The organism is Nocardia sp. NPDC052001, assembly GCF_040680615.1.
Taxonomy (GTDB): Bacteria; Actinomycetota; Actinomycetes; order Mycobacteriales; family Mycobacteriaceae; genus Nocardia.
Genome location: NZ_JBFAXC010000003.1, coordinates 57,672 through 172,616, shown reverse-complemented (window position 1 = coordinate 172,616; position 114,945 = coordinate 57,672). Strand labels below are relative to the sequence as shown.

The 114,945-nt window shown below is 67.1% G+C and carries 99 protein-coding genes, 1 tRNA gene and 2 pseudogenes (2 of these 102 running past the window's edge); 48 read left to right on the top strand and 54 right to left on the bottom strand.

The window, feature by feature from the left end; all coding sequences use genetic code 11:
• A protein-coding gene (locus tag AB0L82_RS16225) for an ABC transporter substrate-binding protein/permease (protein ID WP_364636510.1) crosses the window boundary here: on the top strand, positions 1-1,701 show its 3' portion. The gene continues 72 nt to the left of window position 1, outside the view; 1,701 of the gene's 1,773 nt are visible here — the last part of the coding sequence; the start codon falls outside the window, past its left edge; it ends in the stop codon at positions 1,699-1,701.
• Positions 1,698-2,423, top strand: a complete 726-nt coding sequence (locus AB0L82_RS16220) for an amino acid ABC transporter ATP-binding protein (RefSeq protein ID WP_364636508.1) — start codon at positions 1,698-1,700, stop codon at positions 2,421-2,423. Before AB0L82_RS16225 ends, AB0L82_RS16220 begins: the two co-directional genes overlap by 4 nt.
• On the opposite strand, the gene AB0L82_RS16215 is transcribed toward AB0L82_RS16220, so the two are convergent.
• Positions 2,420-3,088, bottom strand: a complete 669-nt coding sequence (locus AB0L82_RS16215) for a glycoside hydrolase family 25 protein (protein WP_364637912.1) — start codon at positions 3,086-3,088, stop codon at positions 2,420-2,422. The two genes, AB0L82_RS16220 and AB0L82_RS16215, sit on opposite strands and share 4 nt — an antisense overlap.
• A gap of 143 nt (positions 3,089-3,231) precedes the next feature.
• On the bottom strand, positions 3,232-4,572 hold the full coding sequence (locus AB0L82_RS16210) for a glycogen debranching protein (protein WP_364636506.1): 1,341 nt from the start codon (positions 4,570-4,572) through the stop codon (positions 3,232-3,234).
• Positions 4,573-4,922: 350 nt separating this feature from the next.
• Between AB0L82_RS16210 and AB0L82_RS16205 the strand changes: the two genes are divergently transcribed.
• The 4 genes from AB0L82_RS16205 (at position 4,923) to AB0L82_RS16190 (ending at position 8,192) form a co-directional block, all read left to right on the top strand.
• The gene (locus tag AB0L82_RS16205) at positions 4,923-5,627 is read left to right on the top strand and encodes an SDR family oxidoreductase (protein ID WP_364636504.1); all 705 of its coding nucleotides are present in this window, start codon (positions 4,923-4,925) and stop codon (positions 5,625-5,627) included.
• Positions 5,628-5,799: 172 nt separating this feature from the next.
• On the top strand, positions 5,800-6,594 hold the full coding sequence (locus AB0L82_RS16200) for a polysaccharide deacetylase family protein (protein WP_364636502.1): 795 nt from the start codon (positions 5,800-5,802) through the stop codon (positions 6,592-6,594).
• 74 nt (positions 6,595-6,668) lie between these two features.
• A complete protein-coding gene (locus AB0L82_RS16195) occupies positions 6,669-7,457 on the top strand; it encodes a polysaccharide deacetylase family protein (RefSeq protein ID WP_364636500.1) in 789 nt (262 codons plus the stop codon).
• A gap of 27 nt (positions 7,458-7,484) precedes the next feature.
• A complete protein-coding gene (locus AB0L82_RS16190) occupies positions 7,485-8,192 on the top strand; it encodes a TetR/AcrR family transcriptional regulator (protein ID WP_364636498.1) in 708 nt (235 codons plus the stop codon).
• 49 nt (positions 8,193-8,241) lie between these two features.
• On the opposite strand, the gene leuS is transcribed toward AB0L82_RS16190, so the two are convergent.
• A complete protein-coding gene (gene leuS, locus AB0L82_RS16185) occupies positions 8,242-11,118 on the bottom strand; it encodes a leucine--tRNA ligase (protein WP_364636496.1) in 2,877 nt (958 codons plus the stop codon).
• 163 nt (positions 11,119-11,281) lie between these two features.
• On the opposite strand from leuS, the gene AB0L82_RS16180 reads away from it, so the two are divergent.
• Entirely contained in the window at positions 11,282-11,677 is a 396-nt protein-coding gene (locus AB0L82_RS16180) for an SdpI family protein (protein ID WP_364636494.1), read from the top strand.
• A gap of 10 nt (positions 11,678-11,687) precedes the next feature.
• On the opposite strand, the gene AB0L82_RS16175 is transcribed toward AB0L82_RS16180, so the two are convergent.
• From AB0L82_RS16175 to AB0L82_RS16150, 6 genes are all read right to left on the bottom strand, one after another.
• Complete coding sequence (locus AB0L82_RS16175) at positions 11,688-12,116, bottom strand: GNAT family N-acetyltransferase (RefSeq protein ID WP_364636492.1); 429 nt, start codon at positions 12,114-12,116, stop codon at positions 11,688-11,690.
• 14 nt (positions 12,117-12,130) lie between these two features.
• The gene (locus AB0L82_RS16170) at positions 12,131-12,553 is read right to left on the bottom strand and encodes a hypothetical protein (RefSeq protein WP_364636490.1); all 423 of its coding nucleotides are present in this window, start codon (positions 12,551-12,553) and stop codon (positions 12,131-12,133) included.
• A gap of 51 nt (positions 12,554-12,604) precedes the next feature.
• On the bottom strand, positions 12,605-12,901 hold the full coding sequence (locus tag AB0L82_RS16165; RefSeq protein WP_364636488.1) for a hypothetical protein: 297 nt from the start codon (positions 12,899-12,901) through the stop codon (positions 12,605-12,607).
• 108 nt (positions 12,902-13,009) lie between these two features.
• Positions 13,010-13,390 (bottom strand): hypothetical protein, encoded by a 381-nt coding sequence (locus tag AB0L82_RS16160; RefSeq protein WP_364636486.1) that lies wholly within the window; start codon positions 13,388-13,390, stop codon positions 13,010-13,012.
• Positions 13,387-14,280 (bottom strand): DUF692 domain-containing protein, encoded by an 894-nt coding sequence (locus AB0L82_RS16155; protein WP_364636484.1) that lies wholly within the window; start codon positions 14,278-14,280, stop codon positions 13,387-13,389. Before AB0L82_RS16155 ends, AB0L82_RS16160 begins: the two co-directional genes overlap by 4 nt.
• Complete coding sequence (locus tag AB0L82_RS16150; RefSeq protein WP_364636482.1) at positions 14,277-15,227, bottom strand: TIGR04222 domain-containing membrane protein; 951 nt, start codon at positions 15,225-15,227, stop codon at positions 14,277-14,279. Before AB0L82_RS16150 ends, AB0L82_RS16155 begins: the two co-directional genes overlap by 4 nt.
• 106 nt (positions 15,228-15,333) lie before the next feature.
• Here AB0L82_RS16150 and AB0L82_RS16145 point away from each other — a divergent pair, with 106 nt between their 5' ends.
• Positions 15,334-16,302 (top strand): bile acid:sodium symporter family protein, encoded by a 969-nt coding sequence (locus AB0L82_RS16145; protein ID WP_364636480.1) that lies wholly within the window; start codon positions 15,334-15,336, stop codon positions 16,300-16,302.
• On the opposite strand, the gene AB0L82_RS16140 is transcribed toward AB0L82_RS16145, so the two are convergent.
• The 4 genes from AB0L82_RS16140 to AB0L82_RS16125 are packed head-to-tail and all read right to left on the bottom strand — an operon-like array spanning position 16,256 to position 20,788.
• Positions 16,256-17,356, bottom strand: coding sequence for an aminotransferase class I/II-fold pyridoxal phosphate-dependent enzyme (locus tag AB0L82_RS16140; RefSeq protein WP_364636478.1), 1,101 nt, complete (start codon positions 17,354-17,356; stop codon positions 16,256-16,258). The genes AB0L82_RS16145 and AB0L82_RS16140 overlap by 47 nt on opposite strands.
• Positions 17,353-18,396, bottom strand: coding sequence for a 3-oxoacyl-[acyl-carrier-protein] synthase III C-terminal domain-containing protein (locus AB0L82_RS16135; RefSeq protein WP_364636476.1), 1,044 nt, complete (start codon positions 18,394-18,396; stop codon positions 17,353-17,355). The genes AB0L82_RS16140 and AB0L82_RS16135 overlap by 4 nt, the downstream gene beginning before the upstream one ends.
• Positions 18,397-18,407: 11 nt before the next feature.
• A complete protein-coding gene (locus AB0L82_RS16130) occupies positions 18,408-19,067 on the bottom strand; it encodes an SRPBCC family protein (protein ID WP_364636474.1) in 660 nt (219 codons plus the stop codon).
• Between the two features lie 2 nt (positions 19,068-19,069).
• Positions 19,070-20,788 (bottom strand): thiamine pyrophosphate-binding protein, encoded by a 1,719-nt coding sequence (locus AB0L82_RS16125; RefSeq protein WP_364636472.1) that lies wholly within the window; start codon positions 20,786-20,788, stop codon positions 19,070-19,072.
• A gap of 182 nt (positions 20,789-20,970) precedes the next feature.
• Between AB0L82_RS16125 and AB0L82_RS16120 the strand changes: the two genes are divergently transcribed.
• The 3 genes from AB0L82_RS16120 to AB0L82_RS16110 all read left to right on the top strand — a co-directional run bounded on the left by AB0L82_RS16120 (position 20,971) and on the right by AB0L82_RS16110 (position 23,337).
• Entirely contained in the window at positions 20,971-21,486 is a 516-nt protein-coding gene (locus AB0L82_RS16120) for an EXLDI protein (RefSeq protein WP_364636470.1), read from the top strand.
• A 121-nt stretch (positions 21,487-21,607) separates the two neighbouring features.
• Positions 21,608-22,564: an ATP-binding cassette domain-containing protein gene (locus tag AB0L82_RS16115; RefSeq protein ID WP_364636468.1), complete on the top strand. Its 957-nt coding sequence runs from the start codon at positions 21,608-21,610 to the stop codon at positions 22,562-22,564.
• On the top strand, positions 22,561-23,337 hold the full coding sequence (locus tag AB0L82_RS16110) for an ABC transporter permease (protein ID WP_364636466.1): 777 nt from the start codon (positions 22,561-22,563) through the stop codon (positions 23,335-23,337). Before AB0L82_RS16115 ends, AB0L82_RS16110 begins: the two co-directional genes overlap by 4 nt.
• Positions 23,338-23,418: 81 nt before the next feature.
• Here AB0L82_RS16110 and AB0L82_RS16105 read toward each other — a convergent pair whose 3' ends face one another.
• The 3 genes from AB0L82_RS16105 to AB0L82_RS16095 are packed head-to-tail and all read right to left on the bottom strand — an operon-like array spanning position 23,419 to position 25,301.
• Positions 23,419-24,135: a zf-HC2 domain-containing protein gene (locus AB0L82_RS16105; protein WP_364636464.1), complete on the bottom strand. Its 717-nt coding sequence runs from the start codon at positions 24,133-24,135 to the stop codon at positions 23,419-23,421.
• The gene (locus tag AB0L82_RS16100) at positions 24,132-24,638 is read right to left on the bottom strand and encodes a sigma-70 family RNA polymerase sigma factor (RefSeq protein ID WP_364636462.1); all 507 of its coding nucleotides are present in this window, start codon (positions 24,636-24,638) and stop codon (positions 24,132-24,134) included. Before AB0L82_RS16100 ends, AB0L82_RS16105 begins: the two co-directional genes overlap by 4 nt.
• 48 nt (positions 24,639-24,686) lie before the next feature.
• On the bottom strand, positions 24,687-25,301 hold the full coding sequence (locus AB0L82_RS16095; protein WP_364636460.1) for a YqgE/AlgH family protein: 615 nt from the start codon (positions 25,299-25,301) through the stop codon (positions 24,687-24,689).
• Between the two features lie 135 nt (positions 25,302-25,436).
• Between AB0L82_RS16095 and AB0L82_RS16090 the strand changes: the two genes are divergently transcribed.
• Positions 25,437-26,198: a lysophospholipid acyltransferase family protein gene (locus AB0L82_RS16090; RefSeq protein ID WP_364636458.1), complete on the top strand. Its 762-nt coding sequence runs from the start codon at positions 25,437-25,439 to the stop codon at positions 26,196-26,198.
• A gap of 22 nt (positions 26,199-26,220) precedes the next feature.
• On the opposite strand, the gene AB0L82_RS16085 is transcribed toward AB0L82_RS16090, so the two are convergent.
• Positions 26,221-26,553: a GNAT family N-acetyltransferase gene (locus tag AB0L82_RS16085; protein WP_364636456.1), complete on the bottom strand. Its 333-nt coding sequence runs from the start codon at positions 26,551-26,553 to the stop codon at positions 26,221-26,223.
• Between the two features lie 134 nt (positions 26,554-26,687).
• Between AB0L82_RS16085 and AB0L82_RS16080 the strand changes: the two genes are divergently transcribed.
• Entirely contained in the window at positions 26,688-27,800 is a 1,113-nt protein-coding gene (locus AB0L82_RS16080) for a glycerate kinase (RefSeq protein WP_364636454.1), read from the top strand.
• 6 nt (positions 27,801-27,806) lie between these two features.
• Here the strand turns inward: AB0L82_RS16080 and AB0L82_RS16075 are convergent, their stop codons facing one another.
• Positions 27,807-28,163 carry a helix-turn-helix domain-containing protein gene (locus AB0L82_RS16075; protein ID WP_364636452.1) on the bottom strand — a complete coding sequence of 119 codons (357 nt, stop codon included), beginning with the start codon at positions 28,161-28,163 and terminating at the stop codon, positions 27,807-27,809.
• 138 nt (positions 28,164-28,301) lie between these two features.
• Here AB0L82_RS16075 and AB0L82_RS16070 point away from each other — a divergent pair, with 138 nt between their 5' ends.
• Complete coding sequence (locus AB0L82_RS16070) at positions 28,302-29,174, top strand: NAD(P)-binding domain-containing protein (RefSeq protein ID WP_364636450.1); 873 nt, start codon at positions 28,302-28,304, stop codon at positions 29,172-29,174.
• Between the two features lie 42 nt (positions 29,175-29,216).
• Here AB0L82_RS16070 and aroQ read toward each other — a convergent pair whose 3' ends face one another.
• A complete protein-coding gene (gene aroQ, locus AB0L82_RS16065) occupies positions 29,217-29,657 on the bottom strand; it encodes a type II 3-dehydroquinate dehydratase (protein WP_364636448.1) in 441 nt (146 codons plus the stop codon).
• A gap of 36 nt (positions 29,658-29,693) precedes the next feature.
• Positions 29,694-30,290, bottom strand: coding sequence for a hypothetical protein (locus AB0L82_RS16060; protein WP_364636446.1), 597 nt, complete (start codon positions 30,288-30,290; stop codon positions 29,694-29,696).
• 339 nt (positions 30,291-30,629) lie between these two features.
• Here AB0L82_RS16060 and AB0L82_RS16055 point away from each other — a divergent pair, with 339 nt between their 5' ends.
• Positions 30,630-32,306, top strand: a complete 1,677-nt coding sequence (locus AB0L82_RS16055; RefSeq protein ID WP_364636444.1) for an NTF2-like N-terminal transpeptidase domain-containing protein — start codon at positions 30,630-30,632, stop codon at positions 32,304-32,306.
• An 18-nt stretch (positions 32,307-32,324) separates the two neighbouring features.
• Here the strand turns inward: AB0L82_RS16055 and AB0L82_RS16050 are convergent, their stop codons facing one another.
• The 3 genes from AB0L82_RS16050 to AB0L82_RS16040 all read right to left on the bottom strand — a co-directional run bounded on the left by AB0L82_RS16050 (position 32,325) and on the right by AB0L82_RS16040 (position 35,459).
• Positions 32,325-32,702, bottom strand: coding sequence for a DUF3054 domain-containing protein (locus tag AB0L82_RS16050; RefSeq protein ID WP_364636442.1), 378 nt, complete (start codon positions 32,700-32,702; stop codon positions 32,325-32,327).
• 98 nt (positions 32,703-32,800) lie between these two features.
• Positions 32,801-33,937 (bottom strand): YbhN family protein, encoded by a 1,137-nt coding sequence (locus AB0L82_RS16045; RefSeq protein ID WP_364636440.1) that lies wholly within the window; start codon positions 33,935-33,937, stop codon positions 32,801-32,803.
• A 4-nt stretch (positions 33,938-33,941) separates the two neighbouring features.
• Positions 33,942-35,459, bottom strand: coding sequence for an adenylate/guanylate cyclase domain-containing protein (locus AB0L82_RS16040; protein ID WP_364637910.1), 1,518 nt, complete (start codon positions 35,457-35,459; stop codon positions 33,942-33,944).
• A 274-nt stretch (positions 35,460-35,733) separates the two neighbouring features.
• Here AB0L82_RS16040 and AB0L82_RS16035 point away from each other — a divergent pair, with 274 nt between their 5' ends.
• From AB0L82_RS16035 to AB0L82_RS16010, 6 genes are all read left to right on the top strand, one after another.
• Entirely contained in the window at positions 35,734-36,933 is a 1,200-nt protein-coding gene (locus tag AB0L82_RS16035; RefSeq protein WP_364637908.1) for an AI-2E family transporter, read from the top strand.
• Entirely contained in the window at positions 36,917-38,095 is a 1,179-nt protein-coding gene (locus tag AB0L82_RS16030; protein ID WP_364636438.1) for a DUF5931 domain-containing protein, read from the top strand. The genes AB0L82_RS16035 and AB0L82_RS16030 overlap by 17 nt, the downstream gene beginning before the upstream one ends.
• A gap of 55 nt (positions 38,096-38,150) precedes the next feature.
• The gene (locus tag AB0L82_RS16025; protein ID WP_364637906.1) at positions 38,151-38,789 is read left to right on the top strand and encodes a response regulator transcription factor; all 639 of its coding nucleotides are present in this window, start codon (positions 38,151-38,153) and stop codon (positions 38,787-38,789) included.
• A 102-nt stretch (positions 38,790-38,891) separates the two neighbouring features.
• Positions 38,892-39,554 carry a DUF1707 domain-containing protein gene (locus AB0L82_RS16020; protein WP_364637904.1) on the top strand — a complete coding sequence of 221 codons (663 nt, stop codon included), beginning with the start codon at positions 38,892-38,894 and terminating at the stop codon, positions 39,552-39,554.
• Positions 39,555-39,609: 55 nt separating this feature from the next.
• Entirely contained in the window at positions 39,610-40,428 is an 819-nt protein-coding gene (locus AB0L82_RS16015) for an alpha/beta fold hydrolase (protein WP_364636436.1), read from the top strand.
• 116 nt (positions 40,429-40,544) lie between these two features.
• A complete protein-coding gene (locus tag AB0L82_RS16010; RefSeq protein ID WP_364636434.1) occupies positions 40,545-42,833 on the top strand; it encodes a DUF2339 domain-containing protein in 2,289 nt (762 codons plus the stop codon).
• Positions 42,834-43,007: 174 nt separating this feature from the next.
• Here the strand turns inward: AB0L82_RS16010 and AB0L82_RS16005 are convergent, their stop codons facing one another.
• Genes AB0L82_RS16005 through AB0L82_RS15990 form a run of 4 tightly spaced genes read right to left on the bottom strand, consistent with a single transcriptional unit; the run spans position 43,008 to position 49,619 of the window.
• Complete coding sequence (locus AB0L82_RS16005; protein ID WP_364636432.1) at positions 43,008-46,541, bottom strand: MMPL family transporter; 3,534 nt, start codon at positions 46,539-46,541, stop codon at positions 43,008-43,010.
• A complete protein-coding gene (locus tag AB0L82_RS16000) occupies positions 46,541-47,287 on the bottom strand; it encodes an NYN domain-containing protein (protein ID WP_364636430.1) in 747 nt (248 codons plus the stop codon). The genes AB0L82_RS16005 and AB0L82_RS16000 overlap by 1 nt, the downstream gene beginning before the upstream one ends.
• On the bottom strand, positions 47,284-48,111 hold the full coding sequence (trmB, locus tag AB0L82_RS15995) for a tRNA (guanosine(46)-N7)-methyltransferase TrmB (protein ID WP_364636428.1): 828 nt from the start codon (positions 48,109-48,111) through the stop codon (positions 47,284-47,286). The genes AB0L82_RS16000 and trmB overlap by 4 nt, the downstream gene beginning before the upstream one ends.
• A gap of 59 nt (positions 48,112-48,170) precedes the next feature.
• A complete protein-coding gene (locus AB0L82_RS15990; protein ID WP_364636426.1) occupies positions 48,171-49,619 on the bottom strand; it encodes a lipase family protein in 1,449 nt (482 codons plus the stop codon).
• 343 nt (positions 49,620-49,962) lie between these two features.
• On the opposite strand from AB0L82_RS15990, the gene AB0L82_RS15985 reads away from it, so the two are divergent.
• The 3 genes from AB0L82_RS15985 (at position 49,963) to AB0L82_RS15975 (ending at position 54,331) form a co-directional block, all read left to right on the top strand.
• The gene (locus AB0L82_RS15985) at positions 49,963-50,673 is read left to right on the top strand and encodes a hypothetical protein (RefSeq protein ID WP_364636424.1); all 711 of its coding nucleotides are present in this window, start codon (positions 49,963-49,965) and stop codon (positions 50,671-50,673) included.
• Between the two features lie 3 nt (positions 50,674-50,676).
• Entirely contained in the window at positions 50,677-52,281 is a 1,605-nt protein-coding gene (locus AB0L82_RS15980) for a hypothetical protein (protein ID WP_364636422.1), read from the top strand.
• A 223-nt stretch (positions 52,282-52,504) separates the two neighbouring features.
• Positions 52,505-54,331 carry a phosphoenolpyruvate carboxykinase (GTP) gene (locus tag AB0L82_RS15975; protein ID WP_364636420.1) on the top strand — a complete coding sequence of 609 codons (1,827 nt, stop codon included), beginning with the start codon at positions 52,505-52,507 and terminating at the stop codon, positions 54,329-54,331.
• Positions 54,332-54,409: 78 nt separating this feature from the next.
• On the opposite strand, the gene AB0L82_RS15970 is transcribed toward AB0L82_RS15975, so the two are convergent.
• Positions 54,410-55,849, bottom strand: coding sequence for an aldehyde dehydrogenase (locus AB0L82_RS15970; RefSeq protein WP_364636418.1), 1,440 nt, complete (start codon positions 55,847-55,849; stop codon positions 54,410-54,412).
• A 285-nt stretch (positions 55,850-56,134) separates the two neighbouring features.
• On the opposite strand from AB0L82_RS15970, the gene AB0L82_RS15965 reads away from it, so the two are divergent.
• Both AB0L82_RS15965 and AB0L82_RS15960 read left to right on the top strand, forming a co-directional pair.
• The gene (locus AB0L82_RS15965; RefSeq protein WP_364636416.1) at positions 56,135-56,338 is read left to right on the top strand and encodes a hypothetical protein; all 204 of its coding nucleotides are present in this window, start codon (positions 56,135-56,137) and stop codon (positions 56,336-56,338) included.
• Between the two features lie 158 nt (positions 56,339-56,496).
• On the top strand, positions 56,497-56,796 hold the full coding sequence (locus AB0L82_RS15960; protein ID WP_364636414.1) for a hypothetical protein: 300 nt from the start codon (positions 56,497-56,499) through the stop codon (positions 56,794-56,796).
• Here AB0L82_RS15960 and AB0L82_RS15955 read toward each other — a convergent pair.
• Positions 56,758-57,615 carry a class I SAM-dependent methyltransferase gene (locus tag AB0L82_RS15955; protein ID WP_364636412.1) on the bottom strand — a complete coding sequence of 286 codons (858 nt, stop codon included), beginning with the start codon at positions 57,613-57,615 and terminating at the stop codon, positions 56,758-56,760. The two genes, AB0L82_RS15960 and AB0L82_RS15955, sit on opposite strands and share 39 nt — an antisense overlap.
• Positions 57,616-57,875: 260 nt before the next feature.
• Between AB0L82_RS15955 and AB0L82_RS15950 the strand changes: the two genes are divergently transcribed.
• A complete protein-coding gene (locus tag AB0L82_RS15950) occupies positions 57,876-59,048 on the top strand; it encodes a glycosyltransferase family 4 protein (protein ID WP_364636410.1) in 1,173 nt (390 codons plus the stop codon).
• Positions 59,049-59,081: 33 nt separating this feature from the next.
• Here AB0L82_RS15950 and AB0L82_RS15945 read toward each other — a convergent pair whose 3' ends face one another.
• From AB0L82_RS15945 to AB0L82_RS15935, 3 genes and pseudogenes are all read right to left on the bottom strand, one after another.
• Positions 59,082-60,863 carry a hypothetical protein gene (locus AB0L82_RS15945; RefSeq protein WP_364636408.1) on the bottom strand — a complete coding sequence of 594 codons (1,782 nt, stop codon included), beginning with the start codon at positions 60,861-60,863 and terminating at the stop codon, positions 59,082-59,084.
• A 294-nt stretch (positions 60,864-61,157) separates the two neighbouring features.
• Positions 61,158-62,288: pseudogene (locus tag AB0L82_RS15940) on the bottom strand (polysaccharide biosynthesis protein); the annotation flags it as partial.
• A gap of 220 nt (positions 62,289-62,508) precedes the next feature.
• Positions 62,509-63,687 carry a DUF3068 domain-containing protein gene (locus AB0L82_RS15935; RefSeq protein ID WP_364636406.1) on the bottom strand — a complete coding sequence of 393 codons (1,179 nt, stop codon included), beginning with the start codon at positions 63,685-63,687 and terminating at the stop codon, positions 62,509-62,511.
• 312 nt (positions 63,688-63,999) lie between these two features.
• Between AB0L82_RS15935 and AB0L82_RS15930 the strand changes: the two genes are divergently transcribed.
• On the top strand, positions 64,000-65,061 hold the full coding sequence (locus AB0L82_RS15930; RefSeq protein ID WP_364637902.1) for an acyltransferase: 1,062 nt from the start codon (positions 64,000-64,002) through the stop codon (positions 65,059-65,061).
• Between the two features lie 16 nt (positions 65,062-65,077).
• Here AB0L82_RS15930 and AB0L82_RS15925 read toward each other — a convergent pair whose 3' ends face one another.
• The 4 genes from AB0L82_RS15925 to AB0L82_RS15910 all read right to left on the bottom strand — a co-directional run bounded on the left by AB0L82_RS15925 (position 65,078) and on the right by AB0L82_RS15910 (position 71,579).
• Positions 65,078-69,463: an alpha-(1->3)-arabinofuranosyltransferase gene (locus tag AB0L82_RS15925; RefSeq protein ID WP_364637900.1), complete on the bottom strand. Its 4,386-nt coding sequence runs from the start codon at positions 69,461-69,463 to the stop codon at positions 65,078-65,080.
• A 34-nt stretch (positions 69,464-69,497) separates the two neighbouring features.
• Entirely contained in the window at positions 69,498-69,668 is a 171-nt protein-coding gene (locus AB0L82_RS15920; RefSeq protein WP_364636404.1) for a DUF2613 domain-containing protein, read from the bottom strand.
• Positions 69,669-69,827: 159 nt separating this feature from the next.
• Positions 69,828-70,919: an isochorismate synthase gene (locus AB0L82_RS15915; RefSeq protein ID WP_364636402.1), complete on the bottom strand. Its 1,092-nt coding sequence runs from the start codon at positions 70,917-70,919 to the stop codon at positions 69,828-69,830.
• Positions 70,920-71,093: 174 nt separating this feature from the next.
• On the bottom strand, positions 71,094-71,579 hold the full coding sequence (locus AB0L82_RS15910; RefSeq protein WP_364636400.1) for a universal stress protein: 486 nt from the start codon (positions 71,577-71,579) through the stop codon (positions 71,094-71,096).
• A gap of 259 nt (positions 71,580-71,838) precedes the next feature.
• On the opposite strand from AB0L82_RS15910, the gene AB0L82_RS15905 reads away from it, so the two are divergent.
• Positions 71,839-72,279, top strand: a complete 441-nt coding sequence (locus tag AB0L82_RS15905) for a hypothetical protein (RefSeq protein ID WP_364636398.1) — start codon at positions 71,839-71,841, stop codon at positions 72,277-72,279.
• A gap of 4 nt (positions 72,280-72,283) precedes the next feature.
• Positions 72,284-73,495, top strand: a complete 1,212-nt coding sequence (locus AB0L82_RS15900) for an ADP-ribosylglycohydrolase family protein (protein WP_364636396.1) — start codon at positions 72,284-72,286, stop codon at positions 73,493-73,495.
• A gap of 77 nt (positions 73,496-73,572) precedes the next feature.
• On the opposite strand, the gene AB0L82_RS15895 is transcribed toward AB0L82_RS15900, so the two are convergent.
• Complete coding sequence (locus tag AB0L82_RS15895; RefSeq protein ID WP_364636394.1) at positions 73,573-74,895, bottom strand: acetyl-CoA C-acetyltransferase; 1,323 nt, start codon at positions 74,893-74,895, stop codon at positions 73,573-73,575.
• Between the two features lie 123 nt (positions 74,896-75,018).
• On the opposite strand from AB0L82_RS15895, the gene AB0L82_RS15890 reads away from it, so the two are divergent.
• Entirely contained in the window at positions 75,019-76,425 is a 1,407-nt protein-coding gene (locus AB0L82_RS15890) for a 3-oxoacyl-ACP reductase (RefSeq protein ID WP_364636392.1), read from the top strand.
• On the top strand, positions 76,425-77,291 hold the full coding sequence (locus AB0L82_RS15885; RefSeq protein WP_364636390.1) for a MaoC/PaaZ C-terminal domain-containing protein: 867 nt from the start codon (positions 76,425-76,427) through the stop codon (positions 77,289-77,291). Before AB0L82_RS15890 ends, AB0L82_RS15885 begins: the two co-directional genes overlap by 1 nt.
• A 289-nt stretch (positions 77,292-77,580) precedes the next feature.
• Here the strand turns inward: AB0L82_RS15885 and AB0L82_RS15880 are convergent, their stop codons facing one another.
• The 3 genes from AB0L82_RS15880 to AB0L82_RS15870 form a co-directional block, all read right to left on the bottom strand.
• Positions 77,581-78,789: a DUF5685 family protein gene (locus tag AB0L82_RS15880; protein WP_364636388.1), complete on the bottom strand. Its 1,209-nt coding sequence runs from the start codon at positions 78,787-78,789 to the stop codon at positions 77,581-77,583.
• Between the two features lie 119 nt (positions 78,790-78,908).
• Positions 78,909-79,517, bottom strand: a complete 609-nt coding sequence (locus AB0L82_RS15875) for a TetR/AcrR family transcriptional regulator (protein ID WP_364636386.1) — start codon at positions 79,515-79,517, stop codon at positions 78,909-78,911.
• 87 nt (positions 79,518-79,604) lie between these two features.
• A complete protein-coding gene (locus AB0L82_RS15870; protein ID WP_364636384.1) occupies positions 79,605-80,768 on the bottom strand; it encodes a glycoside hydrolase family 3 N-terminal domain-containing protein in 1,164 nt (387 codons plus the stop codon).
• Positions 80,769-81,110: 342 nt separating this feature from the next.
• Between AB0L82_RS15870 and AB0L82_RS15865 the strand changes: the two genes are divergently transcribed.
• On the top strand, positions 81,111-82,400 hold the full coding sequence (locus tag AB0L82_RS15865; RefSeq protein ID WP_364636382.1) for a hypothetical protein: 1,290 nt from the start codon (positions 81,111-81,113) through the stop codon (positions 82,398-82,400).
• Between the two features lie 2 nt (positions 82,401-82,402).
• Positions 82,403-83,764, top strand: coding sequence for a lipase family protein (locus tag AB0L82_RS15860; RefSeq protein ID WP_364636380.1), 1,362 nt, complete (start codon positions 82,403-82,405; stop codon positions 83,762-83,764).
• 126 nt (positions 83,765-83,890) lie between these two features.
• On the opposite strand, the gene gnd is transcribed toward AB0L82_RS15860, so the two are convergent.
• Entirely contained in the window at positions 83,891-84,919 is a 1,029-nt protein-coding gene (gnd, locus tag AB0L82_RS15855) for a phosphogluconate dehydrogenase (NAD(+)-dependent, decarboxylating) (RefSeq protein ID WP_364636378.1), read from the bottom strand.
• Positions 84,920-85,259: 340 nt separating this feature from the next.
• Between gnd and AB0L82_RS15850 the strand changes: the two genes are divergently transcribed.
• Positions 85,260-87,008, top strand: coding sequence for a VanW family protein (locus tag AB0L82_RS15850; RefSeq protein ID WP_364636376.1), 1,749 nt, complete (start codon positions 85,260-85,262; stop codon positions 87,006-87,008).
• A 186-nt stretch (positions 87,009-87,194) separates the two neighbouring features.
• On the opposite strand, the gene AB0L82_RS15845 is transcribed toward AB0L82_RS15850, so the two are convergent.
• Positions 87,195-89,021, bottom strand: coding sequence for an acyl-CoA dehydrogenase (locus tag AB0L82_RS15845; protein ID WP_364637898.1), 1,827 nt, complete (start codon positions 89,019-89,021; stop codon positions 87,195-87,197).
• A 284-nt stretch (positions 89,022-89,305) separates the two neighbouring features.
• Here AB0L82_RS15845 and AB0L82_RS15840 point away from each other — a divergent pair, with 284 nt between their 5' ends.
• Positions 89,306-89,908: an alpha/beta family hydrolase gene (locus tag AB0L82_RS15840; protein ID WP_364636374.1), complete on the top strand. Its 603-nt coding sequence runs from the start codon at positions 89,306-89,308 to the stop codon at positions 89,906-89,908.
• Between the two features lie 9 nt (positions 89,909-89,917).
• On the opposite strand, the gene AB0L82_RS15835 is transcribed toward AB0L82_RS15840, so the two are convergent.
• From AB0L82_RS15835 to AB0L82_RS15825, 3 genes are all read right to left on the bottom strand, one after another.
• Entirely contained in the window at positions 89,918-90,631 is a 714-nt protein-coding gene (locus AB0L82_RS15835; protein ID WP_364636372.1) for a class I SAM-dependent methyltransferase, read from the bottom strand.
• A 140-nt stretch (positions 90,632-90,771) separates the two neighbouring features.
• On the bottom strand, positions 90,772-91,881 hold the full coding sequence (locus tag AB0L82_RS15830; RefSeq protein ID WP_364636369.1) for a DUF4185 domain-containing protein: 1,110 nt from the start codon (positions 91,879-91,881) through the stop codon (positions 90,772-90,774).
• Between the two features lie 225 nt (positions 91,882-92,106).
• Positions 92,107-93,051 (bottom strand): helix-turn-helix domain-containing protein, encoded by a 945-nt coding sequence (locus tag AB0L82_RS15825; protein WP_364636366.1) that lies wholly within the window; start codon positions 93,049-93,051, stop codon positions 92,107-92,109.
• 109 nt (positions 93,052-93,160) lie between these two features.
• On the opposite strand from AB0L82_RS15825, the gene AB0L82_RS15820 reads away from it, so the two are divergent.
• On the top strand, positions 93,161-94,084 hold the full coding sequence (locus AB0L82_RS15820; protein ID WP_364636363.1) for an NAD-dependent epimerase/dehydratase family protein: 924 nt from the start codon (positions 93,161-93,163) through the stop codon (positions 94,082-94,084).
• A 4-nt stretch (positions 94,085-94,088) separates the two neighbouring features.
• On the opposite strand, the gene AB0L82_RS15815 is transcribed toward AB0L82_RS15820, so the two are convergent.
• Positions 94,089-94,841: a crotonase/enoyl-CoA hydratase family protein gene (locus tag AB0L82_RS15815; RefSeq protein ID WP_364636360.1), complete on the bottom strand. Its 753-nt coding sequence runs from the start codon at positions 94,839-94,841 to the stop codon at positions 94,089-94,091.
• Between the two features lie 27 nt (positions 94,842-94,868).
• The gene (locus AB0L82_RS15810) at positions 94,869-95,648 is read right to left on the bottom strand and encodes an alpha/beta hydrolase (RefSeq protein WP_364636357.1); all 780 of its coding nucleotides are present in this window, start codon (positions 95,646-95,648) and stop codon (positions 94,869-94,871) included.
• A gap of 96 nt (positions 95,649-95,744) precedes the next feature.
• Between AB0L82_RS15810 and AB0L82_RS15805 the strand changes: the two genes are divergently transcribed.
• From AB0L82_RS15805 to AB0L82_RS15790, 4 genes are all read left to right on the top strand, one after another.
• Positions 95,745-95,969, top strand: a complete 225-nt coding sequence (locus AB0L82_RS15805) for a hypothetical protein (protein ID WP_364636354.1) — start codon at positions 95,745-95,747, stop codon at positions 95,967-95,969.
• Positions 95,956-96,252: a hypothetical protein gene (locus tag AB0L82_RS15800; protein WP_364636351.1), complete on the top strand. Its 297-nt coding sequence runs from the start codon at positions 95,956-95,958 to the stop codon at positions 96,250-96,252. The genes AB0L82_RS15805 and AB0L82_RS15800 overlap by 14 nt, the downstream gene beginning before the upstream one ends.
• Before the next feature lie 49 nt (positions 96,253-96,301).
• The gene (locus tag AB0L82_RS15795) at positions 96,302-96,631 is read left to right on the top strand and encodes a hypothetical protein (RefSeq protein WP_364636348.1); all 330 of its coding nucleotides are present in this window, start codon (positions 96,302-96,304) and stop codon (positions 96,629-96,631) included.
• A 104-nt stretch (positions 96,632-96,735) separates the two neighbouring features.
• Complete coding sequence (locus tag AB0L82_RS15790; RefSeq protein ID WP_364636345.1) at positions 96,736-97,182, top strand: hypothetical protein; 447 nt, start codon at positions 96,736-96,738, stop codon at positions 97,180-97,182.
• Between the two features lie 20 nt (positions 97,183-97,202).
• Here AB0L82_RS15790 and AB0L82_RS15785 read toward each other — a convergent pair whose 3' ends face one another.
• Positions 97,203-97,694: an NUDIX domain-containing protein gene (locus AB0L82_RS15785; RefSeq protein ID WP_364636342.1), complete on the bottom strand. Its 492-nt coding sequence runs from the start codon at positions 97,692-97,694 to the stop codon at positions 97,203-97,205.
• Between the two features lie 63 nt (positions 97,695-97,757).
• Positions 97,758-97,828 (bottom strand) — tRNA-Gly (locus AB0L82_RS15780).
• A 234-nt stretch (positions 97,829-98,062) separates the two neighbouring features.
• Between AB0L82_RS15780 and ctaD the strand changes: the two genes are divergently transcribed.
• From ctaD to AB0L82_RS15765, 3 genes are all read left to right on the top strand, one after another.
• Positions 98,063-99,826, top strand: coding sequence for a cytochrome c oxidase subunit I (ctaD, locus tag AB0L82_RS15775; RefSeq protein ID WP_364636339.1), 1,764 nt, complete (start codon positions 98,063-98,065; stop codon positions 99,824-99,826).
• A 9-nt stretch (positions 99,827-99,835) separates the two neighbouring features.
• On the top strand, positions 99,836-100,405 hold the full coding sequence (gene dcd, locus AB0L82_RS15770; protein ID WP_364636336.1) for a dCTP deaminase: 570 nt from the start codon (positions 99,836-99,838) through the stop codon (positions 100,403-100,405).
• Positions 100,406-100,511: 106 nt separating this feature from the next.
• On the top strand, positions 100,512-101,888 hold the full coding sequence (locus AB0L82_RS15765) for an Hsp70 family protein (protein ID WP_364636333.1): 1,377 nt from the start codon (positions 100,512-100,514) through the stop codon (positions 101,886-101,888).
• Positions 101,889-102,130: 242 nt separating this feature from the next.
• Here the strand turns inward: AB0L82_RS15765 and AB0L82_RS15760 are convergent, their stop codons facing one another.
• The gene (locus tag AB0L82_RS15760; RefSeq protein WP_364636330.1) at positions 102,131-102,580 is read right to left on the bottom strand and encodes a hypothetical protein; all 450 of its coding nucleotides are present in this window, start codon (positions 102,578-102,580) and stop codon (positions 102,131-102,133) included.
• Positions 102,581-102,832: 252 nt separating this feature from the next.
• Between AB0L82_RS15760 and AB0L82_RS15755 the strand changes: the two genes are divergently transcribed.
• From AB0L82_RS15755 to AB0L82_RS15745, 3 genes and pseudogenes are all read left to right on the top strand, one after another.
• Complete coding sequence (locus AB0L82_RS15755) at positions 102,833-104,170, top strand: XRE family transcriptional regulator (protein WP_364636328.1); 1,338 nt, start codon at positions 102,833-102,835, stop codon at positions 104,168-104,170.
• 28 nt (positions 104,171-104,198) lie between these two features.
• Entirely contained in the window at positions 104,199-105,458 is a 1,260-nt protein-coding gene (locus tag AB0L82_RS15750; protein ID WP_364637896.1) for a pyridoxal phosphate-dependent aminotransferase, read from the top strand.
• 414 nt (positions 105,459-105,872) lie between these two features.
• A pseudogene (locus tag AB0L82_RS15745) lies at positions 105,873-107,096 on the top strand (YibE/F family protein); the annotation flags it as partial.
• Positions 107,097-107,633: 537 nt separating this feature from the next.
• Here AB0L82_RS15745 and AB0L82_RS15740 read toward each other — a convergent pair.
• The 3 genes from AB0L82_RS15740 to AB0L82_RS15730 all read right to left on the bottom strand — a co-directional run bounded on the left by AB0L82_RS15740 (position 107,634) and on the right by AB0L82_RS15730 (position 112,997).
• Positions 107,634-108,509: a lytic polysaccharide monooxygenase gene (locus tag AB0L82_RS15740; RefSeq protein WP_364636325.1), complete on the bottom strand. Its 876-nt coding sequence runs from the start codon at positions 108,507-108,509 to the stop codon at positions 107,634-107,636.
• Between the two features lie 221 nt (positions 108,510-108,730).
• Positions 108,731-109,495 carry a copper homeostasis protein CutC gene (locus AB0L82_RS15735; protein WP_364636322.1) on the bottom strand — a complete coding sequence of 255 codons (765 nt, stop codon included), beginning with the start codon at positions 109,493-109,495 and terminating at the stop codon, positions 108,731-108,733.
• Between the two features lie 277 nt (positions 109,496-109,772).
• Complete coding sequence (locus AB0L82_RS15730; protein ID WP_364636319.1) at positions 109,773-112,997, bottom strand: heterodisulfide reductase-related iron-sulfur binding cluster; 3,225 nt, start codon at positions 112,995-112,997, stop codon at positions 109,773-109,775.
• A gap of 377 nt (positions 112,998-113,374) precedes the next feature.
• On the opposite strand from AB0L82_RS15730, the gene AB0L82_RS15725 reads away from it, so the two are divergent.
• The gene (locus tag AB0L82_RS15725) at positions 113,375-114,181 is read left to right on the top strand and encodes a hypothetical protein (protein WP_364636317.1); all 807 of its coding nucleotides are present in this window, start codon (positions 113,375-113,377) and stop codon (positions 114,179-114,181) included.
• A gap of 73 nt (positions 114,182-114,254) precedes the next feature.
• Here AB0L82_RS15725 and AB0L82_RS15720 read toward each other — a convergent pair whose 3' ends face one another.
• Positions 114,255-114,945, bottom strand: the 3' portion of a protein-coding gene (locus AB0L82_RS15720; RefSeq protein WP_364636314.1) for an NRDE family protein. 146 nt of this gene lie beyond the right edge of the window; 691 of the gene's 837 nt are visible here — the last part of the coding sequence; its start codon lies beyond the right edge, outside the window; the stop codon is at positions 114,255-114,257.

Here is a 114,945-nt window from a genome sequence, read left to right as displayed (position 1 = left end):
GGCGGGGATCTGTGTTCCCCGCCGGGCGTGGCCGCGGCCAGCGCGGCACCCACCAATCTGGCGTCGGGGCAGCAGTCCCCGAACTCGGATAAATACACGACCGCGACCACCGAACCGCTGGATCGCATCGATATCACCAAGCTGGGCCTGCTCACCCCGGGCAAGCTGAGCGTCGGCACGCTGTCCGATGCCCCGCCGAGCATCTGCCTCAATTCCAAGGGCGCGTTCACCGGTTTCGACAATGAGCTGCTGCGCGCGGCCGCCGCCAAGATCGGCCTGCAGGTGGAGTTCACCGGCACCGAATTCGCGGGCCTGCTCGCGCAGGTGGCCAATGGCCGCTTCGACGCCGCGTCGTCGAGCATCACCACCACCGACGCCCGCCGCAAGCTGGTCGGCTTCACCAACGGCTACGATTTCGGCTACTTCTCCCTGGTCGCCCCGAACGGCGGTGCCATCAAGGGCTTTTCGGATCTGAACAAGGGCAGCCGCATCGGCGTGGTGCAGGGCACCGTGCAGGACGAGTACGTGGTGAACGAACTGCACCTGGATCCGGTGAAGTTCCCCGACTACAACACCGCGTACGCGAATCTCAAGACCGGGCAGATCGATGCCTGGGTGGCCCCGTCGCAGCAGGCCATCGGCATTATCAAGCCGGGTGACGCGGCCTCGATCGTGCAGAACACCTTCAGCCTCAACAACTTCACCGGCTGGGCGGTGCGCAAGGACAATCAGCCGCTCACCGATGCGCTCAATGCCGGACTGGACGCGGTGATCGCGGACGGCACCTACGCGAAGCTCTACGAGGACTGGGTGCCGCGCGAGATTCCGCCGGGCTGGAAGCCGGGCTCCAAAGCCGTTGCCGCCCCGCAGCTCCCGGATTTCGCCAAGATCGCGGCCGAGCACGCCGGTGACAATGCCGGGCAGACCGCCGCGCAGCCGAAGTCCACGCTCGCGCAGTTGAAGGACACGTTCTTCGACTGGTCGCTGTACCGCAAGGCTTTTCCGGATCTGATCAAGACCGGTCTGCCGAATACCCTGATCCTGGCGCTGGTTTCGGGTGCGCTGGGCACCGTGATCGGCATGCTGCTGGCGGTGGCGGGCATCTCCCGCACCCGCTGGTTGCGCTGGCCCGCACGGGTTTACACCGATATCTTCCGCGGCCTGCCCGCCGTGGTGATCATCCTGATCATCGGCCTCGGCATCGGCCCGGTGGTCAAGAACATCACCGGCAACAATCCGTACTGGCTGGGCGTGGTGGCGCTGGCGCTGCTGTCCTCGGCGTATATCGGTGAGATCTTCCGCTCCGGCATCCAATCGGTGGAGCCGGGTCAGCTGGAAGCGGCCCGCGCCATCGGGTTCGGCTACCGGCAGTCCATGTCCCTGGTGGTGATTCCGCAGGGTGTGCGCCGGGTGCTGCCCGCACTCATGAATCAGTTCATCGCGCTGATCAAGGATTCCTCCCTGATCTACTTCCTGGGACTCCTTGCCACCCAACGCGAATTGTTCGCGGTCGGCCGAGACCTCAACGCGCAGACCGGAAATCTGTCGCCGCTGGTGGCGGCGGGCCTGATGTACCTGGTGCTGACGGTGCCGCTGACCCATCTGGTGAACTACATCGACGGCCGCCTGCGGACCGGCCGCGCCGAGAAGACGGTCGAACCGGTCGAACAGGCCGTCATCACGGAAGGGCGTGGAGCATGAGTGCCTCACTCACGGGTACCGGACTGCACGTGACGCTCGGCGGCAACGAGGTGCTGCGCGGGGTGGACGTGCACGTCGACGCGGGCAAGACCACCACCGTCATCGGCCCGTCCGGTTCGGGTAAGTCGACGCTGCTGCGGGTGCTGAACCGGCTGTACGAGCCGACCAAGGGTGACATCCTGCTGGATGGGAAATCCGTGCTGAAGGATGATCCGGATCAGTTGCGCCGCCGCATCGGCATGGTGTTCCAGCACTTCAACCTGTTCCCGCACAAGACCGTCGCGGACAATGTGGCGCTCGGCCCGCAGAAGCTGCACGGGCTGTCCAAGGAGCAGGCGCGCACGCTCGCGCTGGAGCAGCTGGAGACCGTCGGGCTGGCGGGCAAGGCCGATTCCCGGCCCGCGAACCTGTCCGGCGGACAGCAGCAGCGCGTCGCCATCGCCCGCGCGCTGGCGATGAAACCCCAGGTCATGTTCTTCGACGAGGCGACCTCGGCGCTGGACCCGGAACTGGTGAAGGGCGTGCTCGCGCTCATGGCCGATCTGGCCAAGGGCGGGATGTCCATGATCGTGGTGACGCACGAAATGGGCTTCGCGCGTTCGGTATCGGATCAGGTGGTGTTCATGGATCACGGCAGGGTCGTCGAAACCGGAACGCCCGAAGCGCTTTTCGATCAGGCGCAGACCCCGCGACTGCAGCAGTTCCTCTCGCAGGTGCTCTAGCTGCTGCCGAAGCTCGGCATATTCGCGAACCGGCCGAAATCGCCTTGGGCGCCGCTGTATACGTTCAGATCGGTGCCCCCGGCGATACCGGGCACATTGCCGGAATCGGTGTACTGCCAGAAGGTCCAGTTCGGCCAGCCGCCGGGCACCTCGGGGCCGTCGTTACCGCGGTAATCGGCGATCCACAGCGGGTACCTGGTGAATTCATTGCTGTCGGCCATGGCGGTCTGCCAGAAGCGCGGGTACGTGTAGATGATCGGCACCCGGCCGGTCAGCGCCTGCACCGTATTCAGATACCGATGCGTCCAGTCGATGAGCGCCGGTGCGGGCAGCCCGCCCGAATCCTCCAGATCGAGCACCGGCGGCAGATCCAGCGGCCCGTTCTGGCCCAGCACGGTGGCCGCGTACAGCGCGGCCTGCGCCTCGGGCAGCTGGTTCGGGCGCGCGTAATGGTAGGTCCCGCGCGCCACCCCGGCGGCCCGCATGAGCAGGCTGTCCGGCACGAAGTACGGATTCACATAGTTGACGCCCTCGGTGGCCTTGACCATGGCGAAGTGATTGCCGGAGGCGCGCACCTCGAACCAATTGATCATGCGCCCGTCGAGATGCTGCCAGGACGAGACATCCGGCCCGCCCGCATCGGCCGCCGCGGGGGCGGCCGACATTGCCGTGAGAATGCTGGCCACCGCGAAAGTGGTCAGTGCCAACTTCCTTCGTCGAACCATGCCAGGGGACGCTATGTGGGCTTACGCACCCCACACAGCGACTCGCCCGCACGTTGTCCAAGTGTTAGCTGAATCTCAGCGATTCATCCGAGCCAGTCCAGTACCGACGCCGCGGTCCAGGACTGCTGCATGCTGCCCAGCGGTTCGCCCGTGAACGGTTCGTAGTACTCGGCGAAGCTGCCGTCGCTGGCCTGGCGCAGTCCCTCCGCGCGCAGCATGAACGATCGTTCCGCCCAGCCGCGCCGGGCGAACACCCAGGAGAACAGCCAGCTCATCACCGGCCACACCGGTCCGCGCCAGTATTCGCGCGGCCGGAAATCCCGGGCCACCGGTGAGGTGGAGGGCGGCAGCGCGTAGCGCAGATCCGGATGCCCGCACCAGCGCGGACCCTCGAACAGTTGCAGCAGTCGCCGTTCGGCGTCACGCGGCAGCCCACCGCACAGCAGTGGCGCGAACGAGGCAAGGGTTTCGGTCTCGATCCACTTATCCGCGCGCACATCGAAATCGCGCGCCACCCCGGTGCGCGGATTCGTGGTGCCGACCACGCCCGATCGGAAGTAATCGGCCCATTCCAGCAGTTCGCGCACATCGGCGTTCGGCTGCTTGTAGTCCTCGCCGATGGTGGCGAGCACATCGCAGGCGAGCGCGAAGATGGCGGTGACGAATACGTCCTCGACCGCGAAACTCATTGTCGAGGCCAGTTGATAATCGTCGTAGCCGCAGCGGCGCATCTGCTCCACCAGCCACATGTACCGGTCGTATTCGCGATCGCTGGGCCGCTGCGTCGGATCGCCGACTACGTGCAGATCCTCCCGCTCGTACGGCGGAAGATCCGGTCCCGGAATCACATTCGCGTAGGCGCGATCCCAGCGCGGCGAATTGTCCATACCGGATTCCCACCCGTGGTAGAGCGTGATTCGCCCGTGCTGCTTGGGATCTCGCGCATAGGCCAGCCAGCGATGCCAGCGCATCAGATCCGGCCAGCGCCGCTGCAGGAACTCCTCCGCGGTCGCCCGGGTGGTACGCCCGTGCCGCCGGGAATGATCCAGAATCCGTTGCACCGCAATGGCATGCACGGGCGGCTGGGTGATTCCGGAAGTATCGGGTCCGTCCGGGGCATCGGCCGCGAGGCGCCGGCATTCCCACCGGCTCGGTCCCGGAAAATATCCGTCCACCCCATTGGCGAACACGATGTGCGGGATCATCCCGTTGCGCCACTGCGCCGACAACAGCGTGTCCATTTCCAGCACCGCGCGCTCCACACTCAACGGCGCCAGCCCCACCGCGACGAACGCGGCGTCCCAACTCCACATATGCGGATACAGCCGCGGCGCGGCGGTGGTCATGGACCCCAGGTCATTGCCGCGCAGCAGGTAGGCGGCGCGGGCCGCGAGCTGGGTTGGCGTGAAACCCGAGTGCGTCATCGCCCTATTCTGCGACGGAACCCGCAGGTATGCGCGATGTCCGTCCCGGACCGGATGCTCGGGCAACGGCGTGTCATCGAAAAACGCCATGCCTTCGGCGGTTCGTGAGGCGCTGCGCGATGTGCTGTTCCCGTCCCGGCGAGACGCCGTATCCGCCTGTCTCCGAGGAGCTGTGTCCGCGCCGTAACGCGCGGTATCCACCTCCTCGTAGGACGATGTGTCTACCGAGGACGCCGGTTCGCCGAATTGCACTCTGTTCGCCTTTTCACATTTTCGAACGCGCGTGTGTTTGAGCCCTCTGTGCCTAGCCAACGCATCGTCGGCGCCGTGCGCCCGGTTACGGTGAGAGCATGGCGAATTCCGCGAGCACCGGCAGTGACCGTCCGACCGCGTTGATCACCGGAGCGAGCCGCGGCCTGGGCGCCGCCATCGCCCGCGCGCTCGCGCCGACGCACCGGCTGCTGCTGGGTGCGCGCACGCCGGAAGCGCTCGAACCGATCTTGAAGGAATTGCCGGATGCCACGGGGTGGCCGGTGCAGCTGACCGACTACGAAGCGGTGGCCCGCATGGCCGAGTCGATCGAGCGGCTGGATGTCCTGGTGCACAATGCCGGGGTCGCCGACCTGGGAACAATAGCCGATTCGTCCGTTGCGCAGTGGCGGAATACGTTGGAAGCCAACCTGATAGCGGTATCGGAACTGACCCGGCTGACCCTGCCCGCGTTGCGCGCCGCGCGCGGGCACGTGGTGCTGATCAATTCCGGCGCGGGGTTGCGCGCCAATCCGGGCTGGGGTGTGTACGCGGCGAGCAAGTTCGCACTGCGCGCCTTCGGTGACGCGCTGCGGCTGGAGGAGCCCGAATTGCGGGTGACCTCGATCCATCCCGGGCGCATCGACACCGATATGCAGCGCGAACTGGTGGCGGGTGAGCAGCGGCCGTACGAGCCCAATGAATTTCTCAAAGCGGAGACGGTGGCGTGGACGGTGCGCAATGCGGTCGAGACCCCGCGTGACGCGCATCCCACCGAAATCGTATTGCGCCCGATCCCGCGCTGACCGGGCGTTTCAGCTGAGAGCAGCCTTAACGTTCCCCCTGAATTCCAATCGTTTCGCGCCGAATTGGTGCTCAGTTCATCGACGGTCGATATAACCGGATGAACCGCCCGAATCCGGCGCGGGGATGAGGCGATCCCGCATGCGGATCCGGAATTCGGAGTGATCTACCACGATGGACAGAAGACGGCTGCTCACGCTGCTCGCTGCGGGCACGGCGGCCGCCCTCACGGGCTGCACCCAGGCACAGGGTGATCCCCTGGACACCGGCTCCGCGGGTGGAACGCAGCCGCCCGGCACCACACCGCGCCTGCTCCCCGCCCGGCCCACCGGACCCAAGACCCCGATCGCGCCCGGCACCACCATCACCGGTCTGCCGGGTAACGGCAACGCCATGGCGCTCACCGTCGACGACGGCGCCAGCCCCGAGGTGGTCGGCGCGTACATCGAATTCGCCAAGCGCACCGGCGCCCGCTTCACCTTCTTCGTCACCGCGTATTACGACTCCTGGAGCCTGCACAAGGACGCGCTACGGCCGCTGGTGGATTCGGGCCAGATCCAGCTGGGCAACCACACCTGGAACCATCCGGATCTGACCACGTTGTCCGCGAGCGCCGTCTCATCACAGCTGGATCAGGCGAAAACGTTCCTGCGCAATACCTTCGGCGTCGACGGCACCCCCTTCTACCGGCCGCCGTTCGGCCGCCACAACGGCACCGTCGACAAGGTCGCGGGCGACCTCGGCTACACCGTGCCCACCATGTGGTACGGCTCGATCTCGGACTCCGGCCTGATCACCGAGGACTACCTGATGGAATGCGCGCGAAAGTATTTCACGCCGCAGACCATCGTCATCGGGCACGCCAACCACCCGCCCGTGACGCACTGCTTCGACCAGCTGGTCGAGATCATCCGGGAACGCAACCTCGCCATGGTCACGTTGAACGACGTATTGGCGCTATCGCACTAGGGGCGTAATCGCCCGGGGGCGTGGATTTTCCGGTGTCCTCTCCAGATGCCGTTTGCTAGTGAAGAAGGTTCGACATGGATAGACGACGACTGCTGACGCTGCTGGCGGCGGGCACCGCCGCGACCCTGCTGGAGACGGGCGAGGCGAACGCCGACTTCCCGTTCGACAACGGTTCGTCCGGGCTCATCCCGCCGAATATGCTGCCGGGCACCACGATTCCGCCGCTGACGCCGCGTGCCACGATCGGCCCGGGCACGATCACCGCGCTCCCCGGTGACGGAAACAATATGGCGCTCACCATCGATGACGGCGCGAGCGTCGAAACCGTCGGCGCCTTCCTCGAATTCGCCCGCCGCACCGGCATTCGCATGACCTTCTTCGTGACCGCGTACTACGACTCCTGGCTGGTGCACCGGGACGCGCTGCGCCCGCTGGTGGATTCGGGACAGATCCAGCTCGGCAATCACACCTGGGATCATCCGGATCTGACCCGGTTGTCCGCCGGGGCCATCTCCGATCAGATCGAACGCGCGAAGACGTTCCTGTGGAACACCTTCGGCACCGACGGCACGCCGTTCTACCGCCCGCCGTTCGGCCGGCACAACGGCCTGGTCGATCAGGTGGCCGCCGACTCCGGCTATGCGGTGCCGACCATGTGGTACGGCAATCTCAACGACACCAATACGGTGATCAACGAGGATATGGTGCTCACCGCGGCCCGGCAGTGGTTCCGCGCGCAATCCATCGTGATCGGGCACGCCAATCGGCCGGCCGTCACCCATGTCTTCGATCAACTGAACGACATCATCCGGGAACGCGGTCTGCGCACGGTCACGCTCAATGACGTCCTGGTGCTCGGCTGACCGGTTCGCAATGGGATGCTTGTCCGCATGGCAGCGGACAGGGCGGAGGTCACGGGCGGTCGCTGGGGCGATCACAATACCGAGCGCCGTCGTGCCATCATCGCCGCGTATATCGAGCTCATCGAGGAATCCGAGCCCGGTGCGGAAATACCGCTGCAACTGATCGCGGACCGTGCGGGCGTGAAGCGCTCGGTGGTCTACCGGCATTTCGGTGATCGCGGCGACCTGGACGCCAAGACCCGCGAATTCGCGGTGGAAGGCGTTGTCGATCAGATGATGCCGGACTTCGATCCGGCGGAAAGCCTGCGCGACACCATCTTCCGCATTGTCGACACCTATGTGCGGTGGGTGGCGGTGCACGCGCGCCTGCACGAGTGGATCGAACGCGGTCCGGGCAGCGCGGACCCGGCGGGCAAGGCGGTGGTCGTCGGCACCAAGGCCGCCATCGCGCTGCGCGTCGCACAGCTGTTCACCATGGCCGCGAGTGTGGTGGACCAGCACCATCCGGGCATCGATCCGGCGGCGTTCGCCATCGTCTCACTGGTGGACGGCGGCGTGACGCGCTGGCTCGACACCCGGCCGGACGATCTGGACGCGACGGAATTGACCCGCCTGCTGGCGGATTCGATCTGGATGCTCTTCGACGGACTCGCCCGCAGCCGCGGTTATGCCGTCGACCCGGATCGGCCGATCGTGGAACTGATGGCCGACCCGCCGGTGCGGTTCGAACTCTGATCCGGGTTCGAAACCGCGGCCCGCGGGCCTGCCCTCTCCGGACGTCGGCTCAGGCGACGATATTCACCAGTCGGCCGGGCACCACGATGATCTTGCGCGGATCCTTACCGCCCAGCAGCTCGGCGATCTTCTCGTCCGCCAGCGCCGCCGCCTGCACCGCGGCCTGATCGGCATCGGCCGGGACGCTGACGCGACTGCGGACCTTGCCGTTGACCTGGATCGGGTACTCGACCGAATCCTCCACCAGCAGAGCCGGATCCGCGATCGGGAACGGGCCGTGCGCCAGGGATGCGGTGTGGCCCAGGCGTTCCCACAGTTCCTCGGCGATATGCGGGGACATCGGGGCCAGCATCAGCACCAGCGGTTCGACCAGGGCGCGGGGTGCGCCGTCGCCGAAGTTCTTGGTCAGATAGTTCGTCAGCTCGATCAGCTTCGCGCCCGCGGTGTTGTCCCGCAGGTTGGCGTAGTCGTCGTCGACGCCCGCGATCGTCTTGTGCACCAGGCGCAGGGCCTCGTTCGACGGTTCGTCCTCGGTGACGCGGATCGCACCGGTCTCCTCGTCCACCACCAGTCGCCACACCCGCTGCAGGAAACGCTGCGCGCCGACGACATCCTTGGTGGACCAGGGGCGCGAGGCGTCCAGCGGGCCCATGGACATCTCGTAGAAGCGGAAGGTGTCCGCGCCGTACGCCTCGTACATCTCATCCGGGGAGACGGCGTTCTTCAGCGATTTGCCGATCTTGCCGTACTCCTGGAAGACCTCGATCTCCACACCGGAAGCGTTGGTCCAGAAGAACTTTCCGTCCCGCTCGGTGATCTCGGCGGCGGGCACATACGCGCCGCGCTCATCGGTGTAGGCGAAGCCCTGGATATAGCCCTGGTTGAACAGGCGGCGGTACGGCTCATAGCTGGACACATCGCCCAGATCGAACAGCACCTTCTGCCAGAAGCGCGCGTACAGCAGATGCAGCACCGCGTGCTCCACGCCACCGATGTACAGATCGACGCCGCCCGGATCGTTCGCGCCGTGCTCGGCGGTGCGCGGACCCAGCCAGTACTGCTCATTCTCCTTGGCGCAGAACACCTCCGAGTTGGTCGGATCGGCATAGCGCAGCTGATACCAGGAACTGCCCGCCCAGTTGGGCATGACATTGGTATCGCGGCGGTACTGCTTGGGGCCGTCGCCCAGATCCAGCGTGACATTCACCCATTCGGTGGCCTTGGCCAGCGGCGGGGACGGTTCGGAATTCGCGTCGTCCGGATCGAAGGTGACGGGGGCGAAGTCCTCCATCTCCGGCAGCAGCACCGGCAGCATGGATTCCGGCAGCGCGTGCGCCGCGCCGTCCTCGTCGTAGACGATCGGGAAGGGCTCACCCCAGTAGCGCTGGCGGGCGAACAGCCAGTCCCGCAGCTTGTACTGGATGGTGCCCTTACCGTGGCCGTTGGCCTCCAGTTCGCCGATGACGCGCGCCTTGGCGGCTTCGATCTCCAGGCCGTCCAGGTAACCGGAGTTCACCAGGGTGCCCTCACCGGCGTACGCGGCCTCCGAGATATCGCCGCCCGCAACGACTTCCACGATGGGCAGGCCGAAGGCGGAGGCGAATTCCCAGTCGCGTGGATCGTGGCCGGGGACGGCCATGATCGCGCCGGTGCCGTAACCGCTCAGCACGTAGTCGGCGATGAAGACCGGTACGCGTGCGCCGTTCACCGGGTTGGTGGCGTAGGAGCCCAGGAAGACGCCGGTCTTCTCCTTGCTCTCCTGGCGCTCCAGATCGGACTTCGCGGCGATCGACTTGCGGTATCCCGCAACGGCTTCCGCCGGAGTGTCCGAGCCGCCGAAGGTCCAGCGGGCATCGGTGCCGGACGGCCAGGTGGCCTCGGTCAGCCGGTCGACCAGTTCGTGTTCGGGGGCCAGCACCACGTAGGTCGCGCCGAACAGCGTGTCCGGGCGGGTGGTGAACACCTCGATGACATCCGAGCCCGCCTCGAACTTGACCTGCGCGCCCCGCGAGCGGCCGATCCAGTTGCGCTGCATGGACTTGACGTTCTCCGGCCAATCCAGATTGTCCAGGTCGTCGACCAGGCGATCGGAATAGGCGGTGATGCGCATCATCCACTGCCACAGGCGCTTACGGAACACCGGGAAATTACCGCGCTCGGAGCGGCCGTCGGCGGTGACCTCTTCATTGGACAGCACGGTGCCCAGACCCGGGCACCAGTTGACCATCGAATCGGTCTGGTACACCAGGCGATACGAGTCGATCAGGGCATTGCGCTCGGACGGGGACAGCTCGTTCCAGGAGCGGTCGTCACCGTTGATGACGCGCTTACCGGCCTCGAATTCGGCGATCAGCTCGGCGATCGGGCGGGCCCGGCCCAGACCCGTGTCGTACCAGGCGTTGTAGATGCGCAGGAAGATCCACTGCGTCCATTTGTAGTACTCGGGATCGGTGGTCGCGAACGAGCGGCGGCGATCATGGCCCAGGCCCAGGCGATCCAGCTGACGCTGCATATTCGCGATATTGGATTCGGTGGTGACCCGCGGATGCGCGCCGGTCTGCACCGCGTACTGCTCGGCGGGCAGGCCGAAGGCGTCATAGCCCAGGGCGTGCAGCACATTCCGGCCGCGCATGCGGTGGAAGCGCGCGAACACATCGGTGGCGATATAGCCCAGCGGATGCCCGACATGCAGGCCCGCGCCCGAGGGGTACGGGAACATGTCCTGCACGAACAGCTTGTCCGCCGGGGTCTCACCCTGCAGCGGGCCGACCGGATTGGGAGCGTAGAACGTGCCCCGCTCCTGCCAGGCTTGCTGCCACTTCTGCTCTACCCGGCCCGCCAGCTCGGCGTTGTAACGGTGCGCGGGCACATCGCTGGCCCCAGCCGCGGCCGCGGTGGGTGTGTCGGTTGCACGAGTGTCCTGCACGGTCCTGCCTTCTTGATTCCTAGCCGATCCCCGATAAGGTCGCTCACCAGGGTAAAGCGTTCACACCCCAGCGCCCAAAAGGGGTCAGAACCCTGCACGCGCCGGGCCGCGGGCCCTGCCGGAGCGAAGCGGAGGTAAATTGAGCACCGTGTTGGTAGTCGCGATGATTCTGTTTGTTCTGTCGGCTGTCGCCGTGGTCACCGGAGTGCTCGGACTGACCGGCACGCTCCCCGGCAACCGCTATTTCGGGATTCACTCCGAGCAGGCGATCGAGTCCGAGGAGAACTTCAAGCTGGCCAATCGCGTGGCCGCGCCCACCTCGATCGTGGCCGGGCTGCTGCTCGCCGCGGGTGGTGCGGTCGCCCTGGTCGGCGGTGGCATCGCGGGTCTGCTGATCGCGGTGCTGGCCGTGGTCATCTCGTTCTTCACCCTCGGTGCGGGCGCGCTCGCGGCCGAAAAGGCCCTCGAAGCGGCCGCCCCGGCGGAACCGGCCGGTGGCTGCGGCAGCGCGTGCGGTTCCTGCTCGCTGCGCGACGCCTGCGAACCCGCCGCCAACTGATCTCCGGGTACTAGCCGAGGTTCTTGCGCATCCAGATGTGCGGGATGCCCGCGTCATCGCCGATCTCGCCGTACGCCTGGTACCCGAGTCGCTCATAGAATCCCTGCGCGTGGGTCTGCGAATGCAATTCGATCGCGACCAACCCGCGCTCGCGCGCCCGCTCCTCGATGGCCCGCACCAGCGCCACGCCCAGACCGGTGCCGCGCGATTCCGCCAGTACCGCCAGGCGGCCGAGCAGGCCGACGTCCTCCCGCACCAGCAAACGGCCCGCTCCCATCGGCTGCCCGTCGAACCGGGCCAGGAAATGATCCGCGACCGCGTCGAGCTCATCGAGTTCGAGTTCGGGCGGCACACCCTGCTCGGCGACGAACACCTTCATGCGAATCGCGTACGCGTCGGCCAGCTCCTGCTCCGTCGCGACGGTGAGTACCTCGATCATCAGGCCAGCATGCCTCAGTGAGCGGTATCACCCGGTTCGGGGATGTGCGCGCATTCCGGAGCCGGGATGCTGCGGGAGAGCGGACTGCCCGCCGGGTTCACATAGAGCACGGTGAGCCGCACCGGCTTCGGTCCGGGATTGCGGGCCAGGTGTGCGTGGCCCGCCCCGCTCGGCTCGCGGAAGATTCGCCACGGTGGTTTGACGACCGGTACGCAATCGGTTGCCGGATGATCCAGCGGCCCGCCGGTCACCAGCACGAACAGGGTGCCGTCGTGAAAATGCCAGCCGCTCTGGCCATTCGGCGCGATGATCGTCTGCCGGAGCACGAAATCCCTACCGGCACAGGTGAATCGAACAAGGACACGGCTGCGGGTGCCGGTCGCCGGGGCCGCATTCACCCGGAAACCGCGCTCGGGATCTCGTCCGAAGAACGCCATCATCGAATGATCGCGCACCGGCGGCCGCGACCGCGCGACCGCCCGTGCGACTCAGTGATCGTCGTAATGCCCGGCGTGCGCCGCATGCCGATGACCGTCGTGGATGTAATCCACATGATCCCCGTGCGGCACCGCCACATGCCCGCAGTTCGGCCCGTGCTCATGATCGTGGCTGTCATGCGTGATGTGCCCGGCGGGCTCGCACTCATCGAAATGATCGTCATGCGCCCGGTGCAAATGCCCGTCGTGCGCGTAGTCGACGTGATCGCCATGCGGAATGGCAACATGGCCGCAACTTGGCCCGTGGACGTGATCGTGTCCACTATGAGCAGTGTGAACCTGTGACATGGAACTTCCTTTCCGAGATGGGCAGGACATCCAGCAAACAGGTACGGACATTAGCACCCGTGCATCTATCGCTTACCCGGCGGATCATCCCGTCGAAGCCGGCCGACGTCAGCGGTGATTGCGGCGCAGTCGATCTCGCCAATTCCGGCGTGGCGGAGCGAGCCCGAGCTCGGCCGCGAACGCGGCGGCATCGGCGGCAGTGCCGACCTTGGGCCGAGTCCGGGCCCACGCCATGAACCTCGCTGTGAATTCCGGCCCGCAATTGTGCGCCAGCACCGGAAAGCGATGCGCCACTTCCTCGGCCCGCTTGTGCAGCAGCGCGTGCGCCGCCGCTGAGATATCGCCCGCGTCGAACCCCGGGGGAGTGGCCGCTCCCGCGACCAGCGCCCGCACCAGTGCCGCCTGCCGCTCGGCGAGGGTGCCGGGCGTCGTCTCACCGATCGTCCCGCTGTCCGGAGCCGCGGCGTCCGATTCCGGGTGCTCGATCATGCCGGGAGCGCGTGGCGCGACGTGATGGCCGGGCGGGCGGAGGCGGTGGCGATCGCGTTCAGTTCGGCGATGAGTTCGGTTGCGGGCGGGTAGTTTCCGTCGCGTTCGAGCATCAGCGGGACCTGGCGGTTCGCGGTGAATTCGGCCACCAGCGCCAGCACCTCGGCGGGGACCGGGTGCACGTGGGTGTCGTGATAGCGGCCGCCGACCTCGTGACCGCCCGCGATATGGCAGTAGGCGAGGCGTTCGGTCGGCAGTCGCAGCAATTCCGTCAGTGGATCGCGAGAAGTGTTGCGCGCGTTGGCATACAGGTTGGCGATATCGATGAGCAGGTAGACGCCGGTGCGCTCCACCAACTCCCGGAGGAACTCCGCCTCGGTGAATTCCGCGTCCGGCCATTCGAACAGCGCGGCGATATTCTCCACCGCGAGCGGCACGTCGAGTTCGGCCTGCGTCCGGGAGATATTGCGCGCCAATGCGTTCAGCGCTTCGCGGGTGCGCGGCACCGGCAGCAGATGCCCGGCCTCCACCCCGTCCGCGCGCACGAACGCGATGTGCTCGCTCACCAGCGGTGAACCCAGTGCCCGCGCACACTCCGCGAGATGCGCGACCCGCCGTTCATCCACAGCCTCCGCCCCGCCGAGCGACAGCGAAATCCCATGCGGCACTGCGGGTATACCCCGCGCGATCAGTGCGGCGAGTTCCTCGGGTACGGCAATCGCTCCCCGAGTTCCACGAACGCGACGCCATCGCGGCCGGTCCGCCCCCGCGCTCACCAGCGATTCCGCGATGACCTCGCAGAACCCGATGCCATCGAGTGCCGCGATCATGCCGCAGATTTCGCGCCTCCACCCGATCCCGATCGTCCCCGCGGGCAGCGGGGTGGTCATCCGCCGCACCCGCCGCCGCAGCCACCTCCGCCGCAACTGCTGCCGCAGCTGCTGCCCGAATCGCCACCGCCACCGCTGTCGCCGCTGGAGCTGGAGCAGCTGCCGCCGGAGCCGCTGATACCGCCGGAGGCGAGGGCTCCGGTGGCTCCCGCCAGTCCGGGGTCGAGGCTCCAGAGGACGCCCGCGCCGAACAGCGCGGCGGCCAGGGCGGCGCTGTCGGGGCCGTAGGCGGAGTAGGCGGGGGCGTTGGCGGGGCGCAGATGTCCGTTGCGCCGCATCGATTCCTGTTTGGCGGCGCGGCCGGCGCGGGTCAGGCGCGGGGCGCGCTGCACCAGGAACGCGCAGATCGCCACCACGATGATCAGCAGGGCGAGGTATCCGATGGGGTGGTTGTTCGCGATGCCCGCGATGACTCGCACGATGCCCAGCACCAGCAGCGCCCACAGCGGAAGTGCGGCCAGCAGCAGGGATTTGCGCTGTTCACCGCCGATCAGATAGCCCCGATCGGTCAGGACCGCGCGCAATGAGGTGATCGGTGCGCGGGTCGCGCCCGCCAGGTGGATGACATGCCGCTGCCGCTGATCCGCGCTCAGCAGGTACTGGTGCATGGTGCGCGAGACCGGATCCAGCGCACGGGTTTCGGTGTCGGTGGGGGAGCGGGTGGGCTGTCCGCTGGAATCGATCAGGTGGTAGCCGCGCAATTGTGCGAGCCCGGCGAGCACCGGTCGCTGGTCGTCGAAGAGCATGGCGGTTTCGGTCGGTGTCAGCGCGTTGGCCAGGTGCGCGCGTGAGTGATCGGCACGAATGACGCTGGCGCGCCGCGTGAATCCGTACAGGACGGCCGCGAATCCCAGCAGCGCGTACGCGGCCAGGAAGGCCGGGCCGGAGATTCCCCACGTATCGGCGGCCGGGCGCGCGGCCGCGGCCAGTGTGGTCCAAGGGACCATGGCGATTCCCCACCCTCGAGAAGTCTGGTCAGTCGATCATCACAAGTATCGCTGCCGTCCGGGTGCGGTGTTAATAACTCGGATATCGGGTGATTAGCCTGATTCGGTGCGATTTCTCAGCAAGTTCTACATCGACGGGTTCATTCTGTCGATTCTCGCGGTCGTCGGTCTGGCCAGCATCTTCCCGGCCAGGGGCGATGCCGCCGATATCGTGAGCTGGCTGACGAAGATTGCCATCGCATTGCTGTTCCTGCTGTACGGCGCGCGCCTGTCCTCGCAGGAGGCGCTCACCGGCCTCAAGCACTGGCGACTGCACCTCACCGTGCTGGCCTGCACCTTCGTGCTCTTCCCGATTCTCGGCGTTGCCGCGCGGGTGCTGGTGCCGCACATCCTGACCGAGGATCTGTACACCGGTCTGCTGTTCCTGTGCCTGGTGCCGTCCACGGTGCAGTCCTCGATCGCGTTCACCTCGATCGCCAAGGGCAATGTGGCGGGCGCGATCGTGAGCGCCACGCTGTCGAATCTGCTGGGCGTATTCCTCACGCCCGCACTGGTGATCCTATTGATGAACACCACCGGGCAGGCCCGGGTCGACCTGTCCTCGGTGCTGGACATCGTGTTGCAGCTGCTGGTCCCGTTCTGCGTCGGCCAGTTGATCCGCCCGAAGGTGAAGGGTTTCCTGTCCCGCTACGCCGAGCCGACCAAACTGGTGGACCGCGGTTCCATCCTGCTGGTGGTCTACAGCGCGTTCAGCGCGGGCATGGTGGAGGGCATCTGGCATGCCATGTCGCCGTGGCGGATTCTGCTGCTGGTGGTGGTGCTGTGCGCGCTGCTGGCGATCGTGCTCGGCGTGACCTCCGCGCTGGGCCGGGCCACGCACTTCGATCGCGGCGATCGGATCGTGGTGGTGTTCTGCGGTTCGAAGAAGTCACTGGCCACCGGCCTGCCGATGGCGACCGTGCTGTTCGCCGGTCACCCCATCGGCCTGATCGTGCTGCCGCTGATGATCTTCCATCAGGTGCAGCTGATCACCTGTGCGGCGCTCGCGCAACGCTGGGCTCGGACCGCACCGTGAGCGAGAGCACCCGGCTGTCGTCGCGGCGCAGCGGTCGCGCACCGGTGGACGGGCGGGCGGCGAGTGCGCGCAGCACCGCGCGGCCCGCGACCGGATCACCGACCGCGATGCGGGCGCTGCCGTCCGGATAGCGTTTGGCCACAATTCCGGCGCGCGCCAATGCCGGGGCCACCTCGCGCCCGGGCAGATAGAGGAAGTTCGCGCTACTGCGCGGCACTCGAATACCGTTGCGCCGCAGTGCTGTTCGCAGCACTTCCCGTTCGGTGGTGATGCGCAGGATGCGCTCGCCGAGTTCGGCCTCGGCCGCGTACGAGGCGGTCACCGCCGCCACCGCCGCCGATTGCACCCCGAACGGCAATTGCAGCCGCCGCACCCGCCGCACCAGCGCCGGTGCTCCGAACGCGTATCCGATGCGCAGCCCGGCCAGCCCGTACGCCTTCGAGAAGGTGCGCAGCACCAGCACGTTCGGATGCCGCCGAACCAACTCCACGGCGTCCAGCGCGTCCGCCGCACCGAGGAATTCGATATACGCCTCGTCCAGGATGATCGGCACGGTGGCCGGAACCGTGCACAGGAAAGCCTTCAACTCGCTCGCCGAGATGACGGTCCCGGTCGGATTGTGCGGGCGGCACACCGCCACCAGTCCGGTGTCCGCGTTGATCATCCGCGCCATGGCCCACAGGTCCTGACGGCCGTGACCGTCCAGGGCAACCGGTTGCGAGCGCAGCCCGACCATACCGCTCATGATCGGATATCCGTCGAAAGTCGGTGTGGCGAAAACGAATCGAGCACCGGGTTTCGGCAGGGTCTGCATGATCTGCATGGCCACCCCGGTCGCGCCCGAACCGACCACCACCTGGCCGGGATCCACCCCGATATGGTCGGCGATGATCGATGGCAACCGGTGCGGCAGGAACTCCGGATACCGATTCGCCTGCACCAGAGAGTCATCCACCGCCCGCAGCACCGAAGGCAGTGGCGTGAAGGGGTTTTCGCTCAAACTCAGGTCGAAGCGAACGGTTTCGAAGCGGTACTGCTCCAGGGGCGCACTCATCGCGCCGCGCCCCAGCGCACCGCCGCCGCGCCCGCGAAATCTCCCGCGTGCGCGAAGGCCGACAGCAAGACCACCGACCCGTTGCGCAGCCGTCCCGCCTCGTTCTCGGTGTCGAGGGTGACGGGAATGCCCGCGGCGAAAAGGTTTCCGCACTGATCGAAGGTGTCCGGATGGCGTTCGGCGGGCAGTTCCAGCGCATCATGCCAATTGCGCAGGAAGAGCCGGTTCGGCTGATTGGTGACCAGGGTGTCGATATCCTGGCTCTTCACCCCGATGCGCTTGCACACCTCGTGCGCCACCTCCGGGACCAGGCGGTTGCCGCGCGCGAATACCTTGGCCACCTTGGATTCGGTGAAGCTGACGCAGCCCTCGCCCTCGCCGGGTTCCCAGTATTTGCGGTCCGAGCCGGTGGTGAATTCCATATCCCCGGCGAATTCGGGGTAGGTGCGGCATTCGATATCGAGAATCGGCGCGCTGGCGTTCTTCACCAGCAATCCGACGCCGCAACCGTCACCGGGTACGGGAGCCTGTGCGAGCTTGCGGATCTCGGGCTGGGTGAATACCGGTCCCGCGCAATTCTGGGTGGCGACGATGAGCGCGGTGCGCGCGTCGGTGGTCTGCATGATGGTGCGGGCCAGCCACATCATGTGCACGAAGGCCGCGCAGCCGCCATTGTGCACATCGAATACATAGCGCGGGTTCATATTCAGCCGTCGCGCCACCTCACCGCCCGCGCCGAGCACCGGATTGTCCGGCAGCTGGGTGTGCGTGAGCAGGATGTCGATATTCGAAAGCTCTTGCACCCCATGGCGTTCGATGAGCGGTGCGACGGCCCGCTCCACCATATCGACCACGGTTTCGTCGCGGCCCTTGTGATGCCGTCCCTTCGGGGCGCGGAACATGACGTTCTTGGCCATTCGTTCCGAGCGGGAGAACTGCGTGAAGTATTCGGTCCCGACCGGCTCGCCCGGCAGATAGCTGGCCACGTCGACCAGGCTGACCGGGGGCGGGGTCGTGAGACGGGGGTCCGTGAAATCCATGACGCGCCTGCCTATTTCATCCAGTCGGGGGTGATGGGCAATCCGTGCGAGGCGCGGTACTCGGCAATCGCCTTGAGATTGTCCAGTTCCAGCTGATGCCCGGCGGAGAACATCTCCCAGAAATCGCCGACCCACACCTTGCGGCCCTCGGGCGCCTTGTCCTGGTACGGATTCCGGTCGTAGAACGGGTGATGGCAGTTCGTCCACAGCACCACCGAACCGGGCTTGTCGAACACCAATTGCGCGTCCACCACCCGCATCAGATAGATCATCCACAGGTGCTCGCCCTGATCCCAGGCGCAGTGGTAATCCACCGTCATGGCATCGGGATTGGCGACCGTGCGGGTGTAGATCTTGGTATTGGGGCCGAGCCGGTCATACGATTCCCACAGCCCGGGTTCCGCGGTTTCGGTGAAACCGCGCAGGCTGTACGTCCACTCCTCCAAAGACCTTGTGTCGGCGAGGTATTCGTACAGATCCCGGGGCGGGGCGTCGATATAGCCCTGGACCGGGCAGTAGTCGCCGAAGATCTGGTCGTGCGGATACACCGACCGGAGCATCTCCAGAATGACGGGTGTGGTGGCCTCGCGATCGGAATTCTCGATACGCAGCAGTCCGGGCACCACCCCCTCGGGGATATCGCTGAGTGCGGGCAGGGCGCTGGTGGTCACGATTACCTCCTCGGAGCCGTCAAAAACGGCGTGAAGGGCGGGATTTCGTCGGGATCGCAGTCGACGGCGATGAACGACGGCCCGGAACTGCCGACGCAATGCCGAAGGGATTCGGCGAGCTCGGCCCGGGTGATGGGTGCGTGTGTGCACAGATCCGGGAACATGGCGGACAGACCGGCGCCCGGATACGCCGGCCGAAATCTGTTGAAGCTGTAGCGATCCCCGTAGTACAGCTGTTCGCGACTTATGCACATGGCATGTGCGTTGTTGTTGAAGACGATGAAGGTGATCGGCAGCCGATGTTCGATCGCGGTGTGAATCTCCATGCCGTGCATGAAGAACGCACCGTCACCGGCGATGACGAAGGTGCGCCGGGTGCTTCCGTCCGCGCGCTCGTGCCGGGCGAACGCCGAGCCGATACCCGCGCCGAAGGCATAGCCCATACCGCCCATCCCCAGGGCGACCGTGAAGCGTCCGTCCCGCGGCAATCGCAGGTGATGCACCACCGCCGCACCGGTGTTCCCGGCATCGGCGAAGACGTCCGCACCCTCGGGAAGTGCGGCGTTGATGGTTTCGACCACCTCGCGATAGCGCAGGCCCGGACCGTCGGACGGCGGTACCTCCAACGGTGTGAGCATCCCGGTTTCCACAACCTGCGGTGTGTTGTCCACAGCGGGGGTGGTGAACGGCCGGAGGATGGAAATCGGTGCGGGTGTGGATAATTCGCCGCGCAGCTCCGCCAGGGTCAGTGCCAGATCGGTGCTGCGAGCGTGAATCGCCGACAGGAACGGCACCTCGGCCCCGATGCTCGCGAGCGGCACCTCAGCCAGCGGACCTTCCAGCCCCGCCCGTGCGGTGACCGGCATGCGGGTGCCGATGAGCAGGCAGAGCGTGGCGCGCTGCAGCGCGTCGATGAGCTCGGGGTGGCCCATACTCCCCGCGATGCCGCAGAATCCGGGATCGCCGTGGTGATAGACGTCCTTGGCGTCCGGGGCCACCCCCACCGCGGCGTCCAGCAGCGTGGCCAGCCGGGCCAGTTCCGGGCGCGCGTCATCGCGAGCGACCTGATCACCGGCGATGATGACCACCTTGCCCAGCTTCCGGGCGGCGGTGATGGTGTCCAGCACCCGGCGCAGGCTGGCCGTATCGCGCCGGTACGCGGGCTCGGGCGGGGTGAACTCCGCGGCGGTCAATTCGGCCTGTTGTACATCCTTGGGCAGCAATAACACCGCCGGTCCGCCCTGATTCAGGGCGTGGCACGCGCGGGTCAGGTGAGCGGGCAGGTCGGCGGCGGCTTCGACGCGCGCACAGTAGTGCGAGATCGGCGTGAACAGCCGGACCGCGTCGAACGCGCCGGCCCGCCCGCTCGTGTCCTGAAAGGCGCCCTTGCCCTCCAGAACGGTCGGCGGCTGCCCGATCAGCGCGAGCACCGGAACCCGGGACGCGAACGATTCGGCGAGCCCGGCCACCAGATTCACGGCCCCGCCCCCGGACGTCGCGCACACCACCCCGAATCCGGACGTGGACCGCGCGTACCCGTCCGCCATGGTCGCCGCCGCGAACTCATGCTTGGCCACAACGGCCGTCACCAACTCGCGATGATCGAAAGCCGCGTCGTAGAGATCCTCGATGTTCGCGCCGTCCACCCCGAAGAAATGCCGCACGCCAACCTCGGAGACCGCTCTGACCAGGTAGTCCACGACCCGTGTTCCGTTGTGCATGAGGCGGCTCCTTTCGGTGCCTGACACCGGAGTCCCGAGTCTGTTACCCGAGATACGAGACCGAGCTGTTGCCGGTTCAATCAGATGCCGCGTCCGGCCCTTCGGGGGTTCGGGGGCGAAGCCCCGAAGGGTCTCTGGAGTGGGGCTTGCAATGTATGTATACGTCTACGTATAGTTGGCTCATGCCGAACAAGACGATCTACGTATCCGATGAGGACCTCAAGCTGTTTCAGCGCGCGCAAGAGCTGGTGGGGGGAAATCTGTCGGGGGCGATCGTGACGGCGCTGCGGCGTTTCATCGAAATCGAGGAAGGCCGCCAACAGGGCTACGACGAGGTAGTCCTCAAGGTCGGCAAGGACGGAGTCCGGCAGATCCGCTTCTCCGGCGTCCTGCTGACCGAATGGCACCAGGTGGGCAACGAGCGCATCGAAGACATCCGGGTGTACCGCACACGCAAGGGCGCGTACGCGGTGCACAGCCACTTCTCCAACTGGAGCGAATTCCCGGCCGACACCAACATCCTCAAGGATTGGAAGCAGTGGCGGCGCTTCCTCGGTGTCGGCGAACAGGATTGGGGCGATTTCGATTTCGAGGTCGTCGAATCCATCGATGACCTGAAGGGCAAGATCCCGGACCGCCTCTACGCCCGCGTGGTCGACGCCTCCGATCACTCGAATATCGAAGAACTCGACATCTGATCGTCGGCTAGCCCAAAAGTACTGCCGCACAACTGAATAACCCGCTTTGTCCGCACGCCTCGGCGGACACGGCTCACCCGACGCATGCATTCATGCATACCCATTGATGAGAGGGACACCCATGAACGACCACCGCCCCCCGGCGATAGCGGTCACCGGCCTGTGCAAATCCTTCGGTGAACAGATAGTCCTGGACCGCATCGACTTCACCGTCCCGCAGGGCAGCATCTTCTCCCTGCTCGGCCCGAACGGCGCGGGCAAGACCACCACCGTGCAGATCCTGTCCACCCTCATCAAATCCGACGGCGGCGAAATCAGCGTCGGCGGTTACGATCTCGCGACCCAGCCGGATGAGGTGCGCTCGGCCATCGGCGTCACCGGACAGTTCTCCGCCGTCGACGAACTGCTCACCGGCCGGGAGAACCTGCACCTCATGGGTGACCTGCACCATCTGCCGCGCGCCGAAAGCCGCCGCATCGCAGCGGATCTGCTGGAGAAGTTCGATCTGGTGGACGCCGCGGACAAGGTCGCGTCCAGCTACTCCGGCGGTATGACCCGCCGCCTGGATCTGGCCATGACGCTGGTCGGGAATCCGCGCATCATCTTCCTGGACGAGCCCACCACCGGCCTGGATCCGCGCAGCCGCCGCTCCATGTGGGACATCATTCGCGAACTGGTCGCGGGTGGGGTCACCATCTTCCTCACCACGCAGTATCTGGAGGAGGCCGATCAACTCGCGGACCGCATCGCGGTACTGCATCAGGGGCGACTGGTCGCCGAGGGCACACCCGATCAACTCAAGCGCCGGGTGCCGGGCGGCTACGTCCGGCTCGATTTCCACGATCGTGCCGAACTCGCCGCCGCCGCAGCCGTTCTGGGTGATGCCTCGCAGGTCAACGGTGATCTCACGCTCGCCGTGCCGAGTGACGGCGGCGTGCGCTCGGTGCGCGAGGTGATCGACCGCCTCGATGCCGCGCGCATCGAACCCGCGGGCCTGTCGGTGCACACGCCCGATCTGGATGACGTCTTTCTCGCCCTCACCGGCGGCCACTCGACCGATAAGGAAAACGCCCGATGACCACCATGGCCATGACCATCGCCGACTCCAAGACCATGCTGCGCCGGAATCTGGTGCACGCCAAGCGTTATCCCGCCATGACGGTCAGCCTGCTGATCATGCCGATCGTCATGCTGCTCATGTTCAACTACATTTTCGGCGGCGCGCTGAAGGGCGCGACCGGTGGTCAGAAGTACATCGAGTATCTGACGCCCGGCATGATGCTCATCATTCCCGCGTACATGGTCGCGGGCATCGCGGTCTCGGTCTGCTCGGATATGACCAAGGGCATCGTGAATCGCTTTCGCACCATGCATATCTCGCACTCGTCGGTGCTGACCGGCACCGTGCTCGGCAGCCTGCTACAGGGCCTGGCGGGCATCGGCGTGCTGACCGTGGTGGCGCTGGCGCTCGGCTTCCGCTCCCATGACGCGGGCGTACTGGAATGGCTGGCCGCGTTCGGTCTGCTCGGGCTCACCATCTTCGCATTGAGCTGGGTCGGAGCGGGTTTCGGCGTGATCGCGCAGAATCCGGAGAGCGCCAGCAATATGCCGACCCCGATCATCATGCTGCCCTTCCTCGGCAGCGGTCTGGTGCCCACCGACACCATGCCCGCCGGGGTGAAGCAGTTCGCCGAATACCAGCCCTTCACCCCCATCACCGAAACCCTGCGCGGGCTGTTGATGGGCACCGAGATCGGGCACAACGGGATTCTCGCGATCGGCTGGTGTGTACTGCTGGGCGGTGTCGGCTACTTCTGGTCCACCTCGGCCTTCCGTCGCAAGACCAGCTGAAATAGCCACCGCCAGAGCCGAAATAGGCACTGCGCGAAGCGAAGACGGCGCACCCGCCAGGGGTGCGCCGTCCTCGTGCGTTCAGACGCCCGCGGCCAGCAGTACCTTGCCCGACGCATTGCGGATCTGCACCGTCTTCACCTGACCCGGTGTGGCCGAAGTGGTGCCGTCCGGTGTGAACACCTGCCCCGGCTTCGCCGTCCACTCCGAGAGTTTGGACTGCGTCCCGTCCGCGCGCACCACCCACAGCGACAGCTGCCAGGCGTACGTGTCGTACTCCTCCGAGGACGGGTAGTTGCACCACATGTCCACGCGCGTAGCGCCATTCACCGACAGCAGTTTGTAGGTCGCCACGATCGGGGTGTCCACCTGCGCCTGTAATGCGCCCTGCGCGACCACCTGCTCGATCGCCGGGCGATCGCCGACCACCGCGGCCGTCACCGGCACCGCGATCACGGCCGCCGCCGCGGCCGCCGCCACCGCACCACCGATCGCCAGAAACCTGCGCCGCCGTTGCCTTTTCGCCGCCTGTCCGGCGATCGTGGGCAGCAGCCGATCCGGTGGCGGCGGTACCGCTGTGGCCGGATCCTCCTGTCCCGCAATGGAAAGCGCGGTATCGGTATCGACCAGCGCGAGCAGTCCCGGCAATCCGGCCAGCTTGGCCACCGCGGTGCGGCAGTGCTCGCAATTGGCCTGATGCTCCTCGTACTCGCGGCGTTCGTCCCGGGCGAGAGCGCCGAGCACGTACGCACCGTCCCACGTGGTGTAGCCGTCACAGAGGTCGTGGCCCTCCGTCATCTCGTCACCCCCATCTCCTGTAGCACCAGACGCAGTGCCCGCATGCCGTAGTGCATACGGGACTTCACCGTCCCCTCCGGAATATCCAATTCCCCCGCGATCTGCGCGGTGGACAGGCCCCGGTAGTAGGCGCGGACGATGACATCGCGGTGATCGATGCTCAACCGGGCCAGCGCGTCGGCGACCAGCCAGCCGTCCAGGGCGCGGTCCGACTGATCCGGCGTCGGCTGCTCCGGCGGATGATCCGTGCGGAACTCCCGCCGGGAGCGAGCGCTGCGATGCTCGTCCACCGCCAGATTACGGGCCACCGTGAAGAGCCAGGCCCGCGCCGACGTGGTCGACTGATCCAGCACATTCGGCCGCTGCCACGCCCGCAGCAGCGTCTCCTGCACAATGTCCTCGGCCCGGCCGGGATCGCCCACCAGGCCGAACGTATATCTCCACAGTGCTGCCGCGTGCTCCTCGTAGAGCACTTTGAGCAACGCCGCCTGGTCGTCGGGCATCGGTCACCTCCGCACCCTTCACGACACAGACCGTGCCTGCGGTTCAGATCAGTTTCGTTCCAATTCGATAGGGTGCGTCGCCAGCAGCGAAAGCGGCAGCGGCTGACGGCGCAGCACCTGCGCCCAGAGATCCACGCGACCCGCCAGCGGATCGCTCGGCAGCGCCGAGAGCACTATCCAGTCACCGCGATCCAATTCGCCTTCGAGTTGCCCGAAGGTCCAGCCGGCATATCCGGCGAAAATTCGAATGCCCTCCACCATGGGGGCGATGACATCGGGGTCCGAATCCAGATCGACCAGGGCCACCCGGCCGTCCACCCGGCGCAGACCCGGCACCTTGGTGAAGGTGACACCGACCTTCACGGTCGCCAGGCAGAGTGCGGCATCGCGTTTGACCGGGCCGCCGAGAAACAGCGCCCGCGGGGACGCCGCCAGATCCGCCCAATTCGGTAGTACGTCGTGAACGGCGGTATCACTGGGCCGATTCAGCACCACGCCCAGCGTGCCGGCGTCGTTGTGTTCGATGATGTACACAATGCTGCGCCGGAAGGATGCCTCGATCAGGTCCGTCGCCGACACCAGCAGAGTGCCAGGGCGAACCACCTGATCCTCATGCCGGAATTCGCGTCGAGAACGGTCACCGTGTTCCTCTGCGCGTGCCACCCAGCCATCATCGCACCGCCGCACCACAATTGCGTGGCCAAATTTCGGACGTGCGCAATTACGCCGTCGCCCGGCGGTCGTCGCGGGCGAAAACTCGCCCTGTGGACGGCGATCGAACCGGGTTAGGGTGACGGCATGGAACGGCCCGAGGTTGTCCTCGAGAACAGCGATGCGGTGTACGACTTCTATCGTGATCATCAGCAGAATCTGCTGAAGTCGCGGGCGGCGTACTGGCTGCTGGGGCGGCGTTATCGGCCGCGCATCTCGTATGCGCCGGGGGCGCGGGAACGGCTGCGCGAGTTGATCTCCCAGCAGCGGCCGCTGCTCATCGCGGTGAACCACCTCTCGCAGCTGGATCCGTACACGGTCGCGGCCGCCGCCTGGTATAGCGCGCTGCGGCCGGTGATCGGGCGGACCCGGGTGCTGGCCAAGGACGAGTTGTTCCTGGAACCGAAGCTGCGCGCCCGCATCGACATGATGGGCGGGATCCCGGTCTTCCGAGGTAAGGACCACGGACTGCGCGCGGTGAACGCGGCCGGACAGCGCATGATCGACATCTGCGCCGAGCGCATGGCGCGCGGCGACGGGGTGGCGGTGTTCCCCGAGGGCACCTGCAATGACGTCGACCCGGCACAGGTGCAGGCGGTGGGAACGGGTATCGGGCACATCGCCTTCCGCGCCAAGAAGCTCGGCGCGGATCCGGTGCTGGTGAGCCTGGGCCTGAGCTACGGACCGCGCGTCGACCCCAAGGTGGAACCCACCAAGGAAGAGGCGAAGTCGGCCAGCTTCTATTTCGGTGTGCCGGTGCCCGAGCTCCCCACCAAACCGGCCGAGATCACCCGCATCGTCCGCGATGAATTGCAGACCGCCCTGGATGGCGCCGTAAAGGCGTACTGAGCCCCGTCACACCTCGATCCGGTTACTGCTGCGGCAGATTCAACCGTTCCCGGGACCAGTGCGGGACCAGGGCCAGGTACTCCGGCCGGGATTCCACGAAATGGTGCACCATCGGGCACATCGGCAGAATCCCGAATCCGGCATCGCGCGTTTGATCGAGTGCGCCCTGCACCAGTTTGCGGCCGTACCCGAGGCCCTCATGCTGTGGATAGATTTCGGTGTGCACGAAGGCGCGCTCATTGGCGGTGTCCTGATATGCCGCGACACCCGCGAGCATGCCGTCGACATACAGCTCGAAGCGATCAAGTTCGGCATTCTTGCGGACCTCGACAGACGCGTTCGACTCACTCGGCATACGTCGACGCTAACGCCTTTGCCAGGCTATTTGTCCGTATCCGAATTACCCGGCTTCGGGCGTGTCGCGCACCCGCCGGACAATCGCGCGGGCGTGCGGATGCCGGACGGGCGAACAATGATCACACTGTGGAAATGACACACGCCGGACCGCGCCGGGTGATCCTCGCCCCGGATAAATTCAAGGGTTCGCTGACCGCCGCCCAGGTGGCCGCGGCGCTCGCGGCGGGTATCGAACGCGCCGCCCCCGGCACCGAGGTGCGGCGGTTGCCGGTCGCGGACGGCGGCGACGGGACGGTCGACGCGTTCCTCGCCGCGGGATGGGAGCGGATCGCGCTCGAAGCGCCCGGCCCGACGGGTGTGCCCGTATCCACCGCGTACGCCCGGCGCGGCGGTATCGCGGTGATCGAACTCGCGGCGGTCGTGGGATTGGTGAAACTGCCCGGCGGACAACCGGATCCGCTGGGTGCGAATACCTACGGTCTCGGCGTCGTCATGGCGCACGCGCTGGATCACGGTGTGCGCGAGATCGTGCTCGGCCTCGGCGGCAGTGCCTCCACCGACGGCGGCGCGGGCATGCTGGAAGCTCTCGGCTTGCGGATTCGCGATGCGTTCGGCACCGAATTGCCTTGCAATGGAACGCTTCTCGGTCCCGACGATCGGGTCGATCGGAGCGGTCTGCATCCGGCGCTGGCCGATACCCGGATCACCCTCGCCAGCGATGTGGACAACCCGCTGCTCGGACCGGACGGTGCGGCCGCGGTGTACGCCCCGCAGAAGGGCGCGACACCGGAGCAGGTCGCGATTCTCGAAGCGGCCCTGTCGAATTGGGCGATGCTGCTCGGCCCGGAATGGGCGGGCAAACCCGGCGCGGGTGCGGCGGGCGGCACCGGTTTCGGGGCCATGGCGGTGCTGGGCGCGGTCCCGCGCTCGGGCATAGACGTGGTGCTCGACCTGGTGGATTTCCCGGCGCAGCTCGCGGGAGCCGATCTGGTGGTGACCGGTGAGGGCTCGCTCGACGCCCAGAGCCTGAATGGCAAGGCTCCCATGGGCGTTGCCACCGCGGCCCGCCGCGCCGGAGTCCCGATCGTGGCCGTCGCCGGTCGCGTCCAACTCACCCCGGACCAACTGCGCGCGGCCGGATTCACCGCCGCCTACGCTCTCACCGACCTCGAACCCGACCCGGTTCGCTGCATGGCCGATGCGGCCGAGCTGGTGCGGCGGATCGGAGAGCGGATCGTGCGCTGACGGTGGTCAGACCGCCAGTGCGGGGGTGTGTTCGGTGAGTTGGTCGCGGTGGTCGTTGCCCCATTTTTCGAGGGTGCTCAGGGCGCGGTTCAGCTCCTGGCCGATGGGGGTGAGCGAATATTCCACGCGCGGTGGAATTTCCGGGTAGATCTCGCGGTGCACCACACCGCTGGCCTCCAGGTGGCGCAGGTTTTCCGCGAGCACCTTCTCGCTCACCCCGGACAGCAGGCGGCGGATTTCGCCGAAGCGCCGCGGTCCGTCGCCGAGCACCCACATGAGGTGCATCTTCCATTTGCCGCCGACCACGTCGATGGCGATGGACATTCCGCACACCTGGTGATCCGTGTCACCCGAACTCGGCACCGCGTCCTCCTGACCGTATTTCGAACCTCGAGGTAAGCAACCACACTCGAACGTGCGGTCTTCCCGAGCTCGTCGATCGGGGACACGATCGAATCCGTCGCCGATGACCGATCGGCACAGGATTCGAAGGGACACACCATGTCTGAGCAGCTACGTTCCGTTTCCGTACTCGGCCTGGGGCCGATGGGCCAGGCCATGGTCCGGGCCCTGCTGCGGGCCGGGGTGGAGGTGACCGTGTGGAACCGCAGCCGGGCCAAGGTCGACGCCATGGTCGAACTGGGCGCGAAGCCGGCCGCCACCGTGGCCGAGGCGCTCGACGCGAACGCGGTCTCGATCCTGAGCCTGACCCACTACGCCGCCATGTACGACGTGCTCGGCCAGGCCACCGATCATCTCGCGGGCAAGGTGATCGCCAACCTGTCCTCCGACTCCCCGGACGCGGCGCGTAAGGGCGGCGCCTGGGTGCGTTCGCATGGTGCGGAATTCATCTCCGGCGGTTTCATGTCGGCGGGCGACAATATCGAGCACCCGGCCTCATACGTCTTCTACAGCGGCCCGCAGGAGGTCTTCGACGCACACGCCGACCTGCTGCGCCCGCTCAGCCCGCAGGAGTACCTGGGCCCGGATGACGGTCTGGCGCAGGTCTTCTACCAGGCGTTGCTGACCATCTTCCACCCGTGGATGCTGGCCTACGACCAGGCCCTGGCCCTGATCGCCAACTCCGGCAACGATATCGACCGCTTCCTCCCGTACGCCCTGCGCTCGAACGAGGCGTTCCCCTTCTTCATGACCGATTTCGCCGCGGCCGCCAAGGCGGGAGGCTGGGGCGACCGCTCCCAACTGCTCATGATGGACGCGGGCGCCCAGCACATCATCGACGCCAGCGAGGAGGCGGGCGTCGACGCCACCCTCTCGCGCACGGCACAGTCGTTGTGGCGCAAGGCGATCACCGCCACCGACGAGGCGGGCGAGGCCGTGCCGGTCTACCAGGTCCTGCGCGGCCGCGACTGAACCGGATCCCGGCCGTCGGGCCGTCCTGTTGCCGTTCCCTGGTCAGCGGGTCGCGAGGAATTCGATCGCGGCCGCGTAGCCCTGGATGCCCATGCCCGCGATGACGGCGGTGGCGATGGGGGAGACGAAGGAGTGGTGGCGGAACTCTTCGCGGGCGTGCACGTTGCTGATGTGCACTTCGACGATGGGGACCTCGGGGATCACCAGGGCGTCGCGGAGGGCGACCGAGGTGTGGGTGAGGCCGCCCGGATTGATGACGATCCCGGACTCGACACGCCGGGCCGCGTGAATTCGATCGATCAGCGCGCCTTCGGAGTTCGACTGGAAGGTGTTGACCTCGCGCCCGAACCGCTCGGCGGTCTTGTTGCACAGCGCCACGATGTCGTCGAGGGTGTCGGTGCCGTACACCTCCGGCTGCCGGAGGCCGAGCATGTTCAGGTTCGGCCCATTCAAAACGAGGATCGGACCCACGGTGTCAGCCATGGATCCGATCCTATTGCCTCGCTGCGATAAGCAGGCTCAGAGCCCGCGCGGGCCCTCCGAGCGCAGGTCGTCGACCTTGCGCATGGCGCCGCGGAGTTCCTCGAGCCACTCCTCGGCGTGCTTGCCCGCCAGCTTGACGGTCCAGGCCAGGGCATCGGAGCGGGAGCGCGCGACACCGGCGTCGATGAGGGTGTCCAGCACTTTGCGCTCGGGCTGGCGGAGCCGGGTCATGACCGGAACCGCCAGGTGGGTGAACAGGATTCGCTCATCGCCGACCGTGACGCCCCAGGCGACGCTGCGGCCGTAGCGGGCCTGCGCCTCCTGTGCGATCTGCATGCGGGCGGCGCGGGTGGATTCCCGGAAGCGGGAGACCAGGCCCTCACGGGTGGCCTTCGGCACTTCGGCGGGCGCGTCGGCCGGTGTGTCGGCGTCGGCGGGTTCGGTAGCGGGGAGGGGGAGTTCGCCGACGACGACGATTTCGTCGCGATCGATCTCGAGGGTTGCGGGTCCGGTGAACCACTCCGCTGGCAACCTTCCGGCGAACCAGTCGGAAGCGTCTGCGGCGTCGGGCAGGTCGGCTTGCTGCCAGCCGCCGGGGCGGCCGAATTCACGTCCGCGATGTCCGTACTTCATGGCGGTCACTCTCACTTGCTGTCTGGAGTTGTAATTCTGATTACAACGTTACGTTCTTTCCGGCCGAATGGATTCCGCTCTCGGAGAACGGGGTTCGACACGCGGCGCTGTGCGATTGCGCAACCGCGCCATCGGAAGGGACTGGACGGTCCGGTCGGGGCGCGAATGTGCCAGGGGCCGTAACCGACCGGTGATCATGTAAGTGGTCCATGTCGACCGAAATCGGCACTATGGTGGTGCTCAATACGTGTACGCCTGGTGGAAAGGTGGCACCGCGGGTGGTGTGAACGCGGTACCGTGGTCCTGTTGCTGATGTGGCAAGAGTGAAGAGTGGGCGATATGGATGTGTGGGGATCCCGCCGCTTCCGGATTCGTGGCGCGATCGTGCTCGCGGTGGTGCTGGCTATCGCGATTGCGATGGGGTCGTGTGCTTTCCGGGAACGGTCGACCGGTGCGGAAGCGATTGTCGAGCGATTCTCCAGCCTGCTCGACAAACAGGACTATGAGGGCGCGGCGCGGCTGACGTCCTACCCGAACGGTGCTTCGGCAACGCTGAAGCAAGTTTTCAGCGGCCTGAATCCGGGCAAAGCCGACTACCAGGTGACCCAGTTCATCGGCCTCGACGGCAATACCGGACTGTTCAGCATGACGGCCGCCTGGAACTTCGGCGAGAAGCGGGACTGGAAATACGACCTGCAGGGCACCGTCCGCAAACTCAGTGTGGGCTGGCGCATCTCGTGGGATCCCGCCCTGGTCATCCCGCAGCTGGACAGCAAGCGCACCGTGAAGCTGGTGCGCACCTACGCCACCCCGGCCCCGCACGTCAATGACATCGTCGGCGCTCCGCTCATGACCGAGCAGACCATCAACGTCATCAAACTCGATCCCACCAAGACCGGCGATCCGGTCGGCTCCAGCAATGCGCTGGCCGCCGCCATCGAACCGGTCGCCCCGCTCATCACCGGACCGGTGCTGCTGCAACAACTGTCGGCCTCCCAGGGCAAACCGGTCGTCGCGGTCAACCTGCGCGATGGGGATTTCAATATCCTCGAAGATCGCATGGGCGCCATCCCCGGCGTCGTCATGGAGAAGCAGCCCCGGCTCATCTCCGCCGACCGCCGCGTCTGGTCGCCGCTGCTGGACTCCATGCGGAAGGTGTGGCAGGACAACAACGATGCGCGCGCCGGATGGGGCGTGCAGCTCTTCGAACCCGACGGCACCTTCGTCACCCAGCTCGCGGGTGAACAAGGCCCGCCCGGACCGGATATTCCGGGCACCATGGATCAGCGCCTGCAACGCGCCGCCGAGGACGCCGTGGTGAGTTACGGCACGCCGTCCTCGATCGTGGCCATCCAGCCGTCCAGTGGCGCGATCGTCGCGGCCGCGCAGAACAGTCAGGCCAGCGAGCACGGATCGGTCGCGTTCACCGGGCTGTACCCGGTCGGCGGCATGATCGAACTGTTCAAGAATATGGCCGCGCTCACCAAGCAGAAAGCGCCACAGGACATTTCGGTCGGTGACGCGGCCGAGGCGGCCAGTCAGCTCGGCGTCGGCCTGGACTTCAAGGTGCCCGGCCTGGACGAGACCACCGGCCGCCTGCCCACCGGCAAGAACGCCGCCGAACAGGTCGGGCGCGGCAATGCCGCCGACTCACTGCTGGCCAGCCCGTGGGGGATGGCCATCGCGGCCGCCGCCATCGCCAATGGCCAGGTGCCGAAACCGATGATCACCATCGGCGTCCCCGCCACCACCGAGGCGGATCTGCCCGCCCTGCCCGGCAATGTCACCGACCGGCTGCGCACCATGCTGCGCGACGGCGCGGGCGCACCGGAGTTGGTCAGCCTCAACAGGTATCAGGGCGTGCAGGCCTACGCGGCCACCGCGGGCAATAACGGCTGGCTCATCGCCACCATGGGCGATCTCGCCTTCGCCATCCACATCGACGATATCGACGCCCCGGACGCGACCGCCCGCATGGCGGCGCGACTGCTCCAGTCCCTCGCGACTCCGGACTAACGGCCCCGAGAGTTCGGATCAGCCCAGCGCTTTGATGGCCGCGCGCCAGCCCAGCAGGAACAGGGCGAGCGCGGTCGCCGCGACGATGACGAAGCTGACCGCGGTGCCCTGCCCGCTCACCACGCGCAGCAGCATGCCGCCGATCAGCGTGCTGAGCCAGATGATCACGCCGGTCGGCCACAGCACCCGCCCGTCGAAACGCTTTGCGGCGCTGATGCCCTCGCGCCCGGAGGCAACCGCGATCGCGATCACCCAGCCGAGCAGCAGGCCGGTGGCGAACGGCCACACCGTGCGCAGCATGCCCGCCAGCACCGCTTCGTCATGACTGCGCCGCCCGATCGCGCAGAACACGACCACCAGCACGACATCCACGCCGAACGGCACCAATTTCTTCACGGGCACGAGATTATCGGGCGGCTCCGGCGCGCCCCGTGCAGGGACACTCCTCGCGATCCGGGCGGTGCGGCACGCCGGTCCGGCGGAACGCGGGTCGATCAGCCTTCCGCGGGCGGGGAATTCGGGCGGCGGCGATCGGTGATCAGCGGGGTGCCGCCGCGCTGCGAGAACTCCTTCTCGTACTCCGCGTCATCGGCCTGCGGCTTGCGGAACAGGAACAGGAAGACGATCCAGCCGATGATCGCCACCAGGATGAAGCTGACCAGCCGGTACAGGAACGCCGCCGCGACCGCCTGCGCCGCGGGCAATCCCGCCGCCGCGGTCAGCGAATAGATCAGGGTGGCATCGACGTACACGATGCCGCCGGGCGCGAAGGGGATGGTGCCCACCGCTTTTCCGGCCGCGAACGCCAGCATCAATCCGGCCAGCCGGGGATCCGCGCCCACCGCGTAACAGGCCGCGCCCAGGCAGGCCACATCCGCGAGCCGATGCACCACGGCCCACGCCGCGACCAGTGCGCCGTCCTTCTTGCCCAGGTCCACCGATTCCAGCTGGTGCAGCACCTCGGCGAGCTTCTCGACCCCGGCCTCGGCGGGCCTGCGCCGAATCCTGTTGATCAGATGCAGGATTCGATGCAGCAGCGATTCCATCGTGCCCGGATGCCTGGACACGTAGTTGAACGCCCAGATCAGCACCGCCACCGCGCCGAGCGACAGAATCACCTTGGCCGGGCCAATACTGTCCCCGCCCAGTACCGCGCCGAACACGCCGAGCAGCGTCAATCCGGCGGTGGCGACCACCCCGGACATGACCAGCTGCCAGGACGCCACGATCGGGCTCGCACCCCAGCGGCGGGTCTGGCGATAGGTGAAGGCGGTGGAGAACACCTGTCCAGCGGGCAGTGTCAGCGCCATACCGGTCGCGCCGTACACCACGGTCACCGATTTGCGCTGACTCACCTCGACGCCGCCCGCGTGCAGCAGTTGTTTCTGGATGCGGCCGAATCCGCTCATGGAAAGCGCCTGCATAACCACGCAGGCCGCGACCCAGCCCCAATGGATTTCGGTGAGGTTCTTCCAGGATTCGTGCAGCCGCGGATAGAGATATGCGCCCTCGGAAATCAGCAGGGCCGCGAGCGCGGCTCCGAGCACCCATTTGGCCCACCAGAACCTGCCGCGGCGCGAGTTCTCCGCGGGCGGCGCAGGTTCGCCGGCCAGCTCACCATGGGCCGTCACAACCTCACCCTAACGAACGGGCGGTCTCCTCGTCTGCATCCGACTGGTCGCTAGTTTGTTTCGGCCAGGCCAGCCGGGTTTTGCGGCGGCGTCCACGCAGCTGAACTTCCTCACCCGTTTCCCAATGCCGCTGTTCCTCGGTATCGGCGAAATAGAGAGCGCTACTGGAGGTGAGCACGCGTTCCGGGCGATCCTTGGCGAGTTCGGTGAGCCGGGACGCCTCGTTCACCGGGTCACCGATCACGGTGTACTCGAAACGATTTGCGCCACCGATATTCCCGGCCACCGCCAAACCCGCCGAAACACCCATACCGATATCCAGTCCGGGCACCTCGCGCAGGGCTTCACGCAGCTCACGGGCGGCGGCCAGGGCCGCGGTCGGCGCGTCGGGGCGGTCCAGCGGTGCGCCGAAGATGGCCAGCGCGGCATCACCCATGAATTTATTGATCAGCCCGTGGTGCCGGTCGATCACATCGACCACGATGCGGAAGAACTCGTTGAGCAGACTGACCACTTCGGTCGGCGGGCGTTCCGCGGCGGTCGCGGTGGAACCGACCATATCCACGAACAACACCGCGACGAATCGGGTTTCACCACCGAGTTCGGTGCCGTACTCCAGCGCGCGCCGGGCCACATCCTCACCGACGTGGCGGCCGAACAATTCCTGTAGTTCGCGGCGTTTGGCCGCCTCACCCATCATTCGGTTGAAGCCAACCTGCAGCAGTCCGATTTCCGAACCGTCGAAAACTTCCACCTGCACATCGCGCGCGCCTTCCTGCACGCGATCGATAGCCTGGCTGAGCTGGCGAATCGGATCGGAAATACTCGCCGCGGTAAGCATGGAAAGCGCCAGCGCCTGCATGATCACCACACCGCACAACAGCAGAATCGAAATCGCCAGCGACTGCGCGGAAAACTGTACGCGCGAAGAAATCTGGGTGACGCACAACAGCACAATGGCGATCACCGGGGCGAACGTGCCCATTCCCCACGTCATCGCCATTCGGGTGCCGACGCCCGCGGTCAGCGTGTGATCGAACGCGCCGACGGTCAGCGCCTCGGCCGCCACCGGCCGCAGAATTCGCTCGCCGAGCATGTACGTGAAGCCGAAAACAATGGTGGCGGCCATACATTCGGTGACGATCACCGCCGCCGCCAGCTCCGGCGTGCGCACGATGATCACCGATGCCAGCACCGCGCCGCCGACCAGCCACAGCACCAGATGCACGATGGCCTGCCGCAGCGGCGCGTGCAGGGCCGCCATCTGCTCCTGCCGGGACGGCGGCCCGCCGCGCACCTGCCACCGCATCACCGGCCGCAGCATGAACGCCGAGGCGCTCAGGCTGAGCAGACCGCCGACAATGAATACGAGCGCGGGTAATAACAGCCCGGTCTGCCGTGTCGCACTCGAGCCACCTTCGGGAACGGGCAAACCGTACTGAATGAACGCCCAGACGAGCACGGCACCGAACGCGTTGGCCGCGAGCATCGATGCGAGGTACAGCGGCCAGCGGGTTCGCATGGTCTGTTTGACCGCTTCCAGGGGCGCTGACACGAGACCAATCTAGCGGTTCCGCATCTCCGCGACTTTGGCGCACAGTTCGGGCGGCGTTAACTCTTGGGAACACCGAGCCGAGCAGTTTCGAATGGCCGGGGCGTCGCCGGACGCGGGGCACGGGTTTATGGGCGGCCAAGTCGGTCGGTCACCCAGTAGGCTCGCGATCGTGAGCGATGCGCGGGCAGAGGCCAGCCAATCCGGCAAACCGGGCAAGGTTCGGCGGCCTGCCGCGGACGCGGTGCACCCGCTGGTACGCGAGGCGGCGGAATGGTCCTGGCGGCTGCTGCTCATTCTCGCGGCCGTCTACGCACTGGCGTGGCTGGCGCATCGGTTATCCACCGTGACCATTCCATTGTCCATCGCACTGCTCGGGGCCGCACTGCTGTCACCGCTGGTGGATTGGATGCAGCGACTCGGGGTTCCGCGCTCGCTGGGCGTATTCGTAGCGCTGGTCGGATCGCTCGGATTGCTCGCCGGGATCATGACTTTCGTGGTGGAACAGTTCGTCACCGGTGTGCCGCAACTGTCCGACGAGTTCAAATCCAGCGTGCACGAGATCCAGGACTGGCTGATCAACGGTCCGCTGCACATGTCCAACGAGCAGATTCGCAATGCGGGCGACACCATCGTCAAAACCATCGAATCCAATCAGGACTCACTCACCAACGGCGCGCTGACCACCGCGACCGTCATCGGCGAATTCTTCACCGGGACCTTCCTGACGCTGTTCATCCTCATCTTCTTTGTCTACGGCGGCGATCAGATCTGGGAGTTCATCACCCGGATCATCCCCACCCGCAATCGCGAACGCGTGCGCACGGCCGGACGCCTCGGCTTCGGCAGCCTCACCGGATTCGTGCGCGCCACCGTGCTGGTGGCGGCGGTGGACGCCATCGGCATCGGCTCCGGACTGGCCATTCTGAGTGTGCCGCTGGCACTTCCGCTGGCCTCGCTGGTCTTCATCGGCGCGTTCATTCCGATCATCGGCTCGTTCATCGCGGGCTCGGTCGCGGTGTTCATCGCGCTCATGACCAAGGGCGCGGTCACCGCGCTCATCGTGCTCGGCATCACCGTCGCGGTCATGCAGCTGGAAGGGCATGTGCTGCAACCGCTGCTGATGGGGCGCGCGGTGCGCATCCATCCGCTGGCCGTGGTGCTGGCCATCGCGGCGGGCGTGGTGCTCGCCGGTATCGCGGGCGGTCTGCTCGCGGTGCCGTTCGTGGCGGCGCTCAATACCGCGATTCGCTCGCTGCTGGCGGATTCACCGGAGGAGCTCTACCAGGACCTGCACACCGGCGATCCGCATCAACCCATGTTCGCCGCCGAACCGGACATACCCGATCCCGGGCGCTACCAATTGGCCCCTCCCACGGTGAAATCCGATGTGAAGTCCGCCGATACCGCCGAACCCCCGGCCGCCGGTGACTCCGCGGACTGAACCCGATCCCGGCGACGCCGCCACCGCCCCGCTGTGGCGGGCGGCGCAGGCGTTCCGGCTCATCACCCTGCTGTACGCCATCGGACAGCAGTTCGCCTCGGTCTCGCACTACACCAATCAGCGATTGAGCTGGGTGTTCATCGCGCTCATGGCGGTGTGGACCGGGGTGTCGGCGATTCTGCTGTCACAGTGGCGAATTCACAATGTGCGTCAGGTACGCACCACCGTCGTGATCGGCGATCACGTGGTCGTCATCGCGCTCATCTTCGCGACCCGGCTGGTCGCGGATTTCGACTGGTACTACGGGCATCAGACGCTGCCGACCACGCTGTGGGCCGCCAATGCCGTGATGTCCGCGGCCATTCTGTGGGGGCCGTTCGGCGGCATCTGCTCCGGATTCCTCATCGCCGCAGCGATTCTCAGTGCGCGCGCCCGCTGGGATCTGGACATCTGGCGCGATGCCACCGCACCCGTCCTGGTTTCGGTGGGACTCGCGATCGGCCTGGCCGCCAACACCGCGCACCGCGCCCAACAGCAATTACAGCGCGCGGTGCGGCTCACCGCCGCCGCGCAGGAACGCGAACGGCTCGCCCGCGAAGTGCACGACGGCGTACTCCAGGTGCTCAGCTACATCAAACGGCGCGGCACCGAAATCGGCGGGCCGACAGCGGAATTGGCGCAGCGCGCGGGTGAACAGGAAGTCGCGCTGCGGGTGCTGCTCTCCGAACAGGGCGGGCGCGCGGACACCGGTGGCGTGGAACAGGATCTGCGGCCGCTGCTCACCGCGCAGGCCACCACCTCGGTGCTGGTCTCCACCCCCGGCGAGCCGGTGCCCATCGGGCGCTTCGAGGCCAGGGAGATCTCCGCCGCCGTCGCCGCCGCGCTCGCCAATGTCGCCCAGCACGCCGGACCCGGCGCGAAAGCCTATGTGCTGCTGGAGGATACCGGCGACGAACTCATCGTCAGCGTGCGCGACGACGGACCCGGCATCAGCCCCGGACGGCTGCTGGAAGCCGAAGGCCAAGGCCGCATGGGCGTTTCGCGCTCCATAATCGGGCGCATCGCCGCCCTCGACGGCACCGCGCACCTACTCTTCGAAGCCGACGGCGAGGAAGGGTCCGGGGCCGAATGGGAATTCCGGGTCCCCCGGCGGCATCGGTAACAGGAATCGGGAGGCAAGCGTGTCCGAAAGCACCGCGGGCGAACGAATTTCGATCATGGTGGTGGACGACCACCCGATCTGGCGCGAGGGCGTGGCCCGCGACCTCGCCGAAGCCGGATTCGAGGTGCTCGCCACCGCGGGCGGCGTCGCCACCGCCGGCCGCCGCGCCGCCGCCGTCCAACCCGATGTCGTGCTCATGGATATGCAGCTGCCCGACGGCAATGGCGCCGACGCCACCGCCGAGGTGCTGCGCGTCTCCCCGCGCACCCGCGTACTGGTGCTCTCGGCCTCCGCCGAACGCGAGGACGTGCTCGACGCCATCAAGGCCGGAGCCATCGGCTACCTGGTGAAAAGCGCCTCCGCCACCGAACTCGTGGACGCCGTGCGCGCCACCGCCGCCGGTCAGGCCGTCTTCACCCCCGGCCTCGCGGGACTGGTGCTCGGTGAATACCGGCGCATCGCCAACACCCCGCCGGACCGGGACGAACCGCACCGGCCCGCGCTCACCGACCGCGAGACCGAAGTGCTGCGCATGGTCGCGAAAGGGCTGTCCGCCAAGCAGATCGCCACCCGCCTGAGCCTGAGTCATCGCACCGTGGAGAACCATGTGCAATCCACCCTGCGCAAACTGCAACTCGGCAATCGGGTCGAACTCACCCGCTATGCCATCGAACAGGGCCTGGACGGCGAATAGGGTGCGGATTCAGGGATTGCCCTGATGCGCGACGGCCGATCGGCTCGTAGCCTCGAAAACATGGGAGGTCCTGAAGTGGTTCCCGGTGTCGAGGCCGCCGTGGTGGGCGAACGCGACCTGCGGGTATCGGATGTAGAACGCGAACACGTCGGACGACTGCTGCAGCGCGCGGTCGGCCTGGGCATGCTGTCGCTGGGGGAATTCACCGAGCGCATGGATACCGCGCTCGCCGCCAAGACCCGCGGTGAACTCAACGCGGTGCTGGTCGATCTGCCGGGTATTCGGCTCGCCGGGCAGCCCGCGCCGAAAACACCGCAGTTCGTCTACGCGCCGCGGCCGCAATTCGGCTACAACCGGCCGCAGTACGGGCCGCGGCTGCCGCATCCGGTCGCACCGGGCAATGTCATCCGGGCCAAGCTGTCCGGGGTCAAGCGCAATGGCAGTTGGCATGTGCCGCAGACACTGCTGGTCGAATCGTTCATGGGCAGTGTGCGACTGGACTTCACCCAGGCCATCATGTCCACCCAGGTGGTGGAGATCCGGGTGGACGACTACCTGAGCTCACTGGAACTCATCGTGCCCGCCGACGCCACCGTGGATCTGAACGGCCTCGATCTGATCGGCGGCAGCGCCGAGAACAAGGTGCGCACCGGACCGCCCATGGGGCCGCTGCATCTGGTCGTGCACGGCAAGGTGCGATTCGGCTCGGTCAATGCCAAGCATCCCTTCGGCACCCAGTGGAAGAAGTTCCTCAACGGGGCGTGATTCCGTCCCGAATCGGTTTCGGCGACACCCCGTTCCGGCAGGTATCGTCACGCCCATGGCAGGCGGCTCAGCGGACTCGACCCCGGAACCATTTCTTCGGACCGGCCGCGGCGCACCGCTGCTGCTCCTGCACGGCGTGCTGCTGACCTGGCAATCCTGGCTCCCGGTGATCGACGATCTGCGCACCGACCACGACATCCTGGCCCCCACCTTCCCCGGCCACCACGGCGGCCCCGCCGCGCACCATCCCGCCACCGTCGCCGCCCTGGCCGATTGGGCCGAGGCGCTGCTCGACGAAACAGGTTGGCCCACAGCGCATATCGTCGGCAACTCGCTCGGCGGCTGGATCGCACTGGAACTCGCCGCCCGCGGCCGCGCCCGCACCGTCACCGCCATCTCCCCGGCGGGCCTGTGGGACAAGCCCTCGTCCTCCGCCGCCCTGGTCCGCAAATTCCGCGGCATGAGCCCCCTGATCGGCTTCGGCTCCGATACCCCACCGGCGCTGCCCTCCATGATCCGCAGCCTGCTGCTTCCCCTGCTCGCGCACAATCCCGCGACCGTCCCCGCGCACCTCGCCCGCGCGATGGCCGCCGCCCCCGCGCACTGCACCATCCTCGACGACCTGGCCGAAGATCCGGCCCTCCCAATAGGTTTCACCACCCTGTCCTCGGTCCAGGTTCCCGCGACCCTGCTCCTCCCCGAATTCGACCGGGTCCTCCCACCCCACCTCTACGCGCCCCTGACCCCCACCCCCACCCTCGAAATCCACCCCCTCCCCGGCCTGGGCCACGTCCCCATGCTCGAGGCTCCCGCCCGCATCACCACCGAGATCCGCGCCACCATCACCCGGGACGCACAGGCTCAATCCGCCTGACCGGGCCGAATGCGCGCGTCCCGCAGCGCCACTCATGAGTAATCGAGTAGGACCCGGGCCGTGCCCGAGTGTTTCTACTCATCCCACCGAAGGCGCAGGTGGCGAGCATTGTCGGCATGAACACCGCCATCGATCCCCGTTTGATCGCACGGTTGTCGACCGAGTTCACCTCCCTCAGCGAACACATGGGAATCCTCGGCCGCGACCTGGACGTCCTGCGCGGCCAATTGGTCCTCGCCCCGCGTCCCGCACCACCCGTCGTTCCACCGACCCCACCCGCTGCCGCCCCGGCAGCGGGCGTTCCCATGCCCGCACCCGGCACGGTTCCGGGCGGACCCGTGCGCGGTGGGGATGAGCTATCCGGTGCCGCCACATCGCCCCCGGGTCAGGTGGCGGAGCCGGTTTCGGCCCGTGGTGCGGACATTCCCGCTGATACGGGAGCACCCGTTCCACCGCCTGCGGGGCCGATGCCGCCGACGGCCGGAGGACAGGCCGCAGCTGGGGAGCAGGGGCAGGGAAGCACTGCGAGCTGGGGTTCGCCGGGTGGTGGGGCCGTGCCTTCGGGGCCGGGAACCATTCCGGGTTACGGACAGCCGGGTCCTGGTGCCGGGCAGCCCGGCTTCGGAGTCGCTCAGCCCGGGTACGGGGTGGCACAGCCCGGATACGGGGTCGGTCAGCCCGGCTATGCCGCTGGTCAGCCGGGATATGGGGCGGGGCGTGCCGGGTGGATGGGGAGTCAGCCGCAGGGTGGGTATCGGGGGATGCCGCCGGTTTCGCAGCAGCAGCGGAGGGGAGTGCCGGTGCGGGAGCGGCGAGCGCCGTGGTGGCAGCGGGAAGGGGTGGTCAGCCGGGTGCTGGCGGTGGCCGGGGTGGGCGTCACGCTGATCGGCGTGGTGATGCTGCTGGTGCTGGCGGCGCAGGCCGGGTTCTTCGGGCCGGTGCCGAGAGTTGTTGTGGGGGCGGCATTCTCGGGCGCGTTGGTGGCCATCGGGATGCGGGTGCACGGGAAGGCCGGAGGGCAGGTGGGCGGTGTCGCGCTGGCGGCCACGGGTATCGCGGGGGGATATCTGTCCGTCGTCGCGATGACGACCCTCTACGGATGGGTGAATCCCGTTGTGGGATATGGGATCGCGCTGGGGATCGCCGCGGGTGGGGTGGCACTGGCCATGCGGTGGGGGGCGCAGGGGCTGGCGGTCATGGTGATGATCGGGGCGGCGCTGTTGTCGCCGGTGATCACCACCGAGCTCGCGCTGCTGGCGTTCCTGATCGTGTTGCAGATCGCCGCCGCGCCGGTGCAATTGGTGCGCGACTGGCCGTATCTGCATGTGGTGCGGACGATTCCGGCCGTGCTGGCGACGCTGGTCGCGATTGCCGCGGCGGGACTGGGGGAGGCCGCCCGCGGGGAGCGGTACCAGGTGCTGGCGGCGGCCATCGTCATCGCGGCGGTCGGGCTGGTCGGCGCGGTGGCGGTGGTGCGGCAGCGCGCCGGGGACATCGCGGCGAGCCTGACCTGCGCGGTGGCGACCCTGCCGCTGCTGGCCGCGCCCGCCATGTTCGAGCGGCGCACCGCCGTGGCGATCTCGGCGGGATTCGCGATCGTGCTGCTGGGGCTCGCCGCATCGCGGTGGATGCCGAAACTGGCTGAGCGGGTGCGGATTCCGGGACACCTGGCGATCGTCACGGTGGTCGCCGGAGCGTTCGCGGTGCTGGAGACCTGCGTCGGCGTGACGAACGCGCAGACGCTGCCGATCGGTTTGTTCCTGGTGGCGCTCGGATTCCTGGGGGCGGGCGGGCAGCAGCGGTCGCGGATGGCCTCGGCTATCGGCGCGGCCTTCGGGGTGATCGGCATGATCGCCCTGCTGGACAAGGCCGGTCCGGCCACGCTGTCCGATCAGTTCTATGCCGAAGAACGCCTTGGCATTTCGACCGCACTGGCCGCGGTCGCCGCGCTTGGCGCATTGGCCAGCGCCTGCTGGTGCGCCCGCCGTCTGGGCCTGATCACGCGGGAAAGCGATGCGACCGCCGTGGCGGTGGTCGGCGGAATCGCTGGCCTGTACGCGGTGACCGCGCTGGCGGTGTCGATCGGCGTCGCCACCGGCCGCGATGACGGCTTCCTCGCGGGCCACGGCATCGCCACCGTGATCTGGATGGCCGCCGCCACCGCGGCACTGCTGTTCGGGCTGCGCAGGCTGGCCCGCACCCCGCAGGCGGCGAAGGCCGCGCTCGCCGGGGGCCTGCTGCTCACCGCGGCGGCACTGGCCAAACTGTTCCTGTTCGACCTGGCGACCCTCGACGGCCTGCTCCGCGCGGCCGCCTTCCTGGTGGTCGGTGTGCTGCTCCTGCTGGTCGGCACCCGCTACGCCCGCGCCTTCGCCGAGGCCGCGGATCCCGACTCGCGCGGCTGACCCGCACTCGCCGGACCGGTGCCGCACGGCTGATGTCGTGCGGCACAACCGGTCCCGCCGATGTGTCGGCCTTTCCGGGCCGTGGTCGGCTGGATGAGCAGGTGGTACGGATACGAGAAAGCCCGGCCGAGTTGATGACTCGGCCGGGCTCTTTTCGTTCGTACCGTGGCTGATTCAGTCGCGGTTCTGGCGGCGGAGCAGTTCGTTCACGCTCACGGTGCGGCCGTCGCCACCGCGATGCTTGCCCTCGTCGTCGTCCTCGGCTTCGGCCTTGCCGGGGCGCTTGCGCGCCGTACGCAGATCGGACATCCACTGCTCGATGCTGCTGCGCCCGGGACCCTGCTGCGGCTGATCCCCGGCCGCGTGATGAGCCGGATGCGGCTGCGTCTCATCGGATTCGGATTCCAGCAGCTCCTCCGCCTCGTGCGGCTGGTACAGCTGCGCCCGGGTGGCCGGATGCGGCGGCAACTTCGACGCCGAAGGCGGCGGCAGCACCCGCTCCGCGCCCACCGGATGCGCTGCGGCGGGCGGCGAATCCTGTTGCGGCGCGGCCGGAGCCGATGCCGGGGGAGCGGCCGGAGCGGAGACCGAGGGAATCGGGCTCTGCCCGGCGCCACGCTGCTGACCTGCGCCCTGCGGGGCCTCACCCTGTCCGGCCCCGCCGTGCGGAGTCGCGCCGGGTGTGGACCATCCGTTCTGCGGAGCGTCGGGCTGCGGCGGTGTACCGGAGGCGGCACGCGTCGAGTCATCGGAACCGGCGGGCGGGGTGCTGCCCGGGGGCATCGCTCCGGAACCGAGGTTTCGAGGCGTCACACCGGTTCCGGCGACCGGACTGAAGTCGGGTGCCGGGAATCCGCCGTGGGTGCCGTTATCCGCCTGTGCGGGAACACCGTTCGACGCTCGCTCGGCGGAGCTGCCGGACTCGGTGCCGCTCGCGGGCTTCGCGGCGCTGAAATCGGTGGTCGGGGGCTCCTGCAACGGTGCGCGGAAGCCCGCGCCCGATTCGCTGGACGCCACACCGCGATTGCCGACCGCAGGGCCGGGATTGCCGGCCACCGGACCTGGATTGCCAACCGCCGGGCCGGGATTGCTAGCCAACGGACCACCATTGCCGGATGCCGCACCGGTATTGCCCGGTGCCGCACCAGGATCGGCGGTACCGGTTTCGGGATTGGCAGCCGGGCCGCGATCGGCGGGACCGGTCGGCGGGGTGCCGCCGAGGTTGGTCAGCGACCCGCCGGAACCCGCGCCGGAGGTGGCCGGGTTGCCCGGGATCGGCGCGGATTGCGGTGCGGGGAACGGCTTCTCGGCGTTCGGCGGCGCGCTCGCGGCCCCCGGCTTCGGGGTGACATCCACGACCGGCTTGTTGAGCATCGATTTGCCGATGCGCTGGGTGGGCGCCTCACTGTCGATATCGATCTTGCGTGCGGGCCGCGGCTTGCGCAGCCGCAGCGCGGCGGAATCGGTCAGCGCCGGAATCTGCATGGTGACCGGATCGGTGATGGGCGTGGTCTTGACCAGGTCGACCACTTCACCGCCGCCGGGCCGCTCATCATCGAGGATGGGCTCGCCCAGTCCGATCTTCTGCTGAATCTTCTTCATCCAGGCCGGAGCCCACCAGCAGTCGTCACCGAGCAGCTTCATGGTGGCGGGCACCAGCAGCATGCGGAGCACGGTCGCGTCGATGAACAGCGCCGCCACCATGCCGTAGGCGATGTACTGCATCATCACCAGATCGGAGAAGGCGAAGGCGCCCGTCACGACGAGCAGGATCAGCGCCGCCGCGGTGATGATGCGACCGGTCTGGGCCGTGCCCGCGCGTACCGCCTCGGTCGTGCTCGCACCTTGGCTGCGTGCTTCGACCATGCGGGACAGCAGGAATACCTCGTAGTCCACCGATAGGCCGTAGATGATCGCGATGATCAGCACCAGCACCGGCGCGGTAATCGGCTGCGGGGTGAAGTTCAGCAGTGACGCACCATGACCGTCGACGAATATCCAGGTCAGGATGCCCAGTGTCGATCCGAGTCCGAGCGCGCTCATCAGCGCGGCCTTCAACGGCAGCACCAGTGAACCGAAGGTGAGGAACATCAGGATGGTGGTGACCAGCAGGACTATGCCGATCATCCAGGGCATTCGGCTCAGCAGCGAATCGAGGCTGTCCATCATGAGTACGGGCTGGCCGGTGACCAATACCTCCACGCCGTCCGGCACCGGCATCGACCGCAGATAGTCGACGGTCGCCTCGGGATGGGTACTGTCCTCGACGGTCGCATCGGAGGACCAGACATTGGACCCCGCGGGCGGTTTGGCCGGAATGCCGAACTGGGCGTTCTTGACCAGACCCGGAGCCTTGTTCGCCAATTGCAGGATCGGCCCGATGTCCTTGGAGTTATCGGTGATGATGACCAACTGGACCGGATCGGATTTTCGCAGCGGGAATGTCTCGTCGAAGTGCTGCTGCGCCAATCGCACCGGATTGGTCGGCGGCAGATATGTTTCCGAGATTCCGCCGAACTGCAGATTCTTCACCGGGATGATGAGCAGTAGCAATCCGATGGTCAGCGGTACCGCGACCTTGAGCGGATGCTTCATCACCCACGCGGTGAGTTTGCCCCAGAATCCGGCCTCGACCTCTTCGGCCGTCTTGGTTTTGCGAATCCACTTCAGGCTCAAGCTGTCCACGCGCGGACCGAGAATGCTCAGTAGTGCGGGCAGCACGGTGAGCGAGGTGATCATGGCCAGCAGTACCGCGGCGATAGTTCCGTAGGCGACCGATTTCAGGAAGCCCTGCGGGAACAGCAGCATGCCCGCGCTGGCCGCGATGATCATGGTCGCCGAGGATGTCACCGTGCGTCCCGCGGTCATGACCGAACGCCGCACGGCCGACCTGGTGTCATAGCCCTCCGCCAATTCCTCGCGGAATCGACTCACTATGAACAGGCCATAATCGATGGCCAGACCCAAGCCGATCATCGACACCACGGCCGAGACGAACGAGTTCACCTCGGTGTATTTGGTCAGCGCCATGATCATGCCGTTGGCGGCGATGATGGTCAGGCCACCGATGATCAATGGCAGTGCGGCCGCGACGATTCCACCGAAGATGAAGAACAGCAGCACCGCGACGGCGGGCAGCGCCAGCATCTCCATGCGCTTCACATCGCTGGCGATGGTGTTGTTCAAGGTGTAGGCGATCGGTTGCAGACCGCCGACCTCGACCGTCACGCCCGGAATCTCGAACGCGTTCTGCACCGCGCCGTATGCCTGCAGCATCTCGGTGTCGTTGTTGCCGTTGAGGGCGACGGTCGCGAACGCGTGTTTGCGATCGGTGCTCACCGTCTGCGCGACCTGGTTTCCGGTATCGGTTTTCCAGGGTGCGACATTGACCTTGCTGATCTGCGGGTACTTCTTCGGCAGCGCGTTGAGGCTGTCGATGATCTTCTGATTCCACGCCGGATCGTCGACGGTCTTGCCCTCGGGCGCGGTGTACAGCAGCACCACATCGCTGGTGTGGTCGCGGCTGTACGCCGAATCCCGCAGCTGCGAGGCCCTTGTCGACTCCGACGTGGGATCGAACCATCCGCTGGAGCTCAGGTGACTCTCGACCCCGAGCCCGAAAGCGCCGAGGGAGAGCAGGGCAGCCACCATTACACCTAGAACGGTGAAGCGCAGCTTGTAGACCAGGTCGCCCCAGCGGGTGAACACTAAGCGACTCCTTGAGCGGGGCGGGAGGTGAGCAATGCCGACAGCGGCCGGAACGGCTGCAGCCAGGCTCCCTCGTCGGGCAGCGAATCGAGACTCACCCTGGGCAGCGGTTCACGGAACACGCCCGGGATGTCCTCGAGATCGATGAACTCGAGAATATCCGACGTGACCGCCCAGCTCGCGTGCTCGCGAAATCCCAATACCTGGACGGGTACGCCGGCGGCGGCGATTTCCTCGAGCGGTGCGCGAAACGCCTGACCATCGGCGGAGGCGACCATGATTCCGGCCAGGCCCGCGCCGCGGCGGCGTAGCTCGATATGGCCGAGCATATCGCTGTCGACGTCGGAATCCTCGTCGATTTTGGGCTTCGCGAAAACCGCGTAACCGACATTGCGCAGCGCTTCCACCCACGGCCGCACCACATCCGCGGTACCGGGGGCGATATTGGTGAAAACGGTGGCTTCGGGTTCCACGCGCTGGCGGCTGCCGACCGACAGTTCCGCGGTGCGCGCGAGCAGCCAGCGGCCGAGCGCGTCGAAACGCGGTCGATACGCGGCGGTGGGGCGGCCGCCGAGAATGGCGCCGAGTCCCATATCCAGGTTCGGTGCGTCCCAGACGAGCAGTACCCGACGGAAGTCGGTACTGCTGCCGGAAAGGCCCGTGGTGCCCGTTAGTTCGGACGAAGCAGTGCCGTGCATTATTTCGGCAACATCCGCGACCTCCGGGGCCATCTCACTGACGCTCATGACTCGATCTTCCCCCAGATGAACTCCGTGATGGCGCTACCCGCGCGGAGTCCTTTTCCTTCGAACTTGGTAATCGGACGTTCGAAACCGATTGGTGCGGTTTCAAGATACCGCGAAGAGTCCCCACCCGTGGCCTCATTCATGCCGATGAGCAGGGATTCTCCCTTGCCTACTTCGGCAATGTGTTCCGCGTAATCGGCGTGATCGGTCGCGACGTGCAACACGCCGCCCGGCTTCAGCCGACTCGCGATAAGTGTCAGCGTCGCGGGCTGCAACAGCCGGCGCTTATGGTGGCGCGCCTTCGGCCACGGGTCCGGAAAGAACACGCGAACACCTGTCAGCGATTCCGGAGCAATCATGTTTTCCAGCACGTCCACGGCATCACCGCGCAAAAGCCGGATGTTCTCGATGTTCTCGCGTTCCACCCGCTGCACCAGCTGCGCCAGACCCGGCTTGTAGACCTCGATGCCGATCAGATTGAACTCCGGCTCGGCCTGCGCCATGGCCGCGGTGGCCGTGCCGGTGCCGCAACCGATCTCGATGATCAGCGGGGCGGAGCGGCCGAACCAGGCATCGGCGTCCAGCGGCTTATCCGAGACGTCCGCGCCGATGCGCGGCCACATCCGCGTCCAGGACTCCTGCTGCGGCGGGGTCAGCGCGCCGCGCCGCGAACGGAAACTGGTGACCCGGGGGTAGAGGCGGTTACCGCCCACCGCGCGGGGCACGCCCTCGACCGGGTGATCGGCGTCACCATTGAGATCGGCGGACCGCGGTCCGGGGACTGGCTCGGCAGTGGGGTTCGCGGCGTCGTTCACGGCGTCCATTGTCCAGTATTGAGTAATTAGCGCAGCGATCGACCACGCGTTCGGGCGTGCGCCATCACTCAGGCCGCCAGCTCCGGCGCCTCGGCGGTGACCTGCTCCGACTCCGCTGTCAGGGGCAGTCCGAGCGTGACACGCATTGCGGTAGTTGCCATTTCCACCAGGCCGCGCCAATGCTCCGGGCGGAGCGCCACCGACCAGATGGTCTTGGTTGTGGGTTCTGTGAGAGTTTTCCCCGCGATCCGATCGGCCAGCCAATCCAGGCTCAACGGAGTCGCCAGCGGCAGCAGTGAGAAATGCTCGCTCAGGCGATCGCGGATGTACCAGACCGCCGCGCCCGCCTCCCGATAGCGCTCGACCTGGCCGTCGATACCCGCGACATCGATGACCTGATCATGCACGGGATGCACCACCAGCACCGGGCAGGCCGGAGCCGTACCGCCGAGCCGGATGTCGTCGAACATGTCCTCCAGCTCGGGCAGCACCTCGTCGAGTGGGCGCAGCAGGTAATTCTCCAACCGGCTGCCGATCAGCCAGGGCAGGGCGGCGATCGGGCCCAGACTCCGCACCCGATCGAGCAGCCGACGGCCCTGTTCGGTGAGATCCCTGTCGATCACCTCGGCCATGGCCGGATACACGCGCGCTAGCGCGGCGATCACGATCGCCGGGAACCCGGCGAACAGGCCACCGTTGAGCCGCAGGAACACCTCGCGCGGATCACCGACCGGGGCGCCCAGCGCCGCGCCCACGATATTCAGCTCCGGCGCGTATCCGGGTGCCATCTCGATGGTCCACGAACTCGCCATGCCACCACCGGAATACCCCCACACCGCGATCTTGGTGTCCGCGCGCAACCCCAGCGGAGCGAACCGCAGCGCCGCGCGTATCCCGTCGAGCGTGCGGTAGCCCGGCTCCCGGGCCGCCCCGAAATTCCCGTGCGGGCCCTCATGATCGGCGATCGTCACCGCCCAGCCGCGGCGCAGCGCGTTGGCCACCAGAAACCATTCCAGCTGCGTGATCGACCCGGGGGACAGCGCACCCCAGCGCAACGCGTACGAGGGCGCGCACCGATCGGTCACCGCGTCGATGGCGGCTCCGAAGGCGAGCAGCGGCCGTTCCGCGTCCGGGTTCGCGTCCTTGGGCAGCAGCACCGTGGTGACCGCGACCTCGGGATGCCCATGCAGATCACTGCTGCGATACAGCAGCTGCCACGCCGTGACCTGCTGCGGAATCACGCCGAGCAGTGCCAATTCCACAGGGCGACTGCGCAGTACCGTTCCCGGATCCTGCGCGGCGAAGCCTTTCGGCGCGCGGAAGAACGGATCCGCGCTCGGCGGCAGCGGGCGGCCCGCGGCCGGTGTGCGCCATTCCACGCCTGAACCCCGCTGCGCTACAGCCGAATCGACGGTGTCCGCGCCGGGGCGGTGTGCGGGCGCGATCGGAAGCGCGGGCGAATCGAGCTGTCCCGCAGGGTAATCGGCCGGAGCCGTGACATCAGCGGTGACAGTCATGACGAGTCTCCCTGTGTGAGTTCGGCCGCCGGACACCCCGGGGGGAACCGCCGTCGCCGTTATCGGCCTGGGTAGCCGACCGGATCGAAACCCTAGGTGAGATCGCGGTGTCTGTGAAGAGCAGTTGCAGCGAATTATGCTGTCGCACAGATAAACCCGCACTTCACGAGGATTTCTCACCGCACAGGTCGGACCGCGCGGTCTCACTCGAGCGCATCGCGGCACGCGGTCGTGCTGGTCCGATCCGCGATGTCGTGCCGCCCGCACCGGGCAGTTCCGGCAGACCGGGCGGGTTGTGGAGAACGCGGTTCGGTCCGCTCGCGCCACGACTAGGATCGCCCGGGTGCCTGCCGGGCGATCACCGCGTATCCAGGTCAGCGGTCGTGCCCGCGCGGGTAAGTCCACGCTGCGAAACGCGCTGTCCCTCACTACCGCCGAGGAAACCGCGCCGGTGGACGATCCCGGACATCCGGACCCGGTCCTGGACGGTGATCTCATCCTCTATGTCCTGCCCGGCACCCTCGGTGCCGCTGACCGCCGTGTGCTCGAAACCCTGCGCCCCGACCGCACCCTGGTGGTTCTCAACAAGGCCGATGCCATCGGGTCCCGGTGGTCCGACGCAGCTCGAGCTGCTGCCCGGCACAGCGAAACCCTTGGTATCCACACCCTTCCCGCCGTTGCCTCCCTGGCTGTGCACACCCGTGCGGGCATGTTCACCGAGGCGGATCTGCGCACCCTGCGCCGCCATCGCGACCGCGCGGATCCGGCCTTCACGCTCACCGCGGACCTCTTCGCGGACCCGGCCGTCGCCGAAGATGTACCGGCTCGCAGGGAATTACTGGAGCGCTGGGATCTGCACGGTGTCGCCTGCGCCCTTGCCGCGCTGCGGCACGCCCCCGATCTGGCCCCGCAACCGCTACTGCAAATCCTGCACTCCGCCAGTGGAATAGACCTCATCTATCGGGCACTCCATCACCTTTATGAACGGGCGGCGGCGGAAATCGCGGGCGCGGTCGCCGAATTCCCCACCCGGTCCGCCCCTCGCAACGAATAACGAGTGTTGGATCGTGAACCCGAACCCCTGAACGGAATGGCCCCGCTCCCTTTCGCACTGGATCTGCCGCCGGTCGAGAGAACGCTGCCACCACCCGAACCGCTATCCGCAGCTCGGGTGTCCGAGGTGCGGCCGACGGGTCTTTCGGCGCTGGCGGAAGCGATTGTGACGCGCTGGAATCCGCACGGGATGGCATTGCTATTGGCAATGCGAAGTTGTGCACAGATCTCCCATACAGCGGTGGCGCTGGTTGGGGATGACGATGTGCATATCCCGCTGCTGCGGGCCGAATTGGCCGGTTACACACCGCGTGTGGAGTTGCTGACGGCCGATGTGGAGAGTCATGAACCGCGCCGACCGGCGGCGGTGGCCTGCGTGGTGCTCGACGCGGGAGCGCCGATCGGGCGGGAGATGCTGGGGATGGTGCGACGGTTGCGCGGTGCGGGCACTCGGATCGTGTTCGCACTGGCCGGATTCCATGCGCACCCCGAATGGCGGGAGGTGCGGGAACGGGACATCGAGTTGCTGTCGGAGGGCGAGCCGGTCGAAATCGTCCCGATTTCGGCGCGCATGGCGGTGGTGGCGCGCATGAACGGGGATGCGGGACTGGGGGATCGGTCCGGTATCGGGGAATTGCACGCCCGGCTGGTGGCGGCCGTCGGCGCCGGGGCCGTGCGGGATCAAGCCGGGATCGTGCGCGAACGGGTGGTCGCGGAGACGCGCACCCGGATCGAAGGCGAGCTGGCGAAATTGCGCACGGGCGGTGATGTGGCGGCACTGCGGGCGGAGCGGGCGACATTGCTGGCGGTGAACGACGGCGGTCGCGGAACGGCGATGGCGATGATCCGGAATCGGCTGCATTTGGCGCGGGTGGATTTGCTGCACGAGGCGGGCGTCCGGATTCGTGGTTTGAACGCCGCGGCCCGCGCCGAGATCGAGCGGTTGCCGCGCGGGGCGCACGCCGGTTATCCACAGCGGTTGCAGGATTCGGTGGAAAAGATCACACGCGATATCGACCGCGATACGCACGGCCGCCTCGCGGAATTGGATCGGCTGCTCGCCGAGGCGGTGCGCGCACCGGATTCGGTGCCGCCCGATGTGCCCGCCGGGAGCGTCCTCGGGTGGCGGGATCGGCGGCCCCGGGTGGGTCCGGATCCTGAACCCAGGTGCCGGGGTGTCGAAGATCATCTGATGATCGCGTTAGGGGGCTCGGCAGGGTTCGGCGCGGGGCGGCTCGCGGTGGTCCCGCTGGCGTGGTGGGAGGCGGCCGAATACGCAATCATTCCGGTCGGTTTGGTGCTCGGCGTGGCCGCCGCGGGCTGGGTGGTGCGGGCTCGCCGACAGCTCGCTGAGCGCGCTCATTTACGGCAGTGGGTGGCAGACGCGCTGGTCAACGTGAAGGCGCAATTGGAGCAGCGGGTTGCCACGGCACTGGTGGAGGCGGAGGAACGACTCACCGAACGCGTGCTGTGGACCAGTACCGCGCGCATGGTCGAAACAGACCGCAGGGTAGGGGAATTGGAGGCGCACTTGCGGCAGGCGGCGCAACGGCGACCCGCATTGTTGACGGCATGTGAACGTGACCTGAGCGCACTCGATTTCGCATAATCGCTGGTCGGAGGTTTCGACCCGGTACCGACTGGACAACCCGATTCCATACGCCGGGATATATGGCGTTAACCTCTATGGCAGGAACCTGGGCGTCCGCTTGGTCCTTGTACGCCGTCCAGCCGGGACGAGCTACCTGCAAGGCGAGGGCGGGTGCCTTGCCGCAATGGTGGCACTCGGTGTCGCGAGCACCCCGGGCCACCCATCTCAGGAGAGTTGTTTCATGACCTCAGCGACCATTCCTGGTCTTCACGATGGCACCGCGCCCACCGAGCACAAGGAACTGCTTGCCTGGGTACAGGAGGTCGCAGAACTCACCCAGCCGGAGCGCGTGGTCTGGGTAGACGGCTCCGAGGAAGAGGCGGTGCGGCTCTCCGAGCAGCTCGTCGCGGCCGGCACGTTCAAGAAGCTGAACGAGGCCAAGAAGCCGAACTCCTACCTCGCCCTCTCCGATCCCTCCGACGTCGCGCGCGTCGAATCTCGCACCTACATCTGTTCGCGCAATGAATCCGACGCCGGCCCGACCAACAACTGGGTCGACCCGGCCGAGATGCGCGCCACCATGACCGAGCTGTACCGCGGTTCCATGAAGGGCCGCACCATGTACGTGGTGCCCTTCTGCATGGGCCCGCTCGGCGCGGAAGACCCCAAGCTGGGCGTCGAACTCACCGACTCCGAATACGTCGTGGTCTCGATGCGCGTGATGACCCGCGCCGGTTCCGCCGCGCTGGAGAAGCTCGGCACCGACCGCCCGTACGTGAAGGCGCTGCACTCGCTCGGCGCGCCGCTCGCCGAGGGCCAGGCCGATGTGCCGTGGCCGTGCAACGACACCAAGTACATCACCCACTTCCCCGAGGACCGCGAGATCTGGTCCTACGGTTCGGGTTACGGCGGCAACGCGCTGCTGGGCAAGAAGTGCTACTCGCTGCGCATCGCCTCCGCGATGGCGCACGACGAGGGCTGGCTGGCCGAGCACATGCTGATCCTCAAGCTCATCTCGCCGGAGAACAAGAACTACTACGTGGCCGCCGCGTTCCCGTCGGCCTGCGGTAAGACCAACCTCGCCATGATCCAGCCGACCGTCCCGGGCTGGCGCGCCGAAACCCTCGGCGACGACATCGCCTGGATGCGCTTCGGCAAGGACGGGCGGCTATACGCGGTCAATCCGGAGTTCGGTTTCTTCGGTGTCGCGCCCGGCACCAACCACTCCTCCAACCCCAACGCGATGGCCACCATCGACGCGGGCAACACGGTCTACACCAACGTGGCGCTCACCGATGACGGCGATGTGTGGTGGGAGGGCCTGGAGGGCCAGCCCGATCACCTGATCGACTGGAAGGGCAACGACTGGTACGAGCGCGAGTCCGAAACCCTCGCCGCGCACCCGAATTCGCGGTACTGCACCCCGATGTCGCAGTGCCCCACCCTGGCTCCCGAATGGGACGACCCGCAGGGCGTGCCGATCTCGGCCATCCTGTTCGGCGGTCGCCGCAAGACCACCGTCCCGCTGGTGACCGAATCCTTCGACTGGCAGCACGGCGTGTTCATGGGCGCGACGCTGTCCTCGGAGCAGACCGCCGCCGCCGAGGGCAAGGTCGGCACCGTGCGCCGCGACCCGATGGCCATGATCCCGTTCCTGGGCTACCACGTGGGCGACTACCTGGGCCACTGGGTGAACCTGGGCAAGAACGCGGACGCGAACAAGCTGCCGAAGATCTTCTACGTCAACTGGTTCCGTCGCGGCGATGACGGCCGCTTCCTGTGGCCCGGATTCGGTGAGAACTCCCGCGTGCTGGAGTGGATCATCGGCCGCATCGAAGGCACCGCCGAGGCCACCGCCACCCCGATCGGCAATGTGCCGGTCGCGGCCAACCTCGACCTCGAGGGCCTGGACGTGGTCGCCGCCGACGTTGACGAGGCGCTGAAGGTCAATCCGGAGGAGTGGAAGCGCGAGATTCCGCTCATCGAGGAGTGGTTCGAATTCATCGGCGACAAGCTGCCTTCGGGCGTGCGCGACGAGTTCGAAGCTCTCAAGGAGCGCCTGGGCTGATTCGCCCCGCAAGCTGAATACGAAAAGGCCGCCCGCACTCCTCGGAGCGCGGGCGGCCTTTTCGGCGGGGTGTGCGGTCTAGCCCGTGTAGCCCGCGGGCATCAGGACGGACTTGAGTTCGCAGTAGGCGTCCAGGCCCTCAGGGCCGTTCTCGCGGCCGATTCCGGAGGTCTTGTAACCGCCGAAGGGGGCGCTGGCGTCGAAGGCGTACCAGTTGATGGCGTAGGTGCCGGTGCGGATCTGGCTCGCGACCTCCGCGCCGTGCTCGATATCGGTGGTGTAGACCGAACCGGCGAGGCCGTAGTCCGAGTCGTTGGCGATGGCGATGGCCTCCTGTTCGGTGTCGTACGGAAGCACCGACAGCACCGGGCCGAAGATCTCCTCGCGGGCGATGGTCATGGAGTTCGCGACGTCCGCGAAGACGGTCGGCTCCACGTACCAGCCGGGCAGATCGGACGGGCGGCCCCCGCCCTGGACCAGGCGCGCGCCCTCATCCTTGCCCTTGGCGATATAGCCTTCGACGCGTTCGCGCTGCGTCTGCGAGATCAGCGGGCCGAGTTGGGCATTCGGGTCGTCGGGCAGGCCGAGCGGGAACAGGCGCACGGATTCGGTGAGGGCGTCGACGATTTCGTCATAGCGCGAGCGCGGGGCCAGGATGCGGGTCTGGGCGACGCAGGCCTGGCCGCTGTTCATCAATCCGGAGAAGGCGAGTTTGGGCATATCGGCGATATCCATGTCCGGCAGCAGGATTGCCGCGGATTTGCCACCCAGTTCGAGCGAGCAGCGCTTGAGCTGGCTGCCCGCGATCGAGGCGATCTTGCGGCCGACGGCGGTGCTGCCGGTGAAGGTCACCTTGTCCACATCCGGATGCGAGATCAGGTATTCGGAGACCTCGGGTCCGGCGGGCAGTACGGACAGTACGCCCTCGGGCAGCCCGGCCTCGGCGAACAGGTCGGCGAGCAGGTTCGCCGAGAGCGGTGTCAGCGGTGCGGGCTTGAGCACCACCGAACAGCCCGCCAGCAGTGCGGGCGCGAGCTTGTTCACGGCCAGGAAGATCGGCACGTTCCAGGCGATGACCGCGGCGACCACGCCGACCGCCTCGCGCGAGACCCGGGTGGTGCCGAACAGGCCGGTGCGGGATTCGGTCCAGGGGAAGGACTTTCCGAGCCCGGCGTAGAAGTCGAGGGTGCCGCGGGCGGGGATGTAGTTGAGCGTGGTGGCGGTCATGGTCGGCGCGCCCATCTCGGCGGACAGCGCCGCGGCGAACTCGCCCGACTTCTGGTCGAGCAGTGCGACGGCGCGGGCCAGCAGTGCGGCGCGCTCCTCGGGCGGGGTGGTGCGCCAGGGTCCGTGATCGAAGGAGCGGCGGGCGGCGGCGACCGCGGCGTCGACGTCGGCGCGGGTGGGGTCGGGCACGCTGCCGACGGTTTCGAGGGTGGCGGGGGAGACGACCTGAACGGTTTCCGAACCCGCGGGCGCGGTCCAGCTGCCGCCGATGAACAGACTCTGGTAATCCATGAGAACACGTTACAGTTTTGGCCCGAGGGCTGTCTGTAGTGAAGACCGGACAAGTGTCCCGGTCAGTGGGATGAAATCGAAAGCGCGCGAAGTCCATTCTTCCGGCGCGGTTCGCAATTCGGTTCGCCCATCGGTGCCCTATGCTCTCCCGTGGCTCCTCCGCATGACCGATCTGGTCTGTTGCTATAAATTAGCTATTGGTACTTCGGTTGCCGCGCCCCCTTTTCGAATTTCCAGCCCTTCGGCCGGCTACTCGTTCGATTACGCGAAAGGTAGGCGAATCGTATGACCCAGGTGCACCCCGACGCTTTCGTTATCCCCGAGTTGACCGAGATCCCGCCGCCGTCGGCGAGCACTCCGATGCAGCGGGCCGCGAGTCAGTTGCAGAAGGTTTTGCCACCCGGCTGGCAGGTGGATGTCGTGGAGAGTTCGCAGGGGGCCGCGCGGGTGGGCCAGCCGGTGCTGCGATTGGTGATGGGCGATCTCTGAGCTATCGCGTAGCACTCGCCAATATCGAATTCCAACCTGTCGGTTCGCTTTTCGTGAAACGCACTATTGCATTCGGAAGGCGTAGCGAGCATGCTTTATAGCTATCGTGGATAGCTCGCTCATAACGTGAACCGTTATCGCACAGGGGAGTCCGGGTCATGGCGGTGCAAGTGGTCGATCGGTCGCTCATGACAAGCGATCTCACGCCTCATCAGGCGAAAAGCGTTGGCGTGGGCGGTTGGGTGGTGTCATTCCTGCCCGGCCGCACCCTCACCACCGAACAGGCCACGGCCGCACTGCAAGCCGCCGAGGCGGTAGCTGCGGTGAACGCGCTCGCCGGACAGGTCGGGCTCACGGCAATGGAGACGGTCGGGCTCGCAACCCAGGAGTCACCCTGGGGCGAACCCGAATGCGGTGGGCTACGGCGCTTTTGGCGGCGCGGCCGACTCGAGCGCTGAATCCGCTTCGACGGCAGGCGTTCTCGCGGCCGCGCGCTTGGTGGCGACCACGACCAGATTGCTGGTCAGCAGTTCGCGCACGATCGGCACCCGCACCACCCACCACGCCCAGCGCGGGTGGTACCGGGGAAAAACGGCCAAAATCTCGATATCGCCGGGTGCGGTGTTCGCCCAGCGCACGCCGTCCCGCGCACTCACGGCGAACAATGATCTGCCGAAACGATTCTTCGGTTCGCGGCCCTGTGTGCGGCGATATCTGCGTGCGGCGTACTCACCGCCCAGGTAGTGCCACGGGCCGGTCTCATGCCCGCCGAACGGACCGAACCACACCGTGTACGAAAACACCATCAGCCCACCGGGTTTGGTGACGCGCAGCATTTCCCGCGCCATCACCCACGGGCGCGGCACGTGTTCGGCCACATTCGAGGACACGCATACCTCGACCGCGTCATCGCGGAACGGCAGCGCCATGCCCGAACCGCGCACCGCGCCCGCCACCCGCAGGCCCGCCGCGTGCATCTCCGAAGGATCCGGTTCGACCGGCAGATAACGCGCGCCCGCGCGGGTGAACTCGTCCGCGAAATAGCCGGGACCGCCGCCCACATCGAGCACGACCGTCCCGCTCAGGGAGCGGCCCGTCAGATCCCGGTAGAAATCGGCCACCATATCGGCCGTATCGGTCGCGATCCCGCCGTAGAACAGGCCCGGATCGGTCTGCTCGAACCGGAAGCTGCCCAGCAGCCGTAGCGAGCGTCGCAGGGTCGCCCGACGCGCGAATCTCGGACGTCTCCCGGCACGGTTCTGCTCGGCTCGAAGCATGGCGAGCAGTCTCGCACAAATACGGCCATCACCCCTTCCCACCCACAACCTCGCACCCCGACACGCCTTCTTCGCAAGGAAAATGGCCGCGATGCGACGCCGAATCCGGCCCTTACCCGGCCGGGGAGGTAATACGACGACCCTCCGGGGCGATTGAGCAGTTGGTGGTCGGCTGACCACTGTTGGCTCGGGGAGGCGGGCCGGGCTATAGGGTGGAGCCCATTGTTCGCCGTCCCCATCGATGACCCTGGAGATCGTCCGTGCGTGAAGTGCTGCTGCTGTGCTGGCGCGACACCGGGCATCCGCAGGGCGGTGGAAGTGAGCGCTACCTGGAACAGGTGGGCGCTCAGCTCGCCGCCCGCGGTGTGAAGGTCACGTTGCGGACCGCCCGGTACCCGGGGGCCGCGCGCCGCGAACACCTCGATGGGATCGAGATCAGTCGCGGTGGCGGGCGGTACACGGTGTATCCGCGGGCGCTGGCCGCCATCGCGCTCGGCCGGTTCGGCCTGGGGCCGCTGGCCGGGCTGCGGCCCGACGCGGTGATCGACACCCAGAACGGGATCCCCTTCTTCGCGCGGACGGCCGCGGCGGCCCCGACGGTGGTGCTGGTGCATCACGGGCATCGCGAACAGTGGCCGGTGGCGGGACGACTGATCGGGCGGATCGGCTGGTGGATCGAATCCCAGCTGTCACCGCGCGTGCATCGCGGCAATCAGTACCTGACGGTGTCACTGCCCTCGGCCGAGGAATTGACCGCGCTCGGCGTCGAGGCGGCGCGAATCGCGGTGGTGCGCAATGGCGCCGAACCCATTCCGGAGCAGGCGCCGACCGGTGATCACAGCACCCGCACCGCGCATCCGAGCATCGTGGTGCTGTCCCGGCTGGTGCCGCACAAGCAGATCGAGGACGCCATGGCGGTCGTCGCCGGACTGCGCGGGCGCGTTCCCGGCCTGCACCTGGACGTCATCGGCGGCGGCTGGTGGGATGCCAACCTGCGCGCGCACGCCGATGAACTCGGCATCGCCGACGCCGTCACCTTCCACGGCCACGTGGACGAGGACCGCAAACACGATCTGCTCGCCCGCGCCTGGGTGCACGTGCTGCCCTCCCGCAAGGAGGGCTGGGGCCTGGCGGTCATCGAAGCCGCCCAGCACGGTGTCCCGACCGTCGGCTACCGCAGTTCCCGCGGCCTCACCGACTCCATCGTCGACGGCGTGACGGGCGTCCTCGTCGACGACGTCAGCCAATTGACCGAAGCCGTGGGCGATCTCCTCGCCGACCCCGAATCCCGTACCGTCCTGGGTGAAAAGGCTCGCGCCCGAGCTCGCGAATTCTCCTGGGAGCAAACCGGAAACGGCGTCTTCGACGTCCTGTCGGCCGTAGCCCGCGGTGAACGCGTCTCCGGACTCGTTGCGGGAGCAACGGTTTCCTGAGGCCCCGGCACTACGTCGGTTGCGGCGGCACGATCACGCGGCTGAACGCGTCGCGGATCGACGCCGGGTCCGCGACCGCGATAGGAAGCGAACGAGCGCGGAAACAATTCCGCCGCAGAGCAATACGCCCCACGCCAGGTGAGCGGCACCGGATACCCGCCGCGCCGCGGCCGAGGCATCATGCGGGGTGATCTCGCCCGGCACCCGATACAGCTGCAGGTCGCGATCGTTGTACACCGAATTGAGCTGGCCCAGAGTTATTTTCGATTCGCCGACCGGTCCCGGCGTACCACCCTCCACCAGCACCCATCCCACACCGAGCCGAGCCAGTTCCGCCGCCGAGCCACCCCGCAACAGCAACCGCTCGACATGTCCGGCCCGCATCCCCTCACCGGATACAGTCGCCCCCTGCACCGGAAGCTCCCCGGTCTGCAATACATCCCGAGGCAACATTCGAGGCGCGGGATCCAGCACTGGCGCACCCTCGGACCACCGGAACTTCCGGAACATCCCCCCGGGCAGCACGGCCACATCCCCCGGCCCCTCGACCTTCGAGGCAACCCGCTCCCACCCATCCGGATACTTCACCGGCCGCAACTCCCCACCCACGCCCCAAGCCATATCCGGCAGTGAAATCAGCACCAGCACAACGAATACCGCCGCAACCGCCCCAACCGGACCACGACCCCGGCGCACCTCGCCGCGCCGCGCGATCCACTCCGCCACCGCTCGGCACCCGGCAGCCGCACACACTACGAACGCGGGCATCGCAAGTGCCGCGAATTTCTGCGTATCCCTCAGCAATCCGGCCCCCGGCACATGCGCCACCAGGAACTCTCCGATCGACAGGCCCCAGCCGGTAGCTCCGAGCGCCGGAATCACGATCGCCGCCAGCGCCAGTCCCGCCAGCACCTGCCGGGTACCCGGGGCCGTGGCACCGGGACGGAGGGTGGAACGAATACCGGTGGCGACCAAGGCCAGCAGTATCGCGGTGCCGATCAGGGCGAAAAATGTTGTGCGGGAGCCGGGGACGGCGGTGCTGTTCCAGATGCCGCCCAATCCGGCGAGGCTGCCCAGGGTTCCGAGCAGTGGTTCGGCTCGCGCGGCGAAGGCGGCTACGCCCGCCGGATCCGAGGGTTCCGCGCCCGAGCCCGCGAGTACGGTGGCGGCCAGCCAAGGGGCCGAGGATGCGATCCAGAGAGCCACCGTCGCAAGCAGATTCCGGCGGCCGACCAAGAGGAAGGCCATGATTCCCGCCAGCAGGGAACCGGTGGGCGTCAGGCCCGCCACCGCCAGCCAGCCGCCGAGCGCCGCCCATACCGGCCAGGTTCGGGCGAAAGGTGCCGGGATGGTGCGTAAACGGGTGGCATGCAGGGCTATCCAGGGCAGGGCGGCGTAGCCGGTGAGCAGGCTCCAATGGCCCTGCAGGAGGCGTTCGGCTACGTAGGGGTTCCAGATGGCGAGGGTGGCGGCCACCAGTTGGGGGCCGGTGGAGACGTGCAGGAGATAACGGGTGAGGGTGGCCGCGCCCCAGCCCGCCAACCAGAGTGCGGTCAGCAGAATCGCTTTCACGATCAGGCCGCCGTCGAGCAGGGGGGAGAGGGTGGCGATGAGGGCGTCCTGCGGGACGGCGCGGGGCGCGGCGTCGCCGAGGCCGAGGGCGGAATCGGTCAGGTAGGAGCGGGGAGTGCTGACCGCGTCGCGGAGCAGGAGATAGCCCGGGCCCAACAGGGGACCGAGGACGAGCAGGGACAGTGCCAGGCTGTACCCCGCGGGCACGAACCTGGTCCAGCTACCGCGAACCCGACTGTTCACACCGGCACCCTATGCGCCGCTCGGGCCGAAATCGGGGACGCCGAAATCGCTTTCGCCGGGAGCGGCTGAATTCCGATTGCGGAGTGAGGCCGGATCGCCTTCGTGGGGTGCGGTCGAATCGCGTTTGCCGGGGATCGCCGGATCGCCTTTGTCGGGTGCGGTTGAATCGCGTTTGCCGAGGTCGGTCGAGTCGCTTTCGCCGGACGCTGTCGAATGGCGTTTGCCGGAGGTGGCCGGGTTGTTTTCACCAGGGGTAGCGGAATCGCGTGCGCTGGGGATTCGGGAGGTGGTTTCACGAGCGGTGCGCAGCGCGAGCACGGTGATCACGAGTGTGGTGAGTGCGGAGGTCGTCGTGGCGATGGTGATCAGGGTGGATACCGAATGCGCCCACCCGAGCATCGCGCCGACACCGATGGCGAGGCCGAACCAGGTGATCGCGGCCGGTGCCGTGCGATCGGCGGCGATGGCGGAGAGCAGCGCGCCCTGGAGTACCGCGAGCAGCGCGCCGTTGAGCGCGAACACCCACAGCAGTCCCTGCACCGGCGCGTAATCCTGCCCGGCCAGCAGTGGCGCGAGCGGCGCGGCGACGGCCGCGGCGGCCACCGCGAGCGCTCCGATCCCGGTCAGCACGGCCAGCGCCGACCGCACCGCGCGCGCGGAATGCTGCGGCTGCGCCATGCGCGGATACAGCACCACGCCCACCGCCTGCGGCAGCCAGAACGCGATCTTCGCCGCGATGGCTCCCAGCGCGTACCGCCCGGCATCGTTCTCGTCCAGCACGATTCGCGACACGATCAAATCCGCCGACGACAACGCCATCAACGCCGCCTGCACCTGCACCGCCCGGAACACCGGCAGCACCCCGACCCTGCCCGAGTACTCCGGCCGTGCCGCGCCGATGTCCGAAGAAGCGCCGTCCACTGTGCTCCGGGCACCGAGTGCCGCGAGGGCGATACCGAGGGCGGCTGCCCAGAGTGCGGCGGTGGTGCCCCCGCCGCTGCCGAGCACCACGACGGCGGGGGTGACGCGCAGGATTCCGGCACCGCCGAGGACGATCGCGAGTTCGCGGAAGCGGCTGCGGCCCTGCAGGATTCCCTGCTCGCCGGAGAGCACTACCAGGACGGGTGCGGCGCACAGTGCTGCGGCCGCGGCCACCAGGCTCACCGACAGCACCGCGCTGACCACGGGTACGAGCGGAATCGCCACGGCGGCCACCAGCGCGGCGCAGCGCAGGGACAAGCCACGGGCGGCGGGGATTTCCGCGCCGCGCACCACTTCTCGGGCCACCACATTCTGCAATGCCAAGGCGGGCACCGCGCACAGCAGCTGCACCGCGAGCAGGCTGGCGAACGGGCTGTACCCCGCGACGCCCAGCCATCGACTGGCCAGCAATTGCAGCAGGTATCCCGCCACATTGGCGGTCATCGCCCCCGCCGTCACCAACGTCAGATCCGCCACCACGGGTAGACGACGTACAACGGACACGCCCGCAATGCTCCCACCCGCTCGCACGACTGCACGCCGCACCCCCGGAATCGTCTGGGTCACGCTTCCGCGGCGGCGTGGCCGCCGTGTCCGAGTGCGGTGAAACGAAAGCGGCCCCGCACCTTCGAAAGGTGCGGGGCCGCTTCGGGACCGGGCTTGGTCAGGGCCGTTTGTCCATGTCGATCTGCTGGGTCTTGCCGATGTCGATCTGCTGCGTCGGTGCGTCCGCGAACGGGTCGGGGCGCGGGCCGCCCGCCGGAGCGGGAGCCGGGGTGACGCGGCGAACCGGGGTGCCGCCATTGCCGTTGCCGCCGCCGAGCACGCCGAACACGATGCCGGCGATCAGCGCGATGGCGCCGATGATGCCGAAGGCGATCGGGACGGTGCGGCCGAAGAGCGACAGCTTGTCGATGTTCTCCTTGGCGACCGAGATCTGCGATTCGACGGTGTTCTCATCGAAGATCAGGCTCGCGTTGAGGACGGTGACCTCGGGCTTGTCGGCGCTGCGCGCGTAGAACTGCTGTACGTGCTCGCCGCCCTTGATGACCGTGCCGGTCTTGGGCTCGACCCACACGTCGCGGGTGTTGGTGTACCAGCGGGTCATGGTGACCGGCGTTTCGCCGCCCTCGACGCCCCACTTCTCGGCCGGCAGCGCCAGCTTGTTGGTGGGGGAGTTGACCACGGTGGAGAGATCGGTGACGGGGACGGTCTGCTGGAAGTGGTAGACCTTCATGTCGTTGATCTCGGTCTCTTCGACGAAGTTGATGTCGAAGGTCTTGCGCACGTTCAGGTCGAAGTAGGGGTAGGCCTTCTTCTCGGTGCCGATGGGGAAGCGGTACTGCAGACCGGTGTGCTGCACCGGATCCATGACCGTGTCGCCCTTCTTGTCGACGGTCGCGCCGACCGCGCCATTGGGGCCGCCGTCGACGGAATCGACGGGCATGCCGTCCTTGCGGTCGATGGTGACCCGGTCGAGGGTGGCGGTGAGCAGGCCGGTATCGCCCTGCTTATCGGTGCGCCGCAGGGTCTGGCCGGCCTGGATGGTCATCTCCGAGGCGTTCGCCGGATCTTCGACGGTGAGGAACCGCTGTGAGAACAGCGGTACGTTGGTGTCCACCTTCGCCGAACCGGTCGGCGAGGTGAGCGACTTGGAGTCCAGCACTTCGCTGGGAGCCCCTTGGACATTGGTCGCGACGGTCGTGATCTCCAGGTCAAGCGGGGTTTTCGCGAGACGGCTCACCGTGTAGGTGGGGATCATGATCGCGGCGACGAGCAGCAAAGCACCCAGCCCCACGAGCAGGCAGGCCACGGTCCTTCGGGTACCGGCACTCAGTGCCATGCAGGTTCTCCTCGTCGTCGAACAGGTCGTTCCGATCAGTGCCGTGGTCGCCGCACAGCACTCGTGAGCCCCGACACTAACAGTCGATCGGCTCACATCGTCCTGCCGAGGCAGGAAAACATCACGAAACGCCCGTAAGTCAAACACAGGGTGCTCACACGCGTGAGTAACAAGGCAAACTGATCCTCGATGACCGCCACGCTGCACCCGCCCTCCGAACCGACCGAACCGGTCCGTCCGGACACGCCGGACGCGGAACTCGATCGCCGGTCGATTCGCCGTCCCGGAGTCTTCGTCCCGGCCCTGGAGGGCATGCGGGCCATGGCCGCGCTGGGTGTCGTCGTCACGCACGTCGCCTTCCAGACCGGGGCCACCACGTACCCGATCATCGGCCGCGTGCTCGAACGCTTCGATATGGCCGTCGCCATCTTCTTCGCGCTCTCCGGCTTCCTGCTCTGGCGTCCGCATGCCGCCGCCGCGCGCGGACTGGGAGCCGCGCCGTCGACGGGCCGCTATCTCCTGCATCGCGCGGCCCGCATCCTGCCCGCCTACTGGGTGGTGGTGTGCGCGGTATTGATCCTGCTCCCGGGCGCGGCGCATACCGCCGGACTCCGCGTATGGGTCTCGAATCTCGCGCTGACACAGGTCTTCGTGCCGTACACGCTCACCGACGGACTCACCCAGATGTGGAGTCTGTCCGTGGAAGTGGCCTTCTATCTTGTCCTTCCGCTACTCGCGCTGGCGCTGATGTGGTTGCGCGGGCCGCGCGCGAATTGGCGGGTGCCCGTCGTACTGGCGATCGCGGTGCTGTTCCTGAGCTGGAATCTGCTGCCCGTCCCGACGCCCGAGGCGATTCACTCCGATAACTGGCTGCCCGCCTATCTGCCATGGTTCGCCATGGGAATGCTGCTGGCCGAACTCTCCGATCGGGACGTACCGCGATGGCGGCGCATCGCGGGTGACCGGCGGCTCATGTGGCCGCTGGCGCTGGCCGCGATGCTGCTGTCGGCGACGCCGTTCGCCGGTCCGGCCGGGCTCACGCACGCGCAGCCGTGGCAGTACGTATTGAAGATATTCTTCGGCGCGATCATCGGATTCAGCCTGCTCGCACCGCTGGTGCTGCGCCCGGAGGTGCGGTACCGGTGGCTGGAGAGCCGCACCGCCGCCACCCTCGGCCGCTGGTCGTACGGCATCTTCATCTGGCATCTGGCGGTGCTGTCGATCATTTTCCCGGTGTTCGGCATCGTCCCGTTCCGAGGACATTTCGTGCAGGTCTACCTGCTGACCGTCGCCTTCACCCTGCCGCTGGCCGCCGCGAGTTTCGCACTGGTCGAGGAGCCGGTGCGGAAGTGGACGCGCCGCTCTTTCGGCTGATCGGAGGGTGCGGCCGTCAGTCGCGCCGGGGCGGCAACGCCGAAAGACCAAGGGCCGCAATCGCCACCAGCGCGGGCAACTGCACCCACAGTGAGCCGCCCATATAACCCTCGGGCGAACGCCAGGGCCCGGTGGAGAGCGCGGCCGCCGAGATCGCGGTTCCCGTACCGGCGATGGCGATCAGCCAGATGGACCAGTGCGGCGGCCGCAGGCGTGCGGCGATCAGTCCGATCGCGGTGAGTACCAGCCCGGTCGGACCGGCGATCAAGCCCGCCGCGGCGGCCAGTCCGGCCGCGCCCAGGGCGCGGCTGCGCCAGGTGCGCGGTGCGGGTCCGTCATCGCGGACCGGTGCGCGTGCGCCCCGGAACGCGAGCACCGCGAGCGGAAGCAACAGCAGCAGACCGCCGAAGATGGCGTACCGATACCAGCGGTCGGCCGGGAATTCGATGGTGATCGGACCCATCGTGCCGGGTGGCAGCAGCCAGGCCTGCTGCCAGCCGTCGATCACGATGGGTTTCAATTCGTGGCCGTCGGAGGTCACGGCCCGCCAGCCCACATTGGTGCTCAGCGGGAGCACCAGCACCCGGGTGCCGGACGGTGCGCGCGCATCGGCGGTGTTCGGGTTCAGCGCCGGGAGCTCGGTGCGGTCCAGGCGCAGTTTGTCGACGCTGAACAGTCCGGTCGGCGCGACGGTGACATCGATGCCGCCGGGCAGGAAGTCGAATGTCGTTGCGCCGCTGCCGGACCCTTCGACTGTCTGACCGGCGGATGCGCTGTCAGCCGGGTTGCTGGGAACCGGGGTCTTGTCGCTGCCGCAGACCTTCGCGGGCAGCGGTGCGCCGGAACGCAATTCGGCTGCCGTGCCGGTGACGGTCGTATGCAGCGTGCGCCCCGCCGCGGCGAGGGTGGGGCCGTCGGCGCAATCGATGGTGATGAGGCGATCGGGCGCGGCGGGGGCCGGATAGTCGGGTCCCAGGACCGACACCTCGGCCAGGCCCGGCGGTTGTTCCTGGGCGAAACCCAGTGCGGTGCGGTCGAGTACGGCATCCCAGGTCTGAATGCTCAACTCGATGCGATCGGTCACGTACGGGTGCACGTCGATGCGGGTGGGGACACCGGCGGCCGGGTCCACCTCGCGGACCTGCGGGCCGTCACCGAGATTCACCGAGACCGAGGTGGGGTGCGCGGGCAGATCGCCTCGGGACGGCGTCAGTTCCAGTCCGGTGACCAGCGTCGGTTCCGGAAGATCAAGGGTGAGCGTGGGTTTCGCGCCGGTGGGATTGTGGACCGTGGTCTCCGGCGCGGTCCAGCTGGTGCGCGGGTCGCCGTCGGTGGCGGCGAGCGCGGAGCCGCGCGGATCGGCCACATCGGCCTGCCCCCGGGCGACGGGCCGGTCGCGGTCGGCGAGCAGATTCTCCAGGGCGGGTCCGGGGCGGGCGCGCACCAGCAGCTCCGGTGTCACGGTGACCGGCTCCGGGACCTGCAGGGTGCGTTCGAAGAGCCCGGGTTCCTCGGCAGTGAGCGCCATGGATTTACTGCAGCGCACCCGATCGGGGGATTCGAAACACGCACCGCGGCCGGGGAATTCCTGGCCGAGCCGCCAGCCTCGCACCTGTGCGCCCGCCGGGGTGGGCGGCAGTACCGCGCGATGCCGGATATCGACGGCCACGGGGTTCTCGCGGTCGCCGTAGTCGTCGAGGCTCAGCTCGCTGACCCCGAATTGTCCACCCAGACTGCCGTTTTCGGTGCTGATGGCGGTGATCTTGATCCAGTCGGTCTTACCCGGCGGCAGCGCGATCGATACCGGCTTGCCCGGCTCGGTGATGCGCGCGGAGACGGTGCCCTTGGAGGTTTTGGCCTCCACCCATTTCACCGGACTGCCGATGACCGCGCCGCTGGTGGTCAGATGCAGCACCGCCGAGGTGACGGGCTTGTCGAGATCCAGTCGAATCCATTGCCCCAGCGCGTATTCCACACCGTTGCTGATCCACGCCGTGGACGGATCGCCGTCCACCAGCGCGGCGGTGGAACTGCCGGGCGCGGCCCCGCCCAACTGGGTGGCGTCGGCGGCCGAACTGGAGACCGTGATCCGCGCGCCGGACCATTCGCCCTCGACCAATCGCGCACCGGGCACCGGATAGTCCGGCACCAGATTGTGGGTCCGCCGTGCGTCATCCTTACCGCGCAGCGCCGAACCATGGTTGTCGACCCGCCCGAAGTCGGATTCGCGATCCATGGGGGTGTCGGTGATGGTGACGCCGTCCACCGGCAGTCCCGCCTGCGCGGCGTCCGCCGCGAGCAATGCCGGGCCGGTGGGCGTCGCGGGATCACGGCGCAGGCGTTCCAGCGCTTCCGGGCCGCCCTGGACGACGGGCACGCCGTCCAGCGGCAGTGTGTAAGCGCCCGGGAACGAACCGGGCGCACCGGTGCCGCCGCGCAGATCGGCTGCCGTGCGCGCGGTTTCACGCGATCCGAGGTCGGTGCCGGGTCTTTCGGCACGGTCGTTCGGTGCGGTGGTGGCATCGGGCTGTCGTACCCGGTAGATCTCGATCGCCGGATACGAGGGCCGCAGATCCGCGTCCGCGACCAGTCCCGCCAGTTTCCCGGATTCGATGGGGTCGCCGAATTGCGCGACCTTGCTCAGTCCGGGTGAGCCCTCGATGGCCTGGTGCGCGAGCATCGGCCGGGTCGAGCGGGAGGTCTCCGGGTCGAGGTCGTTGCGCAGCACCAGGATTCCGATGCCCTGGTCCAGCAGCGTCGCCGCCATTCCGGCCGAGGGCCGCCCGTCGGCGATGAGCCGCTGCACCGAATCCATGGCGCGGATCGCGCCGGGCGGATTCAACGGCACCGAATCCCGCACCGCCCAGGGTGTACTCGCCAAAGCCTGAATGGGTTCATCGCGCGTCAGTCCCCAGGTCTGACTGCCGAACGGGGCGCCGGGCACGATCAGCGCGCGGGTGTCGGAAGCGTTGTGCGCCAGCCAATCCGCCGTCTGATGCCAGTAGTCGGGCACCCTGTCGTAGTCGCCGCGCGGTGCGAGTTTGCCCGTCCACGCCAGTGAGGTGGACAGCGTCAGCGCCGTCAGGATGAGCGCGCCCACCGCCACCATCCTGTCCCGTTCGGGATGTGCGAAGGCCCTGCGCCACACCGGCATCGGCACCGATGCGGGCAGCGGCACCCGGCTCAGCAGGTGGGCGAGCCCGAGCACCAGCGGCAACCGGATGAGCGGTTCCAGCTTGTGCACATTCCGCAGCGGTGCGCCCCCGGAGTCCAGGAAGGTGCGCACCTGCTCCGCGAACGGCCCGCCCAATTCGCCCGCGTATCCGGCGCAGATCCCGACCAGTCCGACGCACAGGATCAGCACCAGCCGCCCGCGCCCGGGCATGGACCGCATGGCCAATCCGGCGATGCCCGCCGCCGCCAGCATGCCGGTGGCCAGTACGGCCGCGGGCTGCGTGACCAGCACGGCTCCGGCGATGCGCTCCGGTGAGACGAACGGTGTCCAACTATCGGTGCCGCGCAACACTTCCCCGAGCGAGGCCCACTGCGTGGTCACCCCCGACGATTCGATGAAATCCAGGAACGGCGGACTCACCTTGCCCAGCAACAGCAGCGGCACCGCCCACCAGAAGGTGGCCAGCACCAGCATCGGAATCCACGCTCGGGTGAACCGCCACCAGGCCCGATTCGGCCGATACGACATCCACCAGAGCGCCGCGGGCAGGAACGCCGCCGCCGTCGCGACCGCGTTCACCGATCCCATGAGCGCCAACGCCAAAGCGCTGCCCGCCGGTGTCGCCGCTCCGCGCCACCCGCCCGGATTATCGAGAGCGGTCTCGGTATTCGCTCCCGGGGTGCGGTCGCCTTCCTCGGAATTTTCGGCGGTACGCCGCAGCGCCACACCCAGCGCGGCGGGAGCGAGCAGTACCCAAGGCGCGAGCATCATCGGCAACGTCTCGGAGGAGATCGAGCCGAGCGTCGTCAGCACGCGGGGGGAGAGGGCGAAGGCGACGGCCGCGATGATTCGTGAACCGCGACTGCCGATGCCGAGGGTTTCGCAGAGCCGGATGATGCCCCAGAATCCGGCGAGCAGCAGTAGCGCCCACCAGATGCGCTGTACGGCCCACGCGGGCAGGCCGAGGATGTGTCCGAGTGAGAAGAACGCGCCGTGCGGGAAGAAGTAGCCGTACGCCTGGTTCTGCACCTGGCCCATCGGGGCCTGGCTGCTCCACAGGTGGCTGGCGCGCGCGAGGAAGCCCAGTGGGTTCTGCGCGAGATCGTATTTGGTGTCCGCGACGGTGCGGCCGGGCGCCTGCGCGAAGGTCAGCAGGAAGGCGGCGAGGACGCTGCCGAGCAGCCAGCGGCGGCCCAGCGGTGTGGTGTTCGGCGACCGGTCTCCGATTGGACCGGTCGCGGCGGGATCGGAGGTCAGCCGGTCAGCGTGCGCCGTACTCAACGTGGTTGAGCAGCGACGAGGAGGCGTCGCCGCTCCGGTCGATTTCCGGGCGCTTGTCCTGCGAGGCCGCCATCGTGATGCCCAGCACCACCGCCAGCCCGATCAGGGCCCCACCGGCAGCGCTCGCTACACCAGGAACGGCAAACTTCATCGCGGACTCCCATACATCGACGCATGCGTAACTCGAGCCAACCTAGCAGGTTGAGCGCTGGGAAGCGGATAGGTCCGTACCGCCCAGCCCGCTCGGCGTCCGCATCCGGGCATTCTGCACAGTTGAACAGCCCGTTGACCGGGCGGATGCACTGCCGCGCTATTCGGGGACCGCGCAGTGCAGGCTGCCGAGGAAGGTGCGGAGTTTGGCGGTGGTTTCCAGCAGTTCGGTGTGCGGGTCCGAGGCCGCGACGATGCCGCCGCCGCCGAAGGCGCGCAGTGAGCGGCCGTCGGCGGAGAGTTCGGCGCAGCGGATGGCGACCACCCATTCGCCGTCGCCGCCGGCATCGCACCAGCCGACCGCGCCGCTGTAGAAGCCGCGGTCGCCTTCGAGATCGCAGATGGCGTCGAGGGCGAGCGGGGTCGGCGTGCCGCAGATCGCGGGGGTCGGGTGCAGCAGTACCGCCAGGTCGAGGGCGGTGACCGACGGATCGTCGAGTTCGGCGGTGATGGGGGTGGCCAGATGCCAAACCTCGGGCGTATTCAGCAGTTCCGGGCCGTCGGGGATGTTCAGTGTGCCGCAGACGGGCGCGAGTTGGTCGCGAATCCATTCCACGACGTACGCGTGCTCTTCGAGATTCTTGCTGCTGGACAACAGTTCTCGCGCCTGTGCCGCATCGGCGTCCGGATCGGCCAGCCGGGGCAGCGTGCCCGCGAGCGGCCGCAGGGTGACGGTGCGTCCCTGTCGCGCCACCAGTACCTCGGGTGTCGCGCCGAGCAGGGTCTCGCCGGGCCGTCCGGCCGGGGTGAGGTCGACGGCGTACACATTGGCGCGCGGATGCCGGGTGACCAGGTGCGCGGCCACCACCTCCGGTTCCAGTGGTGCGTCGGCTTCGGCGAGCAGTGAGCGCGCCGCCACCACCTTGCGCAGCGGCTGTTCCGGATCGGAAAGCTGTTCGACCAGTTTGGTCACGCGCGCCACATGTTCTGCGGCGCTGGGCATTTCGGATACCACGCGCACCGCGGGCAATTCCGGCAGCGCGGCGGGCCGCCACGGCCCGGCGGTGTGCAGCGCTTCTTCGGGTGCGCACAGTGCGGCCGGTCGGCGCGGATCGAATGCCAGCGCACCGGTGATCAGCTCGGCGTCTCCGGCGCGCAGCGCGGCCGCCGCGTCGGCCGCCGCATCGAAGCTGATGCGGGCGCCTCTGGTGCGTACCACGCCATTGGGTGACGCCAGCAGAAATCCGTCCATGGTCTTCCGACCATAGTCCGCTCGCGCGCGGCTGAATCCCCGGAGCGACGGAAGTCTCTGTCGCGCCGATCACACCGCTCCGGCGCAGGTCCCCAGTGTCATTGCGGCCCTGAAAGACTCATCTCGCAGGCTCGCGCGGCGGGTGCGGCGGGGAGTGTCACGCGTGCCGATCGCTCAGGATTTCGGGGCGGGTTCGCGGCCGGGCGGGACCATGAGCACCGGCCGATGACAGTGTTTGAGCACCGCGTCCGCGACGCTGGAATGCATGAGCGCCCGAATGCCGGTCGCGCCGCGGGTGCCCGCGACGATGATGTCAGCATCCAGATCGTCGGCCACCTCGACGATGGCGTTCCAGATGGTCGTGGTGCATTCGACGGTGCTCGCCTCGGCACTGAGCCCGGCGAGTTTGGCAAGCCGCACGCCCTCGGAGTTGATGGTCCTGGCGTCGACGTACGCGACGTCCTCGATCTCGTCGTCGGGCATCCATTCCGGTTGCATCACCCCGGAGAGCCCGGACAGTCGCGCGGCCTGACGGGCCATCGGCTCCCAGGCGGTGAGGACCACGGCTCTGTTCGCGGACAGAAACCGCCCGGCGTACTCGACGGCGCGGCGCGCATTCTCGGACCCGTCGTACGCGATGAGCATCAAATCGCACGGCATGACGAACCTCCTGATGGGAACGCATGTCTCCGTATCGAGGTTACCCCGGAAAGGTTGCCCGAAGCCGACTTGACGACTTCCGTCTGTCGCGGGTTGTCCACAGTTTGCGAACGATTCACCCAAATCAGTGGTGGGATACGCGACTCCGGTTTTCACTGACAAGAGTCGGTTTTCTCACCGACGTGTCGGCACCTGCCATACCGCCGACTCGACATCGCCGTCGTTGGAGCTGAGCCCGGACGAGGGGTGGATTGTGCGGTTGGACGAGCTGACTACCCCGCAGGAATGGGCGAGCGTGTATCGCTCCCTGTTCGGTTTGCCGCATGTGCATGTCACCACCCCCGGCTTCGTGGTGCTATCCCTGGTGGACACCATCGCGGCCTTGAACACCCCGGAACCGTTGGGCGCCTTGATACTCGGCGAATTGACGGTGCGCGGCGTGCCCGGTCCGGTGCTGGTGCGCGATCGGCCGCCGCGCCGCACCTTTCTGGCGGTGTTCGACGGGTATCCTTCAGACGAATGGCTCGAACGCTTGGAGCGCAACAGCGTGGACATCGGCCCGCATCGCAGTAATGTCATCCTGCCCACCGGATTCGGCAGGCACACCCATGAGGGCAGGTGGTGGGCGCGCGCACCCCAGCGCGATGAATCGCTACCCCTGTTATCGGAGCTACTCGACGCCACCATCGCGGTGCTGTGATCCGGTGTCCTCGATCGAAGCGGCCGTATTCGGCCATCATGAGGCAGATCCCCGGGCACTACTCTACTACGAATGGTGCCAGCGTCTCGAATCCGGTTACGCGGTAGCCGATTTCGCCGAAGATGTGAACGAGTTGTCGCGGGCCGACCGGCCGATGGACGCGGCCTGCTGGCGATTACTCGATCGCATCGAATCGGCGGCGCGGTCGCCGGGCTGGCGGTACTTCGAATGGAGCGCCACCGGAGGTGATCCGAACGACCTTGGGACGGCCCGTGATTCGCCCGGATATCGCACACCGGTGGATTACTCCCGGACCGAGCTGTTCGATCGCATCCATGGCGGCTGGCTGGGCAGATGCGCGGGCTGTGCGCAGTCCGGTCCGCGGGTCTCGGCCGTAATCGGTTGCGCGCGTGATGAAAACCTCGACTATACGATTCTCGGCCTGCATCTGCTCGAGCAGTACGGCGCCGAATTCATCGCCGACGACGTCTCGGCGCTGTGGCTGGAACGGCTGCCGTTCCTGCGCACCACCACCGCCGAGCGGGTGGCGTACCGCAATCTCATCGACGGTTTCCTGCCCCCGGATACGGCCAGCTACCGAAATCCCTACCGGGAGTGGCGGGGTGCGCTGGTGCGCGCGGACATCTACGGCTACACCAATCCCGGTGATCCGGTCCGCGCCGCGGAACTGGCCGCCCGGGATGCCTCGGTCTCGCACACCGGCAATGGATTGTGGGCGGCGAGATGGGCCGCGGCGCTGATAGCGGCGGCATTCACGGCCGCGCGTCCGGGCGAGGCGCTGGATCGGGCGCAGCGGGTCATTCCGGCGAATTCCCGTTTGGCGGTGGCGCTCTCGGAGGTCATCGACGATCACGCGGGTGGTCTGGATTTCGACCGGGCGCGCCTCGCGATCCATGAGCGCCACACGCATTACAACCGCCTGCATTCGATCGGCAACGCCTGTCTCATCGCCGCCGGATTGCTCTGGGGCGACGGAGATTTCACCGAAACCGTGCGCCTGACCGCGGGTGCGGGCTGGGATTCGCGATCGAACTGCGCGACGGCGGGTTCGGTGGCGGGCGTCTGCACCGGCGCGTCCCGCATCCCCGCCCACTGGACCGATTCCCTGGGCGACACCCTGCACAGCGCCGTCACCGGCTACCCCACCCTGCGCATCTCCGACCTCGCGACCAGAACCCACCGGCTGCTGCCCTGAAAGACGAGAGCGGGGCCCGGTTCCCTCGGAACCGGGCCCCGCCCTTGGTATTTCGTTTCCGCGCGAGCGGAGTATTCCTAGCGCTCCACGATGGCGACGACGCCCTGGCCGCCCGCGGCACAGATGGAGACGAGCGCGCGCCCGCCGCCGTTCTCGGCCAGCATCTTCGCGGTGGAGGCGATGATGCGACCACCGGTGGCGGCGAACGGGTGGCCCGCGGCGAGCGAGGAGCCGTTCACGTTCAGCTTGCTGCGGTCGATGGAACCCAGCGCGCCGTCCAGGCCCAGGCGCTCCTTGCAGTACTGATCCGACTCCCAGCCCTGCAGGGTGGCGAGCACCACGGAGGCGAACGCCTCGTGGATCTCGTAGTAGTCGAAGTCCTGCAGCGTCAGGCCGTTTCGGGCGAGCAGGCGCGGCACCGCGTAGGTGGGGGCCATGAGCAGGCCGTCCGGGCCGTGGATGTAATCGACGGCGGCGACCTCGGAGTCGACCAGGTAGGCCAGCGGCGACAGGTTGCGCGCGGCGGCCCACTCGTCGGTGGACAGCAGCACGGTGGACGCGCCGTCGGTGAGCGGGGTGGAGTTGCCCGCGGTCATGGTGGCGTCGCCCAGCTTCACGCCGAAGACCGGCTTGAGGGTGGACAGCTTCTCGATGGTCGAGCCGGGACGCAGGTTGTCGTCGCGGGTCAGCCCGAGGAACGGGGTGATCAGGTCGTCGAAGAAACCGCGGTCGTAGGCGGCCGCCATGTTCTTGTGCGACAGGTAGGCCAGCTCGTCCTGGGCCTCGCGGGCGACGCCGAATTCCTTGGCGGTGATGGCGGCGTGCTCACCCATCGAGAGTCCGGTGCGCGGTTCGGCATTGCGCGGGATCTCGATGCCGACCATGGACGGGCGCAGGCGGCCGACCAGCTTGGCGTAGTCCTTGTTGTTCTTGGCGCGGTTGGCGTCGAGCATCCACTCGCGCATCGACTCGCTGACGCCGATGGGCGCGTCGGACGTGGTGTCCGTACCGCCGCCGACGCCGGCTTCGAAGCGGCCCAGCGCGATTCCGTCGGCCACGGTCTGGATGGCCTGCAGGCCGGTGCCGCAGGCGAGCTGCAGGTCGTGGGCCGGGGTGTACGGGGACAGGGTGGAGCCGAGCACGCTCTCGCGGATCATGCCGTGCTCGCCGACGCGCTTGAGCACCGCGCCGCCGACGACCATGCCGAGGCGCTCGCCCTGCAGCCCGAAGCGGCTGACCAGACCGTTCAGCGCGGCGGTGAACATGTCCTGGTTGGAGGCGTGCGCGTACTTGCCGTCGGAACGGGCGAACGGAATCCGGTTGCCGCCGAGGATCGCGACAGGCTTGGCCTGCTTGGCGGTCTTGGCCGCGGGCTTCGCCGAACGGGCTTTGGTGGTCACTCGAGTCTCCAGTGTCTCGTCGGGTGGATTTCCGTACTCGCACGGTCCCGCGGGACCGGCATTGGTCGGTTTACATTAAACTTACTCTGGAGTAAGTTCATTTGTCGACACCGTACCCCGCGAATGTGCCCAAGACCGCCCGCGGGGCCTAGACAAGAGAAGGTAGGAACAGTGGCAGCCAGCAAGAGCAAGGGCGCTCCCAACCTGTACGGATCTTTCATCCACTCTGCTCCGGGCGCGTTCCTGGCGAGCAAGCTGGGTCTGCCGCAGCCGGAGAACCTGCGCCGCTACGTCGCAGGTCAGCCCGCGCTTCCAGGTCCGGTGCTGCTCGGCGGTAAGGGCCGGGTCGCCGATGCCGCCCGTAACCTGCTGTCCGACTACAGCTTTGTGGATTCGGTCACCCCGGGCACCAAGCTCGGCGCGCTGGTCTTCGACGCCACCGGCATCCGCACCATCGAAGAGCTGCAGCAGCTGTTCGAGTTCTTCCAGCCCGCCATGCGCAGCCTCGCCGCGTCCGGCCGCATCCTGGTCGTGGGCACCACCCCCGAGCTGACCGCGTCCGTCGACGAGCAGATCGCCCAGCGCGCGCTCGAGGGCTTCAGCCGCTCGGTCGCCAAGGAACTGCTGCGCGGCTCCACCGGCAACCTGGTGTACCTGCACCCGGAGGCCGCCGCGACCGCCACCGGCCTGGAATCCACGCTGCGCTTCATCCTTTCGGGCAAGTCGGCCTTCGTCGACGGCCAGGTGTTCCGCGTCGGCAAGGACGACTCCACCGCTCCGGCCAGCTGGGACAAGCCGCTCGCGGGCAAGGTCGCCGTGGTCACCGGTGCGGCCCGCGGTATCGGCGCGACCATCGCGGAGGTGTTCGCTCGCGACGGCGCCACCGTGATCGTCGCCGATATCCCGGCCGCCGGTGAAGCCCTGTCCGAGACCGCCAACAAGGTCGGCGCGACCGCGCTGGCCCTGGACGTCACCGCCGCCGACGCCGCCGAGAAGCTGGCCGCGTTCGCGACCGAGCGTTTCGGTGGCATCGACATCGTCGTGCACAACGCCGGCATCACCCGCGACAAGCTGCTCGCGAACATGGACGAGGGCCGCTGGAACTCGGTCATCAACGTGAACCTGGCTGCCCCGCACCGCATTACCGAGGGCCTGGTCGCCGCGGGCGCGCTCAAGTCCGGCGGCCGCGTCATCGATGTGTCCTCCATCGCCGGTATCGCGGGCAACCGCGGCCAGACCAACTACGGCGCGTCCAAGGCCGGTGTCATCGGCATGGTCAACGCCGAAGCCCCGAAGCTGGCCGAAAAGGGCATCACCATCAATGCCGTCGCGCCGGGCTTCATCGAGACCGCCATGACCGCGGCCATCCCGCTGACCACCCGTGAGGCCGGTCGCCTGATGAGCTCGCTGCTGCAGGGCGGTCAGACCATCGACGTCGCCGAGACCATCGCCTACTTCGCCTCCCCGGCGTCGAACGCGGTGTCCGGCAATATCGTTCGCGTCTGCGGCCAGAGCCTGATCGGAGCATGATGAGCCAGACCATCACGCTCGGCGAGGTGCCGAAGAACTCCGGCCTGTTCGTCAAGGCCGCGCTCGGCGCGCTGCCGGTGCCCGGACTGTCGAACCGCCCGTCCAAGCTGCCGGATCGCACCGTGCGGCTGGAGGGCTTCAAGGTCGATCCGAATCACCTGGCCGCCTACTGCCGCGCGACCGGACTGCGGTTCAGCGACGCCCTGCCGCTGACCTACCCGTTCGTGCTCAGCTTCCCGCTCGCCATGCAGCTGGTCGTCGCCCGCGACTTCCCGTTCGTGGCGGTCGGCGCGGTGCACGCGGAGAACGTGATCGAGCGGACCCGGGAGATCTCGGTCTCCGAACCGCTGGATTTCGATACCCATATCGAGAACCTGCGCGAGCACCCCAAGGGTCTGCTCGTGGACGCCATCACCGAGGTGAGTGTGGGCCGGGAACTGGTGTGGCGTCAGGTCACCACGTTCCTGCACCAGCAGCGCACCTCGCTGTCCGGCGGGCCCAAGCCCGAGCCCAAGCCGGATGAGGTTCCGCCGCCGCCGCTGCGCACGCTGCGGGTGGATCAGCAGACCATCAGCCGGTACGCCAACGCGTCCGGTGACCACAACCCGATTCACACCTCGGCGTTGGGCGCCAAGGCTTTCGGTTTCCCGAAGCCGATCGCGCACGGTATGTGGTCCGCGGCCAACATCCTGTCCAACCTCGAGGGTCGCGTTCCCGAAAAGGCCACGTACGCGGTCAAATTCGGTAAGCCGATCCTGTTGCCGTCGACGATCAACGTCTACGCCGACAAGGTCGAGGGCGGCTGGGATCTCGCCCTGAAGAACCCGAAGAAGGGTTACCCCCACCTGACCGCCACCATTCGCTGAGTCGGTTCGGCCACGGTCTCGGCCGAGACCGTGGCGCACCGAAGCCAGCAATGTCGCACCGAGTGTGGCAAATTGGTGACAGTTCATCCGAAGACCCGGGGTCACGCCGATTCGGTGGTTTCCGAACCACCACGGCGTCCGGCCATCACAGGTATGGTCGGGCCGCCGACAGCGTCGGCCCCGCAGGGGCGGGGCGAGAGCCGCGCACCGATTCAACACCGTATGTCGCCACGCAGGGGTTTCGACATCCGGAGGGGGAATCGGTGTGCGGCTTTTACGTTTTCGGCGCTCAGCAGCTGCAATCGCAGCCGCAGCAGTCACAATCGCAGCAGTCGCAGCCGCTGCAGCAATCGCCGCAGTCACAGCAGTCGCCGCAATCGCAGCATCCCCGGTTGATCCACGACTCCTTGCGTTCGCCGCTGCACGGGCTGGTGTGCTCGGCGCAGCAGGCGTATCCGGTGCAGTACTGGGACAACCCGATTCCGATGCCCTCCCAGAATCCGGGCCTGCGGAAGGGCGTGCGCGGCGGCTCGGTGCCGAACACCGCGTGCGGCCCGTTCGCGACGGCGGTCACCAGGAATTCCGAACCGGCTGCGGGAGCCACGGATTCGGTGCTCCGATGAGTGCCGCAGGCGTGCGTGGCGCAGGCGTGCACGGTTCCGGCGGCCCGGCCCAGCTTGCGGACGACGCCGTGCAGCGGGTCCAGCAGCATCCAGCGGATGGACGCGGTGCGATCCAGGCCGACCCGGACCAGGGCGGCCTTCAGCAGCGAATTCGATTCGCGCAGTAGGGCGTGCGCATCGGCGGTGCTGGTGCCGGTCGCGGTCAGGGGATTGAACCGCCCTGCCGCGCGGTCCTCGTCGATATCCTCGATGGCGTCCGCGAGGTGGGCGATGCGGCCGAAATGCCAGCCCGCTTCCCGTAGCGCGTCGGCGTTCTCGGGGCGTCCGGCCAGAATCGCGGTGTGCGCGAACAACTCCGCCGCGCAGCGCTGGGTGGGCGCGGTCAGTTCCGCGAGCGACGCTCCGGATTCCTCCAGCGCCACTTGCGATTCGATCGCGGTGATGAGCGGGTCGATATCCAGGCCGATGGGCGCAGCGGCCGCGCGCGCCCGGTTGTGCCAGCGATCGGCGACGTGCGCCATCGGCCGCTTGCTCAGGCGTCGGGTGTCACCGTCGTCGATGTGATCGCGAATCTTGGCCGCGCCCAACAGCAGTGCGGCGGTGGCGGCCAGCTGTACGCCGGGGGAGTCCGCGGGTGCGACGCTGGCCTTGCGCATACCGCGCAGCGGGCAGGGCCCGGCCTCGGTGCGCTCGAGTGTCAGCGTCTGCTGTGCCTCGGTGAGTACGCCGAGCACGATGGCGTCGGTATTGGTGGCGGCCCGTGCGAGCTGCCCGTGGCCGTCCCGCAGCCCCAGGCAGAGCCCGCACATCTGGGTTTGCCAGGCGGTCGCTTCCATACCGTATTCGGCGGCACTGTGCGCGCACGGCTTGAGCATTCCGAACAATGCGAGTCCCCGTTTCCCGGGCCGGTGCGCACCGGCCGTCCAACAACACAATCCGAGCGACTGTGGCAGGCGTTAACGGGACTGGCAAGCGCTGCGGGAAATTCGTCCCGTCAGGCGGGTTCGGCTTCCTTCTTCTTACCGGACAGACCGCGCCAGGCGAGGTTGTCGAGCAGGTCCACGGCCTCGGCCATATCGACGGTGCCGCTGGCGACCCGGTCGGCGATGGCCTCGCCCGCGCCGATCACCGCGACCGACACCACTTCGAAATTGGTGCCGGGCTCGGCGTACTTGGCGCTGGATTCGAGCAGTTTCGCGGTCAGCTCGATGACCCGGTCCCGGCTGTTGGAGATCTCCGAGGCGAAGGGTTGCTGGCCGAGTGCCTGTCTATAGAGCACCTGCCAGGACAGCCGGTTGTGATCGACGTAGGACAGGAATGCCTCCAGGCCCGCCCGCAGCTGTTCGTGCGGGGTGAGCTTGGGGTTGCCCGCCACCGCGACGGCTTCGATGAACCGCATGCTCTCGCGGTGGATGCAGGCGCGGAACAGTTCGTCCTTGGAGCCGTAGTACAGGTAGAGCATGGGCTTGGAGATTTTCGCCTCGGCGGCGATGGCGTCCATGGAGGTGTCGTGATAACCCTTGCGCGAGAAGACCTCCACCGCGGCGTCGAGCATCTGCTGCTCGCGCACCGCGCGGGGAAGTCGTTTCGTTCCGCCTGCCATCCACATCTCCTAGGACATATCGAAGCCCCTATCTTACTCCAAGGTAAGTTCCGCGAGTGCGAATTGCCGGTGATTCGCCATCGGGCGTCAGCAGTGTGGAGCGGTGCCCTTGTACTTTGCCATCCGGAGTACCGAGGCATCCACCTGGCTTCCCGGTAGGCGGCCACTCTGCACGGCCTGCACCAGGCGGTCCAGCACCTGCGGGACCGCGTCCGTGGTGATCCACAGCGCATTGTCGGCACCCGCGACCAGGGCGGCCTCCACCGCGTCCTCGATGCTCATGCGTGCGGTGATGGCGGCCATACCGCCCAGATCGTCGGTGAAGATCACGCCGTCGAACGGGGCCGCGCCATAGCCGGTGCCCTGGCGCAGCAAATCCATGGCTTCCTTGCTGATGCTGGCGGGCTTACCCGGCTCGGTCAGTCCGGGCACATCGAGGTGCCCGACCATGACGGCCGAACCGGAGTCGATGAGCTTGCGATACGGGACCAGATCCGAGGTCTGCAATTGCGCCAGCGGCGGGGTCTTCACCGCACCGGTGTGCGAATCGCCCGAGCCCGAACCGTGGCCCGGGAAATGCTTCATGACGGTGCCGAGCCCGGCGTCGTGCGCGGCGCGGATATACGCATCGGCGTACTGCGCCACCACATTCGGATCATCGGAGAAGGAGCGATCGCCGATCACCGAATCGTCGGGCTGGCTGCTCACATCCACATCGGGCGCGAAATCGACGGTGACGCCGAGCGCCTTCAGCTTCTTGGATCGATCCAGGGTGAAGGTGTAGAACTCGTCGGCGCTCATCTGGCCGACGGTGGCGCGGGCGGACGGTGCGACGCCGATCAGGTCCTTGGCCCGCGAAACCCGGCCGCCCTCCTCATCGATGGTGACCATGAGCGGGGTGCGGGAAGCGGCCTGCACCTTGTCGATCTGATGCTGGGCCAGCATCGCCTTATCGGTCCAGCTGCCGACGAAGATGCCACCGATCTGCTCGGTCTTCACCACGTTCTCGGCATCGGCCTCGCCGGTCACGCCGACGGTGAGCAATTGCGCCAGCTTCTGCCGCAGCGTGAAATTCGCCAAATATCCGGCCGCGCAGTCCTGTTGCGGTGCGGAGCTGGTCGGCGGCGGCGTGGATTCGCTGGATCCCGTTGTGGTGGTGGTCGATTGGGCCGACTGATCGGACCCGCTGCCGGAGCAGCCGGCCAATACGAGGGCGGTGAGTGCGATCACGATCCCAGGAGCGTTGCGCATGGCATCCGACGGTAGCCGCCGCCGGGGTTCGCGCCTATTCGGACACCGGTGTTTCGGTCCGGTTTGTGTGGGTACCCCCGTGGGGGCGATTTTAGCAAACCTGTGGCGATCGACACATGTGGCGATTAAGTGATTCGGACATCCGTCCAGTAGCATCCTGTTCGCGTGCTGGATAACCAATCTAGCTGCATAAATACGCACGTCTGCGGATTGTTGCGGGGGCATCGAGCCGAATCTGGCGGATGTGCGCCAAGGGGAAATTGTCTCAGATCGGCCATTAGCAGTGTTGTGGCAAACCTGCCGGGCCGGTTCTATGGGACGAACCTGATGGAGGACTGACATATGCGAATCGGCGCAATGCTGCGCACGGCCGCGCTGGGAGTCGCCGCCGCGGTGGGAGTGGGAATGGCCGCCGCGGCACCGGCCTCGGCGAGTGAAGTGGACCGCTATCTCGATCTGCCGCTGGTCAACCGGGACGCGGCCGCCGGTCCCGGCGGGGTCCACCCGGACCTGCCGTACGACGGCCCCGAACTCGGCCGACTGCTCGAACAGGCTCGCGCACAGGATATTCCGCCGCAGCGCTATGCCGCCCTGCTCTACCAGTACTGGCTCGTCGACGCGACCGGCAAGGCGGGCATCGACCTGCGCGCCTGGAATCCGCGCGACGGGGTGCGCGCCAATCGCGACAATCTCATCAGGTCCTACCGCTACTACGAGGATCTGCAACTGGGACACCGCGAACTCCAGTGGGCCGGAATGGGCGGCCAGGTCGGCGCCGACTTCGGCGGCGGGCTCATCGATTTCGAGCTGATGGGCTCGGATCTCTATGGGCTGCCGGGGATTTCCGAATCGGCCGGTGCGGTGCTCGACGCCGTGCAGCGGACCGCGGGACCGCAGGCCGTGCAGCGACTGCCCGCCGGACTGCGGGCGCTCGCGTCGGCCGCCCCGCGCATCACCCCCGAGGATGTCGACCACGTCATCGCGGGAATCCTGGTGATGCAGAAGAACATCTTCTCCGACCTCATGCCCATGCACGACGCGTATGTCACGGGCGGACTGCCCGCGCTCGCGGAATTCCAGGCCGCCGGACTCTTCGGCGATGACATCATGGCCGCGTGGCGCGATGTCGCCTCCGGGAACGGTGAACGCGTCGCCACCGGCAATCGCGCCCTGTTGCGCCGGGAACAGCAGTGGGCCATTGCCCGGCAGTGGGACGAAGTGCGTTCGTACAAGGGCGATGTCGGCGAGGCCATCACCTATCTCAGCGGCGCGGCGGGTTCCCCGTCGGTCGCGGGCGTGGTGCCGCCCCGCCAGTTCCACCCCATCCGGATCCCGTTCACCGCGGCCGATGGCACCCCCTCGCTGCTGACTCTGCCGCTGCCGGAATGGAATTGGTCGGTGCTGGATTCGCGCTGGGAGTACATCACCGAGGAACTGCTGCCCAAGTACCGCGATCAGGTCGAGAACAACTGGCCCGCTTTGGAGGCCACCATGCGCACGCCCTACGAGGTGCAGATGGAATCGAAGCGCCCGCTGCTGAACATTCCACAGCTGCTCGATTCCGCTGTGCGGCAATTACAGGTGACACCGGCGAACCCGGTCACCACGGGCGCGGAAATGGCGGTGCGATAACCATGCGACGCACACTTCCCGCCGTACTGTTCGCCGCGGCCGTCCTGCTGTCGGGCACCGCCGTGGCGACCGCCGAACCGGCGAGCCCCGTGACTCCGGTGAATCCCGCGGCTCCGGTGAATCCGGTGCCCGGAATCGACCGGGTCTTCAACGGATTCGTCATCGGCACGCTGAACACCGCCGAAAACGCTTCTCCGGAGGAGAAATTCGAGGCACTGCTCGCGAATGACCCCTTCTATCAGGAGCCTCCGCTCACCGGTGCCGAAAAGCCCGGTGACATCCTGAAATCCAAGCCCGTCGACGTGATGTTCCTGGGCGTCAAGCCGACGACGGTCGACGCGCACAAACTGATGTACGTCACAACCGCGCCGGACGGCGTCACCCCGGTCATCAGCACCGGCATCCTGATGATCCCCAAGGACGGTAAACCCGCCGCCGAACGCCGCCTCATCTCCTATCAGGAGGCGAACGACAGTGTCGGCTGGTCGTGCCATCCGAGTACGCAGTGGACCGGCGGCGCGCCCCTGGACGGTTCGTCCTGGTCGGCATTGGGCCCGCTGGCGCTCATGTTCGACAAGGGCTACGCGGTGATGATCTCCGACGTCGGCAATGACGCGGACCGCGATCCGCACGGCGTCTTCGTCGGCACCTACTCCGGGCACGCCCAATTGGACGGCGCGCGTGCGGCATTGCGGCTTCCGGAGTCCGGGTTGAGCAATGACACCCAGATCGCGCTGTTCGGTATCGCGGGCGGCGGTGTGGGAGCGGCCTTCTCGGCGGAAATGGCGCCGGCGTACGCGCCGGAGCTGGACATCAAGTCCACGCTGCTGGAGGGCATGGTCGTCGATCCCGCCAATTTCATGCGCGTCACCAGCGGTTCGATCGGTTCGGGCTTCGCGCTCGCGACGCTGCTCGGCCTGGAGCCGTGGTATCCGGAGATGCGGGTGAACGACAAGCTCAATCCCGCCGGGCAGGCGCTGGCGAACTTCTATCGCACGCAGTGCCAGGTGCCCGCCTATTTCGGGCTGCCGTTCGTGCCGATGGAGGCGCTGTTCACCTCGGGCCGCAATCCGGCCGACGAGCCGGATTTCCAGCGCGCGTTCGCGAACAATGTGCTGGGGCGCAATGGAACTCCGACATCGAAGATCATGATCTCCTCGTGCGCCAAGGATGATTCGCCGATGTCGCTGGTGCCCGCCGCGGACGCCAGGAATCTCGCCGAGACCTATCGCGGTCAGGGCGCGGACGTCACCTACGCCCCGACCGATTGCGGCATGGAACGCTTCATCACCGATATGTACGGCTGGGGCGTCGACCTGTTCGGCATGCAGACCATCGACTGGATCGACGGCAACTTCGAATGACACCCCTATCGAAAGGAGCCGCCCGATGATGGCCATCGTGGACGGTGTGGTTTACCTGCTCACCTTCGGACCGCTGGCGGTCGCGAAGATGCTGGCGCAGGCACTGGGTCTCTGATCTCCGGCTCGCTAGGTCTTCGGTAGTTCGTGATGACCGCCGAAGGCCTGGCGCATGGCCGACAGCACCTTGTCGGCGTACAGCGATTCACCGCGTGAGGAGAAACGCTGGAACAGCGCCGCGGACAGCACCGGCGCGGGCACGCCCTCGTCGATGGCGGCGTCCAGCGTCCAGCGGCCCTCACCGGAGTCGGAGACATTGCCGCCGAACGAATCCAGGTTCGGATCGGCGTAGAGCGCCGCGGCGGTGAGGTCGAGCAGCCAGGAGGCGACCACCGAACCGCGCCGCCACACCTCGGTGACCTCGGGGATATCGATGTCGTATCGGTAGAACTCGGGATTCTCCAGGGGTGTGACCTCGGCCGAATGCTCGGTGTCCTGTTCGTTGCCGACGTTGGCCCGGTGCAGGATGTTCATGCCCTCGGAATACGCTGCCATCGCGCCGTATTCGATGCCGTTGTGCACCATCTTCACGAAATGTCCCGCACCGGCGGGGCCGCAGTGCAGGTAGCCCTCTTCCGAGGTGGCGGGGGTGCCGGTGCGCCCGGGGGTGCGCGGGGCCGTATCCACGCCCGGGGCAATGGATTTGAGCAGCGGTTCGACATGGGCGACCGTCTCGGCCTCCCCGCCGATCATCAGGCAGAAGCCGCGCTCCAAACCGAATACGCCACCCGAGGTTCCGATATCGAGGTAGTGAATACCCTTGGGCTGGAGCGCCTTCGCGCGCTTGATGTCCTCGTGATAGCGGCTGTTGCCGCCGTCGATGATGATGTCACCGGGTTCCAGCAGTTCGGCGACCTGATCGATCACCGCGCCGGTCGCGCCCGCCGGAATCATCACCCACACCACCCGGGGCGTCTCCAGCATGGCGACGAACTTGCTCAGTTCGGTACTGCCGGAGAAGCTGTCGCCGAGTTCGGCGCCGAGTTCGTCGATATGCGAGCTCTTGCGTTCGAAGCCGACGGCGGTGTGCCCGTCCCGGACGATGCGCCGCACGATATTGGCGCCCATCCGGCCCAGGCCGATCATTCCGAGCTGCATGTCATCTCCTCGAGTCGTCCCGAACCACGGGCGGCCCCGGGTTCTACTGACTGTTCCGGTGCGATCGTCTTGATTGTCCCAGTTCCGGTTGCCGGAAGTTTTTTCCGGTCTCATCGGGAAGGTGTGTAACGCCCTCGAACGGGTGTCGATAAAGGGGTGGCTCCGTGCTGTTGCCAGACCCCCGACCCGGCAACCGCACGGAGCCTCTCTTCGTTTCCGGTGCCGTATTGCGCAGAAGTAGCTGCGAGCCTGGAAGAACCCCCGTGTCGGAGCCGCCCACTATGGTGGGTGGCGGACTCGCGTGTGCGAGTCCGGATTCAACCATTTGGGAGGATGGTTCGTGACCAGCGGAAGTCCCGGGCGGCACGCGCGTGCGCGACAGACCCCGGCCGAACCTTCGACACCCGTACGCCAGTTCCTGAACTCGCCGACGGCCCGCCGCGCCGGGATCGCGGCGGGTGTGCTGATGGCGGTCGGAGGCATCGCTTTCGCGGTGGATTGGACGCTCTCATCCGGGCAGACGCCGCGTGGCGTGCAGGTAGCGGGCATCGATATCGGCGGGCTGCAGCGCGCACAGGCGCAGACCCGGCTGGAGCTGGAACTCGATAAGCGTGTCGCACAACCGCTCACGGTCGAGATCGGGGATGTGCGCGCCGATCTGGTGCCGCGCACGGCGGGCCTGTCGGTGGACTGGGACGGCACCTGGGATCGCATCGGCGGTCAGCCGCTGAACCCGTTCACCCGGGTGTGGTCGGTGTTCACCACCCGGCGGGTGGAACCCGCGACCCTGGTCGACGACGCCGCCATGACCGCACAGCTGGACGCGCTGCGCGCCAATGACCGCCAGCCCGTCGAGGGCGGCATCGTCTTCGACCAGGGCAAGCCGGTGCCGGTGCACCCGGTGCCCGGGCGGGTGCTCGATGTGGCCGCCGCGCGCGCCCAGCTCGTCGGCCACTGGGCCGACGGATCGGTGCTGGATCTGCCCGCCGTCGAGAAGCAGGCCCGGGTCAGCTCCGCGGCGGTGGACAGGGCGCTGCGCGAGATCGCCCAGCCCGCGGTGCGCGTCCCGGTCACCTTCACCGGGAAGGGCGGCAATGCCGTGCTCGATCCCGCCCAGCTCGCGGGCGTGCTCGTCTTCCGGCCGAACGATCAAGGCGCACTGGAGCTCTCGTACAACCGGGACGCGCTGATCGCGGCGCTGGAACCGCAGTTGAAGCCCACCGTGGTGGAACCCAAGGACGCCACCTGGACGCTGTCGGGCAGCCGCGCCACCCTGGTGCCCGCGGTGGTCGGCGATGCCGTCAACTGGGATAAGACCTTCGAAGGTCTTCCCGCCCTGCTGATTTCACCCGGCGACCACGCCAAGGCCGTCGTCTACGAACCGGTGCAGCCCAAGCTGACCACCGCCGACGCCGAGAAGTTCGGTGTGGTGCAGCCCGTCGGATCGTTCACCACGGGCGGTTTCAGCGGTCCGTCCGGCGTGAACATCCGCACGGTGGCGCGCAAGGTGGACGGTGCGGTGATCCGGCCCGGGGATGTGTTCTCGCTCAACGACTTCACCGGCACCCGCGGTGTGGCGGAGGGCTATGTCGAGTCCGGCATCATCGATCACGGCCGCCCGAGCACCGCGGTCGGCGGCGGTATCAGCCAGTTCGCGACCACGCTCTACAACGCGGCCTACTTCGCCGGTCTGGAAGACGTCGACCACACCGAGCACAGCTACTACATCTCCCGGTATCCGGCCGCCCGCGAGGCCACGGTCTTCGACGGCGCGATCGATCTGAAGTTCCGCAACAACACCCCGTACGGCATCTACATCGAGACCATCGGCGGTGACTCGGAGCTGACGGTGCGCCTGTGGAGTACCAAAACCGTTGAGGTGGAGTCGATCACCGGTGACCGCGTGAAGCCGACCGAGCCGAATACGGTGACGCTCCCCAAGGGCAAGAACTGCATCGCCTCGGAGGGCGCACCGGGTTTCACCACGTCGGATACCCGAATCATTCGAGATGCCAAGTCCGGCAAGGAAACCTACCGCCACACCCGCACCGTCAAATACGACCCCATCCCGATCGTGAAGTGCGAGTGAGCTGAGATCCCTTCGCACACAGGTTATCCACCGCCTGTGGATAACCCTTGGGATGACTTGGGATAGATCACAAACAGGAGTTGGGGCCCGGAATCCTCCGGGCCCCAACCTTTATCCACAGACAGCGGTGCGCCCCCGGGAGTCATCCCGGGGGCGCACCGATTGCTATCGAGCCGCGGGCTCAGGTCAGAACGCGGCCTCGTCCAGCTCCATGATGTCGTTGTCCAGGTTCGACAGGATGGAACGGGTGGCGGTCAGCTCCGGCAGCACGTTGCGCGCGAAGAACTGCGCGGTGGCGACCTTGCCGGTGTAGAACGCCTCGGTGGAGCCGTTGTCCAGGGCCTTGATGGCGACCTCGGCCTGCTGCAGCAGCTGCCAGCCGATGAGCAGATCGCCGACGGCCATCAGGAAGCGGACCGAGCCCAGGCCGACCTTGTACAGCTCCTTCGGGTCCTGCTGGGCGCCCATCAGGTGCCCGGTCAGGGTGGCGGCCATGGCCTGCACATCCTCGAGGGCGGTGGCGAGCAGCTTGCGCTCGGCCTTGAGGCGACCGTTGCCGCCCTCGCGCTCGATGAACTTCTGCACCTGGCCGGCCACGTGGGCCAGCGCCACACCGCGATCGCGGGCGATCTTGCGGAAGAAGAAGTCCTGCGCCTGGATGGCGGTGGTGCCCTCGTACAGCGAGTCGATCTTGGCGTCGCGGATGTACTGCTCGATCGGGTAGTCCTGCAGGAAGCCGGATCCACCGAAGGTCTGCAGCGAATCGGTCAGGTACTGGTAGGCGCGCTCGGAACCGACACCCTTGACGATCGGCAGCAGCAGATCGTTGACGCGGAACGCCAGATCCTTGTCGGCGCCCGAAACCAGTTCCGCCACATCGGCGTTCTGGTGCGCGGCGGTGTACAGGTAGATGGCGCGCAGGCCCTCGGCGTACGCCTTCTGCATGGCCAGCGAGCGGCGCACGTCCGGGTGGTGGGTGATGGTCACGCGGGGCGCGGCCTTATCGGTCATCTGGGTCAGGTCGGCGCCCTGCACGCGGATCTTGGCGTACTCCAGCGCGTTCAGGTAACCGGTCGACAGGGTGGCGATGGCCTTGGTGCCCACCATCATTCGAGCGTTCTCGATGACGTCGAACATCTGCGCGATGCCGTTGTGCACTTCGCCGACCAGCCAGCCCTTGGCGGGCACGCCGTGGCCGCCGAAGGTGACCTCACAGGTGGCCGAAACCTTGATGCCCATCTTGTGCTCGACGTTCGTCACGAAGACGCCATTGCGCTCGCCGAGGGTCTCGGTCTCGAAGTCGAAGTGGAACTTCGGTACGTAGAACAGGGACAGGCCCTTGGTGCCCGGTCCGGCGCCCTCGGGGCGAGCCAGCACCAGGTGCATGATGTTCTCGAACAGGTCGTCGGAGTCGCCCGAGGTGATGAAGCGCTTGACGCCCTCGATGTGCCAGGAGCCGTCTTCCTGCTTGACGGCCTTGGTGCGGCCCGCGCCGACATCGGAACCGGCGTCCGGCTCGGTCAGCACCATGGTGGCGCCCCAGTTGCGGTCGGCGATCGCCTGAGCCCACTTCTTCTGCTCATCGGTGCCGTTGTTGTAGAAGACCTGCGCGAAACCCGCACCGGCGGCGTACATCTGGGCCGGGGGGTTGGCGCCGAGGATCATTTCGCCGAGCGCCCAGGTGAGGGCGGACGGGGCGCCGAGGCCGCCGAGCTCCTCGCGCACGCCGACCTTGGCCCAGCCGCCGTCCTCGAGGGCGCGGTAGGACTTCTTGAAGGATTCGGGGAGAGTGACCGTGTGGGTGGCCGGATCGAAGGTCGGCGGGTTGCGGTCGCCGTCCTCGAAGGAGTCGGCGAGCGGGCCCTCGGCCAGGCGACGGACCTCGTTCAGCATTTCCTTGGCGGTCTCGGTGTCGAGGTCGCCGTAGGCGCCGCCGTCCAGGAGGGAACCGAGGCCGAGCACCTCGAAGAGGTTGAACTCGAGGTCGCGGACATTGCTCTTGTAGTGACCCATGGTCGTACTCACTCTCCATTGAGATGGGTGCGGTTCGGTTGTGCCGTTCCCGCCCGTTGGTCCACCGAGTAGACACCGTAAAGCTAGCGCTACTGACGGGTAACTTAAGCGCCATGTTACCCATGGGTAAGGGCCGTCTCAAGACGATCGAGGCCAATGTGATGAAAGGCACCCGCGCCGCTCAGGGGCCGCATCCCGGCCGAATCGGCGGTGATCCTATACCCGCTGATCAGCGGCCGGAGCGGCGCGCGAATTCACAGCCGCGCAATCGCTAGCGTGAGGCGGTGCGCATCGAAACCAGCGCCGGTCCCGCCGAGATCGACATCGCGCGACCCGCGAAGAAACCGCCCGCCTTCCTGCTGCTGCTCACGCACGGTTCCGGCGGCGGCGTGGATGCGAAAGACCTGCTCGCCGTGCGTGATTCGGCCCTCGAATCCGGTGGTGCGGTGGTCCTGGTGACCCAGCCCTATCGAGTGGCGGGCCGCCGCGCCCCCGGCAAGGCCGACGTGCAGGACGCCGCCTGGCTGGAGATCATCACCGCCGTGCGCAGGAAGTTCCGCGGCGTCCCGCTCATCCAGGGCGGCCGCAGCAACGGCGCGCGCGTCGCCTGCCGCACCGCTGTCGCGGCGCAGGCCAAGGGCGTTGTCGCCCTGTCATTTCCACTGCACCCGCCCGGTAAGCCGGAGAAATCCCGCCGCGAGGAACTCCTCGACGTCGGCGATATCCCGGTTGTGGTGGTGAACGGTGCCCGCGACCCCTTCGGCATCCCCGACCCCGCCGACGCCACCGAGGTGAAAGTCATTCCCGGCCAAGCGCATTCCTACCGCGCGGGCTTCGACGACATCGCCGCTACGGTCACCCCTTGGCTGCTCCGCTGGTCCGCCTAGGTCAACCGGTCAGCTGCCGGTCGGTGCGGGCCCTTCCAGGGCAGGGGCCTCTTCCTCCGGGATCGGTTTGGTGGCCACGACCAGCGCGTCGATGGCATCGCGTTCCTCGGTCGGGCGGTGTACCCGATCCGCCACGCGGATGCGCAGATCGTCGCCGGTGGGGGCGAGATCGTCGACGATATCGTTCGGGGTGAAGGTCAGTGCCGGATCCTGTTCGCCGCCATAGCCTTCGGTGAGATTCGAGGTGTCATTGCCGAGTACGAGCAGAGTGCCGCCGGGGGAGAGCATGCCTGCGGCGCTCAGCAGCAGGGCGCGGCGGTCGGCGGCGGGCAGGTGCACGAAGGCCAGCAGGATCAGCTCGTACGGTCCGGTGAGTCCGGCGGCGAGCAGGTCCGTCACATCCGCGAAATGCCAGCTGATGCGCCCGCGCACGGACCGCGACAGTCGCGAGGCGACGGTGCGCCCCTTGTCGATGCCCGCCTGTGCGTAGTCCACGGCATCGACCTGCCAGCCGTGCGTGGCCAGCCACAGCGCGTTGCGTCCCTCACCGCAGCCGAGGTCCAGCGCCCGGGGCAGTTCGGGCCGCGGTTCGCCGATCCCGAATCCGGTCAGCGGCAGTCGCCGCTCCAGTCCGAACACCTGCTCGACCACGGTGTCGTTCGGCGGTGCGCCCCACACCAACTCGGTGCTCGAGTAGTGCTTGTCCCAGCCGTCGGCATCCATGCCCCCGAGTCTAGAAGCCGACCCGAAACACGACTCGGCCGCGAGTCGGCCACCCCGCCCGAGCCGAGTGCTTCCCCCTCCTCACGCACCTCGGCCGCGAACACCTCAGTGTTCGCGGCCGAGTTCCGAGCTTGCCCTCGCTAGAGGGTGGTGTGCATCAGGATCACGTTGTACTGGCTGTGGACGGTTGTGAGGAAGTAGAGATCACGGCCGGTTTGGTACGGGAAGATCGACGGTGCGTACGCGGTCGGGAGTTCCCGGGTGTCGATGAGCACCTCGGGTCCGCTCCACGGCCCCTCCGGATTCGGTGCCCGGTACATGACCACCGAGTTCCACGGATCCGTGGTGAGCATGATGTATTGCCCGAGATAGTCATTCCACTGCACCGACATCTCGGCGATGCCGCCGCCGATGACCGGGGTGGCTCCGTCCACGTCACCGCGCTTCCACTGATCGTCCACCCAGTATTCGTATGCTCCGAGGTCGCCGATGGCCGCCTCGGGGACACGTGCCACGAATGCCGGATTATTGCGGCCCGACGCGGTGCCGTATTCGTAGACGAAGCCGCCGTTCTTGACGAACGAGTTCATCTGGAAGTTGGCATTGCCGCGATCGTCGGGGCGGCGGGTGGCGGGCAGTTCCACCCAGTTCTCGCCATTGTCACCGGAGACGGCGAGACCGGAGAAATTGGTGGTCCACTGGCCGACATCGTCCCAGCTCTGCACGGACATCAGGCTCATGAATTGGGTGCCGCCGACCGAGATGGCCGCGGTGGGGATGCGGCTGATCTCCAGGAACGGGATCTTCGGGCTGGGGATGAGATCGCGGGCCTGGCCGAAGATATCGCGCACGACGCTGTCGAAGTAGATGCCGTTGGCCGGATTCCGGGTGTGCGAGCGCACGAGAATGTTCGAACGCCAGGCCCAGGTGCTGCCGACCAGCAGATTGGGGAAGCCGAGGCCGGCGGTGTCACCGAAGGTGGTGAGCATTTCGCCGTTGCCGTTGTCCCACATGATGCCGAGGTCGGTCCCGAGCACGTTGTAGGCCTGGGTGTTGTTGGGGCTCTGCATACCGGTGACCTGGAAGACCGCTTTGGTGCGACCGGGCAGCTGGGGTAGCCCATTGGTGCCGTTGAGCACCGGAATCGGATTGATGGCATTGGGATTGGCTGCGGCCGGGCCTGTCAGCGTGAGAAGCAAGGCCGAAGCACCTGCGATCGCGGACAGCAGCACGGAGGCGGACTTGGTCAATGCGTGGTCCTCCGGTTCTCGCCGAAAATCATGCGCGACCACACGATATGTGACGGACCGCACAAGATGTTCGGCTCGCTGGCAAAGTGTGAAAATGCTAACAGCGGAACTCGGGCTTGCGGGAGAGCTATCGGGATTGTTTGCCGTGAATTGGCTTACCGGTATCGATTAGAGCACCGTTTCGGGTTTGAACTGCGCAGATGTGGATACCGGCGCGTCGCCCAGCTACCGCCTGCGGCTGAACGCAACGCGATAGCCGCTCGGCGTCAGCCCATTCCGGCGCAGCAGATGTTGACGCAACGATTCGGCGGTGCCGAGTCCGGACCGCCGCGCGACTTCCTCGATGGACAGCCCGGTTGCCTCCAGCAACTCTCTGGCGCGATCCACTCGCTGGTGCAGCAACCACTGCAGTGGGCTCGCACCGGTCTCCTCCCGGAACCGCCGGGTGAGGGTGCGAGTGCTGACATTCGCGTGCGCCGCGAGGTCGCGCAGCGCGAGCCGCTGCTCCAATCGCGCCAGCGCCCACTCCCGGGTCGCCGCGAGCGACGCGCCGGTCTCCGGCGGCAGTGGTGTCTCGATGAATTGGGCTTGGCCGCCGGGCCGGAAGGGTGCCATCACCGCCAGCCGCGCGACCGCGTTGGCGGCGACCGCACCGTAGTCGGCGCGAATCATGTGCAGGCACAGGTCGATTCCCGCCGCGAGTCCGGCGGAGGTGAGAATCCGGCCGTCGTCGACGAACAGCACATCGGGTTGCAGATCCACCGCGGGGAAGCGCTCGCGCATCTCATCGGAGAACAGCCAGTAGGTGGTGGCCGGGCGGCCGTCCAGCAGTCCGGCCTGGGCCAGTACGAACGCGCCCGTGCAGATGGAGGCGATCCGCTTGCCCTGGGCCGCAGCGGTTCTCAGGACATCCAGCACCCGCGGATCGCCTTCGGCGCGGGCTCCGGTTCCGGTGACGATGAGGGTGTCCGCGGTCGCGGCCGCGTCCAGTCCGCGCTCGATCACCACGGGCGTGCCGTTGTAGCCGGGCACGATGCCCGGATCGGGCGTGCACAGCGTCACCTCATATCCGGGCGCGCCGTCGATGACCGTGGCGGGGAAGACCACCTCCGGAATCGACAGGTCGAAAGTGGTCACCGGCGGTACCGCTACGACCGCGATCCTGTGCATGGCTCGATCCTTGGGATATCTGGCTTTCCGGCCACTACCGTACCCGGATCCGGCTCGGCAGAGTGGTTTCCGGGCCGCCGCACGGGCGGCCGCTGGGAGAGGAATTCCGATGTCACTGCACGTCGTCGCCGGTGCCGGGGGTACCGGAAGTCGTACCGCGCTCGAACTCGCCGCGGCCGGGGAACGGGTCCGGCTGGTGAGCCGCCGCGGCCTCGGACCGGCGCATCCGCGCATCGAATTGGCGGTGGGGGACACCACCGACGCGGACCGGATGAGCGAATTGGCCACGGGGGCCGCGAGTCTGATCAACACCACCTGGCCCGCCTACGATCGCTGGCCCGCCGAATTCCCGCCGATCGGTGCGGCGCTGCTGACCGCGGCCGAGCGGACCGGCGCGGGATACGTCTCGCTGAGCAATACCTATGGCTACGGGCGGGTGGACGGCGCGTTCACCGAGGATCTGCCGATGGCTCCGATCGCGGTGAAAGGCGCTGTGCGAGCCCGGATGTGGCTGGACGCTCTCGCCTTGCACGAGGCGGGCCGGGTGCGGGTGACCGAGGTGCGGGCGTCCGCGTTCCTGGGGCGCGAGGCCGCCACCTCGGTGTACAACATGTTCGTCGTGCCGAAACTGCTTGCCTGGGAACCGGTGTCGTATCCGGGCGATCTCGATGTCGAGAAATCCTGGTCGTATATCGGCGATGTGGCCCGAACCCTGGCGGGGGCCGCTCGTTCCGAGATTGCCTGGGGACGGGCCTGGCATGTGCCGTCCAACCGGATCTCGGTGCGCGAGTTGACCACTCGGATCGCCGCGGCAGCGGGGGTAGCGGCACCGGCCTTCGTGCCGATGACCCGGCACGAGCTGGCCTGGGCCGGGCTGGAGAATCCGGTCATCGCCGAGATGATCGAAATGTATTACGCCCTCGAACATCCCGATGTGCTGGACGCGACCGTGACCGAGCGTGCGCTGGGGCTCACCGTCACCCCGATCGAGGCGGTGATCGCCGAAACGATCACCCTGCCGATCGCCGCCTGAATCGCTATTCGGAGCCTTTGCCGAGAGCTTGGCGGATGATCAGCGGCAGCTGGGTGGCGCGTTCGATGGCCAGGGTGCGCCGCACCGAGGACTGCCAGCTGCGGTCGAAGAGCTTCTTGGCGCTCGCGACGGCGTGCGGGGAGCGGGTGGCGATGCGGTCGGCGAGCTTCTCGGCGGCGGCCAGCGGATCGGCGCTCACCTCGGTGACCAGGCCGATGCGTTCGGCATAGGCGGCGTCGACCGGATCGGCGGTCATGGTGAGCAGCAGCGCCTGATCGATGCCGATCAGGCGGGACAGGGTGGCCGCACCGGTCATATCCGGGATCAGGCCGTGCTTGGCCTCCATCACCGAGAACTCGGAATCCGGTGTGACGAAACGGAAGTCGGCCGCCAGCGCGATCTGCAACCCGCCGCCATAGCAGCGGCCGTGCACGACGGCGATGACCGGCTGCGGCAGGCGACGCCAGGCCCAGCAGGCTTCCTGGAAGTCATTGGTACCGGTCCACGGCAGCGGTACGAACGAGCGCACCACGTCCAGCGGATTGCTCATGGCCTTGGCGACGTCCAGGCCGGAGGAGAAGCTCGGGCCGTTGCCGGAGAGGATGACCGCGCGAATATCCTTGCGGCCCCCGATGGTCCGGGCGACGCGGGCGAGTTCGCGGAGCATATCGATGGTGAGGCCATTGTGCTTGTCCGGCCGGTCCAGGGCGACGTAGGCGCGGTCGCCTTCGAAACGCAGGGAGACGTTGTTGCTCATGGTCTTTCCTCTTCGGCTGCTCGGGTGTCAGTCCAGCTGATCCAGCAGCAGCCGGGCGCAGCCCGCCGGATCGTCGTAGAACGGGGTATGCCCGCTGCCGTGCAGCGTGACATGCCGCGCGCCCGGCAGTGCCTCGCGGGCGCGCCGGGCCTGGGTGGCGTATGTGAGCAGAATGTCACGATTGCCCCAGGCGATGGTGACCGGGATGCTGTCCAGCCGGGTGCGGTCGGGCAGCCGGAAGTCGGTGAACGAGGCCAGTGCGGCGTCGAAGCCGCCCGCGCCGAGCAGGCCCTCGACGGTGTCGACGGCGATCGCCGGGTCCAGCGCCCATGACTTGCCGAACACCAGGCTCAAGAAGGTGGTGCGGCCCGCGGCATTGCCGAGCAGCGCCGGGACCGCCGGATGCAGCACTTTGGTCAGTTGTTTGGCGCGGCCGAGCGCCTGCTGGCACCAGACGCGGCCGGGGGTGTCCCAGAATCCGATGGGGGAGTAGGCGGTGACCGAACGCGCCAGCCCGCGCGCGGCGAGGTCGAGGATGATGCCGCCGCCCATGGAATTGCCTGCCAGGTGCGGGTTTTCGATGCCTTCGGCGGTGAGGAATTCGACCAGGGCGTCGGCCAGGGTGGACACCGTGGTGTCCGCGAGCGGTTCGCTGCCGCCGAATCCGGGTAGATCCACCGCGATCACATCGAAGGAGGCGGCGAGGGTGTCGATGATCGGTTCCCACACCTGCCAGCGGCTGCCGACGCCGTGCACGAGGACCAGGGGGTCGCCGGTGCCCGCGCGATGGTGATTCAGCTTGGCCATGCATCGACCCTAACAGTCGTTGGCCGTGTGCCAATTGAGCTTTTCGGCCCTCGAACAGCCCTTCCTTCCCCGGTCGTCGGCGGTACGATAAAAGGTATGGCAACCCGTAAGGTGACCCTCTCACTCGATGAGGCGTCCTGGGCGTATGCCGAGCAGGCCGCGGCCCGCGCGGGTATATCGCCCTCCGCATGGATATCGCGCGCCGCGCGCCGGGAGGCCGTGCGCACCGGCTGCGGTCCCGGTTTCGATCCGGTGCAGCAGGCCGTCGACGACGAAGCGGAATTGGCCGCCGCCGAGAAGGAGTTGCGTGCGCAGGGGTGAACTCTGGGTTTATCACCCGCACGGTTCCGAACGAGTTCGCAATATCCTGCTGATCAGCAGCGACGGCATCAATGAGTCGCCGCGGCCGTGGCTGATCGCCGCCGAGGTGATGGATGAGGATCCGCGCGATATTCTCGCGGTGCCGATTCCCGGGTACGGCTGGGTGCACGCGGGCAATCTCGGTCGTATCTATCGGGGCTGGCTCGAGGAACGCGTCGATGCCGTGGATACCGAGACCGCCGAGCGAATCGACACAGCGCTGCGCGCCGCCATGGATCTGTGAGATCGTTCCTGCGGCCCAACCACATTGATTCGTGAGAAGTGAGGAACCCGTGCGGATTTCCCTGATCGCCGCCGCGCTCGTGGCACTGCCGCTGCTGGCGGGCTGCGGTAGTGATGACAAGCCTGCGGCCGTCTCCCAGGACGACATCTCGAAGTCGCTGCAGAACGGCGGCCTCAAGGATGCCAAGCTGGCCGACTGCGCGGCGAAACTCTTTGTGAACGAGGGGATTTCACAGGACGGCCTGCGTCTCATGATCAAGAGCGACAATAAGAGCGCCACCGGCACCGATCCGGAATCGCTCGGCATGTCCACCGCGGACGCGGACAAGGCACGCTCGGCCACCAATAAGATCGTGAGCGAGTGCCTGAAGGGCAACTAGTCTCCGCACCTGCGTTTTTGGCGTTTCGCTAGCCGATCGTAAGTACCTGCGCGCACTCTCGGGTGACGGCGAACCCCCCGCCGCCCGAGAGATCGAGGAATGCGATGAGGAAATCCGTAATCGCGGCAGCGCTGCTCGCGCTGCCTCTGCTCGCCGCGTGCAGCACCAACGACAGCACCCCCGCCAACCTGGTTACGGCCAGCTCCGCCCCCGCCGCTGCGGTGACCACCACCGCGAGCCCCGGCGGCACCACCGCCACCACCTCCCCCGCCAAATCGGGCGCCCCCACCACCTCGGGCACGGCCACCCCCGGCGGCTCCACCCTCACCGCCCCGCAGATCTCGAAGTCCCTGCAGGACAAGGGCGGCCTGGACGCCAAGACCGCCGACTGCGTAGCCGGCATCTACATCGACACCGGCCTGTCCGACAGCGGCATCCAAAAACTCATCGACCACGGCTACAACAACCCGGCCACCCTCAACCTCACCTCCGAGGACTTCCGCAAGGCCGGCGCCGCCGTCAAACGCATCACCACCGAATGCGTGAAGTAGCCGTCAGCCGCGAATGACCCTCAGCGCCAGGGCAGTTCGACGGGTTCGGCGGGCATGTCTCCGGCCAGCAGTCGACTGAGCAGGGCGGCCAGGCCGAGTGGGAACACTCGGTCCGGTGTCCGCTCCAGTTCGGCCAGCGGCCACCAGCGGTGACCGGACAGCGCGTTGCGCTCGACCTCCTGGTGCCCGGAGATGTCCACGTCGGTGGAGGTGGTGCGGACCAGGAAATAGGAGTCGGTGGCGTCGTAGCGGACGCCTTCGGAGGAGGTCCATTGGCCGGAGGAGACGGCTACCACCGGGCTCAGGCGGGTGGGGTCGATGCGCTGGCCGGTTTCCTCGAAGAGTTCGCGGATCGCGCCGTCGGGGAGTGATTCGCCCGGGTCGAGGCCGCCGCCGGGGGTGAGCCAGCCGACCTTCTCCTCGAAGGGTTCGGGCGGGGCGAAGCGGAACAGCAGTACCCTGTCGTCGGGATCGAGCAGGATGACTCGCGCGGTGGCCCGTTTGATTCCCATGATCAGATCCTAGGAATGAAAAAGATCCCCTGCCAAAGGATTTCGGCGGGGGATCCTCATTTGAGCCGATGACGGGAATCGAACCCGCGCTACCTGCTTGGGAAGCAGGAGTTCTACCATTGAACTACATCGGCATGATGCTTTCGCGACTCTATCAGACCTCTCCCGGCCACAGCCAACCCTGGGAGTCGCGGCCGTGTCCGGGGGCGGCGCGCCGGGGTGGGTGATCGTTTTGCGCGAACCGGGGGGTTTTGTACGGGGGCGGTCGTAGACTGTGGCGCAGGGTCGAAAGCCTGTCCACCACAGTGACTTTGGGTTGCGCTGAACGTTTGCTGGCGCGTGCGTCCGTGCTCCCATGGGGGTGACGTATGACCACGGTGCCATCGCGGGATATACCGCAACTGGAGGCCGTGCGGCCTTCCACCCGGCGGCGCGAGCCCAAGGGATCCTTCCTCTGGAAAGCCATTACGACCACCGATCCCAAGGTGCTCGGGATTCTCTACATGTTCTCGGCCATGTCGTTCTTCCTGATCGGCGGCGTGATGGCGCTGCTGATGCGGGCGGAGCTGGCGCGGCCCGGGCTGCAATTCCTGTCTCCGGAACAGTTCAATCAGCTGTTCACCATGCATGGCACCATCATGCTGCTGTTCTACGCCACCCCGATCGTGTTCGGGTTCGCGAACGCGGTGCTACCGCTGCAGATCGGTGCGCCCGATGTGGCGTTCCCGCGGTTGAACGCGCTCAGCTACTGGCTGTACCTGTTCGGCGCGACCATCGCGACCGCCGGTTTCATCACCCCGGGTGGTGCGGCGGACTTCGGCTGGACGGCGTACACGCCGCTGTCGGACATCGTGCACGCGCCGGGCGTGGGCGCGGATCTGTGGATCATGGGCCTGGCGGTCTCGGGCGTCGGCACCATTCTGGGCGGCGTCAATATGATCACCACGGTGGTGTGCCTGCGCTGCCCGGGCATGACCATGTTCCGCATGCCCATCTTCACCTGGAATATCCTGGTGACGAGCGTGCTTGTGCTGCTTGCCTTTCCGATCCTCACCGCGGCGCTGATGGCGCTGGAGGTGGATCGGCATCTGGGTGCGCACATCTACGATCCGGCCAATGGCGGTGCGATTCTGTGGCAGCACCTGTTCTGGTTCTTCGGGCATCCCGAGGTGTACATCATCGCGCTGCCGTTCTTCGGCATAGTCACCGAGATCTTCCCGGTGTTCAGTCGTAAACCGCTGTTCGGTTACACCACACTGGTTTACGCGACGCTGTCCATCGCGGCGCTGTCGGTGGCGGTGTGGGCGCATCACATGTACGCGACCGGATCGGTGCTGCTGCCGTTCTTCTCACTCATGACATTTCTGATCGCGGTGCCGACGGGTGTGAAATTCTTCAATTGGATCGGCACCATGTGGCGCGGGCAATTGACGTTCGAGACGCCCATGCTGTGGTCCATCGGCTTCCTGGTGACCTTCCTCTTCGGCGGCCTCTCGGGTGTCGTGCTGGCCGCGCCGCCGCTGGACTTTCACGTCTCGGACTCGTATTTCGTTGTGGCGCATTTCCATTACGTGCTGTTCGGCACCATCGTGTTCGCGACCTTCGCGGGCATCTACTTCTGGTTCCCGAAGATGACCGGCCGCATGATGGACGAACGCCTGGGCAAACTGCACTTCTGGACCACGTTCATCGGTTTCCACACCACCTTCCTGGTGCAGCACTGGCTGGGTAACGAGGGCATGCCGCGCCGATACGCCGACTATCTGCCGAGCGACGGCTTCACCACGCTGAACACCATCTCGACCATCGGCTCGTTCGTGCTCGGGCTGTCGATGATCACGTTCGTCTGGAATGTCTTCAAGAGCTACCGCTTCGGCGAGGTCGCCACCGTGGACGATCCGTGGGGTTACGGCAATTCCCTGGAATGGGCCACCAGCTGTCCGCCGCCCCGGCACAACTTCTACGAACTACCGCGTGTGCGCTCGGAACGCCCGGCCTTCGAACTGCACTATCCACATATGGTCGAGCGCATGCGCGCCGAGGCGCATTCGAGCTGGCCGCTACCCACCCGGCGGCACGTCGTCGAACTCGCCGAGACCCCGACGGACGAGGTGCGGGACAGCGACAACTAGTCTCTTGGCGTGCTGCTTTCCGATCGCGACATCCGTAAGGAGATCGCCGAAGGGCGTCTCGGGCTCGACCCGTTCGACGAGAAGCTGGTGCAGCCGTCGAGTATCGATGTGCGGCTGGACGGCCTCTTCCGGGTGTTCAACAACACCCGCTACACCCATATCGATCCCGCGCAACAGCAGGACGAGCTGACCTCGCTGGTGGAACCCGCCGCCAATGAGCCGTTCGTGCTGCATCCGGGTGAGTTCGTGCTGGGCTCCACCCTCGAGGTGTGCAGCCTGCCGGACGATCTCGCGGGCCGCCTGGAGGGCAAGTCGAGCCTGGGCCGGCTCGGCCTGCTCACCCACTCCACCGCGGGCTTCATCGATCCGGGTTTCAGCGGGCACATCACCCTGGAACTGTCGAATGTGGCGAACCTCCCGATCACCCTGTGGCCGGGTATGAAAATCGGTCAGCTCTGCCTGTTCCGATTGAGTTCACCCGCCGAGAATCCGTACGGCAGCGCCGCCGTCGGCTCGAAATATCAGGGTCAGCGTGGTCCGACCCCGTCGCGTGCCTACCTGAACTTCCAAACGCCATAAGGCAACTGAGCTCTGCGGGTGTACGTACGGCTTCGGGCGTCGTAAGGTGGCGGCGACAGGTAAAGTGACCCGACCGTAATATGCACCGCACGCACATCATCAGTGCGTGAGCGTGGTCAGTGTGGCAACGAATGGGCAGCGAATGAGTTCGGTACTGGGAGTTTCCGTGGGGGCGGGCGCGGTTCGCGTCGCACGCCCGCTCGCGGGGAATTCCGCCCGGCGCGGAACCGTCCAGCCACAGGCCGCCGACGCGTTCGATGTGCAGACCGTTTCGGTGGACGACCGCCGGGTCGAGGAGTTGGCCGCGGACGCCATCGGCGCGATACTGAGCGCCGATCAGCGGATTACCGCCACCGCCATCGCTTTCCGGGACGAACAGCACGCCCGCGCGATTCGCGCCGAGCTGGCTCGCCGTCAGTTCACCGATTACGAACTCGTACCCGATGTGGCCGCGGCGCTGGAATTCCTCGAATTCTCCGGTGAGCTGCAGGGTTTCAGCACCGTCGCGCTCTACGATCTGGGCGCGTCCGGACTTTCGGTGACGGTGGTCGACACCGGTACGCGTCAGGTGAGTTACAGCGAGCGCACCAGCGATATCAGCGGTGATTACCTGGATTCCCTGATCCGCGAACAGCAGATCGCCTCCGGGCGCATCGCGCATCCGCCGGACGCGGCCGGTTTGGCCGCATTGGACGCGCTGTGCCGCACCGCCAAGGAACAGCTGTCGGAGAACAGCGCGGTCGCGCTGCCGTCCACCGAGGGCCTGGTGCTGCTGTCCCAGGAGAACTTCGAAGCGCTGATCATGCTGGCGGTGGAATCGTCGGCGCGCATGGCGCGCGATGTGATCCTGAGATCCGAGCAGCCGGTGCAGGCGGTCGCGCTGATCGGCGGCTGCGCCCAGATTCCGCTGGTGGCAAGAGTTTTGCGGCGCTGGCTGGGGGTGCCGGTGCTGGTGCCCGCCAATCCGGAGACCGTCGCCACCCGGGGTGCGGCGATTCTGGCCCGCCCGGTGCGGCAGCGGCCCGCGCCCACGCCGTTCACCAGCGCGTTCGAGAATTCGCTTCCGCCGCAGCATGAATCGGTGCCGCCGCTGCTATCGAGTGCCGGTGCGGAGAAGTTCAGCCGCCGCCGGGAGGTGAGCATCGCCGGGGTGGCGGTGGGCGCACTGGTCGTGGTCGCCGCGATCGGCGTCTCGCTGGGCTGGGGTCCGCAAGTGCTGGAACACGATTCGCAGAGTTCGGATGCCGGGACCACCTCGGCGGTGCCGACCACCACGAAACCGGCGACCGAGACCACCACGGTGGTGCCCACCACCACCGATGCCACCAATGAGTCGCTGGCCGCGCCGCCGCCGCGCCGGGAGACGACCACCACCACCGAGGCTCCGCCGCCGCCGGGCCCGAACACCATCACGATCATTCCGGGCCTGCCGCCGGTGATCGTCCCCACACTCCCGCCGCTGTTCCCGCCGCCCGGCGGCTGAATCGTTCCGGCCCGGCGGCTGAATCGCCCGCACCTGCGCGGATTCGGTCGAATCAGGCAGGAAAGCGCTTGTCTCCGGCTGAAATTCGGTCTGAATTGTCGGAAATGCTCGGCGTTGCACAGCCATTCCGCTGCCACTGACGGCGCGCTCCCACCCGCCGGATCCGCCCCGTCGACTGTCGGAAATGGGGCGGATCCGGTGGGCCCGGCGCGATGCGCGCCGGATGCGAGGGCCGGCTGCGTTCAGTCCTCGCTCATATTCCCCACCGCCAGCGCCGTCGTGACGAGCAGCGACAGGGGTGGGAGTTGGACTTCGCGGGCGGGCGGCACCACCCAGTGACAGCCCTCGCGCGTCCAGCGGCCGAGACCGGTGGGCAGCATGACGGCGCTGCCGATGGCGGGTATGCCGATGTCCATCCGATTGAGCGCGGTCAGGATCTGTTCGCCCGGACGGGAATCGGGTTCGACGAGGAAGCTCCAGCGAATCTGCCGTGCCAGCATGGGACCGGTGCGGCGCTGCTGTCGCAGTGCGGTGCGGACCATTTCGGCGCGTGCCACGGGTAAATGCAATACGCCGACCTCGGCGGTGACCGGGAGCATGACGAAGCCGCCGCGTTCGGCTACCGGTAGCCCGAATTCGTGCCGGTAGAAGGACACCCAGTCCTGCACCGTGCGCAGCTTGTCCGTATTCACGACCCGACTCCTGCCTCCCGATTCCAGGGTGCGGCCGGGCGGCCTGTGCGGTAACGCCCGCATGCCCTCCTTGCGCTGCCCAAGCACTGCCACTGCTACTCGCGCGTAATTTGGTCATACCAGCTATGTTTCGGCTGTGGCCGTGGTCACGATGCGCTCGTACCCTGGACATCGGAGTTCGTTCGGAAGGATGACGTCGTGGTCCGGCAGTGGTCAGGTAAAGAGGCCCGTGCCCTCCGCGATGCCAAACGGATGAGTATCCGGGAGTTCGCGGCGCATTTGGGCGTTCACGAACGTCTGGTTTCTAAGTGGGAGGCCGGTGGCGATCGCGTCCACCCCCGCCCCGTCAATCAGGCCGCTCTCGATACCTCTCTCGCCAGGTCCGACGATATTGTGCGGGCCCGGTTCGCGGCTTTGATCGACCAGCCACTGATCGACCGCCCCGTACCGGGTTTCGATGCGCGCCAGGATGTTCCGGCGCAGGCCAGTTATTCCACCGACGCGGAACTGCTGGCACTCGTCGATACGGGTGCGATGAGGGGCGATGCGTTAGCGGCTATTTCGGAGAGGGATCTGATCATGGCGGCTGCCCATGAAGCAAGCGAGCACGCCGGGAGGGCGGAGAGTTCCAATGTGGGTGCCACCACATTGGAGCAGCTCGATGCCGATGTCACGCGAATCGCCAATGATTACGTGCATGTCCCGCCGGTGCCCATGATGGTGGAGATGCTGCGGGTGCGCCGCCGCGTCTACCGCCTGCTGGAGGGGCATCAGCGCCCGGCCGATACCGGTCACCTCTACCTGCTCGCGGGGACTTTGTCCGGATTGTTGGCCAATGCCAGCACCGATCTCGGCTATGTCGACGCCGCGGGCGAACAGGCAAGGGCCGCTTGGGCTTACGCGGAGTTGTGCGGCCACAACGGTTTACGGGCCTGGACACGCGGTATGCAGGCGCTGATCGAATACTGGTCGGACCGTCCGCGCCGCGCGGTGCTGCTGGCGCAGAGCGGACAGCAGTACGCGGAGTCCGCGACCTCGCAGGTGCGGCTGCACAATATCGAGGCGCGCATCTGGTCCCGCCTGGGCGCACCGGCCGATACCGAGCGCTGCATCCACGCCGCCGACGACGCCCGCGAAGGCAATTCCAGCGATACGCTGCACGACGAGGTCGGCGGCGTCTTCGGTTTCAATCAGCCCAAGGCGCAGTACTACGCGGGCGCGACATATATCCATCTCGGTCAGGCCGAACCCGCGCTGGAGGCGACCCGGCGCGCCATCGAGTTGTATTCGAACGGGCCCACCGAACAGCGCTCATACGGCGCGGAATCGCTCGCCCGGGTGGACAGCGCGGCCGCGCACCTGATCAACGGCAGCCTGGACGGGGCCGCCGAAGCCCTGCAACCGGTGCTGCAACTCGATGAGGACAAGCGGATCGCGCAATTGGAGGAGCGGCTCGGCGGGCTGCGCCAGCGCCTGATCCGGCCCGGGTTCCGCGAGGCCGTCGAGGCCCGGCAACTGGATGAGCGGATCGAGGAGTTCTGCGGCACCACCGCCGCCAAGAGCATGTTGCCGCCCGATTCCGTGCGGTGAAAAAAGCTGGTTGCGGGCGGATGGCACCATTGGACGGGTGAGTCCTTCCAGTCACCTACCGCATCGGTCCCCGCGCGTCCTGGAGCAGTCGACCAAACTCCAGAACGTGGTCTACGAGATCCGGGGACCGGTCCACGCACACGCGGCGCGGCTGGAATCCGAGGGCCACCGCATTCTCAAGCTCAATATCGGCAATCCCGCGCCGTTCGGTTTCGACGCCCCGGACGTGATCATGCGCGACATGATCGCCGCGCTGCCGTACGCGCAGGGCTATTCCGAGTCCAAGGGCATCCTGCCCGCGCGCCGGGCCATCGTGACCCGGTACGAGGTGGTGCCGGGCTTCCCGAAGTTCGATGTGGACGATGTCTACCTGGGCAACGGCGTCTCCGAGCTGATCACCATCACCATGCAGGCGCTGTTGAACAATGGCGACGAGGTGCTGCTGCCCGCGCCGGACTATCCGCTGTGGACGGCCATGACCAGCCTCGCGGGCGGCACCCCGGTGCACTACCTGTGCGATGAGTCCAATGGCTGGCAGCCGGATATCGCCGATATGGAATCCAAGATCACCGACAAGACCAAGGCCATTGTCGTGATCAATCCGAACAATCCGACGGGTGCGGTGTACTCGGCGGAGGTGCTGCAGCAGATCGTGGATCTGGCGCGCAAGCATCAACTGCTGCTGCTGGCCGATGAGATCTACGACAAGATCCTGTACGACGATGCCAAGCACATCTCGCTGGCCTCGCTCGCGCCGGATCTGCTGTGCCTGACCTTCAACGGGCTGTCCAAGGCGTACCGGGTGGCGGGGTACCGCTCCGGCTGGCTGGTGATCACCGGGCCGAAGGATCACGCCGAGGGATTCCTGGAGGGCATCTCGCTGCTGGCGTCCTCGCGGCTGTGCCCGAATGTGCCCGCGCAGCATGCCATTCAGGTCGCGCTCGGCGGGCATCAGAGCATCGAGGATCTGATTCTGCCAGGCGGCCGACTACTCGAGCAGCGCGATGTGGCGTGGGAGAAGCTCAATACGATTCCGGGCGTCTCGTGCGTGAAGCCGCAGGGCGCGCTGTACGCGTTCCCACGCCTGGATCCGGAAGTCCATGAGATCCACGATGATTCGAAGCTGGTGCTGGATCTGCTGCTGCAGGAGAAGATCCTCATGGTGCAGGGGACCGGGTTCAACTGGCCGCACCACGACCACCTCCGGATCGTGACGCTGCCGTGGGCACGGGACCTGTCGGTGGCGATCGAGCGGTTCGGCAACTTTTTGTCGAGTTACCGTCAGTAGGTAGGGGATTGGGACATACGTCCGGTGAACTGGGCGTTTGTCCAGTGTCTGGGTTGCGACAAAGCCAAAAACAAACCGCTAGTACGAAAAAGTTCGGTTTTTAGAGACTTAGCTAGCGCAAAGAACTGACTTTTGTGTACAGTGGGACTCGGCACTCAGGTGCCCGGCCAGACCTCCTACCCCCCCTGGGACGTCTGGCCCTGGATTGGTCGGCCTACCCCCCCTGGGCCGCCGTCCCGGGCGGCGGAGACATCCCCCTGCTCTCCGCCGCCCCTCCAGGAATTCAGAAAGGCCCGACCTTCGCATCGGGCCTTTTTTCATGCCCGTATCGGTGTCCTTCCGTGCATCACACAGTGTTTTCCCAGCAAGGGTGCGGTTAGAGCTTCGGGAACGGTTTTCGTTTAGGCTCCCTGAGTGAGCGATCACCATCACCACCACCATGACCACTCCGGACCCATCGCCATCGGCGCCACCGCCAAGTGGGTGGTCATCGGATTGCTGACCTTCATCGGGGTGCTGGTGGTGGGCGGCGCGATCTGGCTCTGGCCCAGCAGTCAACACGTCGACATTCCGCTGCCCATGCAGAACGGCGGCGGCGGGGCACTGGTGACCGAGGCCGGGACGGTGATCAGCCAGGACCTCGGACCGTGCGGAAGTCCTTCGCTGGGAAAGCCGTTCGAGGACAAGCCGCAGGCGCCGCGCAGCAATGCGTACAACTGCCAGCGCAGCATCGTCACCATCGACTCGGGCGCGGACAAGGGTAAGAAGACGCTCTTCGAAATCGCGCCCGGCCCCGGACAACCCGATCTGCGCGTCGGCGACAGCCTGCGCATCGTGCGGCAGAGCGATACCAACGGGGCCACCGTGTACTCGTTCGACGATTACGCGCGCGGACTGCCGCTGAGCCTCATCGTCGGAGCCTTCGCGCTGGTGATCATCGTGGTGGCGCGCTGGCGCGGCCTGCGGGCGCTGATCGGGCTCGGCTTCGCCTTCGTGGTGCTGGTGGGCTTCATGCTGCCCGCGCTGCTGGACGGGAAACCGGCCATTCCGGTGGCGCTGGTCGCGGGCTCGCTCATCCTGTACTCGGTGCTGTACCTCGCGCACGGGGTGAATCTGCGCACCAGTTCGGCGCTGCTCGGCACGCTCACCTCCATGGTGCTGGCGGCCGTATTGTCCTGGGTCGCACTGAAGATGACGCATCTGACGGGTCTGTCCGAAGAGCAGAACACCAATGTTGCGACCTATCTCCAGCACGTGAGTATTACCGGATTGCTGTTGGCGGGCTTCATCATCGGCTCGCTCGGTGTGCTCAACGACGTCACCATCACCCAGGCTTCCGCCGCCTTCGAACTGGCGGCCCTCGATGAGAAGGCTTCCCGCCGCGGCATTTTCGCCGCCGCCATGCGGGTCGGCCGGGACCATATCGCCAGTACCGTCTACACCCTGGTGCTCGCCTACGCCGGTGGCGCGCTGCCGCTGCTACTGCTGTTCAGCGTCGCGGGCCGCTCCATGCGCGATGTGCTGACCGGTGACGCGGTCGGCATCGAGATCGCGCGCTCCGCGGTCGGCGGTATCGCCCTCGCCCTCTCGGTACCGCTGACCACCGCCATCGCGGTCATCCTGGCCCGCCCCTTCGGTCATAAGCCCCCGGTGGCGGTGCGAACCGGTGCCAACCGCCCGCGCCCCGCCAAACGCACCGCCCGCCCCGCCGGAACCCGCCCCACCGCGACAGGTGATGCGGCACAGCCGGTCTCGCCGCCGCGCGGCTCGCGCCGAGCGCCGACGGTGAGCGCACCGAGCAGGCAGGACGCACCACCGCAGCGGCAGGACGCACCGCCGCCGCAACAGCCGCAACAGCCCTGGCAGGACGCGTGGCAGGAAGCGCCGCAGCAATCCTGGCCCGCATCGGGGCCGCAGAACGTGGTGCGTCCGCAGGGCGAACCGCCCGCCCCCTGGTCGCTGAGAGCCGCTTCGGAACAACAGGATTCGCCCTACGAGGATACGGATCCGGCACTGCCGCGCCCGCCCTCGAAGCCGCAGCAGCCGCCGCGCGGGGGCCGTCACTCCAAGCCTTGAGAACGGGCGAGGGTGACGCGCTCGGCGGAGCGCGTCACCCTCTTATTCCGATTCGGTGTCAAGGCGCGGTGTCAACACCGGATCGGAGGGTCGGTGCGGTCAGAGGCGTTGCCACAGTGCGGGTGTCGCCGAGGGCATCCAGTTCGGGTCGTAGACGGTGTGCGCCTGTAAGCAGCGGTAGCGGCGTCCCTGATAGGTGACTACGTCGCCGATCTCGTAGCGCGCGCCCACGGTCCAGGCGTTGCCCGCGGGTTGATCGGTGGTGGTGGGGTGCTGATGGGTGGTGGTCGGCGGCGCGGTTGTGGGTGCCGTGGTCGGCGGAACCGTCGTGGTGACCGGTGGCTTGGTGGTGGTGGCCGGGGGTGTCGTCGCGGGCGGTGCCGTGGTGGTGACCGGTGGTTTGGTGGTCGTCGGCGGCACGGTGGTGGAAGGCGGTGTGGTGGTGGGTGTTCCGCCGCCGATCTGCAGGTCGAGGCAGGAGTAGAAGGCGTTGGCGGTATCGCCGATATTCCAGATGGCCAGGAGTTTCTGCCTGCCGCTGTAGCCGCTCAGGTCGATGGTGTGGGTGACGCCGCCGGACGGCGGGGGCTGATTGTTGCCGTCGACCAGGCTGACCCGGGTGCCGCCGATGTAGTACTCCCAGTTCAGGGTTCGATGCAGGGCGGTGAAGGTCCAGGTGAAAGTGGCTGTGCTGCCGACGGATTGGACCTGCCAGGGTTTGCTGTCATCGTCGAGTTCGGCGAACCGGGAGATATTGGCGCTGCAATTGCGCAGGCCCTTCACACCTTCCACGCTTTGCGGCTCGTATTTGATGTCCCCGCAGGACACGATGCTCTTGGCGCACTGCGCCTGTCTGCTCAGCGGGGACGAGACATAGCCGTGTGCGTTCGCCACCGCTGCGGGCAGGATCGCCACCAGCAAAGGTGTGAGGCCGATCGAGGCCGCGACAATGGACAGTCTTCTACTGCTAACCACCTGAAACTCCTTGCGAGACAAGGGGGCAGCGGGGGCCGGCGTGCTGTCCCGTGATGGATCCGTGACGTGATCCGAATCACTTTGAAGCAAAATCGTGCTCTAAAAGATATGTGGCAGCAACGTTTTGGTCAAGCGATCTAGCTCGAGAAATTCAAAAATAATGGAGCACAGCAAACTTCGACTGTGCTCCAGCAAACTCATTATCCAGATCGGATGAATTCCTAAACCGAAAGTCGCGCCGCCTCACAGAGCGCGGCGACGCCATCGGTATCGGTGACGAAATGGTCGTACCCGCTGGGCGCGCCGATCTCCGCGAACGAGACATCGGTACCGTCCGGCCGCGTCAGCGCGGGCACCGGAACGCGCACCGCCGCATGCAGATCCCGCACCCCCGTCAATTCGATCACCCGCCGCGCGTTGTCGGCGCGCAGGCCGCCGCAGGCCATCACCTGAATTCGCCCGTCCGCCAAGGTGACCAGCCGCGTGATCAGCGCGGCGCCGTCGAGTACCGACTCCTGCCGTCCCGAGGTGAGCAATCTGGTGAACCCCAGTTCCAGCAATTGATCGAACCCGTCATAGGGATCCGCGCACACATCGAAGGCCCGATGACAGGTCACCTCCATACCCTCCGCGGCCGCGATCAATTCGGCATTGGGAGCCGCGGCCACATGGCCGAGTTCGTCCAGCACGCCGATCACGACCCCGTGCGCACCCGCGCTCCGCACCCGCTCCACATCGGCGCGCATCAGCGCCACCTCATCGGCGGAATACCGGAAATCACCCGGGCGTGGCCGAATGAGCACATGCACCTGCACCTTCGAGGCCGCCGCCACGGCCGCTTCGATGAGCGCGATATTCGGTGTCAGCCCGCCCACCGACAGCCCGGTACACAATTCCACCCGAGTGGCCCCCGCCGCATCCGCGATCCGAACCCCCTCGAGCGACTCGACTCCGATCTCGACCCGAACCGCTCCCGCATCCGTCATGCCTCGAATTATGGTCGAAGATCACCGGCAATGTTTGCCGGGCATTAGCAGAATCGTGCGGGCTAACCCGATTTCGCCGCACCGACCAGCGCACACGCCGATCTGATCCCACCTCGCCGGGTACGAGCGCGGCCCCGGCAACCTTCTCCCGCGGTCCCGGATCAGTTGCCCGGCACCGCTGCGCGCGGCCCTGCGCGGGCCATGTGCGGCGGGTCCGGAAAAGGCGAAGGCACGTCACCCGGGTGGGTGACGCGCCTTCGTCAGTCGTGTTCGAGCGTCAGTTCTTCTTGCCCGGCGCCTTCATACCGGACTTGAAGCCGAGCCCGCCCGGCTTGGCGGCCGGCGGCTTGGCCGCGCCATTGCCCTCGGCGGCCGGAGCCGCGTCGGTGGCCTTGGCTTCGGTGCCGTTCGCCTCGGTGCCGTTCGCCTCGGCGGGAGCGGTTTCCGCGGGAGCCGGGGCAGCTGCCTCGGGTGCCGAATCAGCCGGTGCCGCAGGGGCTTCGGCGGCCGGAGCCGCGGCAGCCGGGGCAGCCGGAGCCGCAGCACCGGGAGCCTTCGGCCCGGGGCGCTTGAGACCGGACTTCATGGCCAGACCCTTGGGCGCGATGGACGGCTTGGCCTCGGTGGCCTCGGCCGGAGCCGCGGTGGCCGGTGCCGAATCCGCCGGGGCGGCAGTGGTTTCCGCGGGGGCCGAGGTCGCCTCGGTCGCGGTGGCCTCGGCCGGTGCGGCGGCGGGCTTGGCGCCCGGAGCCTTGGCCGCGCCCTTCATGGCCAGGCCCTTACCCGGAGCCTTCGCCGGACCCTTCATGGCCAGACCCTTGACGGGTGCGGCCGGGGCCGCCGTCGCCTCGGTGTCGGCCGGGGCGGAAGCGGCTGCGGGAGCGGCGGTTTCGGCCGGAGCCGCCTTCGCGCCCGGAGCCTTGAGCCCGCCCTTCATGGCGAGGCCCTTGCCTCCGGGAGCCTTGGCGGCACCCTTCATGCCCAGGCCCTTGGCGGGTGCGGCCGGAGCCGCTGCCTCGGTGGCCTCGGCCGGAGCCGCTTCGGCGGTCGCCTCGGTGGCGGCGGGCTTGGCACCGGGGGCCTTGAGGCCGCCCTTCATGCCCAGTCCCTTACCGCCCGGAGCCTTGGCCGGACCCTTCATTCCGAGACCCTTGCCCGCCGGAGCGGCCTTGGGTTCGGCGGGCGCGGCTGCGGCGACGGCGGCCTCGGCCGGCTCGGGCTCCGAGACGGGTTCCGGCTCTTCGACCTTCGGCTGCTGGATGACCTTCAGGTTCTCGGTCAGCACACCCGAGTCGACGCGGTCGATGGACTGCAGCATGAGCTGGGCGACATCCACGACTTCGACGCCCTGGCCGACCTCACCGCTGTCCTTGCGGGCGGTGACGCCGTCGGTGAGCATGACGCGGCAGAACGGGCAGCCGGTCGCGATCATGGACGGCTCATTGCCGCCGTTGAGCGTGTCCAGGGCCTCGTCGACGCGGTCGACGTTGATGCGCTTGCCGAGCTGCTCCTCCATCCACATGCGCGCGCCACCGGCGCCACAGCACATGGAACGTTCACCGTGACGGGGCATTTCGATCAGCTTGGAGCCCGAGGCCTCCATCAGCTCACGCGGCGCGTCGTAGATCTTGTTGTGCCGGCCCAGGTAGCAGGGGTCGTGGTAGGTGACGTTCTGCGCGACCGGGGACACCGGGATCAGGTTCTTCGAGCGCACCAGGCGGTTCAGCAGCTGGGTGTGGTGCACCACCTCGTAGGTGCCGCCGACCTGCGGGTACTCATTGTTCAACGCGTTGAAGCAGTGCGCACAGGTCACCACGATCTTCTTCTTGGACGCCTCGACACCCTCGAACACCGAATCCAGCACCGCGATGTTCTGCATGGCCAACTGCTGGAACAGGAACTCGTTACCCGCACGCCGCGCCGAGTCACCGGTGCAGGTCTCCTCCTGACCCAGCACCATGAACTTCACACCCGCGGTGGCCAGCAACTCGGCCACGGCCTTGGTGGTCTTCTTCGCGCGATCCTCGTACGCACCGGCACAACCGACCCAGAACAGGTATTCGTACCCGTCGAAGCTATCGGCGTCCTTACCGAAAACCGGGACCTCGAAATCGATTTCGCTGATCCAGTTCAGGCGATCCTTGGCGTTCTGACCCCACGGATTGCCCTTGTTCTCCAGGTTCTTGAACAGACCCGCGAGCTCGGACGGGAACTCCGACTCGATCAGCACCTGGTAACGGCGCATATCGATGATGTGATCGACATGCTCGATATCGACCGGGCACTGCTCCACACACGCACCACAGGTGGTGCAGGACCACAGCACCTCGGGATCGATGATGCCGCTCACGTCTTCGCCGCCGACCAGCGGGCGCTCGGCCTCGGCGCGCGCGGCCTCCGGAATCTGTGCCAGCGCACGCTCATTCGGCTTGCCCTCGGCGTCGACGAGACCGATCTCGTCACCGCCCATATCCTTGCGGCCGCCGGCCAGCAGGTACGGGGCCTTGGCGTAACCGTGGTCGCGCAGCGACATGATCAGCAGCTTGGGCGAGAGCGGCTTACCGGTATTCCATGCGGGGCACTGGGATTGGCAGCGGCCGCATTCGGTGCAGGTGGTGACGTCGAGGATGTCCTTCCAGGAGAAATCCTCGAACTTGCCGACGCCGAAGGTGTCGTTGTCCGGGTCCGCCGTCTCCATATCGATCGGCTTGCCCTGCGACATCATCGGCTTCAGCGCGCCGAGGGCGACGGTGCCGTCGTCCTCACGCTTGAAGTAGATGTTCGGGAACGCGGCGAAGCGGTGCCACGCCACACCCCAGGTGACATTGCGGCCGACCAGCAGCAGGAACAGCGCGCCGGAGCAGAGCTTGATGAACGCGAAGATCGACACCATGGCGATCGATTCGGGCAGCAGCTTGGCGACCTGCTCGGTGAAGAAGTCGCTCCAGGTGTGCGATTCGCCGTAGGTGGCGATCTTGCCGGCCTTCACGAAGATCATGCCCAGGCCCTCGACGAGCACGATGCTCTCGATCACGTAGGCGGGGGCGAACTTCGAGCCGCTGAAGCGCGAAAGGCGTTCCGGCACACGGGGATGATTCAGCTGGCGGATGATGATCAGCGCCACGATGCCGACCACGGTGCCGATGCCCAGCAGCTCGTCCACCAGGTGGTAGATGCCCCAGGAGCCGATGATCGGCCAGTGGAACTCGGGGTCGAAGATCTGGCCGTACGCCTCGAACCAGAGGATGAATCCGGCGAGGAAGCCGATCATGACCAGCCAGTGCGCCCAGCCGACCGTGCGGAACTTGTTCATGCGCGTATGCGCGAGGAACTCCACGAACATGGTCTTGAAGCGGGGGAGGAACGGCCGCCACCGATCGGGTGCGGACTGCCCGACCATGATGGTGCGCGTTATGTTGCGCACGCCTCCGATGAACGATGCCCAACAGAAGACTGTGAACACCGCTCCAATCGTGCCCAGTGTCACTGTCAGGGCATTCATGTCGCGACCTTTCTGACCGGTTCAACAAGCTCTCCGAGGACGGCCTGGTCCGCCTTGGCTGGCTCGTATCCTAACGGACAGTAAGTTACCCGCCGGTAACTTAGCTGTCCAGTGTTTCCCACACCGTAAATCCCGGCAAATCACGCGCGTAACAAAGGTCAGGCTTACTTCGAAAGCCCCGCTATTTCGGGGCGTAACGAATGTCGCTAATCAGTCACTGTTCGATTAAGCTCACGACGTCCGAAGTCTGTGCGCATCTTCACATGCTCGGGGAGAGTTCGCCGTTAGCGCGTAGGCAGGGCCCGAGGGAAGCCAGGGCCTCGCGTGGCGAAGATGCGGACAGCGGATCTACCTGATGATGGATTGGAAAAAACCGAATGAAGTTTCGCAGCACCACTGCGGCGGCTGCCATGGTCATCGGCGCAATGACCATCGGGACGACTTCTGCCTATGCCGATAACGCTCCCGTCCCCGCAGAGCCGACGGGTATCCAGTACTCGTCCAAGCTGGTCGACCAGAAGGTCGGCGACAAGGACGTCAAGACCATCGTCTCGACCCTGAAGAACGGCACCTTCGAGCTCGCCCAGGTGGACGGGGCCACCAAGGACGACCCGAAGCAGACGATCGTCAACGTCAAGGGTCCGGACGGCGTCACCGCCGTCTCCTTCCCGATCAACTACTCGGTCGCCGGCACCAAGATCCCGATCGCGGCCACGGTGAAGAACGACAACAAGGTGCTCGAGCTGGTGCCCGAGAAGCCGGCCGGCTTCGACGCCGCCGCGCTGCCGGTGTTCAACACCCCGACTGTCGCTGTCGCACAGGAGAAGCCGGTCACCGCGGCGCAGGAGATCGCCTCGCCGGTCGAGGACCAGCGTGCGATGAACAACTTCACCACCCAGTTCGGTCTCGCCACCGCCATCGGCGGCTTCGTCGGCACCGCGGTCGGTGTCGTCATCGGCGGCGCGATCGGCATCGCCCTCGGCGCGATCCAGTGCATGACCATCGTGCTGTGCCTCACCGCCATCCCGACCTTCGTCGCGCTGGCCGGTATCGGCGGCATCCTGGGCACCATCGCCTTCGGCGCGCCCGCGCTGGGTGTGGCCGGTATGGATCTGATCAACACCTTCCAGGCCGCTCCGGGCACCTCCAAGTGGAGCGACGCGAACATGAACGGCCCGAAGTAGCCCTTCAGCTTTCGCATACGCTGACGGCCCGCCCACTCGTTGGGGGCGGGCCGTTTCGCGTTTCCGGGTTCGATCAGGCCGGGAGGTCGAGGCGGCCGTGGAAGGCCACGGTGCCCTGACGCCGCGCGAAGCGGCCGAAGGTGCGCTCGGTCATCTCGAAGCGGCCGTCCTCACGCACCAATAGCACCGTGCTGCACCGGGTTCCGTGCAGCGGATGATTGACGAAGCGCGCCGAGGACACCCGCTCGGCGAAGGTGTCCAAACCGGTATCGGGTAGCTCGGCGGTGGGGGCGCGATGCTGATCCGCGAGCACCGCGAGATAGCCCGCCGCGTCACCGGGATTCGATTCCACCACCCTGCGTAGCTCCTGGACGCCCTCGCGCACCTTCGGCCAGGGCGGAGTATCGGTTCCGGTGCTGAGCCCGCCACCGGGCGGCAGGGACGCCGCGAGCGCGCCATTGGACAATCCGTGGAAGCCGGGCCCGAGCTCATGCGGGCCGAGTCCGCTGCGATTGCCGTGCCACCACAGGGTTTCCAGATCCGAGACCACCAGGTTGTAGCCGTTGTAATCGTCGGGGGCGGCGGCGATATCGCGCACGAACTTCTCCGAATCGGCGTCACCGCGCAGGAAGTCCATCAGCAGGGCCCCGCGGGAGCGCGCGTCGGCACGCGCCTCACCCGGTCCGCGCACATTGGTGACCGCGGCGAATCGTGGCGATTCCCGGGTCACTCCGAGCCAGGTGCCGGGCAGCGACCCGGCCGCG

Bases quoted from the DNA above. Each gene is read 5' to 3' on its own strand.
- AB0L82_RS15810 (WP_364636357.1), bottom strand. From the start codon at position 95,648: ATGGCCAAGCTGAATCACCATCGCGCGGGCACCGGCGACCCCCTGGTC.
- AB0L82_RS16055 (WP_364636444.1), top strand. From the start codon at position 30,630: ATGGATGTGTGGGGATCCCGCCGCTTCCGGATTCGTGGCGCGATCGTG.
- AB0L82_RS16060 (WP_364636446.1), bottom strand. From the start codon at position 30,290: ATGAAGTACGGACATCGCGGACGTGAATTCGGCCGCCCCGGCGGCTGG.
- AB0L82_RS16180 (WP_364636494.1), top strand. From the start codon at position 11,282: ATGATTCTGTTTGTTCTGTCGGCTGTCGCCGTGGTCACCGGAGTGCTC.
- AB0L82_RS15915 (WP_364636402.1), bottom strand. From the start codon at position 70,919: ATGGACGGATTTCTGCTGGCGTCACCCAATGGCGTGGTACGCACCAGA.
- AB0L82_RS16215 (WP_364637912.1), bottom strand. From the start codon at position 3,088: ATGTCGGCCGCCCCCGCGGCGGCCGATGCGGGCGGGCCGGATGTCTCG.
- AB0L82_RS16010 (WP_364636434.1), top strand. From the start codon at position 40,545: ATGAACACCGCCATCGATCCCCGTTTGATCGCACGGTTGTCGACCGAG.
- AB0L82_RS15970 (WP_364636418.1), bottom strand. From the start codon at position 55,849: ATGGATTACCAGAGTCTGTTCATCGGCGGCAGCTGGACCGCGCCCGCG.
- ctaD (WP_364636339.1), top strand. From the start codon at position 98,063: ATGACCACGGTGCCATCGCGGGATATACCGCAACTGGAGGCCGTGCGG.
- AB0L82_RS16205 (WP_364636504.1), top strand. From the start codon at position 4,923: ATGGCGAATTCCGCGAGCACCGGCAGTGACCGTCCGACCGCGTTGATC.
- AB0L82_RS15865 (WP_364636382.1), top strand. From the start codon at position 81,111: ATGCGAATCGGCGCAATGCTGCGCACGGCCGCGCTGGGAGTCGCCGCC.
- AB0L82_RS15930 (WP_364637902.1), top strand. From the start codon at position 64,000: ATGCGGGCCATGGCCGCGCTGGGTGTCGTCGTCACGCACGTCGCCTTC.
- AB0L82_RS15870 (WP_364636384.1), bottom strand. From the start codon at position 80,768: ATGCGCAACGCTCCTGGGATCGTGATCGCACTCACCGCCCTCGTATTG.
- AB0L82_RS15790 (WP_364636345.1), top strand. From the start codon at position 96,736: ATGAGGAAATCCGTAATCGCGGCAGCGCTGCTCGCGCTGCCTCTGCTC.
- AB0L82_RS15920 (WP_364636404.1), bottom strand. From the start codon at position 69,668: ATGAAGTTTGCCGTTCCTGGTGTAGCGAGCGCTGCCGGTGGGGCCCTG.
- AB0L82_RS15835 (WP_364636372.1), bottom strand. From the start codon at position 90,631: ATGGATGCCGACGGCTGGGACAAGCACTACTCGAGCACCGAGTTGGTG.
- AB0L82_RS16100 (WP_364636462.1), bottom strand. From the start codon at position 24,638: ATGCCCGACGACCAGGCGGCGTTGCTCAAAGTGCTCTACGAGGAGCAC.
- AB0L82_RS16105 (WP_364636464.1), bottom strand. From the start codon at position 24,135: ATGACGGAGGGCCACGACCTCTGTGACGGCTACACCACGTGGGACGGT.
- AB0L82_RS15910 (WP_364636400.1), bottom strand. From the start codon at position 71,579: ATGCCGTGCGATTTGATGCTCATCGCGTACGACGGGTCCGAGAATGCG.
- AB0L82_RS16080 (WP_364636454.1), top strand. From the start codon at position 26,688: ATGACACACGCCGGACCGCGCCGGGTGATCCTCGCCCCGGATAAATTC.
- gnd (WP_364636378.1), bottom strand. From the start codon at position 84,919: ATGCAGCTCGGAATGATCGGCCTGGGCCGGATGGGCGCCAATATCGTG.
- AB0L82_RS15875 (WP_364636386.1), bottom strand. From the start codon at position 79,517: ATGGCAGGCGGAACGAAACGACTTCCCCGCGCGGTGCGCGAGCAGCAG.
- AB0L82_RS16120 (WP_364636470.1), top strand. From the start codon at position 20,971: ATGCCGAACAAGACGATCTACGTATCCGATGAGGACCTCAAGCTGTTT.
- AB0L82_RS15815 (WP_364636360.1), bottom strand. From the start codon at position 94,841: ATGAGCAACAACGTCTCCCTGCGTTTCGAAGGCGACCGCGCCTACGTC.
- AB0L82_RS16025 (WP_364637906.1), top strand. From the start codon at position 38,151: ATGGTGGTGGACGACCACCCGATCTGGCGCGAGGGCGTGGCCCGCGAC.
- AB0L82_RS15820 (WP_364636363.1), top strand. From the start codon at position 93,161: ATGTCACTGCACGTCGTCGCCGGTGCCGGGGGTACCGGAAGTCGTACC.
- AB0L82_RS15885 (WP_364636390.1), top strand. From the start codon at position 76,425: ATGAGCCAGACCATCACGCTCGGCGAGGTGCCGAAGAACTCCGGCCTG.
- AB0L82_RS16135 (WP_364636476.1), bottom strand. From the start codon at position 18,396: ATGGATTTCACGGACCCCCGTCTCACGACCCCGCCCCCGGTCAGCCTG.
- AB0L82_RS16150 (WP_364636482.1), bottom strand. From the start codon at position 15,227: ATGGTCCCTTGGACCACACTGGCCGCGGCCGCGCGCCCGGCCGCCGAT.
- AB0L82_RS16155 (WP_364636484.1), bottom strand. From the start codon at position 14,280: ATGACCACCCCGCTGCCCGCGGGGACGATCGGGATCGGGTGGAGGCGC.
- AB0L82_RS16015 (WP_364636436.1), top strand. From the start codon at position 39,610: ATGGCAGGCGGCTCAGCGGACTCGACCCCGGAACCATTTCTTCGGACC.
- AB0L82_RS15730 (WP_364636319.1), bottom strand. From the start codon at position 112,997: ATGAATGCCCTGACAGTGACACTGGGCACGATTGGAGCGGTGTTCACA.
- AB0L82_RS15955 (WP_364636412.1), bottom strand. From the start codon at position 57,615: ATGCTTCGAGCCGAGCAGAACCGTGCCGGGAGACGTCCGAGATTCGCG.
- AB0L82_RS16160 (WP_364636486.1), bottom strand. From the start codon at position 13,390: ATGATCGAGCACCCGGAATCGGACGCCGCGGCTCCGGACAGCGGGACG.
- AB0L82_RS15935 (WP_364636406.1), bottom strand. From the start codon at position 63,687: ATGGCACTGAGTGCCGGTACCCGAAGGACCGTGGCCTGCCTGCTCGTG.
- AB0L82_RS16140 (WP_364636478.1), bottom strand. From the start codon at position 17,356: ATGAGTGCGCCCCTGGAGCAGTACCGCTTCGAAACCGTTCGCTTCGAC.
- AB0L82_RS16200 (WP_364636502.1), top strand. From the start codon at position 5,800: ATGGACAGAAGACGGCTGCTCACGCTGCTCGCTGCGGGCACGGCGGCC.
- AB0L82_RS16190 (WP_364636498.1), top strand. From the start codon at position 7,485: ATGGCAGCGGACAGGGCGGAGGTCACGGGCGGTCGCTGGGGCGATCAC.
- AB0L82_RS16070 (WP_364636450.1), top strand. From the start codon at position 28,302: ATGTCTGAGCAGCTACGTTCCGTTTCCGTACTCGGCCTGGGGCCGATG.
- AB0L82_RS16220 (WP_364636508.1), top strand. From the start codon at position 1,698: ATGAGTGCCTCACTCACGGGTACCGGACTGCACGTGACGCTCGGCGGC.
- AB0L82_RS16000 (WP_364636430.1), bottom strand. From the start codon at position 47,287: ATGAGCGTCAGTGAGATGGCCCCGGAGGTCGCGGATGTTGCCGAAATA.
- AB0L82_RS16110 (WP_364636466.1), top strand. From the start codon at position 22,561: ATGACCACCATGGCCATGACCATCGCCGACTCCAAGACCATGCTGCGC.
- AB0L82_RS15965 (WP_364636416.1), top strand. From the start codon at position 56,135: ATGACCCAGGTGCACCCCGACGCTTTCGTTATCCCCGAGTTGACCGAG.
- AB0L82_RS16040 (WP_364637910.1), bottom strand. From the start codon at position 35,459: ATGCGAACCCGCTGGCCGCTGTACCTCGCATCGATGCTCGCGGCCAAC.
- AB0L82_RS15845 (WP_364637898.1), bottom strand. From the start codon at position 89,021: ATGGGTCACTACAAGAGCAATGTCCGCGACCTCGAGTTCAACCTCTTC.
- AB0L82_RS15825 (WP_364636366.1), bottom strand. From the start codon at position 93,051: ATGCACAGGATCGCGGTCGTAGCGGTACCGCCGGTGACCACTTTCGAC.
- AB0L82_RS15990 (WP_364636426.1), bottom strand. From the start codon at position 49,619: ATGACTGTCACCGCTGATGTCACGGCTCCGGCCGATTACCCTGCGGGA.
- AB0L82_RS16125 (WP_364636472.1), bottom strand. From the start codon at position 20,788: ATGCACAACGGAACACGGGTCGTGGACTACCTGGTCAGAGCGGTCTCC.
- AB0L82_RS15725 (WP_364636317.1), top strand. From the start codon at position 113,375: ATGAAGTTTCGCAGCACCACTGCGGCGGCTGCCATGGTCATCGGCGCA.
- AB0L82_RS15890 (WP_364636392.1), top strand. From the start codon at position 75,019: ATGTGCCCAAGACCGCCCGCGGGGCCTAGACAAGAGAAGGTAGGAACA.
- AB0L82_RS16170 (WP_364636490.1), bottom strand. From the start codon at position 12,553: ATGGCGTTCTTCGGACGAGATCCCGAGCGCGGTTTCCGGGTGAATGCG.
- AB0L82_RS15960 (WP_364636414.1), top strand. From the start codon at position 56,497: ATGGCGGTGCAAGTGGTCGATCGGTCGCTCATGACAAGCGATCTCACG.
- AB0L82_RS16195 (WP_364636500.1), top strand. From the start codon at position 6,669: ATGGATAGACGACGACTGCTGACGCTGCTGGCGGCGGGCACCGCCGCG.
- AB0L82_RS15860 (WP_364636380.1), top strand. From the start codon at position 82,403: ATGCGACGCACACTTCCCGCCGTACTGTTCGCCGCGGCCGTCCTGCTG.
- AB0L82_RS16165 (WP_364636488.1), bottom strand. From the start codon at position 12,901: ATGTCACAGGTTCACACTGCTCATAGTGGACACGATCACGTCCACGGG.
- AB0L82_RS15805 (WP_364636354.1), top strand. From the start codon at position 95,745: ATGGCAACCCGTAAGGTGACCCTCTCACTCGATGAGGCGTCCTGGGCG.
- AB0L82_RS15785 (WP_364636342.1), bottom strand. From the start codon at position 97,694: ATGGGAATCAAACGGGCCACCGCGCGAGTCATCCTGCTCGATCCCGAC.
- AB0L82_RS16115 (WP_364636468.1), top strand. From the start codon at position 21,608: ATGAACGACCACCGCCCCCCGGCGATAGCGGTCACCGGCCTGTGCAAA.
- AB0L82_RS16085 (WP_364636456.1), bottom strand. From the start codon at position 26,553: ATGCCGAGTGAGTCGAACGCGTCTGTCGAGGTCCGCAAGAATGCCGAA.
- AB0L82_RS16090 (WP_364636458.1), top strand. From the start codon at position 25,437: ATGGAACGGCCCGAGGTTGTCCTCGAGAACAGCGATGCGGTGTACGAC.
- AB0L82_RS15735 (WP_364636322.1), bottom strand. From the start codon at position 109,495: ATGACGGATGCGGGAGCGGTTCGGGTCGAGATCGGAGTCGAGTCGCTC.
- AB0L82_RS15755 (WP_364636328.1), top strand. From the start codon at position 102,833: ATGAGTATCCGGGAGTTCGCGGCGCATTTGGGCGTTCACGAACGTCTG.
- AB0L82_RS15975 (WP_364636420.1), top strand. From the start codon at position 52,505: ATGACCTCAGCGACCATTCCTGGTCTTCACGATGGCACCGCGCCCACC.
- AB0L82_RS16210 (WP_364636506.1), bottom strand. From the start codon at position 4,572: ATGACGCACTCGGGTTTCACGCCAACCCAGCTCGCGGCCCGCGCCGCC.
- AB0L82_RS16175 (WP_364636492.1), bottom strand. From the start codon at position 12,116: ATGATCGAGGTACTCACCGTCGCGACGGAGCAGGAGCTGGCCGACGCG.
- AB0L82_RS15880 (WP_364636388.1), bottom strand. From the start codon at position 78,789: ATGCTCAAGCCGTGCGCGCACAGTGCCGCCGAATACGGTATGGAAGCG.
- aroQ (WP_364636448.1), bottom strand. From the start codon at position 29,657: ATGGCTGACACCGTGGGTCCGATCCTCGTTTTGAATGGGCCGAACCTG.
- trmB (WP_364636428.1), bottom strand. From the start codon at position 48,111: ATGGACGCCGTGAACGACGCCGCGAACCCCACTGCCGAGCCAGTCCCC.